Raw genomic sequence first — 102,409 nt, forward strand, 5'->3', positions numbered from 1 at the left:
TATATGCCGGAGGCCGGGTTGTTCTGTCACCGACGCCGAGCCCGGATGACTGCTTCCCGTTAATTGAAAAAGAACGTGTCACGATTACAGCGCTCGTCCCGCCGCTTGCGATGGTGTGGATGGACGCATCCGGTTCGCGAAGTGATGATTTATCAAGCCTTCAAGTGCTGCAGGTGGGAGGCGCCAAATTCAGCGCTGAGGCGGCCCGCCGCGTAAAGAGCGCTTTCGGATGCACCCTTCAGCAGGTTTTCGGAATGGCGGAAGGATTGGTGAATTATACGAGACTGGATGATCCTGAAGAGATCATTGTCAATACGCAAGGCAGACCGATGTCCCCTTTTGATGAGGTAAGGGTTTTAGACGATGACGGGCGGGATGTCGCCCCCGGTGAAGCGGGACATTTGTTTACACGCGGCCCTTACACGATTCGCGGATATTATAAAGCGCCTGAACATAATGAAAGATCATTCACAGCCGACGGATTTTATCAGACCGGCGATATCGTCAAACTGACGGCGGACGGCTATATCATCGTCGAAGGACGTGCGAAAGATCAAATCAACCGGGGCGGTGAAAAAATAGCCGCTGAGGAGGTGGAAAATCACCTTCTTGCGCATCCTGCCGTTCATGATGCGGCCATGGTTTCAATGCCGGACGATTTTCTCGGGGAGCGATCCTGTGTGTTCGTCATCCCGAAAGGAGAAGCGCCGAAACCGGGAGAGCTGAAAGCATTTTTGCGTGAGCGCGGACTGGCGGCATATAAAATCCCCGACCGGATTGAATTTATCGCTTCTTTCCCGAAAACCGGCGTCGGCAAGGTCAGTAAAAAGGATCTTCGCGAAACGATCGCCCAAAAAGTAAAGCCGGCTGAAATCAAACAATCTTAAAAAAGGAAGTGTTTACATTGGCTATACCGTCTATTCCCGCATATGCGCTGCCGACAGCGTCAGATATGCCTGAAAATAAAGTATCGTGGACGCTGAATCCGAAACGCGCGGTGCTTCTGATCCATGACATGCAGAATTATTTCGTCGATGCTTTTGCGAAAGGTGAAGCTCCGATCACAGAGGCGTCTCAGAATATCAAAAAAATAAAAGAGCAATGCAAAGCACTTGGCATTCCGGTGGTGTATACCGCACAGCCGGGCAGCCAAGACCCGGCGGACCGTGCACTGCTGACGGATTTTTGGGGGCCGGGGCTAAAAAGCGGGCCTTATGAAGAAAAGGTCATTCCGGAGCTTGCCCCGGATGATCAGGACATTGTCCTCACAAAGTGGAGATACAGCGCGTTTAAACGGACAAATCTCCTTGAGATCATGCGTGAAAGCGGCAGAGACCAGCTCATGATTACGGGAATTTATGCACACATCGGCTGTCTCGTCACAGCCTGTGAAGCATTTATGGATGATATCCAAAGCTTCTTTATCGGAGACGCCGTTGCTGATTTTTCTTCAGAAAAACATAAGATGGCCATCGAATATGCGTCTCAGCGCTGCGCTTACACAGCTTTGACAAACGAAGTGCTGGAGCTGCTGGGCGGCGCACCGGTTTCTGAAGGAGAAAAGAAGGCTTCCGCCGTATTGACAAAAGACCGGGTGCGGGAACAAATTGCGGCGATTCTTCAAGAATCACCGTCTGATATTCCGGATCATGAAGACCTGCTGGACAGAGGTCTTGACTCCGTCAGAATCATGAGCCTTGTCGAACAATGGCGCCGTGACGGAGCTGAAGTGACGTTTGTGGAACTGGCGGAGAACCCGACGCTGGAAGAGTGGTGGAGACTTCTTTCTTCCCGATCTCAAAAAGTCTTGCCGAACGCAGATTATTTATAAAGGGAGAGAATAGAATGCATGATACACGACAGCTGCCTCTGACAGGCGCACAGGCCGGTATCTGGTTTGCGCAGCAGCTTGATCCTGATAATCCGATTTACAATACAGGCGAGTACGTTGAGATAAACGGCGCGATCGATGTGAACATATTTAAAACCGCTCTCGAACGCGTGCTGACGGAAGCCGCGTCATTACACGCCCGCTTCGAGGAGGGAGCAGACGGGCCGAAGCAGATCATCAATCCTCCATTTGAAGCTGCGATCGATGTCATAGATGTGAGTTCAGAAGCTGATCCGAAGCAGGCCGCACTCAGACTCATGCAGACAGATTTGGCTGAGCCCGTTGATATGGCGGCCGGGCCTTTGTTCCGCGACATTTTATTTCAGGCGGGACCGGAACGCTTTTTCTGGTATCAGCGCATTCACCACATAGCGATAGACGGCTACGGTTTTTCACTGCTGGCACGGCGTACGGCGCAAATGTACACCGCAATACGGGAAGGACGTCCGGATAACGGGCGCTCCTTCGGTTCTTTGGAGGATCTGGTAAAAGAAGATCAAGAGTACCGCGCGTCTGATCAATTCCTGAAAGATCGGGAATTTTGGATGGAGAAATTTGCGGATGAACCTGATGTCGTCAGTTTGGCAGAAAGAGCGCCGAGAACGTCAACAAGCTTTCACAGGAGCACGGCTTATCTTTCTAAAACGGCTTTACAGCATGTAAAAGCGATTCCGAACTGGCATGAAGCCGTCACGGCCGCAGCGGCGGTATATGTCCATCGGATGACAAACGCAGGGGATATCGTGCTCGGTTTGCCGATGATGGGACGGATCGGCTCGATTTCACTGAATATTCCGAGTATAGTCGTGAATCTTCTACCTTTGCGGCTTTCTCTCCGCGCGGATATGAATTTTCATGAGGCCGTCAGCCAAGTGGCAAAAGAAATCCGAAACATCCGGCGCCATCAGAAATACCGCCATGAAGACATGCGCCGCGACCTTAAATTGCTCGGAGAAAATCGCAGGCTGTTCGGCCCGCAAGTCAATGTGATGCCGTTTGACTACGCGCTTGATTTCGCCGGAGCGCCAGGCACCGTCCATAACTTATCAGCAGGGCCCGTTGATGACTTGTCAATTAACGTTTACGACAGAGCGGACGGAAGCGGAATGCGTGTGGACTTTGATGCGAATCCGGAAGTGTACAGCGCCGAAGATATTGAAAACCATCAAAAACGATTCCTGCTTCTGTTGGAATCCGCTGTGAAAGACCAGACACAAAAAATCGGCACACTCAACCTTCTGCTTGAAAGTGAACGTCGCCGCGTACTGGAAAGCTGGAATGACACGCGCAAGGCCGAGAAGCAGAAAAGTCTGCCGGAGCTGTTTTACGAACAGGCCGTAAAAACACCGGACCGGCCGGCAATCATCACCGAAAACGAAGAGCTCAGCTATGCCGAATTGAACAAGCGCGCGAACCAGCTTGCCGGCATGCTAAAGGAAAAGGGGCTCGGACCGGAACAATTTGCCGCTTTCCTGCTTCCGCGGTCACAGGAGTTGGCCGTGAGCATGCTGGCCGTTTTGAAAACGGGAGCCGCATACCTGCCGCTTGATCCTGATTTTCCTTCTGAGCGGATCACATACATGCTCAAAGATGCACAGCCTGCATGCCTGATTACAACGATGGAATTATCCGGCCGCATGCCGGAAGACAGTGATGCAAAAAGGATCATTCTCGATGACCCGGATACGGTAAAAACCGTTGCCGCTCAAAATGCTGACTGTCCCGCTCAGGCGGAATGTTCGCCTTTGCACCCCGCTTATATCATTTATACATCGGGCTCAACGGGCAAACCGAAAGGCGTAGTCGTCACATTAAAAAGCGTAAGCAATTTCCTCTTATCCATGCGGGAAATGTTCCCGCTCGGCGAACAAGACCGCCTGCTTGCCGTTACGACTGCGGCGTTTGATATTTCCGGACTTGAGCTCTTCCTTCCGCTCATCAGCGGGGCGGGGTGCGTCATCGCACGTAAAGAGACGATTCAGGAACCGCGGGCGCTTGCGCACATGATTCACTCATACGGTATTTCAATCATGCAGGCAACGCCGACATTGTGGCATTCATTAGTCACCAATGAACCGGATTCTCTCCGGGCGCTGCAGGTGCTTGTCGGAGGTGAGGCGCTTCCGAACGCGCTTATGCATGCTCTGCTTGAATCAGGCTGTACGGTGACGAATCTGTACGGGCCGACTGAAACAACAATCTGGTCGGCCGCACAGCCGCTTGCAAAAGACCATACAGGGGCGCCTCCGATCGGAAAGCCGATTTGGAACACGCGGGTATATGTGCTGGACGCCGCATTGCAGCCCGTCCCGCCGGGAATCGCGGGCGAGCTTTATATAGCGGGCGAGGGGCTTGCCAGAGGTTATTATAACCGTCCTGATTTAACAGCTGAAAGATTCATTGCCGATCCGTACGGGTCCGCGGGCGCGAGGATGTACCGGACGGGAGATCTCGTGCGCTGGCGTGAGGACGGCTCGCTTGATTATATCAGCAGAGCCGATCACCAAATTAAAATCCGCGGGTTCCGGATAGAATTAGGAGAAATTGAGTCAGTGCTGTCGAAATATCCGGGTATTTCGCAGGCCGCCGTCATTGTCCGTGAAGACCAGCCCGGAGATAAGCGGCTGGCGGCTTACGCTGTCGCGGATCAGCCCCTTGATATCGGCAGACTTCGTGAATATATGGGCGAAAGCCTGCCGGATTATATGGTGCCGGGCGCGTTTGTACAGCTGGAAGAATTGCCGCTGACACCGAATAAGAAGCTCGATCGCAGCGCTCTGCCTGCACCTGATTTTTCCGCTGTCCTGTCTGACAGAGGGCCGCGGACGCCGCAGGAAGAAATATTATGCGATCTGTTTGCCGAGGTTCTCGGTCTCGCGCGGGTCGGAATTGATGACGGGTTCTTTGAATTGGGCGGACATTCGCTCTTAGCCGGACGCCTGATGAGCCGGGTCCGGGAGACGATGGGCGCAGAGCTTGGCATCGGCCGTCTGTTTGATACGCCGACCGTTGCCGGGCTCGCCGCACAGCTTGACACCGCCAAGAGTGCGCGGCCTAAGCTCAAGCCGTTTGACCGGCCGGAGCATATCCCGCTGTCATTCGCGCAGCTGCGTCTATGGTTTCTCTACTGTCTTGAAGGGCCAAGCCCGACTTACAACATTCCGGTGATTGTCCGCATGTCAGGCAAGCTTGACCAATCAGCGCTGAAACACGCCTTTTACGATGTTGTCAGCCGTCATGAAAGCCTGCGCACCGTTTTTCCGGAAAATAAGGGATCATCTCATCAGCTCATTTTATCTGCTGAAGAAGCCCGCCCTGTGTTTACAGTGACACGTGCAGACAAAAACGAGCTCCAAGACATGATTGCCGCTGCGGCACGATATCGGTTTGATCTCGCTAAAGAGCCGGCCGTCCGGGCCGAGCTGTTTGATCATGGTGACGGCGAGTATACGCTGATGGTTCTCCTGCATCACATCGCAGGTGACGGCTGGTCCTTGAATCCGCTCATGCGTGACTTATCCATAGCCTATATCGCCCGGCAAACAGGTGAAAAAGCAGAATGGGCGCCGCTGGCGATTCAATATGCGGATTATGCGCTTTGGCAGCAGCAGCTTTTAGGCAGCGCGTCTGATTCTGAGAGCTTAATTGCACGCCAGCTGGATTTCTGGAAGAAAACGCTTGAAAATGTACCGGATCAGCTGGAGCTGCCGTCTGATTTTCCGCGTCCCGCTGAATCAAGCTACAGGGGCGGCGTCATTCCGGTCAACATCGGCCAAGAGCTTCATGCCCGTCTTCTCTCACTTGCCAGAAATCAGCGCGTAAGCCTGTTTATGGTGCTTCAATCAGGGCTTTCCGCGTTACTGACCCGGCTCGGTGCAGGGACCGATATTCCGATCGGCAGTCCGATAGCCGGCCGCAGTGATGACGCATTAGGAGACCTTGTGGGTATGTTCATTAATACACTCGTACTGAGAACCGATACCTCTGGCGATCCGAGCTTTTGTGAGCTTCTTGAAAGGGTCAGGGAAATGAATCTCGCAGCATATGAACATCAGGACGTGCCGTTTGAACGTCTCGTGGAAGAATTGAATCCGGTTCGTTCCCGGTCAAGGCATCCGCTGTTCCAAGTGATGCTCGCATTCCAAAATACGCCTGACCCTGTACTCAGTCTTCCTGATATGGAAACAAGCCTGCAAATCAGCAGTGTCGGATCGTCCAAATTTGATTTGACGCTGGAATTGGCTGAACAGCGCCATGACGACGGCACGCCTGCCGGTATTGAAGGCCTGCTGGAGTTCAGTACGGACTTATTTAGAAAAGAAACGGCTGAAGCACTTGCCGGACGCCTGCTTCTTCTGCTCGAAGATGCCGCATCACATCCGGATAAACCGATCGGAAGCTTAACCATTCTTTCTGATGAAGAGCGCCGGAAGCTTTTGCCGGTTAAACGTGCACAACAGCATATTCAGCCTCGGCAGACACTGCCTGAACTGTTTGAAATACAGGCCGCCGCAAAATCGGTTGAAACGGCGGCAGTTTTTGAAGAGAGCGGACTCACTTATAAAGAGCTGAATGAAAGAGCCAATCAGCTCGCGCACATGATGATTGCCCGCGGCGTCGGCCCGGAGCAGTTTGTCGCACTGGCGCTGCCGCGTTCTTTAGATATGATTGTCGGGCTGTTAGCCGTCCTGAAGACGGGGGCAGCGTATCTGCCGCTTGATCCTGATTATCCCGCGGACCGCATTGCTTTTATGTTACATGATGCCAAGCCTGTATTTATGCTCACCAACCGTGAAGGCGCAAGTAAGCTCTCTATCGAAAGCGGCATGCCGGCCTTCATCCTGGATGATCCGCAGAATAAAGAAACACTTGAGCGATATGCCGTCAAGAACCCTGCGGACGCTGACCGGATTCGTCCGCTGTCGCCGCTTCACCCGGCCTATGTCATTTACACGTCGGGATCAACAGGTGTGCCGAAAGGTGTCATCATTCCGCACAGCAATGTTATCAGGCTGTTTGAGTCGACGCGGCATTGGTATCACTTTCATTCTGATGATGTATGGACGATGTTTCACTCCTACGCTTTCGATTTCTCTGTCTGGGAAATGTGGGGGCCGCTGCTTCACGGCGGACGTCTCGTCGTCGTGCCGCATGACATCAGCAGATCGCCGGAAGCGTTTTTACATCTCCTCGTGAAAGAGCGGGTGACCGTGCTTAACCAAACGCCGTCAGCGTTTTACCAGCTGATGCATGCGGAAAAAGAACACAAAGAGCTGGGGCGTCAGCTCGCACTCAGATATATCATCTTCGGCGGCGAGGCGCTTGAGCTGAGCCGGCTTGAGGATTGGTACAGCCGCCACGCAGACAATCAGCCGGTGCTCGTGAATATGTACGGCATTACGGAAACGACGGTGCACGTCAGTTACCTTGAATTAGACAAAAACATTGCCGAGCTGAGAGCAAACAGCCTCATCGGCTGCGGCATTCCTGATCTGAACGTATATGTGCTTGATGACCGGCTGGAGCCTGTGCCCCCGGGCATCACGGGCGAAATGTATGTGGCCGGAGGAGGCGTGGCACGCGGCTACTTAGGGCGGCAAAGCCTGACCGCCGAACGCTTTGTGGCTGATCCGTACGGCCCGCCGGGAACGAGAATGTACCGGACGGGGGATTTAGCCCGTCTGCGGACGGACGGTTCTCTTGATTATATGGGCAGGGCGGACCACCAGATTAAAATCCGCGGCTTCCGGATTGAATTGGGAGAAATCGAAGCGGTTCTCGTCAAACATCCGGATGTTGAGGATGCCGCCGTAGTCGTCCGTGAAGACCGGCCGGGAGATAAACGGCTGGCCGCCTACCTTGTCCGATCTGCCGGCAGCACCTTGGACACGGGGGACATGCGTCGGTTTGCCGAAGAAAGCCTGCCGGATTACATGATTCCGTCAGCTTTTGTCCAAATGAATGAACTGCCGCTGACACCGAATGGAAAGCTTGACCGAAAAGCGCTCCCTGCGCCTGACTTCCAAACGGAGGTCACCGGCCGGGGACCGAGAACGCCGCAGGAAGAAATGCTGTGTGAGCTGTTCGCAGAGGTGCTTCATCTGCCGCGTGTCGGTATTGATGACAGATTCTTTGATTTAGGCGGCCATTCTTTGCTTGCGGTTCATTTAATGAGCCGTATTCGGGAAGCGATGGGAGCCGAGCTCAGTATCGGAACACTATTTGAAGCTCCTACGGTGGCAAGTCTTGCTGAAAGACTTGAGTCAGGAACGGGCGCAAGCGCGCTTGATGTTCTTCTTCCGCTCAGAACGGCAGGAGAAGAAACACCGTTGTTCTGTGTCCATCCGGCCGGCGGTCTCAGCTGGTGTTATGCCGGGCTGATGTCTTCTTTAGAGGCTGATTTTCCGATATACGGCTTACAGGCGAGAGGCATCGGAAAAAAAGAATCGCTTCCGCAAAGCCTAGATGACATGGCGGCGGATTATATTGAAAAAATCCGCACCGTGCAGCCGAAAGGGCCGTACCGTCTGCTTGGCTGGTCTCTCGGAGGGAATGTCATTCAGGCCATGGCGACACAATTACAGAGCCGGGGTGAAGAGGTTTCGCTATTGGTGATGCTTGACGCGTATCCGAATCATTTTCTGCCGATAAAAAATGCGCCTGATGACGAGGAAGCCGTCATCGCGCTGCTTGCCCTGGGAGGGTACGACCCGGACAGCCTCGGGGATCAGCCGCTTGATTTTGACACCGCGCTGACCATTCTCCGCCGTGAGGGAAGCGCATTAGCCAGCCTGGACGAGTCAGTGATGATGAATCTGAAAGACACGTACATTAATTCTGTCGGGCTGTTAGGAACATACAAGCCGAAGCCGTTCCACGGAGATGTGCTGTTCTTCAGATCAACGATTATTCCGGAGTGGTTTGACCCGATTGAGCCGGATACTTGGAAACCGTATATTACGGGGAAAATTGAGCGGTATGACTTAGACTGCCGCCATAAAGATATGTGCCAGCCGGGCCCGCTTGCCGACATCGGCGCGATTCTGGCAGAGAAATTAAACGGACGGCGTACAGTCCGGTAAAGAAAGGAAAGAGATGATATGACAAATCCATTTGAACGGGAAGACGGCTCATACCATGTGCTCGTCAATGCTGAAGGCCAGTACTCACTGTGGCCGGCCTATCTGGATGTGCCGGGCGGCTGGGAAATACGCCTCACGAATGAAACCCGCCCAGTTTGTCTCGAATATATTGAAACAAACTGGCGTGATATGAGGCCGGAAAGCCTGAAACAGGCCGAAGCCGCTAAAATGTAATAAGAAAAGCCTGCCGTTATTTCGGCAGGCTTTTTATGCGGACATCAGCCGTTAAGCTGTGTATGATCACAAAATGTATAAGGGTGGCCTTCTTCATTCGTGCACCATGACTGAGACAGAAAAGCCAAAAAGACCGCGGCCCACTGGTCTGCAAACTGGATTAAAATACCTCCGTCGTGCCACGTTCCGTTATCCTTCTTCCAGCGTGTATCAATTGGGTTTCCCTGATTCATATGAATATTATGCATGCCGTTTGTCGGCTTGAACCCGAAAATCTTATCAGCGCCCGGCTCCGGCCCGAATTTAGAGCCGTAAATATAGACGGTGGCTTTTTCTGATTTCGCTTTTTGCATGTACGTCTCAATAAAGTCATTTAAGTCATTATCCGGACCGGTGACTTCATGCGGGAGGGGCACCATGTTCCGGGGATCAAACAATCCGCCGCGGACATAATCCAGCGCCAGCTCACGGCTGGTTTCATCAATTGGGGTGTATCCATACGGAATGTTGGGCAGCAGGGTGATCGCGCTTGCGTCAAAATGATCGCGTGCCGCATACAGAACCTCTGATTCTTTTGAACTTGACATGACATTGATCGCACAGCGATAGCGCGTATCAGGCTCGCCTAGCACCTCGACTTGAAAATGCGGAGAATCATCATCTGTTTCCCTTTTCATATCTGACACAGTGCCTTTTAATACACCATAGTGCTGAACAGCCATATGAATCCTCCTTTTTCTTCCGGGATATGAATTGATATTCGAGACAGGGGGCCGTTTTTCCTTTGATGAGAAAGAAAAAAAGGACAGCCCGCTGATCAGGCTGTCCTCTTCATATCTATTAAGCTTTTGCAGCCGAACCTTGCATTGCTTTTTCAGCAGGCACGTAGTCATAGCCTAAGTCTTTGGCTACCGCTTCATACGTGACATGTCCGTTAGCCGTATTTAAGCCCGCTTTAAGCGCAGGGCTGTCTGCAATGGCTTGTGCCGCGCCTTTATTGGCGATTTGAAGCGCGTAAGGAACGGTTACATTCGTTAATGCGAGCGTAGACGTACGCGGTACGGCGCCCGGCATATTGGCGACAGCGTAGTGAACGACGCCGTGTTTTTCGTAAGTCGGATTATCGTGGGTTGTAATATGATCAACGGTTTCCACAATGCCGCCCTGATCGATGGCAACATCAACAATGACGGAACCCGGTTTCATTTGTTTAACCATCTCTTCCGTAACGAGAGTCGGCGCTTTGGCTCCCGGGATGAGCACGGCGCAGATCAGAAGATCCGCTTCCGCGACGGAATCTGCAATATTTACAGGGTTTGACATCAAGGTTTTAATCTGATGCCCGAAAATATCATCAAGCTGACGCAGGCGGTCTGCGTTCAAATCGATCATTGTCACATCGGCACCGAGTCCGACAGCCATTTTCGCGGCATTTGTTCCGACGCCGCCCCCTCCGATGATCGTGACTTTTCCGCGGGATACACCCGGTACGCCGGCTAATAAAATTCCTTTTCCGCCCTTTGGTTTTTCAAGAAACTGAGCCCCGATTTGCGCGGCCATTCTGCCGGCCACTTCGGACATCGGCGTAAGCAGCGGAAGGGAACGTCCGTCCGTTACCGTTTCGTACGCGATAGCTGTCACGCCTTTTTCTGTAAGCGCTTTAGCTAATTCCGGCTCTGCAGCTAAATGAAGGTAAGTGAATAAGACCAGACCTTGACGGAAATACGCATACTCTTCAGCCAGCGGTTCTTTTACCTTCATGACCATTTCCGCATCCCATACTTGCTTTCTGTCCTCCAGAATTTCCGCCCCTGCTGATACATAATCTTCATTTGTAAAGCCGCTTCCGAGTCCCGCTCCGGATTCCACAAGAACCCGATGGCCGTTTCCGATAAGCTGTGAAACGCCTCCAGGTGTTAATGCCACTCGATTTTCATTGTTTTTGATTTCCTTTGGAACCCCGATAATCATGTCTGTTTCCCCCAATGTTTGTGTGATGCTTCAAGTGTAGCGCGATTTTTGCGAAAATTCTTTGTTTGAAACAGAAAATAAAAAAACACGGATTTGTGAAATTTCACGAACCCATGCTGCGAAGTTTGATATCAAGGTAAATCGTAAACTTTTCATTCACATTTTTTAAGTCGATTTCTGCGATCTGGCTGATTCTTTTCAGCCTGTAATTCAATGTATTGACATGGATGTTAAGCGCTTTAGCGGCGGTGTTAACGTTGCTGTCGGCATCAATAAAATGTTCGAGCGTTTTTACCATATCGGCTTGGTGCTCCCTGTCATACTGCTCAAGCTTTGAGAGGGAATAGTTCATATAGCCGCTGTGCTTGCGTTTTTCATCCAACACATCCAGGTACTGATAAATGCCGAGTTCCGAAAAGCTGAAAAGGTGTTTGGTTTCTCTCACAAACCGCTCTTTCGCTTTTAATACGGAAAGCGCTTCCTGATAGGAGCGGTAAACATAAGAAATCGATTCGTAAATACCGCCGACCGCAATCGACGCATCCTCAATTTTATATCGTTCCTTCAGCTGTTTTTGAATATGAAGGGCGAAGTGCTTTACATCTTTAAAAGGCTGATCGGTTTTCGGCGCGGCTAATAAGATTAATTCATTTGAATCAACAGTCGCCAGCATGACATGAATCTGCTGTGTCGTTTCCTGCAAATATTGCAGCTGCTGTTCCGTCTTTTCAGTCAGCTCATCATGTAAACGGATGATCATGACGCTGAACACGGACGGCAGCGCCATTCCGAGCTTATGAAACCCTTCGGCCATTTCGGCTTCCTGATAAATATGGCCGGTCAGCATTTTCCAAAAAAACTCCTGGCCCCGCTCTTCGATTTTCGTTTTGCGGATCTGCAGGTGCAAAAGCTTGTTCCGCACCGCTTTGGCTGCCAGCTGAAGTGTCTTCAGATCTTCGTCATTGAGCTTTTTTTTGATCTCAAGCGCCCAAATAAATCCGAGAACCTGACTGTTTTTCCAGATGGAAATCGCCACGCGGTTGCTCAGGCCCACCTCGTCAATTTCTTTCACTTTGATCGGCTGGTCCGTTTTTAAAAGGGCCGGAATGGTTCCGTCTTTCCAGAGTTTGTTGATGACTTTTTCCGGCACCCTCCGCCCGATAATCGTCGACGTCCGGGCCGGATCTGTACAATCGCTGTGCGTGCTGTATGCAAGCAGTTTATGATTAACGTCTTCTATTGTAATGGGGCATTGAAGAACTTCACTGATATGGTCGGCAACATCTTCAAGCCTGTCGAAACTGTACTTAAATGGATCCTTTGGATTGGTCATCTGTATCCCTACTTTTTCATAGCTTCATATCTTGATCTTACCATCTTGCTTTTCAGACTGAAAGGCATCTTTGCAGGGAAATGGACTAGGACAATAAGATCATTCGATGAAAACGAAAATAATAAGAAAATCATACTATTATATTTACAAAATGTGTAAATGTAACGAAAAATCCAATATATCATAAGACTCATTTTGTAAAATTAAAACAGATTTGTTTGACTGTGCCGAATGGTTGTTTTTATAATAATGACGTTCAAAAAATAAGTGAATTAGCCCATATTTAGGCTGATGACACAGGAGGGTATAAGGAATATGTCTGGATTAATTCGTGTCACACCCGAAGAGCTAAGAGCGATGGCTAAGCAATATGGCGTTGAAAGTCAGGAAGTCATGAATCAGGTTGACCGCCTGAACCGCATGATTTCTGATTTGAAAGGCATGTGGGAAGGTGCTTCAAGTGAAGCATTTGCAGATCAATATGAGCAGCTGAAACCTTCATTTATTAAAATGTCTGAATTGCTTCAAGATGTGAATCATCAGCTCGATCAAACGGCAAATACGCTTGAGTCTACTGACCAAGATATCGCTAACCAAATTCGCGGATAATAAGATGAATGAAGAAACGGAGCGCCTGATTCAATCAAGAAGACGGCGCTCTTTCTATGTAAGGGTGATATGAATATGTATATCGATATTACAATAGATTTAACACATTATAACGGCAGCGTCTTCGATCTCAGATTGTCAGATTACCATTCTGTGAAAAAAGTCATTGATATTGCCCGGCAGGCTCAGCATGTATCCGTTCCGCCGCGTGAAGGCTATTGGATCAGAGTGGTCAATAAAGAAACGGTTTTTTCCGGAGAACAAAAGCTATCTGACTGCGGTATTACGAACGGAGACCGCCTTGAAATTTTATGAAAGGACATGGTGGAATGACAGGTCATAACAGATCTTATTTAGAAACAGAATTAGACGCCGTCCGGGAAGAAACCGAATCAGGCTTCACGTTCACCTTCCAGCGGGAAAAAATCAAGCTTCTTGACGGGCTGGAAGCAAACGTGATTAAAGATGCTGATCCTTTTTTTCAAAAAGAGGTCTCAGTTTCAGAAGACGAAGTAACCATCACAATCAAACCTCCTTCTTCTTATCAGGCTTTCCGCTATATAAAAGGAAAAGATAAAAAAAGCAGGTGGCAATTTGCCTACCGTCTCGTCCAAGCCGTGAAACAGCATAAGCTGAAACGTCTCAATCTGATTGCCGCCCCTGAAAATATCGTGTTTGATAAAGCGCTGACGCCTTACTTTCTTCATTACGGCGTAAAGGAGAGCCTTCCGCCTTATGAGGAAGATAGAGAAAGGGTGTTAAAAGAGCTCAAAGCCTGTGCGGCGCTTGCAGCTGACGGGGCGTACACCTTCGATGAATATTTGAAGTACAAGGAGACGCTTCACTTCTCTTCTGAGGTGAAAAGCGTGCTAGAGGCGGAGACGATTGAAGAACTGGAAGAAACCATTCAAACCGCAATTGATTCCCTCGAAGAAAGGGACAAGACATACATAAAACTGCCGAAAAAGAAATGGAAAATCCAAAGATACGCCGGTCTGGCGCTTGCCGTCCTCCTTGTGCCGACACTTCTTTACTCCTTATACGTTCTGTTTTTCGCCCAGCCAAAGCAAGAGGCAATTACGGAAAGCAACCGCTATTTTTTAAATCAGCAGTACAGCAAAGTCATTGACACACTCGCCAAATACGATGCGGAAAGCCTCCCGGAATCTGTGCAGTATGAGCTTGCTTCCTCTTATGTGGCAGTTGAAAATCTGAGAGAAGAACAGCGGAAAAACATCGGGAATCTGGTCACGCTGCAATCAGACCCGAAGCATTTTCTTTATTGGATTGATATCGGCAGAGGGGAAAATGAAGAAGCCATCAAAATCGGCCGCAATCTTGAGTACAACCCGTACATCTGGCTCGGACTTACAAAATATAAACAGCAATTATTAGCGGATGACAGTATGAAAGACGACGAAAAGCAGAAAGAACTGGATGCCGTGGAAAGCGAGCTTGCGAAGGCGAAAAAAGAGGCGGAGGAGCAGCATAAAGAAGCGGAGGAAAACGGTGACACCGCCGAAGCTTCCGCCGGACAGGATGAAAGCAAACAAGACAAAGCAAAAGATAACAAAGAGAACGACAAGAAAGATGAGAAAAAAGATGAAAAAAAATAACAGCACACATCAAATGGCCGCAGGTAACGATCAGGCTGTCAGGAGGTTCGCCATATGAGTCTGTTATGGGTCTTTTACCGAGAGCACGTACAAAAGATTCAGCTGTCTGAACTCCCGCCGTCTCAGCCGATTACGATCGGTCCGGATATGAAAGATACAATCACGGTCGGCACACTTCCGTTACGGCAAAACGCCGCAACCCTTTATCGAAAAGAAACAGATCGTTATGATGTTTTCCTGGGAAATAACTGTGCCGGCGAATTGACAATAGGAAATGAAATGCCCTGCCGGATTGAAGAAGAGACGATGCGGCTTCTGCTCACCCCTGACAAAGAAGAATCCTCCGTTTATTTTATCGGCGGGAAGGATGAGATCGTTTTCTCATCAGAAACAGAGGAAGCGGATATATACAAAGAGCCGTCCTCCGCTCAAACAGGGGCTTTTTATCTGCGAAAGTCGGGAGGATGCTGGTCTGTCGTCCCTGATGGCCAAGACGTTTATGTGAACGGAAAACTTGCAGAAGCTCCCGAAAGGCTCCGCACGGGAGATGAGCTGCTGTGGAATTTTCTGCGTGTGAGGCTGACGGAGGACGACCTTTTAGAAGTCGTTCATCACGAAAAGCTTCAAACCGGTTTAACCAAAACGGTAAAACCAAGCACCGAAATGAAAAAGAAATACCCGCAATATCGAAGAACGCCGCGCATGGTCTACGATCTTCCCGAAGACCGCGTTTCATTCAGCTTTCCCTCGCAGGAAAGCGAACAGAATAACCGGGGGCTGTGGCTCGTCATTCTGCCTCCTTTGGTCATGCTGATTGTAATGGGGGTTGTCGCCATTATACAGCCGAGGGGCATATTCATCCTTGTCTCTTTGGCGATGTTTATGATGACTCTCATTACCTCCACCGTGCAGTATTTCCGTGAAAAAAACCAGCGGAAAAAACGGGAGGAAAAACGGGAGCGTGTGTACAAGCAGTATTTAGAAAGCAAGCGGAAAGAGCTTCAGACGCTGTCGGAAAAACAGCTGCAAGTGCTGACGCATCATTTTCCCCCGTTTGAAAAAATGAAATATTTAACTTCTGAAATCAGCGGCCGCATTTGGGAGAAATCGCTGGATAGCAGGGATTTTCTGATGCTTCGGCTCGGAACGGGCACGGTCCCGGCAAGCTACGAGATTTCAATGAGCGGCGGAGACCTGGCGAACCGTGATGTGGATGACTTGATGGAGCAGTCGCAGCACATGCAGCGTGTGTATAAAGATATCCGCCATGCGCCCGTGACCGTTGATTTACAAGAAGGGCCGATGGGGCTTGTCGGGAAACCCCAGATCGTCAAAAATGAAATTCATCAGCTGATCGGCCAGCTCGCGTTCTTCAACAGCTACCATGACCTGCGATTTGTCTTTATCTTTCATGAGGACGAATATAAGGAATGGGAATGGATGAAGTGGATGCCGCAATTTCAGCTGCCTCATATGTATGCGAAAGGATTTATTTACAATGAACAGACCCGCGATCAATTGTTATCGTCCATTTACGAGCTGCTGCGTGAGCGGGATTTGGAAGAAGATAAAGAAAAGAAGATCTTCCAGCCGCATTTTGTCTTTGTCATCACAAATCAGCAGCTGATCGCAGAGCACGTCATTTTAGAATACATCGAAGGCCGGCATGAGCATCTCGGCATCTCGGCAATCATCGCCGCGGAAACGAAGGAAAGCCTGGCGGAAAACATTCATACCCTCGTCCGCTACATTAATGAAGATGAGGGAGACATTCTCATTCAGCAGAAAAAAGCGGTGCAGATCCCGTTTAAGCTGGACAGGCATGAACGGACAAACAACGAGCGGTTTTCCCGGACGCTTCGGACATTGCACCATCAGGTCGGAATGACGAATTCCATTCCTGAAACGGTCTCATTTCTGGAGCTGTTCCATGCGAAGGAAGTAAAAGAAATCGGCATCAGGCAGAAGTGGGAGACAAGTGAGTCTGCAAAATCGCTGGCTGTTCCGATCGGCTATAAAGGAAAAGACGACATCGTCTATTTAAACCTGCATGAAAAAGCGCACGGGCCGCACGGATTGCTGGCGGGAACGACCGGCTCCGGGAAAAGTGAATTTCTGCAAACGTACATCCTGTCATTGGCCGTTCATTTCCACCCGCATGAAGCGGCGTTTTTGCTGATTGACTATAAGGGCGGAGGAATGGCCCAGCCGTTCCGCAAGATGCCGCACCTTCTCGGAACCATCACGAATATTGAAGGAAGCAGAAACTTCAGTATCAGGGCGCTTGCATCCATTAAGAGCGAGCTGAAAAAACGGCAGCGTCTGTTTGATCAATATCGCGTCAATCACATCAATGACTATACAAAGCTGTATAAACAGGGAGAAACGGAGATTCCGATGCCGCACCTGTTTTTGATTTCAGATGAATTCGCCGAGCTGAAAAGCGAAGAGCCTGACTTTATCAGGGAGCTTGTCAGCGCGGCCCGCATCGGACGGAGCCTTGGTGTGCATTTAATTCTCGCCACGCAAAAGCCGGGCGGCATCATTGACGACCAAATATGGAGCAACTCACGCTTTAAGGTCGCGCTGAAAGTGCAGGATGCAAGTGACAGTAAAGAAATCCTGAAAAACAGTGATGCGGCGAATATTACGGTCACCGGACGCGGCTACTTGCAAGTCGGAAATAACGAAGTGTATGAGCAGTTCCAGTCTGCCTGGAGCGGCGCCCCTTACATGGAAGATGTATACGGCACCGAGGATGACATTGCCATCGTTACCGACACAGGCTTAATTCCGCTGTCTGAGGTGGATGCGGATGATGCGGCGAAAAAAGATGCCCCGGCAGAAATAGAGGCCGTAGTCGAAGAAATCGAGCGGATTCAAAATGAAATGGGCATTGAAAAGCTGCCGAGCCCGTGGCTTCCGCCGCTTGCCGAACGTATCCCGCGCACGCTTTACCCTGCGCAGGAAAAAGACCGGTTCTTCATCGCCTGCGTTGATGAGCCTGATCAGCAAAGACAGGCGCCTCTCGCTTATACGATGATGGATGACGGCAACATTGGCATTTTCGGCTCATCCGGCTACGGCAAGTCAGTGGCTGCCATCACCTTCCTGATGAACTTCGCGGAAGGATACACGCCGGAAGAGCTTCATATGTACATCTTTGATTTCGGAAACGGCACGCTTCTGCCATTGGCAAAGCTTCCGCACACCGCAGACTATTTCTTAATGGATCAAATGAGAAAGATCGAAAAATTCATGATCCGCATCAAGGAAGAAATCGAGCGGCGGAAACGGCTGTTCAGAGAAAAAGAAGTCAGCCATATCAAAATGTACAATTCGCTCAGTGAAGAAGAGCTGCCGTTTATATTTATCACAATTGACAATTTCGACATCGTCAAAGATGAAATGCATGAATTAGAAACGGAATTTATCCAGATTTCACGCGACGGGCAAAGCTTAGGCATTTACTTCCTGCTGACCGCAACGAGGGTAAACGCCGTCCGCCAGTCGCTGTTAAACAACATAAAAACGAAAGTCGTCCATTATTTAATGGATCAGTCAGAAGGATACTCCATTTACGGGCGTCCGCCGTTCAGTCTCGAACCGATCCCGGGCCGCGTGATGATCCAAAAAGAAGAACTGTATTTCGCGCAAATGTTTCTTCCGGCTGAAGCGGAAAATGACCTCGAGATGTTTCAGGCGCTGAAAGCCGATGTCAAAGCATTAGCTGAGCGCCACGCCGGAACAGCCGGCCCAGACCCGATTCCGATGCTTCCGGATAGGCTGACGGCCGGCGAATTTTCACTCCGTCTCGGCCCGGATCAAGAACCGTTCCGCATTCCTGTCGGGCTTCATGAGGAAAAGGTCAGCCCTGTGTACTTTGATCTGGGCAAAAATAAGCATTGCCTTATCTTAGGCCAGACACAGCGTGGAAAAACAAACATCCTGAAAATGATGCTGAATCACCTGCTGCGTGAAGGTACGGAACGGGTCGGGCTGTTTGACTCGATTGACCGCGGACTGTCGCAGTATGCGCAGGAAACAAAGGTCAGCTATCTGGACACAAAAGAAGACGTCCGGCAGTGGATCGAAACGGCAGAAGCTATTTTCACGGAGCGCGAAGCTCAGTATGCGCAGGCCGTCAAAAATGGCGATGTGCACAAACTCAGTTTCTCTCCGGTCGTGTTAATGGCCGACGGCATTACAAGATTCCAGCAGACGATCGACACCGCCATTCAAGACAAACTGGCGATGTTTATGAAATCTTACGCGCATGTGGGCTTCAGTTTTATCCCGGCGGGCAATCACAGCGAATTCTCAAAAGGCTATGATTCCTTAACGACGGAAATGAAACAGATCCGCCACGCGATGCTGCTTGTGAAAAAATCCGAACAAAATGTCATTCCGCTGCCTTACCAAAGGCAGGAACCGGACATTCAGCCGGGCTTCGGCTATTTGGTTGAAAACGGGAAGGAGCAAAAAATCCAAATACCTTTATGTTCAGCGGAAAGGGAGGCCGTCAGATGACTGAACAACGAAAAAGCCTGATCAAATTAATAGCCGCGGTCGTCATCATTCTGCTGCTGCCGGTGCTGTTTTTCCGGTTTATCGGCGATGACCCGGGAAAACAAAAAATCAACGCCACCCGCCAAATCGCAGTCGTGAATGAAGACATGGGCTTACAAACAGATGAAAATGAGGAAGAGGAATCCGTCCATTTCGGCAAAGAAGTAGCGGCCGCTCTCGGCGGCCGTCCGGATTATTCATGGACGGTTGTCAACAGGAGCGCGGCTGAAAACGGTCTGGCGGCTAAGAAGTATGACGCCGTCGTTTACATTCCATCCGATTTTTCAAAAGATATCTTAAGCTATGACAAGGAGCGTCCGCAAAAAGCCACGCTGACATTCAATATTCAAAGCAACCTGAACGCCGTCAACAAAGAAAAGGTGCAGCGTGAGCTAGAAGACGCCCAAAAATCAATGAATAAAAAAATGTCGGCATTATATTGGAATTTCGTCTCGCAAAAAGTGAACAATGTCCGAGGCGATTTTGACAAGATCGTCAATAAAGAATCAGAGTTTCAAAACGTCATGTACAACTTTTACAAGCCGAGCTCCAATGACTTGGCAGGTGAAATAAAGCGGCAAAAAGACCTGATTGACGAACTGAAAAAATCAATGAATGAAGCGCAGGGCGCGGCAAAAGAAAAATTGACCTCGGCAGATGAAGCCAAAACCACGCTCAAAGACTTTGCCGATACGGTCGAGCGCTATAAACAATATCAAGAAAATCAGAAAAAACTGCTGATGGCCGCGCAGGAACAAAATCAAAAGCAAATCACAACCGGGCTGAATGCCATTAAAGCACAGCAGGCCGCCAACCAGTTCAGCACGATGATGAGCGGGCTGTCCTCCGGCATAAACCGGGCGCAGACACAGCTTGACCAGACGGGATCGGCTCTTTTTGCCGCCCAACAGGTGAGAGAAGCGCAGGTTCCTGATCAGGAACGCGGGATGGGTCTTATACAAAGCAACTTAATTAATGACTACCAAAACGAGGCTAAACTAAATAAATTAAACAGCCTTCTTATGGAATTAATACCGGCTCGTGAAAAATTAACTGTTGCAGAAAGGCCTGAGACGGAAAGTCCTGAGGATAATAATAAAGATCAAGATAATAATAAAGATCAGGATCAAGAAGATAAAGATAATCTTAAATTAGAATTACAAGACCAGCGTGATGAGTTAAAAGAAATTGCGGCGCAAGTTAAAAACATTTCGGATACCCTTAAAGAAGAGGCCGATCCGGATACTCCTAAAGAAGATGAAGAGGAAGAAACAAACTCTGGAAATCAAACTGATGGTGACGGACAAAATGGAGATGGTCAGTCAGATGATCAAACTCAGGAGCATCCCGAAGATACTGAAAAGGAGCATATAGATAGCTCGGATGCTGAAAAAACTGTATCTTCTCAATCAATTGAGTTGGCCAAACCGTCTAATGAGAGTGAAACTGAAGACAAAAATAATGAACAGCCTGCAGAGGATTCAGATATTAAAAGAGCTAAAGAGCAGCTTATTCAGGTCTCACAACGTATTCAACAAATTGAAGAGGAACTGAGAGAAAAAGAAAATACGCATAACGAAAAGTTGGAAAACAAGCTTAAAGAAATTCAAATACAGATAGATAAACTCAATAGTCAAATTGAGGAACTGATTAATCAAGTAAAAGATCTTAATAAAGATTTAAAGACGCTAAAGGCAAAAAGGAAAGAGGATTTTGATGGCATAAAGGAAGCCATTATAAGGTTGGAAAATAAAGACCAATTGCAATTTGTGAAAGACATCAATACATTGAATATCAATGATTTACTGAATTATTACAGATATTTATCTGCATATGATTCTACTCTATTTGGTACGGTTGATAGTGAAGCTAAAAGTAAAGCAATTACCGGCAAGCAAGGCGAAGTCCAAACCGTTCTCGCCATCAAACCGGTGGAAACGGCAAGCTGGGAAAATCTAAAAAACAACAAAATGCAGACAGATGAAGACATCAGCAATTTCATTAAAGGCATGACCGAATTCTCGGATAACTACAGCTCGTATATCAGAGATGAACAAGCCGGAGTGCTCGATGAGCTCGCCAGCATTTCAGACAGCGCGGCGAAAGCATCCGATCAGCTGGCTGAAGGCGCCGTGCAGGAAGCGGCCGCGTTCAGCGGAGACGGATTAACCGGAACGATGGCGCTCGGCGCTCAGGATACCGTCGGCCGCGAAGTCCTGCAAATGTCTGACACGATGGGCCATCTGTCAGAACGCCAGTCCGGCATCATCAGCTATACCGACAATATGCAGCAAAGCGTAAATGACGTCCAGCATAAAGCGGACACCCTGAACAGCAACTGGGGCAAAAACGTCGATTCCACGAAATTGATCAGAAATGACGTGTACGGCATTTTAGGGAACGCGCTCGTTGACGGACAGGAAAACGGCTACGTTTACGATTATCTCGCCAACCCGCTTAAAATCAGCGGAGAGGTGCCGGAAGACCGGGTTCAGAATGTTCCGCCGGTCGTCATTTTGGTGATCATCCTGATCAGCAGTCTTCTGATCGGCTATTTCAGCTCGTATTATCAGCAGGCGCCGCTTCTTGTCAAAGGCGCGCTCTTTGGGATTTTAAACATTATGGTCGGATTGATGATCAGTCTGTTCGGTCTGAATATCTACTCGCTTCCGGACGATCAGACGATTAAATGGTCAGTCTTTACGATTCTCTTGCTTGCGGCGAGTTCAGCTTTTATCCGGGCAGCCTTTGTCTTCGGCTCGATTACCGGATGGATCGCATCATCAGCGCTCATTCTCTTTTATGTGGCGCCTTTGATCGACCTGATTATGCCGAACTTCACCTTTGACAGTCCGGTTTCGAAAGTCTATATCGATATTCAATACGGAACGGGCCATCTGTTTGCGATGGGGGTAACGGTTCTTGCGATCATTACGCTGATTGCGGCGGCGCTTCCGCTCGTCATTCGGCTGTTTGCGGAAAAAACGGAGGAAAGTGATCAGTCTTATGAGGCGTAACACGTTCATGGAAAAAGGATTGCTGCTGTTTGCTCTCTCCTTTTTCCTCCTCCTTCCCCAAGCCGCAGCCGCGAATGAGGAAAATACTGATGTCAAGCCGAATGAATATGAAAAGAAAGACATTGAAATTCGTACGGATTACCTGCACGACGATGCCTACTCCGAGGAAAAAACGGCGCTTCCGAAAGAACAGAAGGATATTACCTTTGATCAGCCGGCCGAAAACCCGGATGACAAACTGATATCAAAGTTGTTTACATCGTCAGACACAGAGCCGAATACGATCAAAGCGCAATCGAAAAAACTGGGTATCACATTTGCCGAGCCTGCGGTGCGGCGTACCTCGGCAGATATGGAAACGGAAGAGAAAAAGACTTCTTATCTGCTGCCTGTCATTTATGCCGTCTTGATCCTCCTCGGGATTGCGGCGATGATCTATCTGATCCCGAAAGTCACGGCGCAGGAAAAGGCAAAGCGGTAAACGAATCGCTTGTGTTTGCGGGAAGACAGCCCGTAAAATAAGAAAAAAAGGAGGAGTTTCATGCAGTTTTTTCTTATAACAGGCGCGTCAAAAGGCTTGGGCCGGGCGCTTACGGAACAGGCGCTTCAAGAAGGAGCCGAAGTCGCCGCGCTTTCAAGAACGATAAGCGGGGAAAAGCGCGAGGGGCTGACAGAATACAGTGTTGATTTAACCGATCTGGCAGATACCGGGCGGCAGATGAAGGCGATTCTTGATCAAGCAGAGGAGAAGGGGTACTCTGCCGTCACATTGATCAACAATGCCGGAATGGTGGAACCGATCAAGCGGGCGAAAGAGGCTTCCGCCGAAGAATTAAACCGCCATTACACCCTTAATCTGACGGCGCCCGTTTTGCTCAGCCAAATGTTCACAAAGCGTTTCGAAGCGTTCAGCGGCAGCAAAACAATTGTCAACATCACATCGGGCGCGGCGAAAAATCCTTATAAAGGCTGGAGCGCGTATTGCAGCTCAAAAGCGGGGCTTGATATGTTTACGAGAACATTCGGGTTTGAACAGGAAGATGAAGAGCTGCCGGTCCGCATGATCTCATTCTCGCCGGGAGTGATGGATACAGACATGCAGGCTGTCATCCGTTCTTCGTCAAAAGAAGATTTCCATGACATCGAACGGTTCCGCAATCTGAAAGAAACGAAAAACCTCAGAAGTCCTGAATACATCGCCGGCGTCATTCACTCACTGATCGCGGGCGAGCCGGAAAACGGACGGATATACGATATTAAAGAATTTTTGTAGAGCAGCTTTTAAGCTGCTCTTTTTTGTTTGTACAATCACTTCGGGGTCCGGCGGCATATGATGAATGAAACAACATATAAGGGGTATAAGAAATGTATCAGATGAATTGAGTTTCTTCTCGATTTATGTTAGGATTCTAAAAATATATTAAGGAGGGGTTTCCATGAGAAATGTAACGTTAATGGATGTCTTCACCCATCCAATCGCACAAAAGTATTTACAGCGTTCCGGTGTCGCCCATGCGATCGCCTGCGCGTTTCATGCATACCGTCTTGCCGTAAAAGCAGGTGTCAGCCCGGATCTTGCGGCGAAAGCGGCTTTACTGCATGACGTCGGCCATTATGAATGGTACACAGACGGCAAATGGGATTATGAAAAGTACAGAAGAAACGATATCCATGCCATTAAAGGCGCGGAACGGGCGCATAAGCTGCTCATCCGGCTCGGTGAAGAACCGAAAGCGGCGAAGGACATTGCGCTGGCGATTCTGCTTCACACCGATTCCTATCTGCCTGAAGGCGAACTGGACAAGAATACGCTCCAGCAAATCGTGAAACAAGCGGATGAACTCGATGAAGAACCCGGCGGACATCACCATTACCGCCAAATGGATCACACGGCCGCGCTCAAACAAATCCAAAAGCTTGATCAGTTAATTGACCAAGCCCAATATCCCTTAAGAAGCTCAGTCTAGGCCACTCATGCGGCCTTTTCCGCTTACATAACTCCGCATGCTCACTAACACCTTTTCCGCTCCGATAGACGTACTGTGTCAAAGCCTTTGTCCGCTGCATATGCTGAAGGAAAACATAGTAAAGGGGATCAGCGAAAATGGCCCATCAAGGAAGCCCGCAAATCGTCTCGTTAGTGGATCCTTACGTTTATCAGACCATCCATAAGCTTATCGGCTCAAGGTTTATCATTCAAACCGTCAGACGCATTGTCAGAGGACGGCTGATTGATGCCACTCCGGATCACATCGCCATTGAAGAAACGCATGACCGTGTATTTTATATCAGAAACCGCCATGTGGTTTCCGTCATGCCTGATTATACCGAACGCGTGTAACAGCACGAATAAGGCGCAAACCGGAGGCGGCCCTATAGAACCCCGGTGCGTCTTCTTTTTTGAGATACATAGATGCACGGCGGCTTTTTTTGGTACAATCACAGTACAAGTTCACATGACAATAGGAGGAAACCGCTTGTTGAAATCAAAGGTCCATTTTTGGACGCTGCAAATTTTGCTCGTTTTGCTCATTATTTACGTATCAACGAAAGTCTCGTTTATTTTTCAGCCGTTTTTCGGTTTTATCACCACTCTGTTTTTTCCGATTTTGATCTCGGGCATTTTGTTTTTCATTTTTAATCCGATCGTGCGCCTGCTTGAGAAAAAAATCCCCCGGACATTGGCGATCCTGCTCATTTATCTCGTTTTCATCGGCCTGATTGCCTTTATGTTCACCGCCATCGGACCGATTGTGGCTTCCCAGGTCACGGGGCTGATTAACAATTTCCCTGATTACATTCATCAGATTCAAGTCTTGACGGCGCAATTATCCCATTCCAAATGGTTTACGTGGATGATGACGCAGGATTATGTGTCGATAGAAAAAATCCAGCAGTCTCTGACGGGATTTTTACAAAGCCTTCCGCAAAATATTACGGCAAGCCTGTCGGCCGTGTTCGGCGTCGTTACGAATATCACGCTTGTCGTGATCACCGTTCCGTTCATTTTGTTTTATATGCTGAAGGACGGCCGGCGGTTTCCGCTCTTGGCGGTTAAAATCCTGCCTACTTCCTACCGGGCGGAAGGTCGCAAAATATTTAATGACTTATATGTCACATTGGCCGCCTATTTCCAAGGCCAGCTGCTGATTTGTCTCTTTGTCGGAACGGCATGCTTTATCGGATATTGGATCATCGGCCTGCAGTATGCGTTAATTCTCGGGATGGTGATCGCCGTCACCAATATCATTCCGTACCTGGGGCCGTTTCTCGGGGCGGCGCCCGCGGTGATTATCGCGTTTATGGATTCGCCGGCTAAGGCGCTGTTTGCCGTTATTGTTGTCGTTGTCGTCCAGCAGCTTGACGGGAATCTGCTTTCTCCGCTTGTCATCGGGAAACGGCTCAATACCCACCCGCTCACCATTATTCTTCTGCTTATCGGAGCGGGCAGTTTCGGCGGCATTCTCGCAATGATTCTGGCCGTGCCGGTTTACGCGGTTTTAAAAGCTTTCGTCTTAAATATCGTCCGGCTTATCAAACTTCGTCAGCGGTCAAAGCTCGAAGACAGCCGCAAGCCGAAATAAAAACGGGCACAACTCCCGATGCAGCGCATAAAATGCTGTAAAGAAAAGCGGAGGTGTGGGTATGCCTGCAATTGTGGGACCGATTTATATTATGAGTTTAGCCGGAGACGCTGCGGCGAGCTTCGGTGACGTGTTTGCCATTTCTCCCAAAGCCGTTGACCACTCAGGCGCGGGGGCAGGGGCGTTTCATTCCGGAGATTTTGTCAAAGTCACTAATAAATTCAGCAAAACGCGCTTTGAAGACATCGATGTGTTTGACGAACCTGATTGGTTTAACGCGTGACAGCCTCCTTTTAGGAGGCTGTCGCTTTTTTGTAGTATAATAGAATCAGTCTTTATAAAAGGGGAATTTTTTATGAAAATCAGAAAAGCGAATATTACCGTGCAGTCCGGAATGATCGGTGATGTATATCTGCATGAAAATAAAAAAGAACAGCATACCCTTGTAGCCGTTCCGGAACTTGAGTGGAGCACGATCATTTCCTATGAGGAAGAGAAAAAGGCGCTGGCGCAGCGGCTTTTACAATCATTCAGCAAGCTGATTGAAGAAGAACCCGCCGGAGAGCTCGCCGGCAAGATCTCCCATTGGGTGGCTGAAATGTAACGAAGCGGTTTACCGCGTCCCGTCCGGGGCGATAATTGTAAAACAAGCTGAGGAGGGACAGGCCGATGAGCGACAAAACGGTTGACCTTTATTTACAGCAGGGGATGTACGGCCCTCTGCAGACGAAACCGGATGAACGCCATTTATTTTTAGGCTCGCTGCGTGAAAGAGTCATCATTGCCCTGACGAAGGGGCAGGTGCTGCAAAAGCAGCCGTATGAAGAAGTGAAACAGGCGCTGAAAAGCCGAAAAGACGCGGTGCTCTATATAAACGGAAGGCTCCCGTATCATGCTTATTCACCATATATGAAGCTTGCCGCACTTGCCGGTGTCCGAAGCTCCGTCATATCGGATCTTCAATTCGAAACGCCGCTCGGCCTGGTTTTTGCCGCCGATTATGCCGTGAACCTTGACGGCATTTACGTACAGGATGACATTTTTCAGCGCTCACTCCTGAAATCTTAAAAGGGCAAAACACCGTTTGTCATTTTACAATGCCAATTCACTTACAAGTGGAGATAGGATATAATGGTTTTCATATGAATGGCGGGGAGGCCGGCTATGAAAAAAGCATTTATATGCATTGATTATACGAATGATTTTGCAGCAGAGAACGGGGCATTAACCTGCGGAGAACCCGCGAGACAGATTGAAGATACGATTGTCAGTTTGACGCAAGCATTTATAGAAAACGGTGATTACGTTGTCTTTGCGGTTGATTCGCATGATGCAGACGATGATTTTCATCCCGAGACACGCCTGTTTCCTCCGCATAATATCAACGGCACGGAGGGCAAAGAGCTGTACGGAAGGCTATCGCCTCTTTATGAGAAACATAAACACGCAAAAAACGTAAATTATATGGAAAAAACGAGATATTCTGCTTTTGCGGGAACGGATTTAGAGCTGAAACTGCGGGAACGGCAGATCACTGAGCTGCATCTTGCGGGCCTGTGCACGGACATCTGCGTTCTTCACACGGCGGTTGACGCCTACAACAAGGGCTTTCAGATCGTCATTCATCAAAACGCTGTGGCCAGCTTTAATCCGGAAGGGCATGAATGGGCCCTGTCCCATTTTAAGAACAGCATCGGAGCGCAAGTGGCAGAGTAAGGAAGGGGAAAACAATTTTGGTGGAGCATGGTTTTAAAGACGACAGTTTGTCTTTACATACAGATCTTTATCAAATTAATATGGCCGAAACGTACTGGAGAGACGGCATTCATGAGAAAAAAGCGATTTTTGAGCTTTTTTTCAGAAAGCTTCCCTTTGAAAACGGCTATGCGGTATTTGCGGGCTTAGAAAAAGCAATCGAATACTTGGAGAACTTCAAATTTACCGACAGCGATCTGAATTATTTAAAAACGGAATTGCACTATGCTGATGATTTCATTGAGTATTTACGGGATCTTTCTTTTACCGGATCTCTTTACAGCATGAAAGAAGGCGAGCTCGTTTTTAACAACGAACCGATTATGCGGGTCGAAGCGCCCCTGATCGAAGCCCAGCTGATTGAGACGGCTCTGCTTAACATTGTGAATTACCAAACATTAATCGCCACGAAAGCGGCCCGCATTAAAGGCGTTGTCGGTGACGAAGACGCCCTCGAATTCGGAACGCGGCGCGCCCATGAAATGGATGCGGCTATGTGGGGAGCGAGAGCGGCTTTGATCGGCGGCTTCAGCGCGACGAGTAATGTAAGAGCCGGAAAGCGTTTTAATATACCGGTATCCGGCACGCACGCTCATGCGCTCGTACAAGCGTACCGCGATGAATATACGGCATTTAAGAAATATGCGGAGACCCACAAAGACTGCGTATTTCTCGTAGATACGTACGATACGATCCGTTCGGGCATGCCGAATGCGATTAAAGTCGCAAAGGAATTCGGCGACCGGATCAACTTCATCGGCATCCGCCTGGATAGCGGGGACTTGGCGTACCTGTCAAAAAAAGCGCGTGAAATGCTTGATGAAGCGGGTTTCACAGACGCAAAGGTCATTGCTTCAAGCGATCTTGATGAGCACACGATATTAAATCTGAAATCGCAAGGAGCGAAAATCGATACGTGGGGCATCGGCACGAAGCTGATTACCGCATACGATCAGCCGGCCCTCGGCGCGGTTTACAAGCTTGTCGCCATTGAAGAGGACGGCAAACTGACCGACACCATTAAAATTTCGTCAAACCCTGAAAAAGTGACAACGCCGGGAAGAAAGAGAGTATACCGGATTATCAACAAGCTGAATCACCACTCGGAAGGTGATTATATCGCGCTTTATGACGAGCGGGTAAATGATCAGAAACGCTTAAAAATGTTCCATCCCGTCCACACGTTCGTCAGCAAATTCGTCACTGATTTCTATGCGAAAGACTTGCATGAGCCGATATTTGAAAACGGCGTTTTATGCTATGATAATCCCGAAATTACCGACATCCAGCAATACGTGCAGGATAACCTCAAACTTCTGTGGGAGGAATACAAACGGATCAGCAAGCCGGAAGAATATCCGGTCGATTTAAGCGAAGACTGCTGGAGCAACAAGATGCAGCGGATTCATGAAATCAAAAGCGAGCTGAAACGGGAACTTGAATAGAAGACAAAGCGGCCTTTCCTTTCTCTGGAAAGGCCTTTTTGTTGTGATAATATTTTTCACATTTAGACAAATTTCGTCAAGTTATTTGATATACTTATGTTCGAAGGCCGCATCTAAGGGGGTAAATGAATGAAGGTGTTTGTTGCGAGACAGCCTATCTTCAACAGAAACGAACAGGTTGTTGCTTATGAACTTCTTTACCGGGAGAGCGAAGAGAACCGTTATTCGGCCGCTGACGGAGATAAAGCTACGACGGATCTCATTATTAACAGCTTTATCAACATCGGAATCGAAAAGCTGACTGAGGGGAAACGCTGCTTTGTGAATTTTACAGAAAGCCTGATGTTTTCAGATCTCCCTACCTCCTTTGATCCTGACCAGCTTATTATCGAAATTCTTGAGGACATACCGATCACTCCGGCACTCATCTCAAGATGCAGACAGCTGAAGAAATTAGGATATACATTAGCACTTGATGATTTTTACGCCATCAATCCGGAAAATGAAGAGTTAGTGGAACAGCTGATGAAATATATTGATATTTTAAAAATCGACTTTTTGCAATCCTCGCGTCTGGAGCGCAAAAAAATCATTCAGACGTACAGCTGTAAAAGTCTGATTTATTTAGCGGAGAAAGTGGAGACGAGAAAAGATTATAAACAGGCGGCCATAGACGGCTTTCACCTGTTTCAAGGATATTTTTTCAGTGAACCGCGTGTCATCAGCGGAAATGATCTGACGTTTCATTTTCATTCTTACTACCAGCTTTTAAGCGAATTAAACAATGACCAGCCCAATATACAGCGTGTGACGGAATACATAGAGCGGGACGTCAGCTTATCGTATCAGATTCTGCGTTTTTTAAACGGATCGCAAACAAGGCTGAAAAAAAAGATAGACAGCATCCAGCAGGCCATCATGATGCTTGGGCTGAATGAGATTAAGCGCTTGATTTACATTCTTTCATTTAGAGATTTAACGGCGAAAAGCCACTCAAGCCAAAAAGAAATCATTAAGATTTCCTTAATCAGGGCCAAACTGTGCGAACTGCTGGCGAAAAGAACCGGAAGGCCCCAGCCCTCTTCTTACATGCTGATCGGCATGTTTTCGCTCATCGATACGCTTCTTCACAGGGAGCTGGAGGATATCATCAAAGAACTGCCTTTAATCGATGAAGTCGGACAGGCGCTGCTCGGTTATGAAAACGATTATTATAAGATGCTCGCGTTCGTCAAAGCCATTGAATGCAACAACTGGGACTGTGACGAGTGGGGAAAAGAACTGAACAAAGAAGAAGCGTATGAATGTTACTTACAGGCGATCGAATGGTGCCGGCAGCTGATCGTGGATTGAGCCGCTTTAAGCCGACCACCTGAGGGCGATGGTAAACCGGCTTTGCTCTCTGATCAGACTGACACGGATGCCGTCGGGATTATACGTCACGTCAAAGTCATTTTTGATGCCGGTCTGCTTAATGAGCCGCTTGACCGTTGCGGTGTCAGATGATTGCGCTGCGGTGAGGATACGGCGCGCAAGCTCTTTTGACGCCGACAGCCGCGCAAGGAGCAGGCGCGCATCCTCCAGCATGCCCGCAGTCTCTTTTGCGGACGCTGTCAAAATATCTGCGTGAACCGGGGCACTGGGCGCAGGATGCCGGTATGGCGCGGCGAAAACAGGGAAGCATGGATACACATAATGCATATGGCGGCCTCCTTCCTGAGAAAACATTCGTTATACATGAGTATAGGCGGCGTGATAACGAGTTATGACATGCAAAAGACCACAATGCGGGGGTTGCGGTCTTTTCGGTGTTTGTCGGTGGTTATGCGACGCTGTTCGCCCATTCTGTTTTGAAATTGCGACGGCAGGGACTATAGTCCTTGCCGGTTTGTCGGAAAACCGTTAAAAAAACAGCAGAACCGCCAGATTGGTCTGCTTCATCCTAAACGTCTGCCTTTCTGGTAGTTATATAGTCCTGTTCGCTAAATGCTTCATTCGGGACTATGGGATTACCCTGGTTTGCGGTGTCACGCAGATACTTTTACACATACTTTTCGGTGAAAAATCCCGCAAAAACGTTTACACTATTAGTAACAGATCAAATACCTAGGACTCGTTCACCATACACAATTCATTGATCTTTCAAAAAAAGGAGTGTGGAAACGGTGGAAAACAAATTAGAAGAAGTAAAGCAATTATTATTCCGACTTGAAAATGATATCAGAGAAACAACCGACTCATTACGAAACATTAACAAAAGCATTGATCAGCTCGATAAATTCTCATATGCAATGAAAATTTCTTAAAAAGACTTGGAAACAAGTCTTTTTTTTGTGCATTTTTTATCCATTTCATGGATAAAGTATTATACGATTGTTAAAAAACGAAAAACCTGCTGTCTTTCATCACCTGCATTTAGTAAAATAGAATGGGAGGGTGAAGACAATTATTGAGCAAATGTGTTTAGATGCCGAAACGATTAAAGAGAAGATGAAGGAAATTGTTAGGGAGAAAATAAACAATCCACATTTAAAAGACACTCTTCAGACTTTTATAAATGAAAAAAATAATTTTGCTTTTGGCGTTCTTGCATTTAAGCATTATATGGCTTTCGATGGTAAACATTATTCGGATATTACGTTATTAGCTTCAGGAATTGAATTGTTAATTTTAGCTTTTGATATTTTTGACGATATAGAGGATGAAGATAACTTGGATAAGGAATGGATGAAGGTAGATCAATCTATCTCATTAAATGCAGCCACTTCTCTTTATTCAATAAGTCTTCAAGTGATTTGTGAGCTTAAAACGAACTCCGATTTTCCCCGGTTTGCTATGAAATATGCCTTAAATGCAATGCAAGGTCAGCATAATGATCTGAGAAATTTTCCTGAAACTGAAGATGAATGTCTTCAAATGATTAAGCAAAAATCAGGCTCGCTTACTGCAATGTCAGCTGTATTAGGAACAATGCTTGCAAATGGGGAGTTTAACGAAGAAATTGAGAATTATTCTTATAAAATTGGAATTGTTAAACAGATTGAAAATGATTATTATGGTCTTTTTAATAAAAATCGTAGTGATATCAAAAAGGGAAGAAAAACATTAATTCTGTTGTATCTAAAGCGAAGATTTAATGCTGCTTCAGAAAAAATCTTGGATTTAATGAATGCAGAAGCAAGTTATCATTCATTCCTCATTGATAATAAAAAAAGCTTTGAAGACCTGCTATTTGATGCAGGAGTTAGCCAGTATATTTCAATGTTAATTAAAATGTACGAGGAAGAAATTACGACAAGTATAAAAGATTTAAATATAATGTTAGAACTTTAACGGAGGAAATTACAGTGAAGCAAGATATCGTACATTATCTTATGGAAAATCCACTTGTACTTACAAAGTTAGCGTGTGGGGAAGCTAGTTTAATAGGAGTTCCGGATAAACTGTTACCTGCCATTGTTGAGATTTTTGAAAGAGATTTAAGTCAATCAAAAAGATGTAGGGGAATTTTTTGGGAACAATGATTGAGAGAGTGAGATTTATTGAAAAAATTCATTAGAAATTTTTCGATTGTATTGTTATTCGTCAGTCTCTTTTACGTTGCTCATATTATATATTTTACTCAAAACGGAATTTTGGTAGGAACCTATGTGGTTGAAAACAATAACCATGAATTACAGGTTGTAAAACTCTCCAAGTCTACGTATGGTAAATATATGGGCTTAAAAGAGGGAGACAGGATAATTGAAATAAGCGGAAAAATACCGACAGAAGAGAATATAAAAGGTCAATATCTAGCGAAAGCTGAACATATGAAAATTATAAGGGATAACCATAAAATAGACCTACATAATACGGAATTTATTTCCTTGAACAGCTCTTATAGCTTTTTTATTTATATTATCCCGTGCATATTGTTTGCTTTAAGCTTGTTGTGTATTTTTTACATTTATAAAGTTAACAGAGTAAAAGATACTTATTCAGCCTATATTTTAATTATCTTTTTATTATTTACATCTATTGCTTATTTAAGCGCAGGTGGAGTAACTAGAGGGTATGAAATAAACAGATATATTAACCTTTTTACGTTTTTGAATGTACCTGTACTATACTATCACTTTCTTTATCAATATTTTAAAGAATTAAAAATAAAGTTTTCATCTGGTTATGTTGTGTCTGCTTTATATATTTTGCCGGTTATTAATATAATAATTGAGATATTCCAAAACCATTTTGCTTTTCAACTTGTTACGAATATTAATTTAGGAACATTTTTTTTGGAAATGATGGTTGTTTACACGGTTATTATTTTTTATGGACTAGTCTATAGAAAAAAGGATCACTTTTATTTGTTGAAAGTGTTACTTATATCTAACACCATAGCTTTTTTCCCTTTTACAGTTTTTTATATTATACCTGAGGTATTGTTCGGACGGTATATTTATTCTGCTATAGTGACGTCACCGTTTATAATTATTATTCCGTTAGCGTTAGTCTACCAATTCGTGGTCAATAAAATCTATGATATAGATTTTTTGTTAGGCAGAATCAGGTACTATGGTTTCCTTTCCATTGTTCCGACTATTGGAGTTGTTTGGCTGAATATATTATTCGACAGCAAGGGGAATAACTTTAACATTATTCAAATCACTGTATATGTATTTTTGATTTTTTTAGCGGTATTTTATATTAAGGAGTTATTAGACTACAAATTCCGCCTGAAACGTTTTTCAGAAAAATATAATTATCAAGACAGCATTTATAAATATACACAGCTTCTTAAAAGCGTATCAGCTTTAAATCAAGTGTTTATGAATTTGAAAAAGACTATTTTGGACGTCTTGCCTGTTAGTAAAGCTTATATATTTGAAATCAATTCTGACGGAGACATTCTGTATTTTGATAAACAGAACAGTGAACCGAACTGGCAGCCGTATAAAAAAGAATTTGTTAAAGTCACATCAGAGATTGGAAAGATTATTGAAGTAAATCAAGGTTTTCTGATGAAGATTGGAGAAAGAGGGGCAAACTCATACGTTCTGCTTTGTTTGTCGAGCATTAATACTCCGAGACTGACAAGAGATGAGATATCTTGGTTAAAGACATTGTCTTTTTATACAAGTGTTTCGATGGAAAACATATTGCAGATCGAAGAACTCATGAACCATTTACAAGATCTAAAACAACAAGGCTCAAACCCGGTCTGGCTAAAAAAGCTGATGTTTACGATCGAGGAAAAGCAGCGTTCGGATTTGGCCCGTGATCTGCATGATTCAGTGCTGCAGGACTTGATTTCTTTGAAGCGCCAGTGTGAGCTGTTTCTGGCCGATTTTAAGAAAGAGGAGCCTTGCCAGTTAGAGGTGCAGGACAAGCTTCATCAGATGAATGAGCAGATGTCCGATGTCATTTTGATGACCCGGGAGACGTGCCATGAGCTTCGGCCTCAGCTGCTGTATGATTTGGGCCTGGTCAAGGCGGTATCCAAGCTTGCCGCACAGCAGCAGGAGCGTGCGCCGTTTCATATCCGTCTGAATACGGGCCGGTTTACGGCGGCGCTGGATTTGGATACGCAGCTGAATTTGTACCGCATTATTCAGGAATTTCTTTCGAACGCCATGAAGCATTCACAGGCGAATGAGGTGCTGATTATGCTGATCAGCATTCAAAATAAAGTGATTCTGCATTATGAAGACGACGGTGTCGGATTCAATCAGGAAGAAGGCGGCGGGCAGTCGATGAGTATGGGTCTTTCAGGTATTAAGGAGCGCGTCCGTGCGCTTGACGGACGGATGAAAATCGACACAAGTGAAGGAAACGGTTTTAAAGCGGATATTGAAATGGAATTGTAACCAATTTATCACCAAATCGACTTGGCAGAAGCCAAGTCTTTTTAATAAAATGGAAATGAGTGAGTAAAAGGGAGGAAACCATGAAAAAGATACTAGTGATTGATGATCATCCGGCTGTCATGGAGGGCACCAAGACGATTCTGGAAACGGACACGAATCTTTCTGTCGATTGCCTCAGTCCTGATGCCAGTGAACAATTCGTTCTCCGGCATGATTTTTCAGCTTACGATCTCATATTAATGGATTTAAATCTGGGTGATGACATCAGCGGCATAGAGCTTTCCAAGAAAATCTTAAAAGAGAATCCTCTCTGTAAAATCATTGTCTACACAGGCTATGAGGTTGAAGATTATTTTGAAGAATCCATCCGCGCGGGCCTGCATGGCGCCATCAGCAAAACCGAATCTAAAGAGAAAATCATGCAATACATATATCACGTGCTCAACGGACAGATTTTAGTTGATTTCTCCTATTTCAAACAGCTGATGACCCAGCAAAAAACAAAAACGTCTTCTTCCCCTCAAAGTGAGCAGGATCGGTTAACCCCGAGAGAGCGACATATTCTCCAAGAGGTCGAAAAAGGTTTGACCAATCAGGAAATCGCAGATGCGCTTCACTTAAGCAAGCGGTCAATTGAATACAGCCTGACATCCATTTTTAACAAGCTGAATGTCGGCTCCCGAACTGAAGCGGTGCTGATCGCCAAGTCAGATAACGTACTATAAATCTTGAAGGGAGAATGACCTATGAATCTGAACAATACATTGCTCGGCGCACTCGGTATTGAAATCACTGAAAACACGCCGGAGAGATGCGTGGCGGTGATGCCGGTGGATAAGAGGACGGTGCAGCCTTTCGGATATCTGCATGGAGGCGCGTCAGCAGCGCTGGCGGAGACTGTTGCAAGTGTCGGGGCCCAGCATTTTATCGACCGGTCGAACCAGGCGTGTGTCGGGCTTGAGATTAATGCTAATCATTTAAAATCCGTGAAAGAGGGCGGGACGGTCACGGCGATTGCGAAACCCGTTCACACAGGCAGGGCAACCATTGTGTACGAGATTAACATTTTCGATGAACGGGAAAGGCTGATCTGTGTTTCCCGCTGCACGCTGGCTGTTATAACAAAATAAACAAACAGCCGGAACCCTGAATCGTCCGGCTGTTTGTTTTTACAAATATGAATCTTCTTTTCGTTTGATCACAAAGTTTCTGATCCCTTTGTAATCATCCTGAACGCTTCTTTTATCAAGCGCCGCTCCCGAATTGTACGCGGCCCTGCATATGAGGTGCGCTCCGACCGGCGCCGTCAGCAGGATAAAAATGATGCCGAGCAGTATTTTTACAGAAATTTCTCCGGTCAGCATCCACAAGTAGCCTAACACCCCGAGCAATACCAAATTAACGCCGAGTGTCGAGCCTTTTGAAGAGGCGTGGGCGCGCGTATACACATCAGGAAGCCTGAGTGTGCCGAAAGACGCGACCAGGCAGATCAGCGATCCCATCAGAATACAAACGGCGACGGCCCATTTAACGATTTCGATCATTTTCGATAATCTCTCCTTTCTCCAAAAACTTAGCAAAGGCAATCGTGCCGATAAACGATAAAATGCCGAGCAGCAGAATGATGTCCAAAAAGGCCGATGTGTTTAAGAGAATGGATACAAGCGCGGTCATGGCAATCAGATTAATGCCGATCCCATCAAGCGCGACGACCCGGTCCGGTATCGTAGGCCCTTTTATGACGCGAATGACGTACAGAAGAGTCGAAACCGCCATAATGCCGAGTGATAATTGCAGAATAAACGTAAACATCAGCGGCTCACCTCCTGAATGGCTTTCTCAAAAGAGACGCGGATGTCATGGATCGCTTTCTCCGCATCTTCAATGTCCATGGCGTGTATATAGAGAATCGACCGGTCATCGGAGATATCCATCACGAGCGTACCCGGTGTTAAAGTGATTAACAGCGAGAGCAGCGTGATCTCCCAATCCTCCGTCAATTCCGTCTTAAACGCGAAAATGCCCGGGCGGATGTTCAGTTTCGGCGATATAACGGTTTTCAGCACGCTGACATTGGCCAAATATAATTCCTTTATAAAGATCAGCGCCAGTTTGATGACTGACCATATTTTCCAAATGTAAAACGGCCGCGAGAAGAAGCGCCGGAAAAAAAACAGCGCCGCCAAGCCCGCGATAAATCCGGTCATAAAACCCGCCGCGCTGAAGCTGTTTGTGAGAAACATCCAGCAAACAGCGAGAAGAACATTTAATAATAGTTGAAAAGCCATGCCATCTACTCCTTCAAAACAGCTTCAATGTATTTTTCCGGATTCAGCAGATTCTCAGCCGTCTGATTGACATACGGTGAAACCCATTCGGTTCCGAGCCCGAACAGAAGCGACAAAAGGAGAAAAGCGGCTGCCGGATAAAGAAGTCCTTTTGCGGACCGTCCGCCTGCGCCGGGGCCGGGGATTTCTTTTTCTTCCCCCCAAAAAGCCGTCGTAAAAACCTTCAGCACGGAATAGAGCACAAGCAGGCTGGATAAGAGAATCAATACGGAAAACAAAGTTTCCCCCTTATCGAACCCGCCTTCCGCGATCTTCAGCTTGCCCACAAATCCGCTGAACGGGGGGATGCCGGCCAGAGATATGGCTGAAATAAAGAACATCCATCCCAAAACGGGATAACGGGTGATCAGTCCGCCCATTTTATGCAGGCTGGCAGTGCCCGTCAATGCGATAAGCGTGCCGGCGAGCATGAACAGCGCTCCTTTAATCAGCATATCGTGAATCAAGTAATAAACCGCTCCTTGAATGGAGGCCGGCGTGTTCATGGCAATGCCGAACAAAATCACGCCGACGGCTGTAATAATATTGTAGATGACGATTTTCATGACATCCGAAAAGGCGATAGATCCGATTACGCCGAATAGCACCGTCAGCATCGCAAGCCACATCATCAATTGGTGGGTAAAGCCCGTATCGTGAATAAAGATCAGGGTGAATACTCTTAAAATGGCGTACAGGCCGACTTTCGTCAAAAGAGACCCGAATAAGGCCGAAATCGCAGCCGGCGGGGCGTAATAAGAGCCCGGCATCCAGAAATACAGCGGGAATATCCCGCCCTTTAAACCGAAAACGATGAGAAGAAGGACGCCGATGACGGTTATCAGCCCGGTCTGGCCCGATTCGCTTATTTTTACGCTTAGATCAGCCATATTCAGCGTGCCCGTCACCGCATATAAGTAACCGACGCCGATGACAAAAAACGCGGATGACACAATGTTAAACACGATATACTTCAATGATTCTCTTAATTGAATTTTCGTTCCGCCAAGCACGATCAGCATGTAGGACGCGATAAGCAGAAGCTCAAAAAAGACGTACATGTTGAACAGGTCACCCGTCAAAAACGCTCCGCTTACGCCGGCCAGAAGAAACTGCACCCCTGAATAATAGAAAGCGCGCTCCCTTTTTTCTCCGATGGAGCGGAAGGAGTACAGGGTGACGAGCAGCCCGATTATGGCGGTTGTCAAAACAAGCAGTGCGGCGAGCTGATCCGCGGCGAGCACAATGCCGTACGGCGCTTTCCAGCCGCCGAGTGTCAGCGTCTGAATCCCGTGTGTGAAAACCGTCTGAACGAGAGCGGCGCTGATGACGATGGAGACACAGGAAGCGGCAGTGCTGAATATCCGCATCAGCATCACGTGCCTGTTCATAAAAATCAGCAGCACTGCGGCAAGCAGCGGCACCAGAATAGGCAATATCACAAAGTTATTCATGTTGATCATTTCCCCTCATTCGATCCATATCGTCCGTTTTCAGTTCCTGATAGGCGCGAAACGCCATCACAAGCAGGAAGGACGTGACGCCGAACGAAATAACGATCGCCGTCAGTATGAGTGCCTGCGGCAGCGGATCGACAAACGACGTGCTTTTTCCGCCCAGTATGGGAGGGGCGCCTTTTTTCAGTCCGCCCATGGTCAGGAGCAGCAAATGGACGCCGTGGCTTAAAAGCGCGGTGCCGATAATCACGCGCAGCAGACTTTTAGAAAGCAGCAGGTAGGTTGCCGCCATAAACAAAATACCGGCAATGACAGACATTAAGATTTCCATTATTCTTCCTCTCCAATCGTTTGAATAATGGTCATCGTCACGCCGACAACAACGAGATACACACCTAAATCAAACAAAGTGGCCGTCGCAAGCTCCGTATTCCCAAGCACCGGGAGATGAAAATGGCCGAATGTATGGGTGAGAAAGGGTGCTCCGAATAAGAACGAACCTGCACCCGTTGCAATCGCGATAAGCAGACCCGCGCCCGCCACATAAATAAAATTGACGGGCAAAATCGATTTGACGGTTTTTAAATCAAAGGCCAAAAGCAACAGCACGATGGCCGAAGACGTAATCAGTCCGCCGACAAATCCTCCGCCGGGAGCGTTATGTCCCGATAAAAATAAATAGAAAGAGAAAAGCAGAATGATAAAAGATACAAGCTTCGTTGCCGTCTGAAGGATGATGTCGTTTGTGTTTTGCTGTCTCAATGCTCTTCTCCCTCCTCTTTTACTTTCGTTCTGATCATGCCGTAAATCCCGAGTGCGGCAATCGACAGCACCGTGATTTCGAACATCGTATCAAATCCCCTGAAATCAACGAGGATGACGTTGACGATATTGTTTCCTCCCCCGAGCTTATGGCTGTAAGCGGTGAAAAAGGAGGAGATGCTGTCTTTTGTTTTTTCGCTGGAAGACGCGATTCCGAGCATTGTCACGATGACGCCGACACCGAGAGAAATGATAAAATTCGTCATCCGGAATGTTCTTGTCTTCTTTTTTCGCCGCATTTTCGGCAGATGGTAAAAACAAAGAAGAAACAAGGCGACGGATATCGTCTCAATGACGAGCTGCGTGAGCGCCAGATCGGGCGCTCTGAAGATCACGAAAAACAGCGCGAGTGTATACCCGACAACACCGAGTGAGATAATGGCCGTCAGCCGCGATTTGGCGAACACAGTCGCAATCGTTGCGCTCACCATAACGAGGGACAGCACGATTTCATACAGGCCGATTTCAGCCATTCCTTTCGCTGTCATGGAAAAGCCGCCTTTCATGACGAACGCCGCTCCGATGAGAATGATAAACGCCGCAAAGATATACAGCAGATAATCCCGCAAAAATCCGGTCATATAAGATGACGTCAGCTGGTAAGATCTTTTTTCCATACTGCCCGTCACCGCATCGTAAAGCTTGTTCAGCGTCAGTTTTTTCGGAAACAGACCGTACAAACGCTCCCATTTAGACAGCGTTACGTAACCGATCGTGCCGACAATGATGATGCCGAGGGTCATCATTACCTCAGCCGTCACCCCATGCCACTGGGAAATATGGACATGGAATGTATCTCCGCCGGTTAACAGAGCCGGATAAATGGAATTCATCGCCGGTTCAATCAGGCTGTAAGACAAAACGTTCGGTGCAAAAAACAGACTGACGGCGCAAGCGGCAAGGATCACCGGCGAAATCAGCATGCCGAGCGGAGCTTCATGCGGCGTCTTTTCAAGCTGATCAGGTTTGCGCGCGCCGCTGAACGTTCTGAAAAACAGCTTCATGCTGTAGATGAAAGTGAAGACGCTCCCGATCCATGCGAGAACGGGGAACAGCACGCCCCACGTATCCAGACTGAAAATATCTGCATGAGCAATCCGCAGCATACTTGTAAAGAACATTTCTTTACTTAAAAAGCCGTTAAACGGAGGGAGGCCCGCCATGGAAAACGTTCCGATCAGTGAAACGGTGAAGGTTACCGGCATAAGCGCCATCAGTCCGCCGAGCCTGCGGATGTCCCGTGTTCCCGTTTCATGGTCGATAATGCCGACCGCCATAAATAAACTTCCTTTAAAAGTAGCATGGTTAATTAAGTGAAACACAGCCGCGGTGACAGCCGCCGTAAAATACTCTGAATGCTGGTAATGAAGCGCGGCGGCTCCTGCGCCGAGCATCGATACAATCATACCGAGCTGGCTGACTGTGGAAAATGCCAGAATCGCTTTTAAATCGGTTTGTTTCATCGCATTAAAGGAAGCCCATACCATCGTGATCAGACCGACTGAGGCAACCGTCCAAAACCAGACGGGTGAAAATGCAAAAACCGGACTGAATCTGGCAATCACATAAATGCCCGCTTTCACCATTGTAGCCGAGTGCAGATAGGCGCTGACAGGAGTCGGCGCCTCCATGGCATCAGGCAGCCAGATATAAAACGGAAACTGCGCTGATTTCGTAAAAGCCCCCAATAACAGGAGAACCATCGCCGGAATAAAGAACGGATGGCCTGCGATAATATGCACCTGGTTGACCATTTCCCTAATACTGAAAGAATCCGTCATCAGATACAGCAGGATAAAGCCGCCGAGCATGCACAGCCCGCCGCCGACGGTAATCAGCAGTGACTTTTCCGCACCGTAGCGTGATTTCTTCCGCTTATGCCAATACCCGATTAATAAGAAGGATGACAGGCTTGTCAGCTCCCAGAACATATAAAGCACGATAACGTTATCGACGAGCACAACGCCGAGCATCGCGCCCATAAACATCAGCAGGTACACATAAAAGGGGCCGAGCTTTTCTTTGTCCTTCGATAAGTAAAAAATGCTGTAAAGCGTCACTAAAGAGCCGATGCCCGTAATCAATAAAGCGAATAACAGCCCGAGTCCGTCAAGATAAACGGTATAGTTAATACCGAGGGACGGAATCCATTCGGCCGCATACCGGACGGTTTCCCCAGCCATTGTTACAGGGAGCTTGCTGATAAAGTAAACAAACAGCACAACGGGCACTATCAGCACAAACCAGCCTGTATGGACTTGTTTTACCCGTTTATAAAGAAAGGGAACGATAAATGCAAATAAAAAAGGCGCCAAAATCGCGAAATGTAACAGCTGCAACAGAAGACCTCCTTTGCTTGTTTTTTCATCAAGCAACTGCTTTATGTAAGAGTGAATCAATCAATTCACGGTCATAGGACCCAGTACAAATTATATCGCACTTTTTTTTACCCTGCTACGGCATAATGTATTCCTTTCTGTGTTTTTGTGGTCTTTTGAACCTAAAATAAATTTATCAAATATCCTGATCTTTGTATATACATTTATCTTTCAGATCAAGCTTTTAAAAAAGGAGCTGGTCAGATGAAGAGAAAGGCGGCGGCCTGTATTGGAATATTTTGTTCTATTATTGCAGGAACATTCATAGCGGACGATTTCTGCAAAACACGGCAGCAGACGGAGGCACATAATTGGGAGCGTTTTTTTCTCGGTGCGGAATACGCAGAAGACAAGCTGAGTGCGGCTGAATCAATGCAAACACCGTTTCAGCCGCGTGAGTATATCAGAATCGTATATAGATGAAAAGAGTTCCGGCACCAGGGTGCGGAACTCTTTTTTGTGGCAATCAGCGTTTTCCTTTAATGTAAGGGATGCCGTTGGCTTTAGGCGCATCCGCGCGGCCGATGAAGCCGGCAAGCGCGAGAATGGTCAGAATGTAAGGAGCCATCAGCATGTATACATTCGGAATGTCTTTGAACAGGGGCAAAAGCGAGCCGATAATGCTCAAACTCTGCGCAAATCCGAAGAACAGCGCCGCCCCGAGCGCGCCGATCGGATGCCATTTGCCGAAAACCAGCGCGGCGAGAGCGATAAAGCCTTGTCCGGAAATGGTGGAGTGCGTGAAATCAAGCGCGATCGTGGAAGCATATACACCGCCGCCGAGCCCGCCGAACAGCCCGCTGATCATGACGCCGATATAGCGCATGCCGAACACGTTGATTCCCATCGTATCGGCCGCCATCGGATGTTCCCCGACAGAACGGATGCGGAGGCCGAACGGCGTTTTGAATAAAATAAACCAGGAAGCAAAGGCCAGTACGATGGCTAAAATCGACGTATAATATACGTCGGAAAAGAAAATCTTTCCTAAAACCGGAATATCGCTTAACCCGGGAATGTTCGTTTTGTAAAAGGGCTCCGGGATTTTATCAGTCTGCGCCTTTCCGTAGATCAGCTTGACGATAAACAGTGTCGCTCCTAACGCGAGCATATTGATCGCCACACCGGTTACCGTCTGATCGGCGCGGAAAGAAACCGCGGCGGCCGCGTGGATCAGTGAGAACAGTCCGCCGGCAATCATAGCCGCAGCCAAGGCGAGCCACGGAGCGGCGGCGCCAAGCTCGCGTCCGAAAAATAAGTTGAACATGACGCTTGTAAAGGCGCCGATAATCATCAGTCCTTCAAGACCGATGTTGACAACCCCCGATCTTTCAGAAAACACGCCGCCGAGAGCGGTTAAAATAAGCGGAGCCGCATATACGAGTGTTGCCGGGACAATAATGGATAAAATCTGCAGGAAGTCCACTTACTTCGCCCCCTTTTTCTTCAATTTATCAAGGATGAGACGGATGGCGTAGCTTGATGCCACAAACAAAATAATAATGGCGATGACGATGTCAACAACTTCAGAAGGCACCCCGGATTCAATCGGCATATTTAATGCCCCGACTTTAAGGCCGCCGAGAAGACATGCCGCCAGAACAACGCCGATTGCCGTGCTGCCGCCGAGAAGCGCAACCGCAATGCCGTCGAAGCCGACGCCGGTAAAGGCGCCCTTAACCGCCGCGTATTGAAAGGTTCCGAGTCCTTCCATCGCGCCGGCAAGCCCGGCGAAGGCGCCGGAAATCATCATGGCGTACATCATATTTTTTCTGACGCTCATTCCGGCGTATTGTGCGGCGTGCTGGTTAAAGCCGACAGCCCGGAATTCAAATCCGCTTTTTGTTTTATGAATGATAAACCACATGAGGACTGCTGCAAACAGAGCGATCAGAATGCCCCAGTGAAGGCGGGAGTAATCTGTCAGCTGCTCTAAAAACGGCGAGCGGAGCGACGCGCTTTCATGAATTTTGTCTGTTTTGTCCCGGTGGTCCGTCATGACATCGGAAATGAGATAATTGGTTAAATGAAGAGCGATATAATTCATCATGATCGTGACAATCACTTCGTGGACAAAAAAACGGGCTTTTAAAAATCCGGGAATCAGGCCCCAAATGCCGCCTGCAGCCGCAGCCGCCAATAACGAAAGCGGAAGGTGGATGTAAGCGGGGGCGTCAAAGGAAGCGCCGACCCACACCGCGGCGGTCCAGCCGACAAGGAGCTGTCCTTCAACCCCGATATTAAACAGGCCAGTCCGAAATGCGAATGCCACGGCCAATCCGGACAAAATATATGGCGTAATCTGCCGGATCGATTCCCCGATGTAATACACTTCACCGAAAATGCCGCTCCAAAGAGCCGAATACCCGCTTACGACATTGTAGCCGCTGGCGAGCATGATGACCGCACCCGCAGCTAACCCAAGGATGATCGCAATCAGCGGCACAGCCAGGTGAGAAAGTCGATTAATCATGTGTTTTCCCCGCCTCCATTTGCTTACTTCCCGCCATTAAAAGCCCGAGCTCCTGCTCGTTTGTTTCAAGCGGATTGACGTTTGCGATGATGCTGCCTTCAAAGATGACGGCGATGCGATCGCTGAGATTCATTATTTCATCAAGTTCAAAAGATAACAGAAGCACCGCTTTACCGGCGTCACGCTGCTCAATGAGCTTTTTATGGACGAATTCAATCGCGCCGACATCGAGTCCCCGCGTCGGCTGGGCCGCAATTAAAAGATCCGGATTTCTGTCCACTTCCCGGCCGATAATGGCCTTTTGCTGATTCCCCCCGGAGAGAGCGCGCGCAGGCGTATATTCATCAGGTGTTCTGACATCGTATTCTTCAATCAGGCTTCGCGCTTTGTCATAAATCGTGTGTTTATTTAATATGCCGAAAGAAGAGTAGGGCTTTTGATAATAACTTTGCAGCACGATATTTTCTCCGATCGGAAAATCAAGGACGAGCCCGTGTTTATGCCGGTCCTGCGGAATATGCCCGATGCCGGCTTCAGTGACTTTCCTGGGCGGCATGTTTTGCAGCTGTTTGCCGTTTAACGTGATCGTGCCGGCATTTGTTTTTCTGAGACCTGTAATGGCTTCAATTAATTCAGACTGGCCGTTTCCGTCAACGCCCGCAATGCCGACGATTTCACCGGCTCTGACTGAGAGGGAGAGCTGCTTGACCGCCTCAACGCCGCGCGCGTCCTTCACCGTTACATCAGAAAGCGAAAGCACTTCTTGTTTCGGATCGGCCGCTTGTTTATCCGTCTTGAATGACACTTCGCGTCCGACCATAAGGCTTGCCAGTTCATCCTGATCCGTATGTGCGACATCGAGTGTTGTAATGCCTTTTCCTTTCCGGATGATGGTGACACGGTCGCAGACTTCCATAATCTCTTTTAATTTGTGGGTGATGAGGATAATTGATTTTCCTTCATTGACAAGATTTTTCATAATCTGAATCAGTTCTTGAATTTCGTGCGGAGTCAGCACCGCGGTCGGCTCGTCAAAAATGAGAATGTCGGCGCCCCGGTAGAGGGTCTTTAATATTTCCGCCCGCTGCTGCATACCGACGGAAATATCGGCAACTTTGGCTTCAGGATCAATGTGCAGGCCGTAACGGTCGGATATATCGCGCACGTCCCGGGCGGCGCGCTGTCTGTCAATTCGGCCGAAAGTTTTCGGCTCTTTTCCGAGAATGATATTTTCTGAGACGGTAAAGGTATCCACAAGCATAAAATGCTGGTGCACCATCCCGATGCCGAGATCGTTGGCTTTGTTCGGGCTGTTGATGTGAACGCGTTCGCCCCGCACCCGGATCTCGCCTTTTTCCGGCTGATACAGGCCGAATAAAACGTTCATGAGTGTCGATTTTCCGGCGCCGTTTTCACCGAGAAGGGCGTGTATTTCGCCTTTTTTCACTTGAAGCGTGACGTCATCATTGGCGACGATTCCGGGAAACTCCTTGCGTATATTAAGCATTTCAATGATATAATCCACCGATTTGACGCTCCTTTTCAGAGATACTTTGATGAGAAAGCGCTTGGCAAAAGAAAAGCTGCAAGAGATGCAGCTTTTCCTTCACCGCTCTTTTCATAAAAGAGAGGGGATAAGCACGGAAGTCTCCTTATCCCCTGATTCTTACTCAGCCTTGAAGGATTTCAATTCTTTTTCAGTTGAAGGGATCTCGAGTCCGTCCGCGATTTTCTTCTTCCAATCGTCTGTTGCTTTGATGACATCGTCAGAAAGGTTCTCCTTGTGATCCGAGATGCCGACTGCATCTTGCGCCAAACCGTATGTTAATGTTTTGCCGCCCGGGAATTTGCCGTCACTCGCTTTTTTCGTTAAGTCCTCCACGGCTGTATCCACTTTTTTGACCATTGATGTGAGAGTGACATTGTCTTTTGTGCCTTTGACTTGACCTTCCGCGTACTGGTCTTTATCAACTCCGATGACCCATACGTTCCGCTTCGGATCTTCTTTTTTCAGATTTTTCGCTTCTGTGAAGACGCCCGTTCCCGTTGCGCCGGCCGCGTGATAAATGACGTCAACGCCTGATTTGTACATGCTTTCAGCCGTCGCCTTACCGACATCGGCTTTGTCAAATCCGCCCGCATATTTCACTTCGACGGTCGCTTTCGGATTTGCGGCTTGTACACCCGCACGGAAGCCGATTTCGAATTTTTTGATCAATTCAGACTCCATTCCGCCCACGAATCCGACTTTTCCCGTTTTGCTCGATAGCGCAGCGGCCGCTCCCACGAGGAATGAACCTTCCTGCTCTTTAAATGTAAGGCTCGCCACGTTGTCTTTTTTGACAACGGCGTCAATGATCGCAAAATTTGTGTCTTTGCGCTGATCGGCGATTTCGCTGATGGAATCCTGCATCAGATACCCGACGCCGTAAATCAGGTCAAAGTGTTCCCGCGCTAATTTATTTAAGTTCGTTGTATAATCTGCATCTGATTTTGATTGAAGATAGTCAAAACCGCTTTTGCCTTTTGTAAGCCCGTTGTCTTTTCCGAATGCCTGAATACCTTCCCAGGCGGACTGGTTAAATGATTTGTCATCGACGCCGCCGATATCCGTTACCATGCCGACGGTAAAGTTTTTACTGCCGGAGCCGTTTGCTTTGTCACTTGAACCGCATGCGCTTAATATGGTTCCGGCCGCCGCGATGAGCGCCATCGCCATTCCGATTTTGCGTTTTTTCAAAGATATAACCCCCCTGTAAAATATGGCTGTGCCGTTCAATTCAGACTTGAGTCCCCGTACCGGATGCAGAATCGAAAAAACTTTCTGATAATAATGATGAGACGTCTCTCTTTTTCCCGCCTTGAGCGGCTGTCTCTTCCGGGTTCGGGACTTATGACTTATCTGAAAAGATCTGCTAACCAATCATAATTTATCATTTTACCCGCCATAAATAAATAGAAATTTGCTTATTTTTTAAAAAATATCAATTTTATGAATCGGCTTCCTCATCTGGATAAAACAGAGGAGGATCAGCCGGGTCATTATCCTTATATAGCATACAAAAAAGGAATCTCAAGCCTTTTGTCACGGGATATGACAGTAAAAAAGCACCGTTCACAGCGGAACGGCGCTTTTTGACATTATAAATATTGTTTGATGCTGCTGACATTGCCGGTGTTGATATGATATTGGAAGACGGGTCTGCCGATCGTGCCGTACGCCATCTCTACATTCAGCACTTGTATGTCTTCCAGAAATTTAAGGTATTTCCGGATGGAGACTTGCGAGATTTCAGTATGCTTGGCGAGATCTTCCGTGGTAAAAGAGCCGTCACCGAAAGACTCAATGCTCGCCCAGATGAGTTTAAGCGTGCTTTTTGTCAATCCCTTCGGAAGGTGAACCTTTTCCGCCGCTTCTTTCTTTTGAAAAAGCTCGGCATCCAATTCTTTCTGTGTCATGCTTCTGTGTGATTGATAAACTTTCTGCTTGCGTCTGTAGTCGGAAAGAGCGGTTTGAAAGCGGTCAAATTCAAATGGTTTGATTAAATAATCGACGGCGCCGTACCGAAGCGTTTTTTTGATGACGTCCAGCTCGCTTGCGGCCGAAATGACGATGACATCAACCGATTCATTTTGTTTGCGGATTTCCGTTAATAGCTCAAGCCCGTTTTTTCCCGGCATGTAAATGTCAAGAAGGATGAGATCGATATGATGCTCGCTCAGCACGTGCAGCGCGCTTTGAAAGGATGATGCGATCCCTTTCAGCTGAAATCCTTCAATCTGGCTGAGATAGCGTTTATTTAATTCACCCACCATGGGGTCGTCTTCAACTATGAGTACATTAATCATCATTTTCCTCCTTCGGTTCATACGGAATGCGAAGACTGAAAGTCGTTCCTTCATTCTTTTCACTTGTCACAATCATATGGCCTTTTAAATTTTCTGTTGCCTGCTGGGTGAAATAGAGGCCGAACCCCCGGTTTGTCCCTTTCGTGGAATAACCTTGTTCAAAAATACGGGCTTGGTCTGCCGCAGACATTCCGGCTCCCGTGTCCGTAATCTCTATATCAAGCTGGCGATCCTGAAACCGCATCGAGCACGTAATGTTTTTTTTCGGCATCTGCGCCACCGCATCGAGCGCGTTGTTTAACAGGTTTCCGATAATCGTAATGAGCTCATGGATGACGGCCGGATCTGCCGCATTCGGGATCAGGCTGCCGAGCTGAATGTCCAGATCAGCGCCCTGTTCGCGTATGTAGCTTTGTTTTCCTAGAAGAAACCCTGCGAGAACCGGACTTTTGACATCACTTATAATCTCGCTTGTTTCCGTCTTCTGCTGAATGGCAATGTCTTTAATGTAAGTGCCGAGATCATCGTATTCTTTTAACTGGACAAGCCCTAAAATGACATGAAGCTTATTCATGAATTCATGAGACTGGGCTCTTAATGCGTTTGCATACATTTTAACACCGGACAGCTGTTCTGCTAAATGTTTGACCTCCGTTTTGTCCCTGAACGTGGCGATCGCTCCGACGGTTTGTCCTTTCAGATGAATCGGAACCTCATTAAAGACCAGCTCAAGCCCGTTAATGCGGATATCCCTGTCCTGAAGCGGTTTTTTCGTTTCAATCACTTGTTTCAGCCGGCTTTTCGGGAGAATATCGTTCACATCTTGATCGACCGGATTAGTCGGAATACCCATTTTAATAAAAAGCCGTTTCGCTTCCGCATTGGCGAGCTTGATTTTTCCACGCGCGTCAACCGCCAGGATGCCTTCCTTCGTTGATTCGAGCATGGCGCTCCGCTCTTCCAGGAGGGTGGCGATTTCATAAGGCTCAAGACCGTACATAATGTTTTTGACGGTGCGGGCAACAATGACGGCTCCGATGACGCCGACAAAAATACTTACGCAGATGATGAAATAAAGCGGTCTCAAACTGTGGCTGACGACATCCTGTATTTTGTTAAGCGAAATTCCGACCGAAACGACGCCCACTTGTTTTTTATCTTTTCCATAGATCGGTACGAAGGCTCTCATGGATTTTCCGAGAGTTCCCGCTGATGTGCTCGTTTTGATATGCCCGTGCATCGCCGGCTGTTCATCTCCGCCGGTGAATTTCTTCCCGATTTTATTTGCGTCGGGGTGGGTGAGGCGGATGCTGTTCATATCCATCACCACGACAAATTCGGTTCCTGTCGTATGCTGGACGTCTAATGTATAATCCCGGAGCTCTTTCAGCCCTTTTCTTGTTTGCAATGCCCGCGCGACACTCGGTGTTTCCGCGACCAGCTTTGCGGTGCGCAGCGCGGTCGTCCGTTCTTCTTCTTTCACGCGGTCTGCTGTTTGGACGCTGATCGTGAAAAAGGTGATACAAAGTGCGATAAGGACGACAATACAGACAAATATCGTTAATCGGGTTTGCAATTTTAATGTTTTTTTCATAACAGCCTTCCTTACGTTTATCATTCCCGCGTTCTACTTTACTCCGAAAAAGCCGGTTTGTGAAGATCAGGCCCTTATTTCGTAAAAGTGAGGAAAAATGGTATTTTTTATCTTGTCAATGTGTTTTAAGTCCTCCATAATAAGTGAGGTAGATTACAGAAAGGGACTTTTTATATGAAAAATACTTATTGGACGGGTTATTTTCCGCTCGTTGCGATTCTGCTTTTTAGTTCGTCATTATCCATTTCTACCTCGCTTTATGTCATGAAGATACTTCAGACGCTCGGCATGTATCAGGGGATGCTGGATTATTTCTCTGAGAAAGGGATCAGACTGGCGCTTTTTGCAGCGTTCGCCCTTGTGTATTTTATGCTCTTTTCGGCTTTGAAGCTGATTGCAAACACAGTGACAGAGCTGTCTCTTTTGTTTTTCACAAATGACCCTGAAGGGGACAATCTGAAAAAAATCAGATTAGGCTCTTTAATTTATGTAGGCGGAGGAATTCTTTCCTTTGCGCTCGTGCAGAATGGTTTTTGGATTGCGGCGTTATTTGCCGTTGTTACGCTCGTTTATTTGATTTTCATGGTGTACAGAATCTATTCGACACTCTCGATCGTTTCGCTGATCGGTTTTATATTGCTTGAGATTCTGTTTTGGTTTACTTTTGTTATCGGTATTTTGTACATCTTTATCAAGCTTTATAATAGCATAATGGCTAGCTTACCTGTGTAAGCTAGCCATTTTTGTTAAGACAGAAATCTGTTTTTGATCTCAGGGGAGGGGAGCATGCATGCTTCCCTTTTTCCGAACCATTTGTAGCGGCGCCGGGCGATGAAAGAATAGGCTCTATCCCTGAGGGGGCGGGGCACTGCGAAAAAAACCGCTGACAGCCGCCAGGCTCCGCGGAGATGACGGGAAACCTTTAACACGGCGGCGGATTTTTTGTATATCCGCCCGTTTTCGATAAAAATCATGCTGTCAAATTGTTCTGTCGGAAGTCCTTCTGATGCCAAAAGCTCCCGGGCGGTATCTGATTGCAATGATGCAAATGAGATTTTGCCGGCCGGATCGCGTTTAATGATGAATTGAACGGCGCCGCTGCATAAGTTGCAGACGCCGTCAAACAAAAGTACGCGGTCCGGAAGCTGAGCTGGTTTCAAAGCGGATCCCCTCCGTTATCTTTAATAAGCTGCCTGCAGCGTGTTTTTCCAGATCGAAAGCTGAGGGCTTGCGTCATGAAGGTATTCGACGCTTGACGGTGTATCCTTGCCGACCCATACCCCCATCGTATAAGCGTCCGTCAGGCCGACAAACCACATATCGTGATAGTCATTTGACGTTCCTGATTTTCCGCCGACGTACGGAGCTTTAAAGTTCGCTTTCTTTCCTGTACCGCTCTTGACGACGGCTTTCATCATTTCTTTGATCTGCATGTTGGTCCGCACGCTGAATACCTGCGTCGGCTCATCTTTCCATTTTAATATCGTTTTTCCTTTTAAATCAGTCACTTTTGTAATCGCGTGACTCGGCGTATAAACGCCGTTGTTGCCGAACGTGGTGTACGCATTGGTCATTTCAAGCGGCGTCATGCCGTTTGTAAAACCGCCAAGCGCCGCAGGCAGACGGTAATCCGCGCTGACCAGCTTCGCGAAATGAAACGGTTCAAGGTAGCTGAACGCCTTATTGACGCCGACGCGGTCCATGATTCTGATGGCCGGTGTGTTGTACGAGTATTTAAACGCCGTTTCCAGCGTGACCGTACCGTACGTGCGGTTATTGTAGTTTTGCGGACAGTAATCCGCACTGCAGAATTTGCTTGCGTCAATCTTGCTGTGTGGCGTTGCGCCGGTCTTTTCAATGTAAGGTCCGTAATCAAGCAGCGGCTTAATGGATGAACCGGGCTGTCTGTATGCCTGATAGGCACGGTTGAAATCATATTTATGGTAATCTTTCCCGCCTGAAAGCGCGATAATCTGATGTGTCTGATGATTAATCACGGCCGCTCCGCCTTGGACGCCTGCATACGGCAGATTTTGATTCACTTGGGCGACGACCTGGTTTTGCATATACGGATTCAGCGCTGTATAAATCTTCACGCCGTCTTTTAACAATGTGCTGACTCTGTCTGAAAGCTCACTCTGTATTTTTTGTTTCGCCTTTCCGGAAGCTTTTTCAAGACGTTTGTCATAGCCTTCGGATGATGAAACAAGCTGTGTGAATTCATCATTTACATAGGAAACATAGTCAGGATATTTATTTGTTTTTTCGTTTATATCAAGCTTGATCTTTTCCTTTTCGGCTTTTTTCAGCTGTTTCCCGGATATAACGCCTGCTTTTTTTAATCCGTTAAGCAATCTGACTTGTCGTTTTTTCGTATAATCAAAATGCTTGAGAGGATCATATAATGTAGGGTTATTAGGGATGGCGCAGATAAAGGCCATTTCTCCCAAAGTGAGAGATTTCAGCGGCTTGCTGAAATAAAATTGTGCCGCCGAACCGACACCGTATACGCCGTTATTAAAATAAATCGTATTTAAGTAGCCTTCTAAAATCTCATCTTTGCTGTATTTTTTCTCAAGCTGATAGGAATAGGCCAGCTCCGTCAGTTTTCGGCTGAAGGTGCGTTCATGGCTTAAATACACATTCCTTGCCAGCTGCTGGGTGATGGTGCTGGCGCCCTGATCAATTTTATGATCTTTGAAATTGGAGGCGGCCGCCCTGACCATCCCCATAAAGTCAAACCCTTTATGCTCATAAAAATGACGGTCTTCAGAGGTTAAAAACAGTTGTTTTACCTCATTCGGTATTTTATTAAAGGGCACGATCACGCGGTTCTCATGATCGCTGACAATCTCAGAAACAAGGCTTCCGTCCCTGTCATACATGTAACTGTTTTGAACCAGGTTGATCGCTTTTAAATCAATATGTTTATCGAGCACCTGATCAAAAGGCTTGATTTGTTTTACCTCTTTGCCGGAAGCAATAACTGTAAATGCACACAACGGGATAATGCCGAGCAGCAAAATCCATCCGATTATTTTACGTACCATGGTCACTCTCTTTTCTCCTGATTTCTAGCCATATCGTATCATTCTTTTAAGAATACGAGAAGGTTAAATTTAGAAGAAATCGTGATCGCTGCCGGTCAGCCCGCATTTGACGCTGTATCCTTTTGCAGATGTCCCGCCATCCATAAGAGCCCCGCGCCTATTAAAAAGAGAAAGGCGGTGACGTAGAAAGCAGCCGAAATGGAAAAACCGCTTGAGACCGCACCTCCGAGCAGAGGGCCGAGCACATTTCCGAGAAAACGAAAGCTGACGTTATAGCCGAGCACCTCTCCCTGGATGCTGCCCGGCGCCCTGACGCGGATTGCGGCCGTAATGCAGGGGAGCGTGCCGCCCATGACCATGCCGAACAGAAATCTGAAGACTAACAGAATGGAGAGGGAGGAGGCGAGCGCCTGCGGAATGAAAAACACCGCTGAGGCAATCAAAAGCACGATTAAGATCCGGCTGTGGCCGAAGCGGTCGCCGAAGTCCCCCCATTTCCGGGCAAGCAGTAAGCTTCCGAGTCCGGTCGCTGAAAACGCCATTCCGGAGAAAAAGGCTAAATTAACAGGTCCGTGCAGCTCATTGACATATAAAGCGAGCAGCGGCTGGATGCTGAAATTGCCGGTCTGCACGATCATAGTAAGCACCATCATCGCCCAAAGCGCGGGCTGGTGAAAAATATAGGAGAGCACCTGTTTTCTGGAATAGGTTTTCCGCTTGTTTTGTTTCTCGCCGAGCGGCTGCTCATTGACCTGAAATAAAACGAGAAGCACGGATGCGAAAATGACAAAAGACGTAATAAAAAATGTGTACGTAAACCCGAAGCTGTCAGCGAGCAGCCCGCCCAGCATCGGTCCGAATAAAGTGCCTGACACCTGACCCATCTGCAGCGTGCCGAGCGTCTTCCCGGCAGTCTCTTTCGGCGTCTGCGCCGAAATCATGGCAAGCGATGTGGGAACAAAGCCTGTTACTAGACCCATAAGCAGCCGCAGGACAAACAGCTGATAAACGGATGTCACAAACCCCATCAATAAAATGCTGACGGCAATGCCGGTTCCTGTAATCAAGAGAATTTTTTTGTAGCCGCGCTTATCGCCGAATCTGCCCCAAAACGGGGAAATCACAAACGCCATTAAAAACGTGACGCCGAACACATACCCGCTCCATCTCTGCACATACCCGCCCGAATGGGGGCTGATCGTTTCGATATATAACGAAAGAAACGGAACAATCATGGTCATGCTGGCGGAAATAAAGAAATTTGTAATCCAAATGACGACGAAGTTCTTCTTACGGACAGAAATAACATCACCTTCTTTACTTTTCGTGTATCTAATCATTAGTATATAGGAATGAATCCGGTATTTGTATTTTCGATGCGGATATAGGAAAATTCATTATTTTTAGAAAATGAAGAAAGTTTCAGAGGGGAAACTGATATACTATCATAAAATATCATTTTTGATCGGAGGAAAGGCAGGTGTAAAAAAAGTGGATCAGCGCAGTCTGCTCATTATTGATTTTGAATTTACAATGCCTGACGGAAAATACAGCCCGCAAAATTTCTTTCCCGAGATTATTGAAGCGGGGATTGTCAAGACGGTGAATGATGAAGTGACTGAAACGTTTTCGAGTTATATCAAACCGAAAAAATTTCCGAAGCTGACAAAACGATGCAAAACCTTTCTGAATATCACCCAAAAAGACGTGGACGGCGGAATCACGTTTAATGAATTCATCCGCAAATTAAATGAGCTTGATCCTGATAAAAACTGTACGATCGTCACCTGGGGCAATATGGATATGAAAGTGTTAAAGCAAAATTGCATGTTTAACCACATCCCTTTTCCGTTCAAAGGAGAACTTCGGGATCTGTCCCTTGAATACAAAAACTTCTTCGGCGACAGAACATTGACCGGCCTTTGGAAAGCGGCAGAAGAGTATGGCGATAAAGGGACGGGCACGCATCATAAAGCGCTGGATGATGCGCTGACGACATACAAATTATTCAAGCTTGTTGAGCGGGATAAACAATATCTTGAAAAACCGAAACCTCCGACGATCGGTGATCGCATCGATCTGACTGAACTGTTTCGCCGGGCCACATAAAAAAACCCAATCATGCCGACTGGGTCAAGTTCTTTTAAAATAGTCACGCTCTAACGCGGCCAAGTTGTCGAGCGAACGTTCCGCCCATTCTGAGCCGTCCGCTGTAAGCTGATCTTTCAGCCGGGCAGACGCCGCTTGTAAGGAAGCCGTATAATCAGGCACCTCGCCATCAAACGGTTTGACCATCTGATGCGGTATGTTTGTCTGTTCCCCGAATGCAAGCGCTCTTCTTTCATGAAAAAACGGAACATCCGCCTGCTTCGGATGATGAAGATCTCCTTGAGCGGGATGCGTCAGAACGGCTTTAATTTTCACTAAATAGTGATTGGGCCTGACGTCTGTCACTTCCCCTATGTATGCTCCTGTTTTATAAAACCCTTTTACGATTGTGCCGATTTCAAACGTATTCATAGCGTTCACCTCTCTCTAGTTATTCTATAAAAGATCAACGCGGTTGGCTAGTGAACAGCTGCCGGAAGCCTGACTGAGGCCGTTGTGCCCGAGTGCTCGCCGCTGGTGAAACAGACGGAGCCTTCATGATGCTGAATAATCGAGAATGTCACGGTAAGCCCGAGCCCGGTGCCGTTCGTTTTCAGCGTATAATACGGTTTGCCGAGTTTCTGCAGTTCTTCATCGGACATGCCGATTCCGTTATCCGTAATCTGAATGAGAATCATCTCTTCCTGTTTTTGGACGGAGACCTCGATTCGACCGTTTTCAGAGGGCACGGCTTCAATACTGTTTTTAATCAGATTAATGAAGGCCTGTTTCAGTTTTTTTACATCGCCGAACACATATAAATCAGGCTCGCTTCGAACCGTAACGGTCACCGATTTAAAATTGGCATAAGACTCCATTAAGGAACCTGTTTCCTTTACGAGCAGAGAAATATCAAACTTTTCTTTTTCATAGTCATCCTGCTTCGCCATATCGAGATAATTCGTAATGATCGTCTGAGCCCGGTCGAGTTCGGACAGCACAAGTTTCTGATATCCGGAGTGGGATTTGTCCTGAAGCTGCTCGCCGCTGAACAGCAGCTGCACAAAACCTCTGACGACCGTAAGCGGATTGCGGACTTCATGGGCGACGCTTGCCGCAAGCTCGCTGACGACGGCCATTTTTTCTGAGTGAATCAGCCTTGCCCGCATGGACGCATTCTCATCAATGATCTCAATCAAATAAATGCACAGCAAAAGGGCGCTGACTTGAAAAAAAACAGATACTGCCGCCTCATAATAAACGGAAGATAGATTTTGAAAATTGAAAATATTGGTCGCGGAATAGATGAAGACAGATGCGGTTAATAAGGCGGTTTCAGTGCAGCCGATGAGAAGAGCGAAAAGCAGTTTCTTCCGCTTTGAAAAAAAAGGCCATTTCGTTTGGAGCTGGATAGGGATGATGATTAAAAAAGGAATTAAGGATAAGAAAAAAAGAGCGGAAGGTTCAAACCATATGAGCTGAAAAAAAACGGATGCCGCCCCTGCGGCAAGTCCTGCGGCGGTACCGGAATAAAGCAGGCAGACGATAATGGGAATCAGCTGCAAACCGTAACGGACGGAATGAAGCTCCTGGATGGGAAAAGCCGTACATAATAAGGAAGATGACGCTGCAAATACGGCGACCAGCAGGCGGTTCGCTCTCGGCACAAGCAAATCGGGCTTGCTGAGCCAGAAGACTTGATAAAGAAAAATAGGGAATAAAATAAAAGAGAAGTGAAGCAGGTAATCCTTTACAATCTCCATTTATGCGAAATCCTTTCCTATGTAAATATGAATCTATTATAACATCTTTACCGGAAAAAAAAGTATATATTTCTCTAAAGCGAACGCCCTTATCTCATCTGATAAAGGCGTTCTTTCCGCTGCTAAGCGAGCGCTGCTTTCATTCTCTTAAGCCCTTCTTTTACGGCGGCGGCTGAACAGCCGACATTAAGTCTCATAAATCCTTCGCCGCCCGGTCCGTATTTTGTTCCCGGCTCTAATATGATTTTCCCTTTTTTGAGCATTCTTTCTTTGAGCTCGGCATCCGAAAATCCGTATTCGCTGAAATCCATCCAGATCAAATAGGAAGCGTCAGGCTTCATCATGCGGACTTTCGGCAATTCTTTTCTTAAAAAGTCCTCAGCCAATTTCATATTCCCTTCAATGTAAGGAATCAGCGCGTCAAGCCAAGGGCCTCCCTTTGTATAGGCCGCTTCGATTGCTGCAACCGCAAATGTGTTGAGGCTGGAAATTCCGTTCTGATGCAATACGGCGGAGAATTTCGCCCGCTTATACCGATCGGGAATGATAATGGCGGATGCCTGAATGCCGGCAATATTAAACGTCTTGCTCGGCGCGACACAAGTAACGGAAATCCGCGCAAACTCCTCAGACAGAGAAGCGAAAGGCGTATGCGGCTTTCCGTACAGCATTAAGTCGGAATGTATCTCGTCAGAAACGACGGTGACGTTATGGGCGGCGCACAGCGATCCGAGCTTCATAAGCTCATCCCGGCTCCATGCTCTGCCGGACGGATTGTGGGGATTACAAAGAATCATCAGCTTGACCTCAGAATCGTTCAGCTTTTTCTCAAGATCCTCAAAATCCATACAGTAGACGCCGTTTTCTTCCCGTAACGGGTTATGTAAAACCTGCCGTTTGTTTTCCTTGATCATCTGATAAAAAGGCGTATACACCGGTGATTGAATCAACACCGGATCGCCCGGTTCGGTAAAGGCTTGTACGGCCATGCTGATTGCCGTGACAACACCGGGACTGAACGCGATGCTTGCGGGATCGGGCCGGTAGCCGTGCCGCGTCTCAAGCCATGAAGCGACGGCTTCTCTTGTGTTTTCGTCAGGAGACGTGTAACCGAATATGCCGTGGTCAAGGCGGGCTTTTAAGGCGTCAGTGACCGCTTCGGGAGCGCGGAAATCCATATCGGCAACCCACATCGGAAGCGCATCCGATACGCCGAATAACGCTTCCGCCTTGTCCCATTTCACCGATTGTGTGCCAAGACGGTTTTCTCGAAGATCAAAGTTCATGTATGTCACTCCTGTAGTATCATTATTTTGCACAGCGTATCTATGATAAAATAGAATTGCAAACTTTATTATAAGCGGTGATGAAAATGGAAGAAAGCCAAGCGGTCATGGAAATGATGAAAATCATTGCCAAGTGGGACCCGTTTAAATATGGAGAAGATTTTTATGAGACAGAAGCCGTCGACATCGTTCAGGCCGTCTACAGTGAAGACCGTGCCGACAAGCTGGCAGCAGCCATTCAGGATATCTTTGAAGCTTCATTTGAGCAAAAGCTTCCGATCGAAGGCTGCCAAAAGGCCGCCGAGCAGCTTCTGTTCATAAAAGAAAGCAGCTCCTGCACCCCTTAAAAACCGGCGGTTCCGCCGGTTTTTTTATTGAATAAATTCAAAAATCCGCTCCGAAACAAACTCCGGGCGCTCTTCGGGTACGAGGTGCCCCGTATCCTTGAGTGAATACAGAATGGAATCCGGCAGGTCGTCATGAAGCCGTTTTCCGACTGAGACCGGAACGACACGGTCTTCTTCTCCCCAGATTAAAAGAGCGGGGTTTTGCACTTTCTTCAAATCCTCGGGCTCTAAATCGCCCTCCCTATGTCTGATAAACCTTGTCATCGCTTTGAAAATCTGGCGGTCTGTAAATGGTTTTTCGTAACCGTCAATCATTTCCTGATCGATAAGCGTCCGGTCGTGAACGACATTTAACAGGTTGTTCAGCACGCCGTCTTTTGAAAGCCAATACTTAAGATACAGGTCAAAACAAGGGAGATGCGTCCCGAATATAATCGACGGGTGCGAGCGCTTTAAATACCCCGAGCTGCACAGCAGGACGATTTTAGAAAAAAGCTCGGGTCTGAGAAGAGACGCGGATAAGGAAATCTGGCCGCCCATTGAATGGCCGATGAGTGCGGCCCGGCTGATACCGAGCTTTTCCAGAAGTCCGATCAGAAGCTTGGCGAGGTTTGCGTAAGTATATACGAATGTCCGTGACTTTTCCGATTGCCCGAAAGGAGGCAGGTCAACGGCGATAATATCATAATGGTTTCTGAGCAGCGGGATCAGTTTTCTGAAGCTGAATGCCGAAGATAAAAAACCGTGTACGCAGACGAGTGTCTGTCTGCCGGGATTTTCATAATGCTCGTAATACAGCTCAACTCCGTCTATCGCGGCCCGTTTAATCGGTGAAACAGCTTCCATGAGAGCCTTCGCCGTCCTTTCTTTGTTGTAATGTAAAGGCTTTTTTGATTGTCAGATTTTAGCTCTGGTTTCTTTCGGGTTTTTCTTAGCATTTGTCGAAAATCGTGATATAATGTCATGAAGATTTTTGATAATGCAAAGGTGTGAAACGTATGAAGCTGACCGAAAAAGAAACAGAAATATTAGAAATTTTAGACGAAAACAGCCGCGTTGATGCGGAAACGATTGCGAAAATGGCAAACATTCCCGCTGAAGAAGTCAAAAGCATCATTGAAAAGCTTGAAAAGGAAAAAGTCATCATTGATTATGCGGCGATGATCGACTGGCGCAAAGTCGACGGTTTGGAAGGCGTCACGGCGATGATTGACGTAAAAGTCACTCCGAAACGAAATGTCGGCTTTGATGAAGTCGCTGAGCGGATATACAGATTCCAGGAAGTTGAATCAGTGTACCTGATGTCAGGGGTGTATGACTTATCTGTCGTTATTCGCGGCAACACGATGTCAGACGTGGCAAGCTTCGTGTCTGAAAAATTGTCCACCCTTGAGTCTGTCGTTTCCACGACAACGCACTTCATCCTGAAAAAATATAAGCATGACGGCAAAGTCTTTGAAAGCGGAGACGATGACAAAAGAATCGTGGTGTCTCCGTAAATGGAAACGAAGACTTCTTATTTATCTGACTACGTGCAGCAGATTAAACCGTCAGGCATCCGCAAGTTCTTTGATCTGGCCGCTACGATGGAAGGCGTCATTTCACTGGGAGTGGGAGAGCCTGACTTTGTGACGGCCTGGAACGTGAGGGAAGCGAGTATTCTTTCTTTAGAACAGGGTTATACGGCTTATACCGCAAATGCGGGTCTTTATGAACTGAGAGAAGAAATCAGCCGCTATTTAGATCAGCGGTTCGGCCTGAGTTATTCGCCTGACAGTGAACTGATCGTTACTGTAGGGGCAAGCCAGGCGCTTGATCTCGCTGTCCGCGCCATTATGAATCCTGGAGAGGAAATGTTAATTCCCGAACCGTGTTTTGTCGCATATGAATCACTCGTGACCTTGACGGGGGCGAAGCCGGTGCCGATTCAGACTGTCGCTGCAAAAGGTTTCAAAGCATCCCCAGCCGATTTTGAAGCGGCCCTGACGGACAAAACAAAAGCGCTGCTTCTATGCTCGCCGTCAAATCCGACAGGTTCCGTCTATTCGAAAGAAGAGCTTGAATCCATCGCTGCTTTCGCTGAAAAACACGACTTGATCGTGCTTGCCGATGAAATTTATGCCGAGCTGACGTATGATGAGCCATTCACGAGCATGGGGGCCATCCGCGGCATGAAGGAACGCACGGTTCTCATTTCCGGCTTCTCCAAAGCATTTGCCATGACGGGATGGAGACTCGGATTTACGGCGGCGCCTCCCGTGATCAGGGATGCCATGCTCAAAATTCATCAGCACGCGATGATGTGCGCGCCTTCCATGGCTCAGTACGCGGCGCTTGAAGGGCTGAAAAACGGCCAGGAAGACGTCGAAAGAATGAAGAAAAGCTATCGGAGACGCCGAAACCTGATTGTGGAGACATTGAACGAAATCGGACTCGGCTGCCACCACCCCGGCGGAGCATTTTACGCCTTTCCTTCCATTCAGTCGACCGGCATGAGTTCAGAAGAATTCGCGGAACAGCTGCTCATTGAAGAAAAAGTAGCCGTCGTTCCGGGGAATGTATTCGGCCCGAGCGGCGAAGGCTACATCAGATGTTCCTATGCGACATCCATTGAGCAGATTCAGGAAGCGCTCGTCAGAATTAAACGGTTTGTTGAAAAAAGGGCATAAAAAAAGATACGAACCCGGTTCGCATCCAAATAAAAGGGGGGAATACTAGAAAGCCTTCGTAATCATAGTATACCCCCCTTTATCTGTGCCTAAACATGATCATGTAAAAAAGTTCTCTTTGCGAAAAACAAACTTGTATGATATAATTTTAAATTGCGTATAATCTGTATTTAATTTAACTTAGGAGTTGTTATGAATGGCAGCAAAATTTGAAGTGGGCAGTGTTTACACTGGTAAAGTAACAGGATTACAAGCGTATGGTGCGTTTGTTGCATTAGATGAAGAAACTCAAGGACTTGTTCACATTTCTGAAGTCACTCACGGTTTCGTAAAAGACATTAACGAACACCTTTCTATCGGTGACGAAGTACAAGTAAAAGTACTTGCGGTTGACGAAGAAAAAGGCAAAATCAGCCTTTCTATCCGTGCGACTCAAGCTGCGCCTGAAAGAAAAGAAAGCAAACCAAGAAAACCGAAAGCGGCTCAAGCTTCTGAAGAAACATCTGCTCCGCAAGGTTTCAACACATTGAAAGATAAGCTTGAAGAGTGGATCGAACAGTCCAACCGCAAAGACCTTATCAAAAAATAATCATTAAAAAAAGCACCGGATATGTATGTTCGGTGCTTTTTTTATGTTTATCTGACTTCCGGATTTGCCGCTTCCTCGCGGGATGTTTCTTCGTTCGGCTTAAACAGCAGGCCGAGATTGATCAGACCGGCGATGCCGACAAGGCCGTAAATAATCCGCGACAGAGCTGATCCTTGGCCGCCGAAGATGGCTGCTACTAAATCAAATTGGAAAAACCCGATCAGTCCCCAGTTAATAGCGCCGATAATCGTTAATACGAGACAGATACGCTGAATAACACTCATGTAAACAACCTCCTCTATGAATTCGTGAAACAGTTATAGATTGTGACAAAGCAAAGAATCTATGCATACTACATTCTCCGCCGTGTAAATCACACACTGTCTCAGGCTGTACAAGTGCCTTTCCCGGGAAGCCGCTGTCTGTAAACCATGTGATGCGCCGTCAAAAAAGCGGATTGCTTTACATTGAACGTCATCTTTCTGCATAATATAAATCCAAAGGAGGAGATGTCATGCAAAACTTTACATATTGGAATCCGACCAAATTGATTTTCGGAAAGGGAGAGGTTGAAAAACTTCCTGAAGAAATCAAACCGTACGGAAAAAACGTGCTGCTCGTATACGGAGGAGGCAGCATTAAGCGCAGCGGTCTTTATGATCAAGTAACCGAACTGCTGAAAAAAGCGGAAGTTACCGTACATGAATTGGCAGGCGTAGAGCCGAATCCGCGTGTCTCAACGGTGAACAAAGGTGTTGCGCTCTGTAAAGAAAACAGCATCGATTTCTTATTGGCCGTTGGCGGCGGAAGTGTCATTGACTGCACGAAAGCCATCGCGGCGGGCGCTAAATATGACGGCGACGCGTGGGATATCGTCACGAAAAAACACCAGCCGAAAGAAGCGCTGCCTTTCGGAACAGTGCTGACACTTGCGGCAACCGGTTCAGAGATGAACTCCGGATCAGTCATCACAAACTGGGAGACACAAGAGAAATACGGATGGGGGAGCCCGCTCGTTTACCCTAAATTCTCTATTCTCGATCCGGTAAACACATTTACCGTTCCGAAAGACCACACCATTTACGGCATGGTCGATATGATGAGCCATGTGTTTGAACAATATTTCCACCACACGCCAAACACGCCGTATCAGGACCGGATGTGTGAATCGCTTCTGCGCACGGTGATTGAAACAGCGCCGAAACTGATCAATGATCTGGAGAACTACGAGCTTCGTGAGACGATTTTATATACAGGCACGATCGCATTAAACGGAATGCTGTCAATGGGCGCAAGAGGGGATTGGGCCACACACAACATCGAGCATGCGGTATCAGCGGTTTACGATATACCGCACGCCGGAGGTTTAGCGATTCTGTTCCCGAACTGGATGAGACATGTGCTCAAAGAAAATCCGGCCCGCTTTAAACAGCTTGCCGTCCGTGTCTTCGATATTGACGAGACAGGCAAATCAGATGAAGAGATCGCACTTGAAGGAATCAGCAGGCTGTCTGATTTCTGGACGAGCCTCGGCGCTCCGAACAGACTCGCTGATTATGATATTTCTGATGAGAAGCTGGATACGATTGCAGATAAAGCGATGGCAAACGGAGCATTCGGACAGTTCAAGTCGCTGCAGAAAGAAGACGTGCTTGCGATACTGAAAGCATCATTGTAATAACATAAAGGGGGCGGCCGGATTGGCAGCTCCTTTTTTTCTGTGTTATAGTAATTCCCTTACGATTTTTTTGGAGGTTATGATAAATGGAGAACTTTACGTACTACAATCCGACGAAACTGATTTTCGGAAAAGGTCAAATCGACCAATTGAAAAAAGAGCTGAAGCAATACGGGAAAAACGTGCTGCTTGTATACGGAGGCGGCAGCATTAAGCGAAACGGCCTGTATGACCAAGTAACAGGCATCTTAAAAGAAGAAGGCGCAACCGTTCATGAGCTTGCGGGCGTTGAACCGAACCCGCGTCTGGAAACGGTAAATAAAGGAATTGAGCTGTGCAGAAAGCATGAGATTGATTTCCTTCTCGCAGTCGGCGGCGGAAGTGTCATCGACTGTACAAAAGCGATTGCGGCCGGTGCGAAATATGACGGCGACGCATGGGACATTTACAGCAAAAAAGTAACGGCGCAGGACGCGCTCCCGTTCGGCACGGTGCTGACGCTTGCGGCGACAGGCTCTGAAATGAACCCTGATTCCGTTATCACAAATTGGGAAACAAACGAAAAATTCGTATGGGGCAGCAATGTCACTCATCCGCGTTTCTCCATTTTAGATCCTGAGAATACTTTCAGCGTTCCGGAAAACCAAACCGTATACGGCATGGTGGATATGATGAGCCACGTATTTGAACAATACTTCCACAATGTTGAAAACACGCCGCTTCAGGACAGAATGTGTTTTGCGGTCCTTCAGACGGTAATTGAAACAGCGCCGAAACTTTTGGAAGACCTTGAGAACTATAAGCACCGTGAAACGATTTTATACGCGGGTACGATCGCATTAAACGGCACGCTGCAAATGGGCTATTTCGGCGATTGGGCTTCCCATACGATGGAGCACGCCGTATCAGCGGTTTATGACATCCCTCACGCGGGAGGACTTGCAATTCTGTTCCCGAACTGGATGAGATACACGCTGGATACAAATGTAGACCGTTTTAAAAACCTGATGCTCAACATGTTTGACATTGATACTGAAGGCAAAACGGATAAAGAAATTGCGCTTGAAGGGATCGATAAATTGTCCGCGTTCTGGACAAGCCTCGGCGCACCGTCCCGCCTTGCGGATTATGACATCGGTGAAGACAAGCTTGAGCTGATCGCAGACATCGCCGCAAAAGAAATGGAATACGGCGGATTCGGCAATTTCCAAAAACTGAACAAAGATGACGTACTTGCCATCTTAAAGGCGTCACTGTAAGATACATTCCCGGCCGGGGTGAAGATGAAATAGATTTTCAAGCAGCAGATGTAACCGTTTTGGGAGTCCCTTCATTAGTGCATCAAGAGCAAGTGAAACACCCCTTGCCATGAGACAACTATGGAAATCTCACATGATGCGGATTTGACTCCCTGTTTCTGTAAATTTAGCAGAAAAGGATCAATTAACTTTGCGATTGCCGATCATCTATTTACACAAAATCTAAATCATAAAGAGCCGCGAATTTAAAAAAGGGGCGCTGATTCAATCAGCGCTCCTTTTATGCATTTTGTGTACTAAGGTCCCGCTGCGCCCCCAAATAGCTTCCCATTAAGTTTTGATAACCGGGAAGATGACTGGAGATTAATGCGCCAAAACCTTCAACGTCGTTGCGCCAATCACGCTGTAACTCGCATGCTACGCTGAACCAGTTCATAAGCTGCGCGCCGCCATGAGCCATACGCGTTAATGATGCATCTGCTACTTGCTTATTAAACGTCCCCGAAGCATCTGTCACAACAAACACTTCGTAGCCTGCTTTAATGGCAGAAAGCGCAGGAAAAGCAACGCAGACGTCTGTTACCACCCCCGCGATAATCAGCTGTTTTTTGCCAGTCGCTTCAATGGCTTTAACAAAATCTTCATTGTCCCATGCATTAATTTGTCCGGGACGGGCTATTTTCGGCGCATCAGGAAAGAGATCAACGAGTTCTTGCATGAGCGGTCCGTTGGGTCCGTTTTCAAAGCTGGTTGTTAAAATAACCGGTAAATCAAAGAATTTAGCCGTATCACCGAGAGCCAATACATTGTTCTTAAATTCATCAACGCCATAGTCACGCACGAGACCGGAAATAAGGCCGGTTTGATGGTCAACTAAAAGCACGGCAGCATCATCTTTTGAAAGACGGGAATAAAGATCAGACATTTTATCATCCTCCTTGAATTAAGGCAAGTAAGTTTGTGAATTGAAAACGGTAAATCTATTCATATGCTGTATAGATAGAAAGTTATTTCTGAGGTGACTTTTCGTGAGGGGGATGATCCTTCAATTAATTTGGAACGGGAACTGGAGCATGATCAATCCAATGGATGAACTGTTGTAAATAGCGTTGAAGATAACGTTTTGTTTGTTCATCCGTAAGTATGTTTTGAGCGGAATCAATTTTCTCATGGACTTGCGAAATCAGCATTTTTTGAAAGGGCAAAACATTGACTTGCATAGCTTCGAGTACTTCTCTCATTTGCGTTTGACCAAAGGCGGTACCGAACCCTCCGGGGGTTGCTCCGATTAAGCCAACCGGTTTTCTGTTTAAAACAGAAGAGGTCCGCGGTCTCGATGCCCAGTCCAATGCATTTTTTAATACCCCCGGAATTCCGGAATTGTACTCTGGACTTACAATGATGACGCCGTCAACGTCTTGTATATCAGCTCTAAAGGATGTTACGGAGTCTGGTGCTCCGGCAATTTCTAAATCTTCGTTAAAAAAAGGAAGACTGTCTATTTCAACCCAGCGAAATTGAGCCGCATTATCGAAGTCAATCAATGATTGAGCAATTGCTCGATTATACGAGTTTTTTCGTAAACTTCCACAAATAAGACCAATGGTTTTAGTCATAAAATCACCTCCCGGTTTAAAATTATTTTCATCTTAACATGATAATCCAAATATAGACACTATTTTTAAAATTGGACATTTATGCCTTGATATTCCTTCGTGCAGCCCCTCAAGAGGAGTACTATATAAAAAGAACCGGCCCATCGGGATTGGCGATGGATGTCATCCTGCTCCAAAGTAAAGGTGATACGTTCCTGGATCACCAACATTCAATTCGTTATCCCTCTCACGATTATTACAAATATAACCATATCGAATCCGGGATATCGTATAAAAAATAAATGCATTTTTAGCGCAAATCCCGTATTCATCATGCCTTCTTCATGACTTGATTTAGCGGGTGAGTTCATATAAAGTGAAAGAGAAAACAATTCACCGTGATGGAGGGACAAGCAAATGACGCATGTACGCTTTGATTACTCAAGAGCGTTACCTTTTTTCAATGAACATGAACTTACATACGCACGTGATTTCGTAAAAACGGCACACCATAATATCCATGAAAAAACAGGCGCCGGAAGCGACTTTTTAGGATGGGTGGACCTCCCTGAAAACTACGATAAAGAAGAATTCGCGCGCATTAAAAAAAGCGCTGAAAAAATCAAATCAGATTCAGACGTGCTTCTCGTCGTGGGTATCGGCGGTTCATACTTAGGCGCCCGCGCGGCGATTGAAGCGCTCAATCATTCTTTCTATAACGTTCTGCCGAAAGACAAGCGCAAAAACCCTCAAGTTATCTTTATCGGCAACAATATCAGCTCAACTTATATGAAAGATGTTATGGATCTTTTGGAAGACGCTGATTTCTCTATCAATGTCATTTCTAAATCAGGCACGACGACGGAACCTGCAATCGCTTTCCGGATTTTCCGCAAACTTCTTGAAGAAAAATACGGAAAAGAAGAAGCGAAAGCGCGGATTTACGCGACGACAGATAAAGAGCGCGGCGCTTTAAAAACGCTTTCTAATGAAGAAGGCTTCGAATCATTCGTTATTCCTGATGATGTCGGCGGACGTTTCTCCGTTCTGACTGCGGTAGGCCTTCTGCCGATTGCGGTAAGCGGGGCTGATATCGATGAAATGATGAAAGGCGCTCTTGATGCAAGCAAAGACTTTTCCAGCTCGGAATTAGAAGAGAACGCGGCTTACCAATACGCCGTCGTCCGCAACGTTCTGTATAATAAAGGCAGAACCATTGAAATGCTTATCAACTATGAGCCTGCGCTGCAATACTTTGCGGAATGGTGGAAGCAGCTCTTCGGCGAAAGTGAAGGAAAAGATGAAAAAGGCATCTATCCTTCTTCCGCTAACTTCTCAACAGACCTTCACTCTCTCGGTCAATACGTGCAGGAAGGCAGACGCGATCTGTTTGAAACTGTATTAAACGTTGAAAAACCGAAACATGAGCTGACAATTGAAGAAGCGGAAAATGATCTCGACGGCTTAAATTACTTAGCCGGCAAAACGGTCGATTTCGTCAACAAAAAAGCGTTCGAAGGCACGATGCTTGCCCATACAGACGGAAAAGTGCCGAACTTAATTGTCAATATTCCAGAGCTTAATGCATATACATTTGGATATCTCGTCTATTTCTTTGAAAAAGCGGTGGCGATGAGCGGTTATCTGCTCGGAGTCAACCCGTTTGATCAGCCGGGTGTTGAAGCCTATAAGGTGAATATGTTCGCGCTTCTCGGCAAACCGGGCTTTGAAGAGAAAAAAGCAGAGCTTGAAAAACGCCTTGAAAAATAAAAAGAAGGGCTGGCCCTCAGCATGACGGGTCAGCCTTTTTTAAACCGTGAAAGGTGTGATGATGAATGATACGACTCTTATGTAAGCATGCCGTCATTTCCGTCTGTTCCGCCGCTATTGTCTATTCGGCACTAAAACTGTCTCCTGAATCCCTCTTACAAACCATCCTGTTTTTCGCTTTCCCTCTCGGCTTGTTTACGGACATGGTCCGGCTGAAACTGAAGATTGGCCGGATGCAGTCGCTGATCACGAAGTGCTGTCTCTATGCCGCCGTTTTCTATATTTCAACGGAATCCGTTCTCTCCGCAATTGTGACGTATGTTCTGATTGAATGCGCCGTTACCTCTTTCCGGCGTCTGTCTGTCGCTCCCGATTCTTCCCGGGCGCCGTATGAAGATGCCGCAGAGCGGGGACGCTAAAGACAAAAAGGAGCATATGCACATGATCAGCATTCCATCTTCACTTGAAGGGCAATCGTTTTTACTCCGCGAACTGGAACAGGTGCTGAAACCGATCGGTTATACCATCGGAGGCGGCTGGGAGTATGACCGCGGGTTCTTTGATTACAAAATTTCCGATCAGGACGGCTATTTATTTCTCCGCATCCCTGTTGAAGCAAATAAGGGACACCTGGATGAACGGGGGGCCTCCGTTACAATCGGCACACCCTTTTTGCTGAGGCACGTCTATCAGGAGGAAACGGATGATCACGCAGGCGGCGGTGTTTTTGAGTCATTATTCAACCAATTCTCCGAGCCGAAACGGCGGGATGCGGCAATTGACCGCTCATATACAGATATCGGCATCTCGCTTGTGAAAGAGCTGGAAGACGTCCTGCTGCATTAAAGAGCCAAAAACAGATCAGTATCGAGCACCTGGTATGACAGGGGAGGGGTCAGCATCGGCCCCTCTTCTTTTTGTATGCCGATGATCGTGGTATTCCGTTTGAGATAATAGAGCGCACAGTCATGATAAGATGAGCCCTTTAATTCCTCGGGGACGGGAATGATGCGCACCTTTTTCTCCAGCGTCAGATCTGACAGCGTTTGCGGTTTGGCAAGCTGCAGCTTGACCCGGTAATGCTCAAACATCACCCGGCTCGACAGGCGTGATGTGCACAGAATCTTATTGGCTCCTGCGCGCTCGGCGTTTTTGACATACCGTTCCGTTAAAATTTCCACGATACAATAAACGGACGGATGCAGCCCTTTGATGGCGAGAAGCGTTAATACCGACAGCATATCAGCTTCGGATTCATTTTTCTGCTGGTCTGCTGTCAAAATGACGGTATCGGCTTCCGTAATATTCGCCTTATTGAGCGTACTGTCATCAGCGGCATGTCCGCGGATGAAATGGACGTTTTCAATAAGCGGCCCTTCCCTTAATGAATCATCAATCAGGACGACAGTTTTTGACGGCGCGATGTGCTGCAGTTCTTTCAGCAGCATATGCGACTTCTCATTCCATCCGATAAGAATGACGTGCCCCTTGCCTTTAAAGGCGACCTTCCCTTCGACATAGCGGTGCTGTTTGCTGAACACGGCTGAAGAAAGCGTGGCGAAATAGGCGGTCACAAAACTCGCTCCGCTTAATACAAGCACCATGCCGGCAATCTGCCCGAGCGGTGTCTGGGGAACGTAATCGCCGTAGCCGACTGTGGCCACCGTAATAACCGCCCACCAAACCCCTTCAAACACAGACGTGAATTGCTTCGGCTCAAGCATGTAAATGAGTTGGCCGAACAATAAAATCAAAGCGATAATGATCAGTCCGATCCGAACATATAACGGCCATCTCAGCCAGGAAATAAAAATACGGTTTGATTTCATTCGTCCGCCTCTTCTTTCGTCAGAGAGATGGATAAAATCTGCTTAATAATGGTGTTTAGTTTTTCGTCCAGCTGTTCCTGGCCGTATGAGTTACGCGCATGTCTGATTAAATCGGCCGTCTCATCTTCAAACTGTATGAGAGGTTCGTCGTTTTCCGCCTCATTATAGAGCTGGATAAAGGCGTCAAGCCCCTCGTTCATTCTGTCTATCGCATTGCTCAGCTGTTCTTTCTCGCCATTTGTCACTTTCATGTCGATCACACCTGTATCTTTTTTTATACAGTATGTCCCAGTTCGTTTGATGTCTTTCAAAAATCGCCGAAAACATATTCACCCTCATTTTTTCATATGATAAAGAAAGCGGACCGAAAAAGGGTGAGTCAAATGACAGTCTTTCAAAAACTGCTGGCGGCGCTGGCCGGAGCGCAGCTGCTCGCTTCGGCGGCCGTATTGCTTATTTTCGATTTGAATGGATACAATCATATGTCCGGCGGATTTTCATGGCTTGTTTTTGCAAAAGAGACCGCAGGCACGTTTCCGTTTTACATCGGATTGGCCGGGTGTATCCTCATCATGCTCGGAGGTTTGATTCCTGTCAGAAAAAAGAAGCGGATTTCTGTACAGGAAAGCGGACAATCATTAAAATAATATATAAGCAAATCGTACGATATAAGAGAAAAAGGAAGAGGATAATATGCTGTTTATCTTTTTAACAATTGCTGCATTGGGATTGTCGTTTTGGGCACAATTTAAAGTGAAAAGCAATTTTCAGAAATACTCAGACGTAGAAGCTTCCAGTCAGCGGACGGGGGCGGAAACGGCAAGACGGATTCTTGATATTAACGGTTTATATGATGTGCCGGTAGAACCGGTAAGAGGCACTTTAACAGACCATTACGACCCGACGGAGCGGGTGGTGCGTTTATCTGAGCCGGTATATTACGGCCGCTCCATTTCCGCCATTTCCGTCGCTTCCCATGAAGTCGGACATGCTTTGCAGCATCAGGAATCATACGGCGCGCTTGTGCTGAGGCACAAAATTTTTCCGGTCGTCAATTTTGCCTCCGGGGTTGCCCCTCTGCTTTTCTTGGGCGGGATGCTCCTGGGCAGCTTGAACTTAATCGGACTCGGCATTATTTTGTTTTCGGCCGCTGTTTTTTTCCAGCTTGTCACACTGCCTGTCGAGTTTAATGCCAGCGCGAGGGCGAAGCGGATTATCGTGTCGGAAGGATTCATTCGCAACAGTGAAGAACACGGCGTGAATAAAGTGCTGAACGCCGCCGCGCTGACGTATGTGGCTGCGGCGCTCGTTTCATTATTCGAGCTGCTTCGTTTTGTGATGATTTTCTTAAATGGTCGTGATGAGAATTAACACGAAGGAGGTGGCCCCTTACCGTTTGCGGTAGGGGTTTTTTTGCTTATATTAAAACTGATTCTCATTATGCTGTTAATCGGATTAACGGCCATCTTTGTCGCTGCGGAATTTGCGATTGTCAAAATCCGCGGTTCAAAAATCGCGGAGCTGGTTGAAACCGGAGACAGCCGGGCGCTCGCGGCGCACAGGGTGATTTCAAATCTCGATGAATATTTATCAGCGTGCCAGCTCGGCATTACGATTACGGCGCTCGGACTCGGCTGGCTCGGTGAACCGACGATTCAGCGGCTTCTTCATCCTGTTTTCAGCCTGATCGGAATGCCGTCATCCATTACGCACGTCTTCACGTTTATTGCGGCGTTTATCGCCGTCACGTATCTGCACGTTGTTATCGGAGAGCTTGCGCCGAAAACGATATCCATTCAAAAAGCCGAAGCCGTCAGTCTGTGGACGGCGAAACCGCTCATTCTGTTTTATAAAGTGATGTATCCGTTTATTAAGCTGTTAAACGGTTCAGCCGGATTTTTGGTCAAGCTGTTCGGATTTCATTCGGTGAAAGAACATGAGGTCGTGGTCAGTGAAGAAGAATTGCGGCTGATTTTGTCTGAAAGCTATAAAAAAGGTCAAATCAATCAATCTGAATTCCGTTACGTCAATAAAATATTTGAATTCGATAACCGGGTCGCCAGAGAAATCATGGTGCCGCGCACCGAAATCGCCGCCATCTCGCTTGAACAGCCAGTTGATGAAGCCATACATTTGATCATCAACGAACGGTATACGCGATATCCGGTTATTAAGGAAGACAAAGATCACATTCTCGGCATTATTAACAATAAGGATTTATTTAAGGCGTATTTTCTCGGCCGCTCCATTGAATTAAAAGAAATTATGCGTCCGGTCATCAGAGTCATTGAAAGCATCCCCGTTCAGGAGCTTTTGATCCGCATGCAGAAGGAGCGGATTCATATGGCGATTCTCGTTGACGAATACGGCGGCACGGCGGGACTTGTGACCGTCGAAGACATATTGGAGGAAATCGTCGGGGAAATCCGTGATGAATATGACCAGGATGAAATGCCCCACATCGTCAAAAAAGGCGAACACCATTATGTGATGGACGGCAAGGCGCTCATAGAAGAGGTGAATGATCTCCTTGATATCGCCATCGAAAATGAAGACATTGACACGATTGCCGGCTGGCTCTTAACACAAAAAATGGAGCTGAAAAATGGTGATGTGTTTCATGCCGAAGGGTGTGAATTTAAGGTGCTGGAAGCGGAAGACCATCATATCCGCTTCGTTGAAATTAAAAAAACTGATTTCTGAGCCTCCTGCTTTTGCAATGAGGCTTTTTTTATGGAAAAAATGCTTCTTCGTCCCGCTCCTTCATATGATGTAAAGAAAGGAGTGTCGGTATGAAAACGGATTGGTGGAAAACGGCGGCCGTCTATCAAATTTATCCCCGAAGCTTTATGGATTCAAACGGGGACGGAATCGGCGACATGAACGGCATCAGAGCAAAGCTTCATTACATAAAAGAGTTGGGGGCGGATGTGATCTGGCTTTGTCCCGTTTTTGACTCGCCGGGCGCGGACAACGGCTACGATATTCGGAATTATAAACAAATTGCCGGCGAATTCGGGACGATGGAGGATTTTGACCGGCTCCTTGCGGATGTCCATGCGCTCGGCATGAAGCTGATTATAGACCTCGTCATCAACCATACAAGCGATGAGCACCCTTGGTTTATCGAATCACGCTCAGCGAAAGATTCCGAAAAACGGGACTGGTACATCTGGAGAGACGGAAAAAACGGCAAAGAGCCGAACAATTGGGAAAGCATTTTCGGCGGATCAGCGTGGGAATATGATCAAGAGACCGGCCAGTATTACCTGCACCTGTTTGACAAAAAACAGCCTGATTTAAATTGGGAAAACGAAGCGATGAGGCAGTCCGTTTATGAGATGGTCCGCTGGTGGCTTGATAAAGGCATAGACGGCTTCAGGGTGGATGCCATTTCTCACATTAAGAAAAAAGAAGGGCTCCCTGACATGCCGAATCCGGACGGTCTCCCATACGTTCCGTCTTTCCCGTATCATATGAATGGGGAAGGCATAATGGATCTCTTAAGAGAGCTGAAACGGGAAACATTTTCGCGCTATCCGATCATGACGGTCGGCGAGGCGAACGGAGTGGCGGCTTGGGAGGCGGCTGATTGGGCCGGTGAAGAACACGGCGTCTTTCAAATGATTTTTCAATTTGAACATCTCGGCCTCTGGGATACGGAAGATGATCAAAGCATCTCCATTCCGGCGCTTAAACGCGTCTTGTCCGGCTGGCAGAACAGTCTTGAAGGAAAGGGCTGGAACGCGTTATTTATGGAGAACCACGATCAGCCCCGTTCCGTCTCGGTATGGGGTGACGAACGGTTTTTGACAGAAAGCGCCAAGGCACTCGCCGCGATGTATATGCTGATGAAAGGCACGCCGTTTATTTACCAGGGGCAGGAGCTCGGAATGACCAATGTTTCGTTCCCATCCATTGAAGATTATGATGATGCCGCAATGAAATATTTGTATGAGAAAGAGAGGTCCCGCGGCGTTCCGCATGAAAAAGTGATGAAGATCATCTGGAAGAAGGGCCGGGATAATTCACGGACACCGATGCAATGGAGCGGTGAGGCGAACGGCGGGTTTTCTGATGCTTCTCCGTGGCTCGGAGTGAATCCGAACCACACATGGCTGAATGCTGCATCACAAATGCAGGATGAAACATCCGTATACCATTTCTACAGACGGCTGCTCGCCCTCAGAAAAGAACACAGCGTATTGATCAGCGGCACATATGAATTGCTGCTTCCGAATGACCGGCAGATTTATGCCTATCTAAGAAAAAACGGAACAAAAACCGTCCTGATCATCACAAATCTGTCTAAAACCCCCGCTTTATACAAGCATCCCGGTTATCCGCTTGACTCCGATACGCTCGTGCTCGCAGGCATGGAAACACCACCGCATCGGCATGTGACATCCTTTCTTTTAAAGCCTTATGAGGCCCGCGTATATATATGGTGAAAAACTTCAATCCCGAGGCTGAAGTTTTTTGTGATCTGCGTTTATCATCGCGATCCGACAGGAAAAGACAAATACAGAAACGAATATGGGAAAGGAAGAGAAAAAGAAAGGAGGCATCTATATGCTGAAAAAATTGCAGATTCAAACAAACAGACGGGATGAAATGATCGACATCACACATGAAGCTGAAGCGTTTCTCCGCAAAACAGGCGTGAAAAACGGTTTGGCGCTCATATACTGTCCCCATACAACCGCCGGCATTACCATAAATGAAAATGCCGATCCGGATGTGAAGAGGGATATGCTCAGAAGGTTTGATGAAATGTATCCGTGGGAGCACGAACTGGACCGGCATATGGAGGGAAATACGGCGGCACATATGAAAGCGAGTACAACAGGCGCCTCCCAGCATGTCATCATAGAAGACGGCCGCCTGATACTCGGAACATGGCAGGGCGTTTATTTTTGCGAATTTGACGGTCCGCGAAACAGAACATGTTATATCAAAATACAGGCTGAATCGGAGGAAAACACAAATGAGTGAGTGGATGAGTGCATTATCATTAACAAAGCCCGTCATTCAGGCGCCGATGGCCGGCGGGCTGGTCACGCCGCGTCTGGCTTCGGCGGTATCGAATGAAGGGGCGCTCGGAAGCCTCGCTTCAGGATACGTCAGCCCGCAAGCGCTTGAAAAACAGCTTATCGAGATGAAAGAGCTGACGGACCGCTCCTTTCAAGTAAATCTTTTCGTCCCGGAAGAAAGGCAGATGCCTGAGGCGGAACTTGTTGAAAAATGGAAAGCCCGCATTCCGAGGGCAAAAGACGCCAAGCCGTTCTCTGATCTGAAAGAAGAATGGAATGATTTCGAGGAAAAAGCGGAGCTTCTGATCCGTTACGGAGTCAAAGCGTGTTCATTCACCTTCGGCCTGCCCCCGGAAGAAACGGAGGAAAAGCTGAAGAAAAGCGGTTGTTTCCTTTTCGGCACGGCGACAACGCCGGAGGAAGCGAAGGCTTTTGAAGAACGGGGGATGGACGCCGTTATCCTTCAGGGAATAGAAGCCGGCGGACATCGCGGGTCGTTTCTGCCGGTTAAAGGAGAACCGGCTCTCGGCCTTATGGCGCTGATTCCGCAGGCTAAAGACGCGCTGAATATCCCGGTGATTGCGGCAGGCGGCATTTTTGACCGCCGCGGGGTGCAGGCGGCCCGGTGTTTGGGTGCGGACGGCGTTCAAGTAGGAACACCGTTTCTCCTTTGTGAAGAAAGCAGCGCCTCACCGGCATATCAAAAAGCCATTGCCGAATCAAAAGGAGCCGACACGCGGCTGACCACCCTGTTTTCGGGAAAACAGGCGCGGGGAATCGTGAATCAGTTCATGAAAACATATGAAGCTGACGAGGGAAAAACGCTGCCTTATCCGCTGCATAATACGCTGACAAAGCCGATGCGCGGGCACGCGGCTCAATCAGGAGACGCGGAGTATATGTCTTTATGGGCCGGCCAGTCCGCCGCGAAACTTGAAGGGCCGACAGACGTGAAAACCGTTTTGGACAGATTGTGCGAATCATAATTCAGAAATCGTGAGGTGATGGATGATGAAGATTCTTCAAATGTCCTACAAAAAAAGAGGGACTATTGAGTTTGTCTTTGAAGATTTTCCGCATTCCAAAGTCACCATGGCGCCGATTAAAGGGTATTACTTTGTCCGCGCCATTAAATGGAGCCGACGGGACAGAGCCGTCACCCGCCATGATTTAGAGAAGTTTGAATGGGCTGCAAATCAAGCGCTCGGCACGACGGCTTTTTACCGGAAAAGAAAAGCATTCCGCATCCCATCGTCACAATGACAGACGATGGGATTGTTTTAATGCATGATCTGGTAAAGCGCGGGTGCATCAAGCCTTGTTGCCTGGTTAAGCAGATAAGCCGGCTGCACGGCATTTTTTTTTCTTAAAGAATTCAATCTCTGGATGATTTGTTCAGCGGTCAGAATCCCGAGACCGTGGGCGAAATATTGATCATTCCCCATCACAATGACATTCTCTCCCCGCCACTGAGCCTTTGCAGGATTAAAATCAGGGTTTTTAAAATATAAACAATCTCCCCGTAAAAAGTGGCTGCCGGTTTCCGTGTAGATCGGCAGATGCTCATAGTGCCAGTCATACAAAGTGATATCCCGGAAACGCCGGTTAAACCGTTCTTCACCGATTGTCTTTAAGACGGCCAGATAATAAATCACAACAATGGCGGTAGCGCATTCAAATGCGTAAAACGCTCCGTTTTCAATAATGTCCCGAATCGCTTTTGAAGCGGGGATTCTGTACTTCAGCTCCAAGGCTCCTTCCGGCGTCACTCTCCAATAAGCCGTATTTCCGTATGTTTTGGCGAAAGTTGCAAATTTCACCCCTGATCCGTGCAGTTCTCTTGCGGCTTCCACAATATGGCGGCGCAGCCGCACCTCGAACATCAGTTCAGCAATCGACCCGTAATCGAATTGTACGGGAGAATTGAGCAGTTCATTTATATACGGAACAAGGCTTTCTTCCGTCTGCCAGTTCGCGATGTCCTGAGGCCGAAGCACTTGGCCGGATATGATAATCATCTGCGCGCCCCCTATCTTTTTTTATAAGATATGCAGGAAGCTTGGGCAATGAAAATCAAGACATAAAAAAGGAGGAAATGTTAACAAAATGTGAAGACTGAGCCGATATATAAGGTATCACACTTGAGGGAGCAGCTTAATATGAAAAAATTCATCAATTGGTGCACAAAGGCATCGATTTCACGTAAATTAATCATTTCATTTATCGTGATCTTAATCATACCGATTCTCGTGTTAGAATTCAGTTCATACCATACGGCGAGCAATTCGCTGGATGATCAGATTTCAGGCAACGCGAAAAATAACATCGAATCTTTTAACACAACCATTACAAATGATATCGGCGCAAAAGCAAAGGCGATTGAATTTTTCAGTGAAACGTTAAAAGGGTCATCCTTCTCAAAGAAAAACATGTCTGCTCTTGAAGAAAAGTTCGGGCAATACACGTCTATTCATAAGGACGTAGCCCGCGTTTACGGAGGAACCGAAGACGGCAGCTACGCACAGGCGCCTAAGGAGAATACTCCGGCCGATTACGATCCGAGAACACGCACTTGGTATAAAGACGCTGTGAAGGCCGGCGGCACGCTCGTTGTCACCGACCCTTACACCGCGGCAAGCGACGGCAGCATGGTCGTTACCGTGGCAAAGCAGATGCAGGACGGAACAGGCGTAGTGGCCATGGATATTACAATTGACCAGCTGCTGAAGCAGATGCAGGGAATCAAAATCGGGCAAAAAGGATTCGTGTTTATCACATCCAAAAATAAAACCTATGTCGCGCATAAAGACCACAAACCGGGCGACAAAGTTTCAACCCCGTGGCTGAATGAGGTATACAGCAAAGACAGCGGCATTATTTCATACAAGCTCGATGATCAAAATAAAAAAATGGCGTTTACGACAAATAAACTGACCGGATGGAAAATAGAGGGGAGCATGGAGCTCAACGAAATTAAAGACGCCTCACAACCGGTGCTGACGATGGGAATGATCGTCCTTGCAGCATCCATTATCATCGGGGGAATTTTAATTCTGTTGATTGTCAGATCCATTACGTCACCGCTGAAACGGCTTGTCCGCTCTTCTAAACAAATCAGCGGCGGAGACTTGACCGAGACCATTGATATCCGCTCGAAAGATGAATTGGGCGAACTCGGCGCGAGCTTTAATGAAATGGGAGAATCTCTGCGCGGACTGATCAGCGCGATCCAAAACTCTGTCGACAACGTGGCCGCGTCATCGGAAGAGCTGACCGCTTCAGCTTCGCAGACAAGCAAAGCGACGGAACATATTACAATGGCCATTGAGCAGTTTTCAAACGGAAACGAAGAGCAAAGCGAAAAAGTCGATTCAAGCTCAGCCAAGCTGAATCATATAAATGACGGACTCACCGCCGTTTCCCGCACATCATCATCCATTACGGAAGCATCTAAACAATCGAAGGAAGCTGCCGGCACCGGGGAAGAATATGTGCAGCAAACCGTCGGGCAGATGAATCTCATCAATCAATCGGTCCAGCAGGCGGAAGCGGTTGTAAAAGGCCTTGAGGCCAAATCAAAAGACATCACTCATATTTTAAGAGTCATCAACGGTATTGCCGATCAGACAAACCTGCTTGCTTTAAATGCAGCCATTGAAGCGGCAAGAGCCGGTGAATACGGGCGGGGCTTCTCAGTAGTAGCCGAAGAAGTGCGCAAGCTTGCCGTCCAATCCGCCGGTTCTGCCAAAGAGATTGAAAAACTCATTCAGGAAATCACGGCTGAGATTAATACATCACTTCACATGTTCACATCCGTTAATGAAGAAGTTCAATCAGGACTTGCCGTGACGGACCGCACGAAAGAAAGCTTCCAGAATATCTTCGGCATGACAAACGATATCGCCGAGAAGCTTCAATCGATGAACGGCACGGTTGAACAGCTGTCAGACAGCTCCCAGCACGTTTCAGCCGCAGTGACCGATATTGCGGACGTATCTAGGGAAAGCGCAGCAAGCATTCAGGATATTGCCGCATCCGCAGAAGAACAGCTTGCATCAATGGAAGAAATCAGCACATCCGCCGATACTTTGGCGCAAATGGCCGAAGAACTGCGGGAATTAACGAAACAATTTAAAATCAACTAGTAAAAAAGGACGCTTTCCGGATGGAAGGCGTCCTTTTTTATAGTGACAGTCGGATAATTGAATAAAAAGTCTTGCATACAAAGGGAGTACATAGAACTATTTTTCATTTATGACTTAATTTTCAATGTAATAAAAAGGGAGTCGGCCGATATAAACAGTAAATGATTGAAAGAGGTTTACAAAATTGAAAAAAACAGCAAAAAAAATCGCCAGAAAATCAATAGCCAAAAAACTGATCATTTCATTTTTACTGATCTTAATCATTCCGGTAGCAGTATTGGCTGCCGGCGCCTACCGTTCGGCGGCTTCATCCGTTGAAAAGCAAATGATGGAAAGCGCCGAAGGAAATGTGCAAATCTTAAACAATATGATTGATGACCGGATCGGAATGTTTACAAAAAGCTCAGCATATTTCAGCGAATGGGCGACAAGCGCTAAATTTAAAGAAAAAAACCTAACGGAAATGCAAGAAAGGTTCAAACAGTTTATTGAAAGCAATGATAAAGCATCCGCCGTATTTTCAAGCAGCAAGGAAGGAACGTTTACCCGTTATCCGCATGCCGATATGCCGGCCGATTTCAATCCGCTTGAAAGAAGCTGGTATCAGGAAGCTATGGAGAATAAAGGCCAAACCATCATCACAGACCCTTATGAGTCCATCTCAAACAAAAAGATGGTCGTCACCATGGCCCGCGCGGCGCAAGACGGATCAGGCGTCGTCGCCATTGATATAAAAATCGACGATCTCATCACGATGACAAAAGAAGTGAACATCGGAAAAGAAGGATACGCCTTTATCCTCAGCAAAAATAAAAAAGCCGTTGCCTACAGTGATGAAAAAGCCGGCGCGGCGGTATCGGGAAAATGGGTTGATACATTATTCAGCGGGCAAAAAGGCGACTTTGAATATACGCTGAACGGGAAAGCGAAAAAAATGGCGTACGTGACCAATGAAGCGACGGGCTGGAAGATCAGCGGAACCATGTCCGTGGAAGAAATCAAGGATGCGGCAAGACCGGTTCTGACTCTGGCCGTTATCATATTGGCGATAGCCATTGCCGCAGGGATGATTTTCATTTATTTTGTCATCCGCTCAATTACCAAACCGTTAAAACGTCTCGTAGCATCAGCGGAAAAAATAAGCAGCGGAGATCTGACGGAAACCATTGATGTCAGCTCTAAAGATGAGCTGGGCGTGCTCGGTAAAAGTTTTAATCATATGACAGATTCACTCCGTTCGCTTATTCAGGGAATTCAGGACTCTGTTGAACATGTCGCTTCTTCCTCAGAGGAGCTGACGGCTTCGGCTGAGCAGACGAGCAAAGCAACGGAACATATCACCCTTGCGATTGAACAGTTTTCTAATGGAACGGAAGACCAAAGTGAGAGTATTGATAAAGCGACAGCCCAAGTGAATGAGATGAAAGACGGGCTCAGTGATCTGGCGGAAGCGGCAGCCGTGGTGACGGAAACGTCAATTGAATCGGCGGAGATATCCGGCGCCGGTGAGCGGCTTGTCAAGAAAACAGCCGGCCAGATGGGCGCCATTGACCAATCCGTAAGTAAAGCGGAGCAAGTCGTACAAGGGCTTGAACTCAAATCGCAGGACATCACCAGCATTTTGCGCGTCATTAACGGCATTGCCGATCAAACGAATCTCCTTGCTTTAAATGCAGCCATTGAAGCGGCAAGAGCGGGAGAATACGGACGCGGTTTTTCAGTCGTTGCCGAAGAAGTGAGAAAGCTTGCCGTCCAATCCGCCGATTCAGCGAAAGAAATCGAATCCTTAATTCATGAAATCGTCAAAGAAATTCATACTTCGCTCGGAATGCTGGAATCCGTCAATCACGAGGTGAAAAGCGGACTTCAGTTAACGGACGAAACGGAAAAAAGCTTCCGGGACATTTCCGTTAAAACAAATCAGATTGCCGGTGAACTGCAAAATATGAATGCAACCGTGGAACAGCTTTCTGCCGGGTCTCAGGAAGTATCAAACGCTTCAGAGGATATCGCGGCCGTCTCCAGACAAAGCGCGGCCGGCATTCAGGACATCGCGGCTTCAGCTGAAGAGCAGCTTGCGTCCATGGAGGAAATCAGTTCCTCCGCCGTCACGCTGGAAAAAATGGCGGAAGAATTACGCGAACTGACAAAGCGTTTTAAGATAAACTCTTAATTAAGTCTAAAAGACTAATTTTACGATAGGTAAAAAGTATGTTTCGTTATATTTCTTCTTTTTGGATGTGTATATTTACCCATAATTGCCGATATGAAGGGTAAACACGCAAGAGGAGATATAGCAGATGAAAAAAATTGTGCAAATCATCAAGCAGAGATCGCTTACAAGAAAACTGCTCATTTCTTTTTTGGCCATTCTCATTCTTCCTATTTCAACGCTGGCTTTTATCGCCTATCAATCGGCGGTAAGCACGCTTGACAGGCAGATGATGGGAAGCGCACTAGATAATGTGCAGCAGATTAACGATATGATCAACACAAGCATCAGCCAAAAGGAAGACGGAACGGCATATTTCAGCGATTGGCTCACAAAGGATCGGTACAAGCCGAAAAACCAATCGCAAATTACCGATAAATTCACAGAGTACATGAAGATCAATAAAGACGTGGAATCCATTTATACGAGTGACACGGAAGGACATTTCACACGGTATCCGGATCTGCAGATGCCTAAAGGATATAATCCGCTTGAAAGAGACTGGTATAAAAAGGCCGTGGAAAATAAGGGGAAGGTTGTTGTAACAGATCCTTACCGCACGGCTTCCACCAATACGATGGTCGTGACGGTCGTTCAGCAGACGAAAGACGGCTCAGGAGTCGTCGCCATCAATATGAAAATCGATGAGCTTCTGAAAACGACAAAGAAAGTGAACATCGGGAAATCCGGCTACGCTTTTATCCTGACGAAAGACAAAAAAGTGGTCGCCCACCCGAACCGCACGTCAGGCACAGTATTAAACGGGGAGTGGGCTGAACAGCTGTTCACCAGCAAAAAAGGTGATTTTCAATACAAATACGACGGCCAGGAAAAGAAAATGGCTTATGATACAAACGGGCTGACAGGCTGGAAGATTACCGGAACAATGTATCTGGACGAAATTCATGAAGCGGCCCTGCCGATCCTTCATCTGTCCCTGCTCGTTCTCGTATTAGCGATTGTGATCGGAACCATCGTCATGGTGCTGATTATCCGTTCAATCACAAAACCGCTCAAGCAGCTTGTGACATCATCGAAACAGATCAGTGAAGGCGACTTAACAGAAACGATCGAGATTCAGTCAAAAGATGAATTAGGCGAGCTTGGCAAAAGCTTTAACAATATGGCCGCTTCGCTCAGGTCTCTCATCCATGCCATCCAGGATTCCGTGAATAATGTCGCATCTTCCTCAGAGGAGCTGACGGCTTCAGCGGAGCAGACAAGCAAGGCAACCGAACATATCACACTGGCGATCGAACAATTTTCTAACGGAAATGAAAGCCAAAGTGAAAACATTGAAAGCGCGGCGGAACATATTTACCAAATGAACAGCGGGCTTAAAGATATGGCGAAAGCATCTGCCGTCATTACCGAATCCTCCGCCACATCAGCGGAAGTCGCCAATTCAGGCGGAAAGCTCGTCCACCAGACGGTCGGCCAAATGAACGTCATTGACCGGTCAGTGAAAGAAGCTGAACAAGTGGTGCGCGGACTTGAAACAAAATCAAAAGACATTACAAACATTCTCCGTGTCATTAACGGAATCGCTGACCAGACAAACCTTCTTGCGCTGAACGCGGCAATTGAAGCCGCACGTGCGGGTGAATACGGCCGGGGCTTCTCAGTCGTCGCCGAAGAGGTCAGAAAACTTGCGGTCCAGTCTGCCGATTCAGCGAAAGAAATCGAAAGCTTAATCATAGAAATCGTCAACGAAATCAATACATCTCTCGGCATGTTCCAATCCGTCAACAAAGAGGTGGAAAGCGGACTGGATATTACGAATCAAACCGAAACGAGCTTCAAACGGATTTCTGAAATGACGAACCAGATCGCCGGAGAAATTCAAAATATGAATGCGACGGTAGAACAGCTGACAGCAGGATCTCAGCAGATTTCAGGAGCTTCTGAGCAAATCGCGTCCATCGCAAAAGAAAGCTCCGCCAGCATTCAGGATATTGCGGCCTCCGCCGAAGAACAACTGGCTTCAATGGAAGAAATCAGTTCGTCTTCGGAAACGTTATCCCAAATGGCGGAAGAATTACGTGATATGACGAAACGATTTAAAATAGATTAATAGGTCATAGAACACCCAAATGTGCTGTTTGGGTGTTTTTTTTAGTTTTTTTAATAAATCTTTTGTCCTATCTGACGATATTAGATTTAGCTTTTCAAAGAAGGAGACTGAAAAAATGAAACAACTGATACATTGGATCAAACAGCCATCCATCAGCAAGCCGCTGATCGCGGCATTTTTAGCCGTATTGGTGCTTCCGGTCGGCATACTCGCCTACTTCAGCTACCAAACGGCGGGGAATTCACTAGAAAGCGAACTGACCCACAGCGCCCAGGGAAATGTCAGCGAACTGAACAGCGTGCTGGAAAACATGCTTGAGGGTAAGCTGAAAGCGATTGACTACTACAGCGAATCAATCACAAAGGAAAAACTGGAGACGAAAAATAAATCGGTACTGCTTGACAAAATGAAGCAGTATGTCACCGTAAATGACGATGTCGCGTCAATTTACGCCGCGTCTCGCGACAAAGCGTTCGTGAAATATCCGTCCGTTGACATGCCGTCCGATTATAATCCGCTCACGCGCGAGTGGTATACAAAAGCGGTTGAAAAAAGCGGACAGCCAGTGTTTACCGAGCCTTATAAAGACGCTGCAACCGGACAGACGGTCGTTACGATTGCCCAGCAGACAAAAGACGGATCAGGCGTTGTGGCGCTTGATATTAATCTGGGCGACCTTCTGAACGCTTCCGAACGCGTCCAGATCGGTCATAAAGGTTTTGCCTTCATTACAACGGGAGATAAAAAATACATCGCGCATCCGACTATAAAAGCGGGAACGGAAGGCTCCGGAGAGTGGACGGAAGAAGTATTTTCCAAATCAAGCGGATCGTTTGAATACATGTTTGAAGGACAGCAGAAGAAAATGGCCTTCACGACAAACAAATTGACGGGCTGGAAAATCGCCGGCACATTTTTTGTCAGTGAGATCCATGACGCAGCCTCGCCTGTCATGAAAATGGCGCTGATCATCCTGGCGGTTTCTCTTATCGTCGGCGGTATTTTAATCGTTTTTATCATTCGCTCGATTGCAAAACCGCTCAAAAAACTTGTTTCGACATCAGCTAAAATCAGTGACGGCGATTTAACGGAAGTCATTGACATCAAGTCAAAAAATGAATTCGGGCAGCTCAGCCAAAGCTTCAATGAGATGTCGGCGTCACTCCGGTCTGTCATCGGCGTCATCCAGTCATCCGTCGAACATGTCGCTTCTTCATCCGAAGAGCTGACGGCATCCGCCGGACAGACAAGCAAGGCGACAGAGCATATTACACTGGCGATTGAACAATTCTCAAACGGAAACGAATCACAAAGCGAGAAATTGGAAGAAAGTGCTGATCACCTTTCCCAAATGAATGCGGGCATTGCCGAGACGGCGAATGTATCGGCGGAAATCACTGAATCCGCCATCCAAACCTCTGAAACCGCCGGAAGCGGAGAAGAATTAGTGGCGAAAACGGTCGGCCAGATGAAAACAATTGATCGTTCCGTACAGCAGGCGGAAGCGGTCGTAAAAGGGCTGGAAACGAAGTCGCACGACATTAAGAGCATCCTCAACGTCATTAACGGCATTGCCGATCAAACAAATCTGCTTGCCTTAAACGCTGCCATTGAAGCGGCCAGAGCAGGCGAATACGGGCGGGGCTTCTCCGTCGTTGCGGAAGAAGTGAGAAAGCTTGCCGTACAATCAGCCGGCTCCGCGAAGGAAATCGAAACGCTGATTCAGGAAATCGTCAAAGAAATCGCCACATCGCTTTCCGTATTCCAAGCGGTGAATCAAGATGTGAAGGAAGGCCTCGATATTACGGATCAAACGGCCGAAAGCTTCAAAAAAATCTCAGAAATGACGACTCAGATTTCAGGCGCCTTGCAGCATATGAACGGAACGCTTGAGAAGCTTGCAGCCGGGTCGCAAAATGTGACAAACGCGGTGGAGGACATTACCTCAGTCGCCAAAGAAGGGTCCGCCGGCATTCAAGACATCGCCGCCTCAGCTGAAGAGCAGCTGGCCTCCATGGAAGAAATCAGTTCATCCGCCGAAACGCTTGCGCATATGGCTGAAGAACTGCAGCAGGTCACACGGAAATTTACGATTCAGTCTGAAGACGAAGAACAGCTGTAGCGAGCTGTTTCTTTTCCTCATTTTAAAAAAGCGATACACTAGTATAAAAGAAGGGAGTGGCAGTGATGAGATTAGAAGGCAAAAAAGTCATAGCGCTTGTCAGTGACGATTTTGAAGACTTAGAGCTTTGGTATCCCGTCTACCGGCTGAGAGAGGAAGGCGCGATCGTTCATTTAATAGGAGAAGAAGCGGGCCGTTCATACAAAGGAAAATACGGCGTGCCCGCGACGGCGGATTACGATTTTAAGAGCCTGATTATTCAGGAGTATGATGCCGTGCTCGTGCCCGGCGGCTGGGCTCCTGACAAACTGCGAAGATATCCCGAAGTTTTGGACATCATCCGTACGATGAACGAGCAGAAAAAGCCGATCGGCCAGATCTGCCATGCGGGCTGGGTGCTCATATCTGCGGGAATTCTCGCAGGAAAAAAAGTAACGAGCACGCCCGGCATCAAAGACGACATGACAAATGCAGGGGCACAGTGGCTGGATGAAGCTGTCGTAACTGACGGCCACATTGTATCAAGCCGCCGCCCGCCCGACCTTCCGCAGTATGCAAAAGCGTTTGCTGACCTGTTAGCGTCCAAATGAAAAACATCCGCCCGAATCCGGGCGGATGTTTTTAGTTTTGATCGGCGGGAAAGACAATTCCGATTTGTTTTCTCGCTTCTTCCATAATGCTTGCCGTAATGAAAGAACGTTCAAATGTATTTTCGGAAGACTCCCGCTGTCCGTTTCGAAGAAGATTGATGAATTCAGCCGTTTCGTAGTACATCGACGGTTTCAGATCAGGGACTGAAATGTCTTCCGTCCGGCCGTCACGATAGCGGATTTCCGCCCGTTCCGGTCCGTGAATGCTGTCCAGAACGATCGTGCCGTCTTCACCCTGAATTTCCGCCGGGGCAAACGAATTTGAGATTTTCGAATGCATCAGCACCGCTTCAAATCCGTCGTATGACAGAATGACCGTGCCTTCGCCGTCAACGCCGGATGCTAGTTTATGACCGGTCGCAATGACGTTTTTCGGTTTGCCGAACAGGACGACGGCCGGATAAATGCAGTACACGCCGATGTCCATTAACGAACCGTTCGATAATTCAGGCTTAAACGCGTTTAGCACCGTACCGTTTTTATATGCATCATATCGTGATGAATATTGGCAGTAGCTTGCCGTGAATCTCCTGACGGGTCCGATTTTATGTAAGTGGTTTTGAAGCATGCTGAAGTTCGGCAGGAACGTTGTTTTCATGGCTTCCATCAAGAGAACGCCGTTCGTTTTGGCTGCGTGAATCATTTCATCCGTTTCCCTTGCGTTAGACGCAAACGGTTTTTCGCACAGTACATGCTTGCCGTGTTCCATAAAAAGGACCGCCTGCTCTTTGTGAAATGCATTCGGACTGGCGAGATACACCGCGTCATAGGCTTTGCTTTCCGCCATTTCTTTCAGGCTGGTGAAATAATGAGCAGCGCCGTGTTTGCCGGCGAATTCCGCCGCGCGTTCCTCAGTTCTGGAATAAACCGCCGTTAATTGAAAATCATCAATAGCAGAAGCCGCCTCCAGAAATCGTTCTGTAATCCAATTCGTTCCGACTGTTGCAAATCGAATCATTGCTATCGCTCCTTCTATGTATTGGCTTACATTATAGCTTTTTTTCTGAGAAACATAAATGGAAAAAAGGCTGCCAGCTAAAGGGATAGGAAAAATTCCCATAGAGACCGGTTATTATTTTTCATTACAGGAACGATAGTGTACAATTTAAGTAAAATACATATGATGGAGGAACAATAGTGGAAACATTGCAAACATGGGGCGGCAGATTTAAACAGTTTTTCTTAGACAATAAATTTGTCTTGTTTTTGCTTGTATTGCTGCTCATCGGTCTCAATATCCTTGTCTTTATGAAGACATCATTTATTTTCACACCTATTATCGTCCTGCTCAAAACGATTGCGCTCCCCGTCATTTTGACAGGAATTGTTTATTATCTGCTTAATCCGATCGTAGATATATTGGAAAAAATAAGAGTGAAAAGAGTCTATTCCATCCTGCTCCTTTACCTCGTTATTATAGGGCTGATTACGATTACGGTCGTTTCAATTATTCCGTTTTTAAAGGAACAGATCATGAGCCTGATCGACAATCTGCCGAAATATGTGGATATCGTTGAAGATCAGACGAAAAGCCTGATCGGAAGCGATTTTGTAAATCAGGCGCAAAAGACGATGAATATCAACATTTCCGATCTTGCTAATAAAGTATCGGCGCAGGCGGCGACAATTGCAAACAGCACATTTACCGGAGTCGGGAATTTTATCGGCGCGCTGACGGAAGTGATTATTTCAATTGTGACCGTGCCGTTTATTCTGTTCTATTTGCTGAAAGACGGCAAAAAACTGCCGATTTATATCTTAAAGTTTGTGCCCACCCGTCTGAAAGAACAAACGTATACGATGCTTAGTGAAATGAACCACAGATTAAGCTCCTATATCAGAGGACAGGTCATCGTCAGCTTCTGCATCGGGTTTTTATTATTTATCGGCTATCTGATTATCGGACTTGATTATGCGTCACTGCTTGCGGTCATTGCCGCTTGTACGAGCGTTGTTCCGTATTTAGGGCCGACCATTGCCATCACGCCGGCGATTATTATCGCGTTGGTCACTTCGCCCCTTATGCTGCTGAAGCTTGCGATTGTATGGACCGTTGTCCAGCTCGTGGAAGGGAAATTAATTTCGCCGCAGATCATGGGGAAAAATCTTCACATTCACCCGATTACCATCATCTTTGTTCTGTTAACCGCCGGAAAGCTGTTCGGGGTTGTCGGCATTATTTTAGCCATCCCGGGGTATGCGGTCATCAAAGTGGTCACGACCCATCTGTTTGATTGGTTCAAAATGCGTTCGCATCTATATGAAGAAGAAAAAAATGATGCTGGATCGAAGTCATAAAATCGGAACGGATATGATATTTATTATAAGACAGGCTTTCCTTCAGAGGAGAGCTTCTCTTTTGTAAATGATGAATGAAGGGAAGAATGGGATGACACTATGGGAGATGTTCACAGCAGCCGTTTTGGGAATCGTGGAAGGGCTGACGGAGTATGCGCCGGTTTCTTCCACGGGACATATGATCATAGCGGATGACATCTGGCTGAAATCCGGAAGCCTGATGAATCCGGAAGCCGCCAATTCCTTCAAAGTGGTGATTCAGCTCGGTTCGATTCTGGCGGTGGCCATTGTGTTTAAGGATCGGATATTACATTTACTCGGCCTCAAAAAAAACGTCACGCGCGATCAGCAGAAGGGATACAGGCTGACCATCGCGCAAATCGCCGTCGGTCTTGTTCCGGCGGCGGTGCTCGGCTTTTTATTTGAGGATTTCATTGACCGCTATTTATTCTCCGTCAGAACGGTCGCTTACGGATTAATTGCCGGAGCCGTGCTTATGCTTATAGCGGACTGGATCAATAAAAGGAAAGAAACGATCGATACGGTAGACAGAATCACCTACAAACAGGCTTTCTGTGTCGGATTATTCCAGTGTCTCGCCTTATGGCCCGGATTTTCCCGCTCAGGCTCAACGATTGCCGGAGGTGTCATTGTCGGCTTGAATCACCGGGCAGCCGCAGACTTCACATTTATTATGGCTATTCCGATTATGGCGGGTGCAAGCCTTTTGAAGCTGGTGAAATACTGGAGCAGTCTTTCTTATGACATGATTCCGTTTTTTCTTGTCGGCTTTATCTGCGCCTTTGTCGTCGCCCTCTTAGTCGTCAAGTTTTTTCTTCGGCTTATTAACCGGATTAAGCTTGTCCCGTTCGCCATTTACCGTGTCATCCTCGGCATCATTTTAATCATGCTCGTGCGATAAACGAAGAGGCCCCCCGGAGGGTCTTCTTTTTATGTTCGAAAAATGTCTCAGGAAAATATGAGCAAACTGAATTTTCTGCTTGAAATTCATAGAAGAGTCGTCTATAATAAAACATGACGTTACAGAACGGGGCCATAGCTCAGCTGGGAGAGCGCTACGCTGGCAGCGTAGAGGTCAGGGGTTCGAGCCCCCTTGGCTCCATACCTTTAAACCCTTATTCTATAAATAAGGGTTTTTTTGTTTTTTCATCTTCTGCGGCAGCCTCTATGTTCTGCTTCATTTCTAACAACTCAAAATAAAGGAAAGAGAGAAAATGAAAAAGAAAATCTATCTTCTACTAACTCTTTCAGCGGCACTGGCACTTCTTTTAACAGCGCTCCCGGCTCTTTCTCCCGTCGTCTTCACGTCTGCTTCAGAAAAAGGAGCCATCAGGCATGACATTTATAAAAAAGGATATCCGTATCAAAGCTACTTTGCGATTCTTCAAAAAGAAGAAGGCGGCGGAGAGGCCGGGAACCTTTATTATGTAAATTGGTTCAATTGGAAAGATGATACCGGACAGACGCCGCACGTATGTTATTCAAAAAAATCGTCCGAAGGCGAGTACAAAGTAAGCTGCGGAACCGGACCGTAATGATCAAGAGCCCCTCTCCAATGAGGGGCTCTTTCTGTCGATGCCGCTCTGGCTCTCCGTTTAATATCCCCAATATAACGGCGTATCATAATGCCGATACGGATCATTCGGATAATGCGTATTTGGCTGATAAGGCGTATTCATATCATGAATCCCCGTGTTTTCAGTCTGTCCGCAGTATTTATCGGGACCTATCACAGTTGATTGCCGGATCGGTGAAACGGCTTTTTCCCACTCATGCTCATTCAGACAGTACGTATGCGCCATGATCTCAGGCGGCGTCAGACGGAGAATATCCGAGCCGTATATCACTTCAGGCGAAGGGGCGTCAAATATGGCCAAAAGGTGGGTTTTGTCTGAAGTGGCGACTTCATAATGCCACCACCCCTGCGGAACATTCGCCACTTGTCCTGAAGAGATCGGATAATTCCGTATTTTCTGGGTGAACGGATTCAGCATCGACACCACCGCGGAACCCGAAATACAGTACACCAATTCAGCGGCGTTTTGATGGGTATGCGGTTCAATCACATTTGTTTTGCTCAGAAAGATATCTAATAATGAAATATTTTCAAGCGTGTTTAACTGTTTAATCCCCAATACATTGATAAAGTTCCGAGCATCTTTCGTAAAAAAACGGCTCTCATTCACATTATAAGTGAACTGTGTATTCGGAGACGTGTAATCGATATCGGAAACCATGCACTCCCCCGCTTTCATCTTTAAACGTATATTCCCAAATATATGTGTCCCTGTTTCACCGGGTGATAAAAAAGGAGGTAAAATCCATAAATTCCAAATCAAACACAATATTGTGACGACTTTTTTAAAGATTCATTTTAAATATATCTTTTATTCAAAATATCTCTTACTATAAAGATATATTGAAAATACATCTTTAGAAGGGTTGAGGATTAACATGCTGGATGAGAGAACAATAGACATCATCAAAAGCACAGTACCCGTATTGCAAACACATGGAGAAAACATCACCGGACGCTTTTATAACCTGATGTTTCAAGATCATCCCGAACTGTTAAATATGTTTAACCAAACGAACCAAAAGAAACAGACTCAGCGCGCAGCATTGGCAAATGCAGTCATTGCGGCTGCGGCGAATATTGATCAATTAGAACAAATCATTCCGGCGGTCAGACAGATCGGCCATAAACACACAAGCATCGGTGTAAAACCGGAACATTATCCGATTGTCGGAAAGTATCTGCTTCTGGCAATTAAGGATGTGCTGCAGGATGCCGCAGCTCCTGAGATTATGAAGGCATGGGAAAAAGCTTACGGTGTTATTGCGGAGGCTTTCATCGGCATTGAAAAAGACATGTACAATGAAGCCGGATGGCAGGGGTATAAAGAATTTACGGTTATACAGAAAACGAAAGAAAGCAAAGATATCACATCATTTTATATCAAACCGAGCGACGGCTCTTCGCTTCCTGGATTTGAAGCGGGACAATATATCAGCATTAAAGTGCGGATTGCGGATTCTCCTTATACGCACATTCGCCAGTACAGCCTGTCTGATGCTTCTCAAAAAGGGGCATATCGGATTTCTGTGAAAAAGGACGGAGCGGTTTCTTCTCATCTCCACAATGAAGTTCAAGAGGGAGATAAACTTGAAGTCAGCGCACCCGCCGGGGATTTCAAGCTGTCTTCTGCCGAAAAACCGGTTGTTCTTATCAGTGCCGGTTCCGGAATCACGCCGATGATGAGCATGCTGAAAACAGCCGCCGAAAAACAGCCGGAGCGTGCCGTTACTTTTATTCATGCCGCGAAAAACGGAGAGTACGCCGCGTTCCGCAAAGAGGCTGAACAAGCTGCGGAGAATCATCCGAATATTAACGTCATTTATGTATACAGTGAACCGGCAGAACAAGACCGCTCAGGAGACAAGCCTTTTTACAGCGGCAGGATTGATCAAACCTTCTTGGAGCAGCTTCATCTGAGTCAAGATGCTGAATTTTACTTGTGCGGATCAGCGCAGTTTATGACGCAAATGAAAGATATGATTCTTGCACTCGGGTTTGACTCTGATTCCGTTCAATATGAATTGTTCGGCCCTCAGCTGAGCATGGCATAACAAAAAAGACTCCTCAAAGAGGAGTCTTTTTTATTTGCACAATGTGTTCTTTCTCCGTCTTTTTCCCTATTTTATTGAAATTTTCATCAATGACCAGTAAAATTATAAATCTAGTGATTCCGGAATTAAAGGAAGGTTGATATGAAAAAGAAAGCAAAGACCAAAAGGGGGCTTGGGTGCCTTTTTGCTGTATCTCTTATATTCGGATTATTTCTGGTATCAATGGTGTTTTCGAAATTCATAGTGACGGAAGAAAAACCGCCTGAAGAGGTGGACGAGCAGCAGGTCTTTATTGACAGCCTTTCCGGGCATGCTCAGATTTTATATGAGAAATATCATGTCCTTCCGAGCATCACCCTCGCACAGGCCATTCTCGAATCGGACTGGGGGAACAGTGAGCTTGCGGGGAAAGCGCGCAACCTGTTCGGTGTAAAAGGTGATTATAAAGGAAAACACGTCACGATGAAAACGGATGAATTTGAAAAAGGAAAACGAAAAACGATTCGGGCAAAATTCCGTAAATACAGCACGTTTTTTGAATCAATGGATGACCATGCCAAATTATTTGTCAACGGAACGTCTTGGAATAAAAAGAAGTATAAGCCTGTCATTGAAGCGGACAATTATAAAACAGCGGCGGCTGCCCTTCAAAAATCCGGCTACGCCACAGACCCCGGCTATGCTGAAAAAATTAAAGATGTCATAGAAACCTATAATCTGAATGAATATGACAAAATCAATGCCTCTCTTAAAGCAGTTGATATGAAAGGCGCCATCAAAGACCACGCCATTGAAGACGTGTGGTCCAAGCCGTCGAAAGAGCGGCATTCTATTAAACTGGCATCGGCGCAAAAGTTTACCGGCCAGCATATTAAAGTCGTATCTGAAAAACAAAACGGAGAATCCGTCTGGTACCAAATTCAAGTGAAAGATGAGCTGATCGGCTGGGTTGACCAAACCGCCGTCCAGTTAAGTGAAGAAACATAAGCATCAAAAAAAGCCGGCAGCCCGCCGGCTTTTTTACATTCCTTCAGTTTCAAACCTTTTAATATCACGTTTATGCCCCATCAGCACAAGGCAGTCACATTCATGAATGACAGTCTCCGGAGAAGGGGACAGCTGAATGTCTCCGTTATGTTTCAAGGCGAGAATGGTGCAGCCGAATCTGGCCCGGACGCCGAGCTCAAGAATGGATTTTAAATGCAGCTTTTTCGTGGCTGAAAGCTCCACGATGCTGTATTCATCTGACAAATCAATATAATTTAAGACGTTTTCATCCGAAAGGCTTTGCGCAATCCGCACGCCCATATCCTTTTCGGGATGGATAATACGATCAGCACCGATCTTTTCAAGCACTTTGTGATGATAATAGTTTTGCGCTTTCACCCAAATATTAGGGATGTTCAGCTCCTTCAATAACAGCGTCGTCAGCGTGCTTGCCTGAATGTTGGCGCCGATTGCTACGATGACATATTCAAAATTTCTGATGCCGAGCGACTGAAGCTCGCTTTCTTCCGTTGAATTTGCCCGCACAGCATGCGTGGCATAAGAGGAGTATGCGTTGACCCGCTCTTCGCTGATATCGACCGCAAGCACCTCATGCCCCATTTTAAAAAGCTCTTTACAGATGCTTCCGCCGAAACGGCCGAGTCCGATGACGGCAAATTGTTTATTTTTGATTTTTCCCAATCCTCATAACTCCTTAAGAAACTGTTTTCGTCACTCCAAATACAACAAACAAGAATGTACTCCTGTTTCAAGGGTTTGTCAATGCGAGAGCCGGAAGAAAGAAAACAGCACAAAAAAAGACCGGCTGACAAGCGATGGGCTTGTGCCGGTCTTTTTTTCGCAATTATTTGCAGTTGCAAGGCTGTGTCGGCGGTGTGCTGCGTTTTTGAACAACAATTGTGTCCTCAGCATAGAATTTAGAGCCGATGCTTAATGATTTATTTTCTGCACGGAACTTATATGTACCTGCAGCAGGCAATGTTTTATTATTAAGAGAAAGCTTGAATTCCGCTGCGCCGAGCAAATCAATGTTTAACGGAAGTCTGACTGTTTTGCCGTTATTCAGAATCTGTCTTTCACGCAAAGCGTGTCCGTTGACTGTATCTTTTGTTGTAGCCGCAAATCCGCTAGGAAGGGTAAATTCCATAACGCCTAAGCTCAGGATCGTGTTCGGACGGTACGTCAATTCGATATCAGAAAATGACCATTCCTGCTGGCTGGCACCTGTATATTTTGCAAATAAGGTAGCAGTCGCTTTCGTGGACATTTCCGGCTCGTGAACGGTTGAGCCTGACTCAGCGGCGAATGACGCTGTCGGCAGAGAAAGAAGCAAAACCAGGCCGAATAAACTTGCCATGACAGTTGAGAAAAATTTCTGTTTCATTTTCATAAATCCCCCTAAAAAAAAATTTGTTGATTGTTCTTAAAAAAGAACGACCATACCTATAAGAATTTACCATCAATTTTAATGGAAGTAAATGGGGTTATGTTCCTATATTTTCTCAAAAATAATCAAATCACGACAAAAAACGCCTGATTTTGATTCAGGCGTTTTTTTCGTCCGTTTCTATCGGGATAAATTTAAAAATCTCCCCGCTCTGAACCGAGTCGGCGAGCCGCTTCAGCCAATGATAATAAGCTTTCGAACTCTCAAGCTGATCATATAACTGCCGCGCTTCTTCCTGTAATTCCGCGTTGCCTTCCTCGGCCAGCAAAACGGACTGCAAATCCGCCTGGGCCTGTTCGATGGCGGACAAATTCACCTGAACTTCACGATCCCATTTCGGCGGGAAGAAATTCGTGAAAAACGTAAAGAAATCTTTTTCCGCTACAAACGTATGCTTCCGTGTGCCGCGGTGAAAGGTTTTTTTGACCACATTTAAATCCTGCAGCTTTTTGACGCCTGTGCTCATACTCGGTTTGCTCATCTGCAGTTCCTCACGCATTTCGTCAAGCGTCATTTCATCCCTCATATACATTGTTCCGTATAAAATCCCGACACTCCGTGTGATTCCGTAAAGATCCATCGTCTCTGCAATGGAATCAATGACAAGATCCCTGGCTTGTTCTATAGCTGCGAATTCTGGATTCTCATCCATACTGTCCCTCTTTTCCTCTTGAAGTTTAAATTTGTTAAGTCATTTCTTTATGTTCTTAATCTTAACGAATCATGACAAAATGTCAAAATCTAAACGGACTGACCGGGTTTTGACAGGCAAAAAAACATGTGTTAAATTAATATTGTTAAAAACATTAAATTTTTATTTAACAAACTTACTTTTCGGTAAGGAGGACTCTTATGAGCAAAACGCTTTATATCGGCGGCGAATGGATCAGTGCAGAAAAAAAACAGACGCGCCGTATCATTAATCCATTTAATCAAGAAGAAATTGCAACGGTATGCGAAGGAGACCGGGATGATGCGGTGAAAGCCATCGCCGCAGCCAGAAAAGCATTTGATGAAGGGGAGTGGCCGGTGCTTTCCGGGCTCGAGCGCGGACAATTTGTTCTGAAAATTGCGGAATTAATCAGACGCGATCTGAACGAATTAGCTGAGCTGGAATCGCTCGATACAGGAAAAACGATTGAAGAAAGTAAAGCCGATATGGATGATATCGCAAATGTATTTCAATATTATGCCGGTTTGGCGGATAAAGACGGAGGCGAGGTCATTTCATCTCCGATTCCCGATTCCGTAAGTAAAATCGTCAGAGAGCCCATTGGCGTATGCGGACAAATTACGCCGTGGAACTATCCGCTCCTTCAGGCGAGCTGGAAAATCGCTCCCGCTCTTGCGGCCGGAAACACGATCGTTTTAAAGCCGAGCGAGATTACTCCGCTGACAACCATTAAAGTCTTTCAATTAATAGAAGAAGCCGGTATTCCGAAAGGGGTCGCCAATCTTGTGCTGGGGCCGGGCGCCTCTGTCGGCGACGAGCTGGCGAGAAACCTCGACGTCGATTTGGTCTCTTTTACGGGCGGAATTGAAACAGGCAAAAAAATCATGCAGGCGGCAAGCGGCAATGTGAAAAAGATTGCTCTGGAGCTTGGCGGCAAAAATCCGAATATCGTATTCCAAGATGCAGATCTCGAAACAGCTGCAGATCAAGCGCTGAACGCCGTGTTTTTCCATGCCGGCCAAGTATGTTCGGCAGGGTCCCGTCTTTTGGTGGACGAAGCCATTCATGATGAATTTTTAGCCGAGCTGATCAAGCGCACGAAACGCATAAAATTAGGAAACGGTTTTCATGAAGATACGGAAAGCGGTCCGCTGATTTCCGCCGAGCATCGGGCTAAAGTCGAAAAATACGTAGAAATCGGCATCGAAGAAGGGGCAAAACTGGAAACAGGCGGCAAACGTCCTGATGATCCCGCCCTTCAAAACGGTTTCTTCTATGAACCTACTATTTTCTCAAACTGCAAGTCTGATATGCGGATAGTCCAAGAGGAGATCTTCGGCCCCGTTTTAACAGTTGAGTCATTTTCTTCTGAAGAAGAAGTGATCAGACTTGCCAACGATACCATTTACGGGCTGGCCGGAGCGGTATGGTCAAAGGATATTGAAAAATGCGAACGCGTAGCCGCCAAACTGCGGATGGGAACGGTATGGATCAATGATTTCCACCCGTATTTCGCGCAAGCGCCATGGGGCGGGTACAAACAATCGGGCTTCGGCCGCGAACTCGGCAAAATCGGTCTGGAAGAATACACGGAAATCAAACATATTTACCGCAACACGAAACCTGCGGCTGTGAACTGGTTTCAAGCATAACGAGGAGGAGATACAATATGACATTAAATATGAAAGTAGAAAGCATGCATAAATTCCATACATTCGAAATCCCGACAGTCATTAAACACGGAATCGGCGCGATTCAGCACGCGGGAAGTGAAGTCAGAGCGCTTGGCGTCACAAAAGCGCTGCTCGTAACAGACCCGGGAATTTATAACGCGGGAGTGGCAAACCCGGTCATTGAATCTTTACAGGAAGCGGGCATCGAAGTCGTCCTGTTTAACAAAGTGGAGCCGAACCCGCCTGTACGTCTTGTAAACGAAGGATCAGAACTGTATAAAAAAGAAAACTGCAACGGTCTTGTGGCTGTCGGCGGCGGAAGCTCCATGGATACAGCGAAAGCCATCGGGGTAGAAGCGACACACGAAGGAAGCGTGCTTGATTATGAAGCCGCGGAAGGCAAAAAGCCGCTGGAAAACCGTATTCCTCCGCTGACAACGATCCCGACGACTGCGGGAACAGGTTCAGAGGTCACACAATGGGCGGTCATTACAGATGAGGAAAGAGAATTTAAATTCAATACGGGCGGACCGCTTATCGCCGCGCATTTAACGGTCATTGACCCTGAGCTGCACACGTCCATGCCTCCGCATGTGACGGCCATGACAGGTATTGACGCACTTGCGCACGCCATCGAGTGCTATACGATGAAATTCGCGCAGCCGATCACTGATGCCGTCGCTTTAATGGCCATTGAATATGCGGCGCATTATATTAAGCGCGCGTTTGCGGACGGAGAGGATTTGGAAGCAAGATACGGCATGGCGCAGGCGGCGATGCTTGCCGGCCTTTCATACGGCAGTGAATCAGCAGGCGCGGCGCATGCGATGAGCCAGACGCTCGGCGGCATCATCCCTGTCGCTCACGGACAATGCGTCGCAGCTATGATGGGGCCGGTAATGGAATACAACTGGAAAGGCTATCCGGAAAAATTCGCCCGCATTGCCAAAGCATTCGGAATCGATACAAGCAACATGACAACCGAAGAAGCGGCAAAAGCGTCCGTCAACTGGATGTATGATCTTGTAAAAGATTTAGAGGTGCCGAGTTTAGAAGAACAAGGTGTGTCTCCGGACATGATTGAACGTTTATCAAAAGAAGCCATGAAAGATCCGCAAACTTTCGGAAATCCAAGAGATTTGAATGAGAAAGCATACAACTGGATTTACAAACGCTGCTTTGACTTAACGCCGAAAACGGTATAATAAATGAACCCCGCTCCTTTACAGAGCGGGGTTTTTTAAGGATAATGTCAAGAAAAAGGCGGTGGTGGCTGATGTGGAAACGCATAACAGCAAAGACGGAAGGCGTATATATAGCGGATACCGAACAATTTGTTACCAAAAAGATGGACAAGCTTCGTGCGGAATACGGCGGGTTTCCGGGTGACTTGCATTTTGGACTGACAAAAAAGGCCGGCGCGCGTGAGCCGATGTATGAAAGAGGAACAGAAATTTTTAACCGGAGACAGATTTCAATCGTGTCCATGGAGGAATGTGATGACATTGCGGAGAAGATGGGGATTTCTCATATCTTTCCCGAATGGCTCGGCGCTAACATCGCAATCAGCGGTTTTTCTGCACTGACGCCGCTTAAAGAAGGAAGCAGAATGATATTTCCAAGCGGTGCGTCTCTGTTGTGCGAGGGAGAAAATGATCCGTGCATTCAGCCGGGAGAAGTCATTCAATCCTTTTATCCGGATCAGCCAAAACTCGCCGCGGCGTTTGTGAGGCACGCGATGGGCAGAAGAGGAATTGTCTGTATTGTTGAACGCCCGGGCGACATATGCACGGGCGATGCGGTCACCATCCATTCTTATGAACCGAAACGCGCCAAGAAAAAAATCGAGAAGGTCTGACTAGACCTTCTTGATTTTTTGTTTGATTTCTTTTATTTGATTAATGTGACGCTTTTCATGATGGCCGATAAAATCAATCCACTGGCGGATCGTCAGTTCTTGAAAAACAGGATGCGGAAGCACACGTTCAAAGTCTTCCTCGTTTAATGATGAAATAACTGCGGTCAGCTGCTGTCTTGCCGTATCTAATTCTTGTTTTGCTTCAATGACTGATAATCGGTTTTGCTCAGGTTCGAGGTGTGACGGCGCCGGCCGTTTATCTGTTCTGTCCTCTATAAACTCCATCGGTTTTTCTTCTATTTCTTTTAACGGTGCGTCTTTTGCCTGCTTTGATAAAAGGGTCTGCGCTGTTTCGTCAATTTTCTTTAAATGGTCAAGGACTTCCCGCACGCTCCACTCATCAGCCGCGGGCTTTCGGTTGAATTCCTCATCAGAGAGTCCTTTCAGTTCTTCCCAGATCTGCTGTCTGGCTTCATTAAAAATGCTCATCCTATCTCCTCCTTTAGAGTAAACATATCATATCCGGATTGGATAATCATGTAATCAGCCTTCCTTATCAGAAAATTGAAACCATTTACCTTTACATCCGTATATAAAGTAACACTCCGACACCTCGGCCGAAAGGAGGATAGAAGATGGACATATTTCATCTGCCGCTTGAAACGGTCTATCTTTACACATTGATTATTTCGGGAAGTCTCACGCTTTTGATTCTGTTTTTTCAAGATGTGTTTCACGGCCTCTTGGAAGCCATTCCTGTTTCATTTTTAAACCCTGCATTGATTCTGTCTTTTTTAACAATCTTTTCAGCCTCAGGTTATATCGGCGAAATCGCCGCTCCGCTATCAAGTTCTGTCATTGCGTTGCTTTCATTTGTTCTTTCGGTTCTTTTGGTCAGCCTGCTTCACTTCTTCGTCCTTGTCCCGCTTTCATCAGCGGAAGAATCGCTCGCTTATCGGGAGACGGATTTAAAGGGCAGAGTCGGCAGGGTCATTACTTCCGTCCCGAAAGACGGCTATGGAGAAGTGATCATAGAGGGAATAGGGGGCGCCATTTCTAAATCAGCCGTCAGCTTTGATCAAGAACAGATCAAGTACGGAACTGCCGTATTAGTGATTGACGTGAAAGACGGAGTGCTTTTTGTGACGCCGCATGAACCAATCTGATATCTAAGGGGGAACTGTTATGACTATGCCGATTATCATCGTTATCGGAATCGTATTCTTTTTACTCATCGCACTTATTGCTGTATTTATTACGAAGTACCGGACAGCGGGGCCGGACGAAGCCCTTATCGTGACCGGAAGTTATTTGGGAAATAAGAACGTCCACATTGATGAAGGCGGAAATCGTCTGAAAATCGTCCGGGGCGGGGGAACGTTCGTGCTCCCGGTATTCCAGCAGGCAGAACCTCTCAGTTTACTGTCAAGCAAACTTGATGTCTCTACACCTGAAGTCTATACAGAGCAAGGCGTGCCGGTAATGGCCGACGGAACCGCCATTATTAAAATCGGAGGCTCCATCAGTGAAATCGCCACAGCAGCTGAACAATTTTTGGGGAAATCTAAGGAAGACCGTGAGCAGGAGGCGCGGGAGGTGCTGGAAGGCCATCTGCGCTCCATCCTCGGCTCCATGACCGTTGAAGAGATTTATAAAAACAGGGAAAAGTTTTCTCAGGAAGTCCAGCGGGTCGCGTCTCAGGATCTTGCTAAAATGGGGCTCGTGATCGTTTCTTTTACGATTAAAGACGTCCGCGATAAAAACGGCTATCTTGAATCATTAGGTAAGCCGAGAATCGCCCAAGTCAAGCGGGATGCGGACATTGCCACGGCAGAAGCGGATAAAGAGACGAGGATTAAACGTGCGGCCGCTGATAAAGACGCAAAAAAATCAGAGCTGGAGCGGGCGACGGAAATAGCTGAAGCGGAAAAAATCAATCAGCTGAAAATGGCGGAATACAGAAGAGAGCAGGATACAGCAAAAGCCAATGCCGACCAGGCATATGATCTTGAAACAGCAAAAGCCCGCCAGCAGGTGACAGAGCAGGAAATGCAAATTAAAATTATTGAGCGGCAAAAGCAGATTGAATTGGAGGAAAAAGAAATTCTGCGCCGTGAGCGCCAATATGACTCTGAAGTGAAGAAAAAAGCCGATGCCGACCGTTACTCGGTGGAACAAGCGGCCGAAGCCGCAAAAGCGAAGCAGCTCGCGGAAGCGGATGCCGAGCAGTACAGTATCGAAGCGATGGCCAAGGCGGAAGCGGAACGCGTGAGAATTGACGGTCTTGCTAAAGCGGAGGCTGAAAAGGCGAGAGGAGAAACCGAAGCGGAAGTCATCCGCCTGAAAGGTCTCGCAGAAGCGGAAGCTAAAGAAAAAATCGCCGAAGCATTCGAAAAATACGGGCAGGCTGCAATCCTTGATATGATTGTGAATATGCGAAGCAAGTCTCAGCGCCTCTTTCCAACATTGATAAAATAACCGTCGTTGATACGGGAGGAAGCGGTGAAAACAGCGGGGCCAATAAAGTCACAGGCTACGCAACCAATTTAATGGCCGGTCTTCAGGAAAGCTTAAAAGCATCTTCCGGAATCAATGTAAAAGAGCTTATTGAGAATTTTTCAGGTAAAGGAAACATAAAACAAAGTATAAATGAACTTACAAAAGAACTGAGTGATTCAAACGAACGGCACAGCCCGGAATAAAAAAACAGCAGGCGTAAACCGCCTGCTGTTTCAGTTCGTCCGCTTAGCTTCAAGAAGCCGCGGCGCAGTCATGAATAATAAGATAAGGACAATGGCCGAAAGGATAAAAGAAGGAATCATATAAGTCGCGTTATAGACGGACGAATAAATCCAGACCGGCGTGCCCTTCGGAGCATAGCTTCCGAAAAAGACAGCTCCGGAGACCACATGTGCCGCATAGCGCAGCACACTGCCGATGAAAACACCGCCTATAACATACATCGTTAAAGCGCCTCTTTTTTTATTCAATGCCGATTCCCGTACACCGGAAGCAAACAAGCCGCTGAAACCGAGGACTGCAAAGGCCGCGATGTAATCAAGAAATAGCTGCACCGGGTGCTGCAAAAACAAATTGCCGATGGCGATCTGGACAATCCCTGTCAAAAAGCCTGTCGTAAGCCCGGCTTTCACTCCCCAGCGGAATGAAATCAAAAAAATCGGAATCATCATAATAGAGACCGAGCCGCCTTGGGGCATCCGGAGAAACATACCTGAGACAATGTCCAGAATGACAGCCGCCCCGGTCATAATCGCTATTTCAATTAAGCGCACAAGCCGTGTTGAATGATTCATAGTTTTCCCCCTGGTCAGACAACCGTAACAAGGATAAACAAAAAAGCAGCGCGGGGAAGGATGGGAAAAGGTCCGCGCGCTGCTTGCATAAACTGCAAATCATTTGGCTTTGCCACATCCCTACGCCAGCGTTAACTAACAGGTTCAAAGGGTCAGAACAAAATGTTCACTCTCAGCTTTAATGCTCCCCTAGTGGTCATCAAGTATTTAGTTCAATCTTACTATACAAGAAAATATGCCAAACCACAAGACAGCTTATCTTTCTATAGAAGAGAAACTGAAATAAGTATGAAAGAAAATAATTAATGATTTTTTTAAAAAAACTATTGTCATATTTTCAAAAGGGTGTTATATTATTAAACGTCGCTGATGAACAGCAGACAACAACGAAAAGCTTCGGAAACAGCTCAAAAAAAGTTGTTGACATAAAATAAGCTGAGTGGTAAGATAATAAAGCTGCTTCAACAAGCGGT

96 protein-coding genes, 1 tRNA gene, 4 pseudogenes and 1 riboswitch (1 of these 102 only partly in view) are annotated in these 102,409 nt (G+C 47.0%); of the genes and pseudogenes, 64 read left to right on the forward strand and 37 right to left on the reverse strand.

What is annotated here, in order from left to right:
• The 4 genes in view from NQS30_RS03290 to NQS30_RS03305 are tightly spaced (at most 18 nt apart) and all read left to right on the forward strand, a layout consistent with a single transcriptional unit that may run on beyond the window.
• Window positions 1-887, forward strand: partial view of a (2,3-dihydroxybenzoyl)adenylate synthase gene (locus NQS30_RS03290; protein WP_218791345.1) — the 3' portion only. The gene continues 739 nt to the left of window position 1, outside the view; 887 of the gene's 1,626 nt are visible here — the last part of the coding sequence; its start codon lies off the left edge, out of view; the stop codon is at window positions 885-887.
• A 17-nt stretch (window positions 888-904) separates the two neighbouring features.
• Window positions 905-1,831, forward strand: a complete 927-nt coding sequence (locus tag NQS30_RS03295) for an isochorismatase (RefSeq protein WP_032867164.1) — start codon at window positions 905-907, stop codon at window positions 1,829-1,831.
• Between the two features lie 14 nt (window positions 1,832-1,845).
• Window positions 1,846-8,973, forward strand: a complete 7,128-nt coding sequence (locus tag NQS30_RS03300) for an amino acid adenylation domain-containing protein (protein WP_218791344.1) — start codon at window positions 1,846-1,848, stop codon at window positions 8,971-8,973.
• Window positions 8,974-8,991: 18 nt separating this feature from the next.
• On the forward strand, window positions 8,992-9,207 hold the full coding sequence (locus tag NQS30_RS03305) for an MbtH family protein (RefSeq protein WP_025285196.1): 216 nt from the start codon (window positions 8,992-8,994) through the stop codon (window positions 9,205-9,207).
• A gap of 44 nt (window positions 9,208-9,251) precedes the next feature.
• On the opposite strand, the gene NQS30_RS03310 is transcribed toward NQS30_RS03305, so the two are convergent.
• From NQS30_RS03310 to NQS30_RS03320, 3 genes are all read right to left on the reverse strand, one after another.
• Window positions 9,252-9,929 carry a YukJ family protein gene (locus NQS30_RS03310; protein ID WP_007613467.1) on the reverse strand — a complete coding sequence of 226 codons (678 nt, stop codon included), beginning with the start codon at window positions 9,927-9,929 and terminating at the stop codon, window positions 9,252-9,254.
• Between the two features lie 118 nt (window positions 9,930-10,047).
• Complete coding sequence (gene ald / locus NQS30_RS03315; protein WP_003152011.1) at window positions 10,048-11,178, reverse strand: alanine dehydrogenase; 1,131 nt, start codon at window positions 11,176-11,178, stop codon at window positions 10,048-10,050.
• Between the two features lie 103 nt (window positions 11,179-11,281).
• A complete protein-coding gene (locus NQS30_RS03320) occupies window positions 11,282-12,511 on the reverse strand; it encodes a sporulation transcriptional activator AdeR (protein WP_007408691.1) in 1,230 nt (409 codons plus the stop codon).
• 315 nt (window positions 12,512-12,826) lie between these two features.
• Between NQS30_RS03320 and NQS30_RS03325 the strand changes: the two genes are divergently transcribed.
• The 16 genes from NQS30_RS03325 to NQS30_RS03400 all read left to right on the forward strand — a co-directional run bounded on the left by NQS30_RS03325 (window position 12,827) and on the right by NQS30_RS03400 (window position 30,459).
• Entirely contained in the window at window positions 12,827-13,120 is a 294-nt protein-coding gene (locus tag NQS30_RS03325; protein ID WP_003152013.1) for a WXG100 family type VII secretion target, read from the forward strand.
• A 75-nt stretch (window positions 13,121-13,195) separates the two neighbouring features.
• Window positions 13,196-13,435 (forward strand): ESX secretion system protein YukD, encoded by a 240-nt coding sequence (yukD, locus tag NQS30_RS03330; RefSeq protein ID WP_003152015.1) that lies wholly within the window; start codon window positions 13,196-13,198, stop codon window positions 13,433-13,435.
• Between the two features lie 14 nt (window positions 13,436-13,449).
• Entirely contained in the window at window positions 13,450-14,736 is a 1,287-nt protein-coding gene (gene essB, locus NQS30_RS03335; protein ID WP_015240490.1) for a type VII secretion protein EssB, read from the forward strand.
• A gap of 54 nt (window positions 14,737-14,790) precedes the next feature.
• Window positions 14,791-19,266 (forward strand): type VII secretion protein EssC, encoded by a 4,476-nt coding sequence (gene essC, locus NQS30_RS03340; RefSeq protein WP_218791343.1) that lies wholly within the window; start codon window positions 14,791-14,793, stop codon window positions 19,264-19,266.
• A complete protein-coding gene (gene esaA, locus NQS30_RS03345) occupies window positions 19,263-22,322 on the forward strand; it encodes a type VII secretion protein EsaA (RefSeq protein ID WP_218791342.1) in 3,060 nt (1,019 codons plus the stop codon). Before essC ends, esaA begins: the two co-directional genes overlap by 4 nt.
• A 7-nt stretch (window positions 22,323-22,329) precedes the next feature.
• Window positions 22,330-22,803, forward strand: coding sequence for a type VII secretion protein EssA (essA, locus tag NQS30_RS03350; protein ID WP_015240487.1), 474 nt, complete (start codon window positions 22,330-22,332; stop codon window positions 22,801-22,803).
• Window positions 22,804-22,863: 60 nt separating this feature from the next.
• Entirely contained in the window at window positions 22,864-23,595 is a 732-nt protein-coding gene (locus tag NQS30_RS03355) for a (S)-benzoin forming benzil reductase (RefSeq protein WP_007408685.1), read from the forward strand.
• Between the two features lie 163 nt (window positions 23,596-23,758).
• A complete protein-coding gene (locus NQS30_RS03360) occupies window positions 23,759-24,289 on the forward strand; it encodes an HD domain-containing protein (RefSeq protein WP_007408684.1) in 531 nt (176 codons plus the stop codon).
• A gap of 137 nt (window positions 24,290-24,426) precedes the next feature.
• The gene (locus NQS30_RS03365) at window positions 24,427-24,663 is read left to right on the forward strand and encodes a DUF2642 domain-containing protein (RefSeq protein ID WP_003152023.1); all 237 of its coding nucleotides are present in this window, start codon (window positions 24,427-24,429) and stop codon (window positions 24,661-24,663) included.
• 136 nt (window positions 24,664-24,799) lie between these two features.
• Window positions 24,800-25,906, forward strand: a complete 1,107-nt coding sequence (locus NQS30_RS03370; protein ID WP_015418110.1) for an AI-2E family transporter — start codon at window positions 24,800-24,802, stop codon at window positions 25,904-25,906.
• A 61-nt stretch (window positions 25,907-25,967) separates the two neighbouring features.
• A complete protein-coding gene (locus NQS30_RS03375; protein ID WP_007408682.1) occupies window positions 25,968-26,189 on the forward strand; it encodes a spore germination protein in 222 nt (73 codons plus the stop codon).
• A 72-nt stretch (window positions 26,190-26,261) separates the two neighbouring features.
• Entirely contained in the window at window positions 26,262-26,510 is a 249-nt protein-coding gene (locus tag NQS30_RS03380; protein ID WP_003152028.1) for a YueH family protein, read from the forward strand.
• Between the two features lie 65 nt (window positions 26,511-26,575).
• Window positions 26,576-26,974, forward strand: coding sequence for a YueI family protein (locus tag NQS30_RS03385; RefSeq protein WP_003152031.1), 399 nt, complete (start codon window positions 26,576-26,578; stop codon window positions 26,972-26,974).
• A gap of 96 nt (window positions 26,975-27,070) precedes the next feature.
• The gene (locus NQS30_RS03390; protein WP_003152033.1) at window positions 27,071-27,622 is read left to right on the forward strand and encodes a cysteine hydrolase family protein; all 552 of its coding nucleotides are present in this window, start codon (window positions 27,071-27,073) and stop codon (window positions 27,620-27,622) included.
• Between the two features lie 17 nt (window positions 27,623-27,639).
• Window positions 27,640-29,106, forward strand: a complete 1,467-nt coding sequence (locus tag NQS30_RS03395) for a nicotinate phosphoribosyltransferase (protein ID WP_020954301.1) — start codon at window positions 27,640-27,642, stop codon at window positions 29,104-29,106.
• Window positions 29,107-29,235: 129 nt separating this feature from the next.
• Window positions 29,236-30,459: an EAL and HDOD domain-containing protein gene (locus tag NQS30_RS03400; protein WP_007408678.1), complete on the forward strand. Its 1,224-nt coding sequence runs from the start codon at window positions 29,236-29,238 to the stop codon at window positions 30,457-30,459.
• Between the two features lie 6 nt (window positions 30,460-30,465).
• Here NQS30_RS03400 and NQS30_RS03405 read toward each other — a convergent pair whose 3' ends face one another.
• Entirely contained in the window at window positions 30,466-30,807 is a 342-nt protein-coding gene (locus NQS30_RS03405; RefSeq protein ID WP_124692757.1) for a YuzC family spore coat inner layer protein, read from the reverse strand.
• Between the two features lie 464 nt (window positions 30,808-31,271).
• On the opposite strand from NQS30_RS03405, the gene degQ reads away from it, so the two are divergent.
• The 6 genes from degQ to NQS30_RS03435 all read left to right on the forward strand — a co-directional run bounded on the left by degQ (window position 31,272) and on the right by NQS30_RS03435 (window position 36,085).
• The gene (degQ, locus tag NQS30_RS03410; protein ID WP_003152043.1) at window positions 31,272-31,412 is read left to right on the forward strand and encodes a degradation enzyme regulation protein DegQ; all 141 of its coding nucleotides are present in this window, start codon (window positions 31,272-31,274) and stop codon (window positions 31,410-31,412) included.
• A gap of 151 nt (window positions 31,413-31,563) precedes the next feature.
• Window positions 31,564-32,439, forward strand: a complete 876-nt coding sequence (locus tag NQS30_RS03415) for a polyprenyl synthetase family protein (RefSeq protein ID WP_025285191.1) — start codon at window positions 31,564-31,566, stop codon at window positions 32,437-32,439.
• A 14-nt stretch (window positions 32,440-32,453) separates the two neighbouring features.
• On the forward strand, window positions 32,454-32,630 hold the full coding sequence (gene comX, locus NQS30_RS03420; protein WP_015240484.1) for a competence pheromone ComX: 177 nt from the start codon (window positions 32,454-32,456) through the stop codon (window positions 32,628-32,630).
• A gap of 18 nt (window positions 32,631-32,648) precedes the next feature.
• The gene (locus NQS30_RS03425) at window positions 32,649-34,955 is read left to right on the forward strand and encodes a sensor histidine kinase (RefSeq protein ID WP_015240483.1); all 2,307 of its coding nucleotides are present in this window, start codon (window positions 32,649-32,651) and stop codon (window positions 34,953-34,955) included.
• A gap of 80 nt (window positions 34,956-35,035) precedes the next feature.
• On the forward strand, window positions 35,036-35,680 hold the full coding sequence (gene comA / locus NQS30_RS03430; RefSeq protein WP_003152052.1) for a two-component system response regulator ComA: 645 nt from the start codon (window positions 35,036-35,038) through the stop codon (window positions 35,678-35,680).
• Between the two features lie 21 nt (window positions 35,681-35,701).
• Window positions 35,702-36,085, forward strand: a complete 384-nt coding sequence (locus tag NQS30_RS03435; protein ID WP_012118312.1) for a hotdog fold thioesterase — start codon at window positions 35,702-35,704, stop codon at window positions 36,083-36,085.
• A gap of 39 nt (window positions 36,086-36,124) precedes the next feature.
• On the opposite strand, the gene mnhG is transcribed toward NQS30_RS03435, so the two are convergent.
• The 7 genes from mnhG to NQS30_RS03470 are packed head-to-tail and all read right to left on the reverse strand — an operon-like array spanning window position 36,125 to window position 41,900.
• Window positions 36,125-36,499: a monovalent cation/H(+) antiporter subunit G gene (mnhG, locus tag NQS30_RS03440; protein WP_003152056.1), complete on the reverse strand. Its 375-nt coding sequence runs from the start codon at window positions 36,497-36,499 to the stop codon at window positions 36,125-36,127.
• Window positions 36,483-36,767, reverse strand: a complete 285-nt coding sequence (locus tag NQS30_RS03445) for a Na(+)/H(+) antiporter subunit F1 (RefSeq protein ID WP_012118311.1) — start codon at window positions 36,765-36,767, stop codon at window positions 36,483-36,485. Before NQS30_RS03445 ends, mnhG begins: the two co-directional genes overlap by 17 nt.
• Complete coding sequence (locus NQS30_RS03450; RefSeq protein ID WP_218791341.1) at window positions 36,767-37,243, reverse strand: Na+/H+ antiporter subunit E; 477 nt, start codon at window positions 37,241-37,243, stop codon at window positions 36,767-36,769. Before NQS30_RS03450 ends, NQS30_RS03445 begins: the two co-directional genes overlap by 1 nt.
• Before the next feature lie 5 nt (window positions 37,244-37,248).
• Window positions 37,249-38,736 (reverse strand): Na+/H+ antiporter subunit D, encoded by a 1,488-nt coding sequence (locus NQS30_RS03455; RefSeq protein WP_072589517.1) that lies wholly within the window; start codon window positions 38,734-38,736, stop codon window positions 37,249-37,251.
• Complete coding sequence (locus NQS30_RS03460; protein ID WP_003152063.1) at window positions 38,729-39,070, reverse strand: Na(+)/H(+) antiporter subunit C; 342 nt, start codon at window positions 39,068-39,070, stop codon at window positions 38,729-38,731. Before NQS30_RS03460 ends, NQS30_RS03455 begins: the two co-directional genes overlap by 8 nt.
• The gene (locus NQS30_RS03465) at window positions 39,070-39,501 is read right to left on the reverse strand and encodes a Na(+)/H(+) antiporter subunit B (protein WP_007408670.1); all 432 of its coding nucleotides are present in this window, start codon (window positions 39,499-39,501) and stop codon (window positions 39,070-39,072) included. The genes NQS30_RS03460 and NQS30_RS03465 overlap by 1 nt, the downstream gene beginning before the upstream one ends.
• On the reverse strand, window positions 39,498-41,900 hold the full coding sequence (locus NQS30_RS03470) for a Na+/H+ antiporter subunit A (RefSeq protein ID WP_124692760.1): 2,403 nt from the start codon (window positions 41,898-41,900) through the stop codon (window positions 39,498-39,500). Before NQS30_RS03470 ends, NQS30_RS03465 begins: the two co-directional genes overlap by 4 nt.
• 243 nt (window positions 41,901-42,143) lie before the next feature.
• Here NQS30_RS03470 and NQS30_RS03475 point away from each other — a divergent pair, with 243 nt between their 5' ends.
• Entirely contained in the window at window positions 42,144-42,362 is a 219-nt protein-coding gene (locus tag NQS30_RS03475; RefSeq protein ID WP_124692761.1) for a hypothetical protein, read from the forward strand.
• Window positions 42,363-42,405: 43 nt separating this feature from the next.
• Here the strand turns inward: NQS30_RS03475 and nupQ are convergent, their stop codons facing one another.
• The 6 genes from nupQ to malK all read right to left on the reverse strand — a co-directional run bounded on the left by nupQ (window position 42,406) and on the right by malK (window position 49,855).
• A complete protein-coding gene (gene nupQ, locus NQS30_RS03480; protein ID WP_124692762.1) occupies window positions 42,406-43,365 on the reverse strand; it encodes a guanosine ABC transporter permease NupQ in 960 nt (319 codons plus the stop codon).
• Window positions 43,366-44,412, reverse strand: coding sequence for an ABC transporter permease (locus NQS30_RS03485; RefSeq protein WP_012118308.1), 1,047 nt, complete (start codon window positions 44,410-44,412; stop codon window positions 43,366-43,368).
• Window positions 44,405-45,937, reverse strand: a complete 1,533-nt coding sequence (locus tag NQS30_RS03490; protein ID WP_014418755.1) for an ABC transporter ATP-binding protein — start codon at window positions 45,935-45,937, stop codon at window positions 44,405-44,407. Before NQS30_RS03490 ends, NQS30_RS03485 begins: the two co-directional genes overlap by 8 nt.
• A gap of 141 nt (window positions 45,938-46,078) precedes the next feature.
• Window positions 46,079-47,152: a BMP family lipoprotein gene (locus NQS30_RS03495; RefSeq protein WP_007408665.1), complete on the reverse strand. Its 1,074-nt coding sequence runs from the start codon at window positions 47,150-47,152 to the stop codon at window positions 46,079-46,081.
• 401 nt (window positions 47,153-47,553) lie between these two features.
• Window positions 47,554-48,261, reverse strand: a complete 708-nt coding sequence (locus NQS30_RS03500; RefSeq protein WP_003152077.1) for a response regulator — start codon at window positions 48,259-48,261, stop codon at window positions 47,554-47,556.
• Window positions 48,254-49,855, reverse strand: a complete 1,602-nt coding sequence (gene malK, locus NQS30_RS03505) for a malate sensor histidine kinase MalK (protein ID WP_012118305.1) — start codon at window positions 49,853-49,855, stop codon at window positions 48,254-48,256. Before malK ends, NQS30_RS03500 begins: the two co-directional genes overlap by 8 nt.
• Before the next feature lie 174 nt (window positions 49,856-50,029).
• Between malK and NQS30_RS03510 the strand changes: the two genes are divergently transcribed.
• Window positions 50,030-50,587: a YufK family protein gene (locus NQS30_RS03510; protein WP_007408662.1), complete on the forward strand. Its 558-nt coding sequence runs from the start codon at window positions 50,030-50,032 to the stop codon at window positions 50,585-50,587.
• 14 nt (window positions 50,588-50,601) lie between these two features.
• On the opposite strand, the gene NQS30_RS03515 is transcribed toward NQS30_RS03510, so the two are convergent.
• From NQS30_RS03515 to NQS30_RS03525, 3 genes are all read right to left on the reverse strand, one after another.
• Window positions 50,602-51,015 carry a thiol-disulfide oxidoreductase DCC family protein gene (locus NQS30_RS03515; protein ID WP_014305710.1) on the reverse strand — a complete coding sequence of 138 codons (414 nt, stop codon included), beginning with the start codon at window positions 51,013-51,015 and terminating at the stop codon, window positions 50,602-50,604.
• A 21-nt stretch (window positions 51,016-51,036) separates the two neighbouring features.
• Window positions 51,037-52,911: a transglycosylase domain-containing protein gene (locus tag NQS30_RS03520; RefSeq protein ID WP_012118304.1), complete on the reverse strand. Its 1,875-nt coding sequence runs from the start codon at window positions 52,909-52,911 to the stop codon at window positions 51,037-51,039.
• An 89-nt stretch (window positions 52,912-53,000) separates the two neighbouring features.
• A complete protein-coding gene (locus NQS30_RS03525) occupies window positions 53,001-54,245 on the reverse strand; it encodes a multidrug efflux MFS transporter (protein WP_007408659.1) in 1,245 nt (414 codons plus the stop codon).
• Window positions 54,246-54,396: 151 nt separating this feature from the next.
• Between NQS30_RS03525 and kapD the strand changes: the two genes are divergently transcribed.
• On the forward strand, window positions 54,397-55,014 hold the full coding sequence (kapD, locus tag NQS30_RS03530) for a 3'-5' exonuclease KapD (RefSeq protein ID WP_041482083.1): 618 nt from the start codon (window positions 54,397-54,399) through the stop codon (window positions 55,012-55,014).
• Between the two features lie 24 nt (window positions 55,015-55,038).
• Here the strand turns inward: kapD and kapB are convergent, their stop codons facing one another.
• The 3 genes from kapB to NQS30_RS03545 all read right to left on the reverse strand — a co-directional run bounded on the left by kapB (window position 55,039) and on the right by NQS30_RS03545 (window position 58,042).
• Window positions 55,039-55,425 (reverse strand): kinase-associated lipoprotein KapB, encoded by a 387-nt coding sequence (gene kapB / locus NQS30_RS03535; protein WP_015240473.1) that lies wholly within the window; start codon window positions 55,423-55,425, stop codon window positions 55,039-55,041.
• A 47-nt stretch (window positions 55,426-55,472) separates the two neighbouring features.
• A complete protein-coding gene (locus NQS30_RS03540; RefSeq protein ID WP_015240472.1) occupies window positions 55,473-56,756 on the reverse strand; it encodes a sensor histidine kinase in 1,284 nt (427 codons plus the stop codon).
• A 122-nt stretch (window positions 56,757-56,878) separates the two neighbouring features.
• The gene (locus NQS30_RS03545) at window positions 56,879-58,042 is read right to left on the reverse strand and encodes a MalY/PatB family protein (RefSeq protein WP_218791340.1); all 1,164 of its coding nucleotides are present in this window, start codon (window positions 58,040-58,042) and stop codon (window positions 56,879-56,881) included.
• Window positions 58,043-58,128: 86 nt separating this feature from the next.
• Between NQS30_RS03545 and NQS30_RS03550 the strand changes: the two genes are divergently transcribed.
• Window positions 58,129-58,389, forward strand: a complete 261-nt coding sequence (locus NQS30_RS03550) for a DUF1871 family protein (RefSeq protein WP_003152094.1) — start codon at window positions 58,129-58,131, stop codon at window positions 58,387-58,389.
• Between the two features lie 24 nt (window positions 58,390-58,413).
• On the opposite strand, the gene NQS30_RS03555 is transcribed toward NQS30_RS03550, so the two are convergent.
• Window positions 58,414-59,235 carry an alpha/beta fold hydrolase gene (locus NQS30_RS03555; RefSeq protein WP_007408654.1) on the reverse strand — a complete coding sequence of 274 codons (822 nt, stop codon included), beginning with the start codon at window positions 59,233-59,235 and terminating at the stop codon, window positions 58,414-58,416.
• Between the two features lie 152 nt (window positions 59,236-59,387).
• Between NQS30_RS03555 and NQS30_RS03560 the strand changes: the two genes are divergently transcribed.
• The 3 genes from NQS30_RS03560 to yugI all read left to right on the forward strand — a co-directional run bounded on the left by NQS30_RS03560 (window position 59,388) and on the right by yugI (window position 61,647).
• Entirely contained in the window at window positions 59,388-59,888 is a 501-nt protein-coding gene (locus NQS30_RS03560; RefSeq protein ID WP_003152098.1) for an Lrp/AsnC family transcriptional regulator, read from the forward strand.
• The gene (locus NQS30_RS03565) at window positions 59,889-61,058 is read left to right on the forward strand and encodes an aminotransferase (protein WP_029973792.1); all 1,170 of its coding nucleotides are present in this window, start codon (window positions 59,889-59,891) and stop codon (window positions 61,056-61,058) included.
• A 196-nt stretch (window positions 61,059-61,254) separates the two neighbouring features.
• Entirely contained in the window at window positions 61,255-61,647 is a 393-nt protein-coding gene (gene yugI, locus NQS30_RS03570; RefSeq protein ID WP_007408653.1) for a S1 domain-containing post-transcriptional regulator GSP13, read from the forward strand.
• A 47-nt stretch (window positions 61,648-61,694) separates the two neighbouring features.
• Here yugI and NQS30_RS03575 read toward each other — a convergent pair whose 3' ends face one another.
• Window positions 61,695-61,931: a DUF378 domain-containing protein gene (locus tag NQS30_RS03575; RefSeq protein ID WP_003152104.1), complete on the reverse strand. Its 237-nt coding sequence runs from the start codon at window positions 61,929-61,931 to the stop codon at window positions 61,695-61,697.
• A gap of 230 nt (window positions 61,932-62,161) precedes the next feature.
• Here NQS30_RS03575 and NQS30_RS03580 point away from each other — a divergent pair, with 230 nt between their 5' ends.
• Window positions 62,162-63,325, forward strand: coding sequence for an iron-containing alcohol dehydrogenase (locus NQS30_RS03580; RefSeq protein ID WP_025285178.1), 1,164 nt, complete (start codon window positions 62,162-62,164; stop codon window positions 63,323-63,325).
• Window positions 63,326-63,411: 86 nt separating this feature from the next.
• On the forward strand, window positions 63,412-64,584 hold the full coding sequence (locus NQS30_RS03585; RefSeq protein ID WP_007408651.1) for an iron-containing alcohol dehydrogenase: 1,173 nt from the start codon (window positions 63,412-63,414) through the stop codon (window positions 64,582-64,584).
• A gap of 280 nt (window positions 64,585-64,864) precedes the next feature.
• Here the strand turns inward: NQS30_RS03585 and ycaC are convergent, their stop codons facing one another.
• Window positions 64,865-65,509 (reverse strand): isochorismate family cysteine hydrolase YcaC, encoded by a 645-nt coding sequence (gene ycaC / locus NQS30_RS03590; protein ID WP_012118295.1) that lies wholly within the window; start codon window positions 65,507-65,509, stop codon window positions 64,865-64,867.
• A 124-nt stretch (window positions 65,510-65,633) separates the two neighbouring features.
• Window positions 65,634-66,200: an NADPH-dependent FMN reductase gene (locus NQS30_RS03595; protein WP_022537146.1), complete on the reverse strand. Its 567-nt coding sequence runs from the start codon at window positions 66,198-66,200 to the stop codon at window positions 65,634-65,636.
• Between the two features lie 396 nt (window positions 66,201-66,596).
• Between NQS30_RS03595 and NQS30_RS03600 the strand changes: the two genes are divergently transcribed.
• From NQS30_RS03600 to NQS30_RS03610, 3 genes are all read left to right on the forward strand, one after another.
• Window positions 66,597-67,949: a glucose-6-phosphate isomerase gene (locus NQS30_RS03600; protein WP_007408647.1), complete on the forward strand. Its 1,353-nt coding sequence runs from the start codon at window positions 66,597-66,599 to the stop codon at window positions 67,947-67,949.
• Between the two features lie 65 nt (window positions 67,950-68,014).
• Entirely contained in the window at window positions 68,015-68,368 is a 354-nt protein-coding gene (locus NQS30_RS03605) for a transporter (protein WP_232603435.1), read from the forward strand.
• A gap of 22 nt (window positions 68,369-68,390) precedes the next feature.
• On the forward strand, window positions 68,391-68,795 hold the full coding sequence (locus NQS30_RS03610; protein WP_059367936.1) for a YugN-like family protein: 405 nt from the start codon (window positions 68,391-68,393) through the stop codon (window positions 68,793-68,795).
• Here the strand turns inward: NQS30_RS03610 and NQS30_RS03615 are convergent.
• Window positions 68,792-69,778, reverse strand: a complete 987-nt coding sequence (locus NQS30_RS03615) for a potassium channel family protein (RefSeq protein WP_015240465.1) — start codon at window positions 69,776-69,778, stop codon at window positions 68,792-68,794. The genes NQS30_RS03610 and NQS30_RS03615 overlap by 4 nt on opposite strands.
• The gene (locus NQS30_RS03620) at window positions 69,775-70,029 is read right to left on the reverse strand and encodes a hypothetical protein (RefSeq protein WP_015240464.1); all 255 of its coding nucleotides are present in this window, start codon (window positions 70,027-70,029) and stop codon (window positions 69,775-69,777) included. Before NQS30_RS03620 ends, NQS30_RS03615 begins: the two co-directional genes overlap by 4 nt.
• Before the next feature lie 132 nt (window positions 70,030-70,161).
• Between NQS30_RS03620 and NQS30_RS03625 the strand changes: the two genes are divergently transcribed.
• The 7 genes from NQS30_RS03625 to NQS30_RS03655 all read left to right on the forward strand — a co-directional run bounded on the left by NQS30_RS03625 (window position 70,162) and on the right by NQS30_RS03655 (window position 76,074).
• Window positions 70,162-70,425, forward strand: coding sequence for a YuzI family membrane protein (locus NQS30_RS03625; protein ID WP_015240463.1), 264 nt, complete (start codon window positions 70,162-70,164; stop codon window positions 70,423-70,425).
• 46 nt (window positions 70,426-70,471) lie between these two features.
• On the forward strand, window positions 70,472-71,149 hold the full coding sequence (locus NQS30_RS03630; protein ID WP_003152125.1) for a zinc metallopeptidase: 678 nt from the start codon (window positions 70,472-70,474) through the stop codon (window positions 71,147-71,149).
• A 42-nt stretch (window positions 71,150-71,191) separates the two neighbouring features.
• Entirely contained in the window at window positions 71,192-72,481 is a 1,290-nt protein-coding gene (locus NQS30_RS03635) for a hemolysin family protein (protein WP_218791339.1), read from the forward strand.
• An 89-nt stretch (window positions 72,482-72,570) separates the two neighbouring features.
• Window positions 72,571-74,229 carry a glycoside hydrolase family 13 protein gene (locus NQS30_RS03640; RefSeq protein WP_218791338.1) on the forward strand — a complete coding sequence of 553 codons (1,659 nt, stop codon included), beginning with the start codon at window positions 72,571-72,573 and terminating at the stop codon, window positions 74,227-74,229.
• 121 nt (window positions 74,230-74,350) lie between these two features.
• Complete coding sequence (locus NQS30_RS03645) at window positions 74,351-74,773, forward strand: secondary thiamine-phosphate synthase enzyme YjbQ (protein ID WP_015418083.1); 423 nt, start codon at window positions 74,351-74,353, stop codon at window positions 74,771-74,773.
• Window positions 74,766-75,797: a nitronate monooxygenase gene (locus NQS30_RS03650; RefSeq protein ID WP_218791337.1), complete on the forward strand. Its 1,032-nt coding sequence runs from the start codon at window positions 74,766-74,768 to the stop codon at window positions 75,795-75,797. The genes NQS30_RS03645 and NQS30_RS03650 overlap by 8 nt, the downstream gene beginning before the upstream one ends.
• A gap of 25 nt (window positions 75,798-75,822) precedes the next feature.
• Window positions 75,823-76,074: a hypothetical protein gene (locus NQS30_RS03655; RefSeq protein ID WP_007408636.1), complete on the forward strand. Its 252-nt coding sequence runs from the start codon at window positions 75,823-75,825 to the stop codon at window positions 76,072-76,074.
• 17 nt (window positions 76,075-76,091) lie between these two features.
• Here NQS30_RS03655 and NQS30_RS03660 read toward each other — a convergent pair whose 3' ends face one another.
• On the reverse strand, window positions 76,092-76,829 hold the full coding sequence (locus NQS30_RS03660) for a protein-glutamine gamma-glutamyltransferase (protein ID WP_007408635.1): 738 nt from the start codon (window positions 76,827-76,829) through the stop codon (window positions 76,092-76,094).
• A 141-nt stretch (window positions 76,830-76,970) separates the two neighbouring features.
• On the opposite strand from NQS30_RS03660, the pseudogene NQS30_RS21370 reads away from it, so the two are divergent.
• The 8 genes and pseudogenes from NQS30_RS21370 to NQS30_RS03685 all read left to right on the forward strand — a co-directional run.
• A pseudogene (locus NQS30_RS21370) lies at window positions 76,971-78,011 on the forward strand (cache domain-containing protein); the annotation flags it as partial.
• Window positions 78,012-78,128: 117 nt separating this feature from the next.
• Window positions 78,129-78,956 (forward strand): methyl-accepting chemotaxis protein, encoded by an 828-nt coding sequence (locus NQS30_RS21375; protein ID WP_371265913.1) that lies wholly within the window; start codon window positions 78,129-78,131, stop codon window positions 78,954-78,956.
• A 277-nt stretch (window positions 78,957-79,233) separates the two neighbouring features.
• Window positions 79,234-80,181, forward strand: a pseudogene (locus NQS30_RS21380) (HAMP domain-containing protein); the annotation flags it as partial.
• Window positions 80,176-81,129 carry a methyl-accepting chemotaxis protein gene (locus NQS30_RS21385; RefSeq protein ID WP_425341706.1) on the forward strand — a complete coding sequence of 318 codons (954 nt, stop codon included), beginning with the start codon at window positions 80,176-80,178 and terminating at the stop codon, window positions 81,127-81,129. The pseudogene NQS30_RS21380 and the gene NQS30_RS21385, both read left to right, overlap by 6 nt.
• Window positions 81,130-81,256: 127 nt before the next feature.
• A complete protein-coding gene (locus tag NQS30_RS03675; protein WP_007408632.1) occupies window positions 81,257-83,242 on the forward strand; it encodes a methyl-accepting chemotaxis protein in 1,986 nt (661 codons plus the stop codon).
• Window positions 83,243-83,357: 115 nt separating this feature from the next.
• Window positions 83,358-84,398: pseudogene (locus tag NQS30_RS21390) on the forward strand (cache domain-containing protein); the annotation flags it as partial.
• The gene (locus NQS30_RS21395; protein WP_425340276.1) at window positions 84,393-85,364 is read left to right on the forward strand and encodes a methyl-accepting chemotaxis protein; all 972 of its coding nucleotides are present in this window, start codon (window positions 84,393-84,395) and stop codon (window positions 85,362-85,364) included. The pseudogene NQS30_RS21390 and the gene NQS30_RS21395, both read left to right, overlap by 6 nt.
• 65 nt (window positions 85,365-85,429) lie before the next feature.
• Window positions 85,430-85,954, forward strand: a complete 525-nt coding sequence (locus tag NQS30_RS03685) for a type 1 glutamine amidotransferase domain-containing protein (RefSeq protein WP_003152143.1) — start codon at window positions 85,430-85,432, stop codon at window positions 85,952-85,954.
• A gap of 31 nt (window positions 85,955-85,985) precedes the next feature.
• On the opposite strand, the gene NQS30_RS03690 is transcribed toward NQS30_RS03685, so the two are convergent.
• The gene (locus NQS30_RS03690; RefSeq protein WP_015240454.1) at window positions 85,986-86,972 is read right to left on the reverse strand and encodes a Gfo/Idh/MocA family protein; all 987 of its coding nucleotides are present in this window, start codon (window positions 86,970-86,972) and stop codon (window positions 85,986-85,988) included.
• A 179-nt stretch (window positions 86,973-87,151) separates the two neighbouring features.
• On the opposite strand from NQS30_RS03690, the gene NQS30_RS03695 reads away from it, so the two are divergent.
• The 4 genes from NQS30_RS03695 to NQS30_RS03710 all read left to right on the forward strand — a co-directional run bounded on the left by NQS30_RS03695 (window position 87,152) and on the right by NQS30_RS03710 (window position 89,868).
• Window positions 87,152-88,312, forward strand: a complete 1,161-nt coding sequence (locus NQS30_RS03695; protein ID WP_072589496.1) for an AI-2E family transporter — start codon at window positions 87,152-87,154, stop codon at window positions 88,310-88,312.
• A gap of 91 nt (window positions 88,313-88,403) precedes the next feature.
• Complete coding sequence (locus NQS30_RS03700) at window positions 88,404-89,234, forward strand: undecaprenyl-diphosphate phosphatase (protein WP_007613337.1); 831 nt, start codon at window positions 88,404-88,406, stop codon at window positions 89,232-89,234.
• Window positions 89,235-89,362: 128 nt separating this feature from the next.
• Window positions 89,363-89,435 (forward strand) — tRNA-Ala (locus tag NQS30_RS03705).
• Window positions 89,436-89,547: 112 nt separating this feature from the next.
• Window positions 89,548-89,868: a hypothetical protein gene (locus NQS30_RS03710; RefSeq protein WP_025285171.1), complete on the forward strand. Its 321-nt coding sequence runs from the start codon at window positions 89,548-89,550 to the stop codon at window positions 89,866-89,868.
• Window positions 89,869-89,928: 60 nt separating this feature from the next.
• Here NQS30_RS03710 and NQS30_RS03715 read toward each other — a convergent pair whose 3' ends face one another.
• Complete coding sequence (locus NQS30_RS03715) at window positions 89,929-90,570, reverse strand: cupin domain-containing protein (RefSeq protein WP_012118280.1); 642 nt, start codon at window positions 90,568-90,570, stop codon at window positions 89,929-89,931.
• Between the two features lie 217 nt (window positions 90,571-90,787).
• On the opposite strand from NQS30_RS03715, the gene hmpA reads away from it, so the two are divergent.
• The gene (gene hmpA, locus NQS30_RS03720) at window positions 90,788-91,963 is read left to right on the forward strand and encodes an NO-inducible flavohemoprotein (RefSeq protein WP_218791335.1); all 1,176 of its coding nucleotides are present in this window, start codon (window positions 90,788-90,790) and stop codon (window positions 91,961-91,963) included.
• 141 nt (window positions 91,964-92,104) lie between these two features.
• Window positions 92,105-92,950: a glucosaminidase domain-containing protein gene (locus NQS30_RS03725; protein WP_007410172.1), complete on the forward strand. Its 846-nt coding sequence runs from the start codon at window positions 92,105-92,107 to the stop codon at window positions 92,948-92,950.
• Between the two features lie 33 nt (window positions 92,951-92,983).
• Here the strand turns inward: NQS30_RS03725 and ktrA are convergent, their stop codons facing one another.
• From ktrA to cudC, 3 genes are all read right to left on the reverse strand, one after another.
• Window positions 92,984-93,652 (reverse strand): potassium uptake protein KtrA, encoded by a 669-nt coding sequence (ktrA, locus tag NQS30_RS03730; protein WP_012118278.1) that lies wholly within the window; start codon window positions 93,650-93,652, stop codon window positions 92,984-92,986.
• Window positions 93,653-93,815: 163 nt separating this feature from the next.
• Window positions 93,816-94,355 carry a biofilm surface layer hydrophobin BslA gene (gene bslA, locus NQS30_RS03735; RefSeq protein WP_015240450.1) on the reverse strand — a complete coding sequence of 180 codons (540 nt, stop codon included), beginning with the start codon at window positions 94,353-94,355 and terminating at the stop codon, window positions 93,816-93,818.
• A gap of 160 nt (window positions 94,356-94,515) precedes the next feature.
• On the reverse strand, window positions 94,516-95,070 hold the full coding sequence (gene cudC, locus NQS30_RS03740) for a transcriptional regulator GbsR (RefSeq protein ID WP_007410170.1): 555 nt from the start codon (window positions 95,068-95,070) through the stop codon (window positions 94,516-94,518).
• 200 nt (window positions 95,071-95,270) lie between these two features.
• Here cudC and betB point away from each other — a divergent pair, with 200 nt between their 5' ends.
• The 3 genes from betB to NQS30_RS03755 all read left to right on the forward strand — a co-directional run bounded on the left by betB (window position 95,271) and on the right by NQS30_RS03755 (window position 98,622).
• A complete protein-coding gene (gene betB, locus NQS30_RS03745) occupies window positions 95,271-96,743 on the forward strand; it encodes a betaine-aldehyde dehydrogenase (RefSeq protein WP_014418720.1) in 1,473 nt (490 codons plus the stop codon).
• Between the two features lie 17 nt (window positions 96,744-96,760).
• Window positions 96,761-97,969: a choline dehydrogenase gene (gene gbsB / locus NQS30_RS03750; RefSeq protein ID WP_003152181.1), complete on the forward strand. Its 1,209-nt coding sequence runs from the start codon at window positions 96,761-96,763 to the stop codon at window positions 97,967-97,969.
• Window positions 97,970-98,040: 71 nt separating this feature from the next.
• Window positions 98,041-98,622, forward strand: a complete 582-nt coding sequence (locus tag NQS30_RS03755; protein ID WP_003152182.1) for an MOSC domain-containing protein — start codon at window positions 98,041-98,043, stop codon at window positions 98,620-98,622.
• On the opposite strand, the gene NQS30_RS03760 is transcribed toward NQS30_RS03755, so the two are convergent.
• On the reverse strand, window positions 98,623-99,111 hold the full coding sequence (locus tag NQS30_RS03760) for a DinB family protein (RefSeq protein ID WP_025285166.1): 489 nt from the start codon (window positions 99,109-99,111) through the stop codon (window positions 98,623-98,625).
• Window positions 99,112-99,257: 146 nt separating this feature from the next.
• Between NQS30_RS03760 and NQS30_RS03765 the strand changes: the two genes are divergently transcribed.
• Window positions 99,258-99,788 carry an NfeD family protein gene (locus NQS30_RS03765; RefSeq protein ID WP_015240446.1) on the forward strand — a complete coding sequence of 177 codons (531 nt, stop codon included), beginning with the start codon at window positions 99,258-99,260 and terminating at the stop codon, window positions 99,786-99,788.
• Between the two features lie 19 nt (window positions 99,789-99,807).
• Window positions 99,808-101,324 (forward strand): annotated as a pseudogene (locus tag NQS30_RS03770) (flotillin family protein).
• A 30-nt stretch (window positions 101,325-101,354) separates the two neighbouring features.
• Here the strand turns inward: NQS30_RS03770 and thiT are convergent.
• Window positions 101,355-101,936 (reverse strand): energy-coupled thiamine transporter ThiT, encoded by a 582-nt coding sequence (thiT, locus tag NQS30_RS03775; protein ID WP_012118271.1) that lies wholly within the window; start codon window positions 101,934-101,936, stop codon window positions 101,355-101,357.
• Between the two features lie 100 nt (window positions 101,937-102,036).
• Window positions 102,037-102,137: riboswitch (TPP riboswitch) on the reverse strand.
• Between the last annotated feature and the right edge of the window lie 272 nt (window positions 102,138-102,409).

Source organism: Bacillus sp. B1(2022) (assembly GCF_040259625.1).
GTDB lineage: Bacteria > Bacillota > Bacilli > Bacillales > Bacillaceae > Bacillus > Bacillus velezensis.

Bases quoted from the DNA above. Each gene is read 5' to 3' on its own strand.
- comA (WP_003152052.1), top strand. From the start codon at position 35,036: ATGAAAAAGATACTAGTGATTGATGATCATCCGGCTGTCATGGAGGGC.
- betB (WP_014418720.1), top strand. From the start codon at position 95,271: ATGAGCAAAACGCTTTATATCGGCGGCGAATGGATCAGTGCAGAAAAA.
- NQS30_RS21375 (WP_371265913.1), top strand. From the start codon at position 78,129: ATGGCCATTGAGCAGTTTTCAAACGGAAACGAAGAGCAAAGCGAAAAA.
- bslA (WP_015240450.1), bottom strand. From the start codon at position 94,355: ATGAAACAGAAATTTTTCTCAACTGTCATGGCAAGTTTATTCGGCCTG.
- cudC (WP_007410170.1), bottom strand. From the start codon at position 95,070: ATGGATGAGAATCCAGAATTCGCAGCTATAGAACAAGCCAGGGATCTT.
- NQS30_RS03445 (WP_012118311.1), bottom strand. From the start codon at position 36,767: ATGTTTACGTTTATTCTGCAATTATCACTCGGCATTATGGCGGTTTCG.
- NQS30_RS03355 (WP_007408685.1), top strand. From the start codon at position 22,864: ATGCAGTTTTTTCTTATAACAGGCGCGTCAAAAGGCTTGGGCCGGGCG.
- NQS30_RS03460 (WP_003152063.1), bottom strand. From the start codon at position 39,070: ATGGAAATCTTAATGTCTGTCATTGCCGGTATTTTGTTTATGGCGGCA.
- NQS30_RS03610 (WP_059367936.1), top strand. From the start codon at position 68,391: ATGATCAGCATTCCATCTTCACTTGAAGGGCAATCGTTTTTACTCCGC.
- NQS30_RS03400 (WP_007408678.1), top strand. From the start codon at position 29,236: ATGAAGGTGTTTGTTGCGAGACAGCCTATCTTCAACAGAAACGAACAG.
- NQS30_RS03710 (WP_025285171.1), top strand. From the start codon at position 89,548: ATGAAAAAGAAAATCTATCTTCTACTAACTCTTTCAGCGGCACTGGCA.
- NQS30_RS03560 (WP_003152098.1), top strand. From the start codon at position 59,388: ATGAAGCTGACCGAAAAAGAAACAGAAATATTAGAAATTTTAGACGAA.
- ald (WP_003152011.1), bottom strand. From the start codon at position 11,178: ATGATTATCGGGGTTCCAAAGGAAATCAAAAACAATGAAAATCGAGTG.
- esaA (WP_218791342.1), top strand. From the start codon at position 19,263: ATGACTGAACAACGAAAAAGCCTGATCAAATTAATAGCCGCGGTCGTC.
- NQS30_RS03650 (WP_218791337.1), top strand. From the start codon at position 74,766: ATGAGTGAGTGGATGAGTGCATTATCATTAACAAAGCCCGTCATTCAG.
- NQS30_RS03605 (WP_232603435.1), top strand. From the start codon at position 68,015: ATGATACGACTCTTATGTAAGCATGCCGTCATTTCCGTCTGTTCCGCC.
- NQS30_RS21385 (WP_425341706.1), top strand. From the start codon at position 80,176: ATGACAGATTCACTCCGTTCGCTTATTCAGGGAATTCAGGACTCTGTT.
- NQS30_RS03630 (WP_003152125.1), top strand. From the start codon at position 70,472: ATGCTGTTTATCTTTTTAACAATTGCTGCATTGGGATTGTCGTTTTGG.
- hmpA (WP_218791335.1), top strand. From the start codon at position 90,788: ATGCTGGATGAGAGAACAATAGACATCATCAAAAGCACAGTACCCGTA.
- NQS30_RS03765 (WP_015240446.1), top strand. From the start codon at position 99,258: ATGGACATATTTCATCTGCCGCTTGAAACGGTCTATCTTTACACATTG.
- kapB (WP_015240473.1), bottom strand. From the start codon at position 55,425: ATGAATACGTTTGAAATCGGCACAATCGTAAAAGGGTTTTATAAAACA.
- NQS30_RS03365 (WP_003152023.1), top strand. From the start codon at position 24,427: ATGGCCCATCAAGGAAGCCCGCAAATCGTCTCGTTAGTGGATCCTTAC.
- NQS30_RS03525 (WP_007408659.1), bottom strand. From the start codon at position 54,245: ATGATTAGATACACGAAAAGTAAAGAAGGTGATGTTATTTCTGTCCGT.
- NQS30_RS03565 (WP_029973792.1), top strand. From the start codon at position 59,889: ATGGAAACGAAGACTTCTTATTTATCTGACTACGTGCAGCAGATTAAA.
- NQS30_RS03380 (WP_003152028.1), top strand. From the start codon at position 26,262: ATGAAAATCAGAAAAGCGAATATTACCGTGCAGTCCGGAATGATCGGT.
- NQS30_RS03645 (WP_015418083.1), top strand. From the start codon at position 74,351: ATGCTGAAAAAATTGCAGATTCAAACAAACAGACGGGATGAAATGATC.
- NQS30_RS03545 (WP_218791340.1), bottom strand. From the start codon at position 58,042: ATGAACTTTGATCTTCGAGAAAACCGTCTTGGCACACAATCGGTGAAA.
- mnhG (WP_003152056.1), bottom strand. From the start codon at position 36,499: ATGATCGAAATCGTTAAATGGGCCGTCGCCGTTTGTATTCTGATGGGA.
- NQS30_RS03685 (WP_003152143.1), top strand. From the start codon at position 85,430: ATGAGATTAGAAGGCAAAAAAGTCATAGCGCTTGTCAGTGACGATTTT.
- NQS30_RS03725 (WP_007410172.1), top strand. From the start codon at position 92,105: ATGAAAAAGAAAGCAAAGACCAAAAGGGGGCTTGGGTGCCTTTTTGCT.
- NQS30_RS03550 (WP_003152094.1), top strand. From the start codon at position 58,129: ATGGAAGAAAGCCAAGCGGTCATGGAAATGATGAAAATCATTGCCAAG.
- NQS30_RS03475 (WP_124692761.1), top strand. From the start codon at position 42,144: ATGAAGAGAAAGGCGGCGGCCTGTATTGGAATATTTTGTTCTATTATT.
- NQS30_RS03300 (WP_218791344.1), top strand. From the start codon at position 1,846: ATGCATGATACACGACAGCTGCCTCTGACAGGCGCACAGGCCGGTATC.
- NQS30_RS03325 (WP_003152013.1), top strand. From the start codon at position 12,827: ATGTCTGGATTAATTCGTGTCACACCCGAAGAGCTAAGAGCGATGGCT.
- NQS30_RS03415 (WP_025285191.1), top strand. From the start codon at position 31,564: ATGTGTTTAGATGCCGAAACGATTAAAGAGAAGATGAAGGAAATTGTT.
- NQS30_RS03755 (WP_003152182.1), top strand. From the start codon at position 98,041: ATGTGGAAACGCATAACAGCAAAGACGGAAGGCGTATATATAGCGGAT.
- NQS30_RS03305 (WP_025285196.1), top strand. From the start codon at position 8,992: ATGACAAATCCATTTGAACGGGAAGACGGCTCATACCATGTGCTCGTC.
- NQS30_RS03510 (WP_007408662.1), top strand. From the start codon at position 50,030: ATGAAAAATACTTATTGGACGGGTTATTTTCCGCTCGTTGCGATTCTG.
- NQS30_RS03540 (WP_015240472.1), bottom strand. From the start codon at position 56,756: ATGGAGATTGTAAAGGATTACCTGCTTCACTTCTCTTTTATTTTATTC.
- gbsB (WP_003152181.1), top strand. From the start codon at position 96,761: ATGACATTAAATATGAAAGTAGAAAGCATGCATAAATTCCATACATTC.
- NQS30_RS03690 (WP_015240454.1), bottom strand. From the start codon at position 86,972: ATGATTCGATTTGCAACAGTCGGAACGAATTGGATTACAGAACGATTT.
- NQS30_RS03615 (WP_015240465.1), bottom strand. From the start codon at position 69,778: ATGAAATCAAACCGTATTTTTATTTCCTGGCTGAGATGGCCGTTATAT.
- essC (WP_218791343.1), top strand. From the start codon at position 14,791: ATGAGTCTGTTATGGGTCTTTTACCGAGAGCACGTACAAAAGATTCAG.
- NQS30_RS03625 (WP_015240463.1), top strand. From the start codon at position 70,162: ATGACAGTCTTTCAAAAACTGCTGGCGGCGCTGGCCGGAGCGCAGCTG.
- NQS30_RS03310 (WP_007613467.1), bottom strand. From the start codon at position 9,929: ATGGCTGTTCAGCACTATGGTGTATTAAAAGGCACTGTGTCAGATATG.
- NQS30_RS03600 (WP_007408647.1), top strand. From the start codon at position 66,597: ATGACGCATGTACGCTTTGATTACTCAAGAGCGTTACCTTTTTTCAAT.
- essA (WP_015240487.1), top strand. From the start codon at position 22,330: ATGGAAAAAGGATTGCTGCTGTTTGCTCTCTCCTTTTTCCTCCTCCTT.
- NQS30_RS03620 (WP_015240464.1), bottom strand. From the start codon at position 70,029: ATGAAAGTGACAAATGGCGAGAAAGAACAGCTGAGCAATGCGATAGAC.
- NQS30_RS03660 (WP_007408635.1), bottom strand. From the start codon at position 76,829: ATGATTATCATATCCGGCCAAGTGCTTCGGCCTCAGGACATCGCGAAC.
- NQS30_RS03595 (WP_022537146.1), bottom strand. From the start codon at position 66,200: ATGACTAAAACCATTGGTCTTATTTGTGGAAGTTTACGAAAAAACTCG.
- thiT (WP_012118271.1), bottom strand. From the start codon at position 101,936: ATGAATCATTCAACACGGCTTGTGCGCTTAATTGAAATAGCGATTATG.
- NQS30_RS03675 (WP_007408632.1), top strand. From the start codon at position 81,257: ATGAAAAAAATTGTGCAAATCATCAAGCAGAGATCGCTTACAAGAAAA.
- NQS30_RS03390 (WP_003152033.1), top strand. From the start codon at position 27,071: ATGAAAAAAGCATTTATATGCATTGATTATACGAATGATTTTGCAGCA.
- yugI (WP_007408653.1), top strand. From the start codon at position 61,255: ATGGCAGCAAAATTTGAAGTGGGCAGTGTTTACACTGGTAAAGTAACA.
- NQS30_RS03405 (WP_124692757.1), bottom strand. From the start codon at position 30,807: ATGCATTATGTGTATCCATGCTTCCCTGTTTTCGCCGCGCCATACCGG.
- NQS30_RS03700 (WP_007613337.1), top strand. From the start codon at position 88,404: ATGACACTATGGGAGATGTTCACAGCAGCCGTTTTGGGAATCGTGGAA.
- essB (WP_015240490.1), top strand. From the start codon at position 13,450: ATGACAGGTCATAACAGATCTTATTTAGAAACAGAATTAGACGCCGTC.
- NQS30_RS03715 (WP_012118280.1), bottom strand. From the start codon at position 90,570: ATGGTTTCCGATATCGATTACACGTCTCCGAATACACAGTTCACTTAT.
- NQS30_RS03320 (WP_007408691.1), bottom strand. From the start codon at position 12,511: ATGACCAATCCAAAGGATCCATTTAAGTACAGTTTCGACAGGCTTGAA.
- NQS30_RS03455 (WP_072589517.1), bottom strand. From the start codon at position 38,736: ATGAATAACTTTGTGATATTGCCTATTCTGGTGCCGCTGCTTGCCGCA.
- yukD (WP_003152015.1), top strand. From the start codon at position 13,196: ATGTATATCGATATTACAATAGATTTAACACATTATAACGGCAGCGTC.
- NQS30_RS03555 (WP_007408654.1), bottom strand. From the start codon at position 59,235: ATGGAAGCTGTTTCACCGATTAAACGGGCCGCGATAGACGGAGTTGAG.
- NQS30_RS03360 (WP_007408684.1), top strand. From the start codon at position 23,759: ATGAGAAATGTAACGTTAATGGATGTCTTCACCCATCCAATCGCACAA.
- NQS30_RS03450 (WP_218791341.1), bottom strand. From the start codon at position 37,243: ATGGCTTTTCAACTATTATTAAATGTTCTTCTCGCTGTTTGCTGGATG.
- NQS30_RS03435 (WP_012118312.1), top strand. From the start codon at position 35,702: ATGAATCTGAACAATACATTGCTCGGCGCACTCGGTATTGAAATCACT.
- NQS30_RS03655 (WP_007408636.1), top strand. From the start codon at position 75,823: ATGAAGATTCTTCAAATGTCCTACAAAAAAAGAGGGACTATTGAGTTT.
- ycaC (WP_012118295.1), bottom strand. From the start codon at position 65,509: ATGTCTGATCTTTATTCCCGTCTTTCAAAAGATGATGCTGCCGTGCTT.
- NQS30_RS21395 (WP_425340276.1), top strand. From the start codon at position 84,393: ATGTCGGCGTCACTCCGGTCTGTCATCGGCGTCATCCAGTCATCCGTC.
- NQS30_RS03585 (WP_007408651.1), top strand. From the start codon at position 63,412: ATGGAGAACTTTACGTACTACAATCCGACGAAACTGATTTTCGGAAAA.
- NQS30_RS03640 (WP_218791338.1), top strand. From the start codon at position 72,571: ATGAAAACGGATTGGTGGAAAACGGCGGCCGTCTATCAAATTTATCCC.
- NQS30_RS03500 (WP_003152077.1), bottom strand. From the start codon at position 48,261: ATGATTAATGTACTCATAGTTGAAGACGACCCCATGGTGGGTGAATTA.
- NQS30_RS03375 (WP_007408682.1), top strand. From the start codon at position 25,968: ATGCCTGCAATTGTGGGACCGATTTATATTATGAGTTTAGCCGGAGAC.
- NQS30_RS03385 (WP_003152031.1), top strand. From the start codon at position 26,576: ATGAGCGACAAAACGGTTGACCTTTATTTACAGCAGGGGATGTACGGC.
- malK (WP_012118305.1), bottom strand. From the start codon at position 49,855: ATGAAAAAAACATTAAAATTGCAAACCCGATTAACGATATTTGTCTGT.
- NQS30_RS03485 (WP_012118308.1), bottom strand. From the start codon at position 44,412: ATGATTAATCGACTTTCTCACCTGGCTGTGCCGCTGATTGCGATCATC.
- NQS30_RS03580 (WP_025285178.1), top strand. From the start codon at position 62,162: ATGCAAAACTTTACATATTGGAATCCGACCAAATTGATTTTCGGAAAG.
- NQS30_RS03760 (WP_025285166.1), bottom strand. From the start codon at position 99,111: ATGAGCATTTTTAATGAAGCCAGACAGCAGATCTGGGAAGAACTGAAA.
- NQS30_RS03575 (WP_003152104.1), bottom strand. From the start codon at position 61,931: ATGAGTGTTATTCAGCGTATCTGTCTCGTATTAACGATTATCGGCGCT.